The sequence below is a fragment of the Pseudoalteromonas sp. DSM 26666 genome (genome assembly GCF_900116475.1).
Lineage (GTDB): Bacteria > Pseudomonadota > Gammaproteobacteria > Enterobacterales > Alteromonadaceae > Pseudoalteromonas > Pseudoalteromonas tetraodonis.
The window spans coordinates 173,014-288,356 of sequence record NZ_FPAR01000002.1 but is presented as its reverse complement, the minus strand read 5'-3'; the positions used below and the strand labels follow the sequence as shown (position 1 = coordinate 288,356).

The 115,343-nt window shown below is 39.7% G+C and carries 99 protein-coding genes and 1 riboswitch (1 of these 100 running past the window's edge); of the genes, 50 read left to right on the top strand and 49 right to left on the bottom strand.

Annotation, left to right across the window (positions count from 1 at the left end):
• Nucleotides 1-121: 121 nt before the first annotated feature.
• Nucleotides 122-1,594 (top strand): S41 family peptidase, encoded by a 1,473-nt coding sequence (locus tag BM380_RS05245; RefSeq protein WP_090493349.1) that lies wholly within the window; start codon nt 122-124, stop codon nt 1,592-1,594.
• Between the two features lie 73 nt (nt 1,595-1,667).
• Here BM380_RS05245 and BM380_RS05240 read toward each other — a convergent pair whose 3' ends face one another.
• The 10 genes from BM380_RS05240 to BM380_RS05195 form a co-directional block, all read right to left on the bottom strand.
• Nucleotides 1,668-4,661: a TonB-dependent receptor gene (locus BM380_RS05240; protein WP_090493348.1), complete on the bottom strand. Its 2,994-nt coding sequence runs from the start codon at nt 4,659-4,661 to the stop codon at nt 1,668-1,670.
• A 74-nt stretch (nt 4,662-4,735) separates the two neighbouring features.
• Nucleotides 4,736-7,393 carry a glycoside hydrolase family 16 protein gene (locus BM380_RS05235; RefSeq protein ID WP_090493346.1) on the bottom strand — a complete coding sequence of 886 codons (2,658 nt, stop codon included), beginning with the start codon at nt 7,391-7,393 and terminating at the stop codon, nt 4,736-4,738.
• A gap of 271 nt (nt 7,394-7,664) precedes the next feature.
• On the bottom strand, nt 7,665-8,453 hold the full coding sequence (locus tag BM380_RS05230) for a sterol desaturase family protein (RefSeq protein ID WP_090493345.1): 789 nt from the start codon (nt 8,451-8,453) through the stop codon (nt 7,665-7,667).
• Nucleotides 8,446-9,096, bottom strand: a complete 651-nt coding sequence (locus tag BM380_RS05225) for a CDP-alcohol phosphatidyltransferase family protein (RefSeq protein WP_064663767.1) — start codon at nt 9,094-9,096, stop codon at nt 8,446-8,448. Before BM380_RS05225 ends, BM380_RS05230 begins: the two co-directional genes overlap by 8 nt.
• 28 nt (nt 9,097-9,124) lie before the next feature.
• Nucleotides 9,125-9,763: an ATP-binding cassette domain-containing protein gene (locus tag BM380_RS05220; protein ID WP_090493343.1), complete on the bottom strand. Its 639-nt coding sequence runs from the start codon at nt 9,761-9,763 to the stop codon at nt 9,125-9,127.
• A gap of 24 nt (nt 9,764-9,787) precedes the next feature.
• Nucleotides 9,788-11,503 (bottom strand): ABC transporter permease, encoded by a 1,716-nt coding sequence (locus tag BM380_RS05215; protein WP_090493341.1) that lies wholly within the window; start codon nt 11,501-11,503, stop codon nt 9,788-9,790.
• Entirely contained in the window at nt 11,500-12,777 is a 1,278-nt protein-coding gene (locus BM380_RS05210; protein WP_090493339.1) for an ABC transporter substrate-binding protein, read from the bottom strand. Before BM380_RS05210 ends, BM380_RS05215 begins: the two co-directional genes overlap by 4 nt.
• Nucleotides 12,764-13,588 carry a DUF547 domain-containing protein gene (locus BM380_RS05205; protein WP_090493589.1) on the bottom strand — a complete coding sequence of 275 codons (825 nt, stop codon included), beginning with the start codon at nt 13,586-13,588 and terminating at the stop codon, nt 12,764-12,766. The genes BM380_RS05210 and BM380_RS05205 overlap by 14 nt, the downstream gene beginning before the upstream one ends.
• The gene (locus BM380_RS05200) at nt 13,569-15,722 is read right to left on the bottom strand and encodes an FAD-dependent oxidoreductase (protein WP_090493337.1); all 2,154 of its coding nucleotides are present in this window, start codon (nt 15,720-15,722) and stop codon (nt 13,569-13,571) included. Before BM380_RS05200 ends, BM380_RS05205 begins: the two co-directional genes overlap by 20 nt.
• A 14-nt stretch (nt 15,723-15,736) precedes the next feature.
• Nucleotides 15,737-18,091: a TonB-dependent receptor gene (locus tag BM380_RS05195; RefSeq protein ID WP_090493335.1), complete on the bottom strand. Its 2,355-nt coding sequence runs from the start codon at nt 18,089-18,091 to the stop codon at nt 15,737-15,739.
• Between the two features lie 231 nt (nt 18,092-18,322).
• On the opposite strand from BM380_RS05195, the gene BM380_RS05190 reads away from it, so the two are divergent.
• Complete coding sequence (locus BM380_RS05190; protein WP_090493334.1) at nt 18,323-18,736, top strand: hypothetical protein; 414 nt, start codon at nt 18,323-18,325, stop codon at nt 18,734-18,736.
• A gap of 359 nt (nt 18,737-19,095) precedes the next feature.
• On the opposite strand, the gene BM380_RS05185 is transcribed toward BM380_RS05190, so the two are convergent.
• The 4 genes from BM380_RS05185 to BM380_RS05170 all read right to left on the bottom strand — a co-directional run bounded on the left by BM380_RS05185 (nt 19,096) and on the right by BM380_RS05170 (nt 25,665).
• A complete protein-coding gene (locus BM380_RS05185; RefSeq protein WP_090493587.1) occupies nt 19,096-20,763 on the bottom strand; it encodes a pseudouridine synthase in 1,668 nt (555 codons plus the stop codon).
• Between the two features lie 151 nt (nt 20,764-20,914).
• The gene (locus BM380_RS05180) at nt 20,915-22,963 is read right to left on the bottom strand and encodes a S9 family peptidase (protein WP_090493332.1); all 2,049 of its coding nucleotides are present in this window, start codon (nt 22,961-22,963) and stop codon (nt 20,915-20,917) included.
• 128 nt (nt 22,964-23,091) lie between these two features.
• Complete coding sequence (locus tag BM380_RS05175) at nt 23,092-24,318, bottom strand: threonine/serine exporter family protein (protein WP_028834183.1); 1,227 nt, start codon at nt 24,316-24,318, stop codon at nt 23,092-23,094.
• 123 nt (nt 24,319-24,441) lie between these two features.
• On the bottom strand, nt 24,442-25,665 hold the full coding sequence (locus BM380_RS05170) for a glycosyltransferase (RefSeq protein ID WP_090493329.1): 1,224 nt from the start codon (nt 25,663-25,665) through the stop codon (nt 24,442-24,444).
• 508 nt (nt 25,666-26,173) lie between these two features.
• On the opposite strand from BM380_RS05170, the gene BM380_RS05160 reads away from it, so the two are divergent.
• Together BM380_RS05160 and BM380_RS05155 are read left to right on the top strand one after the other, a co-directional pair.
• Complete coding sequence (locus BM380_RS05160) at nt 26,174-28,624, top strand: S9 family peptidase (RefSeq protein WP_090493327.1); 2,451 nt, start codon at nt 26,174-26,176, stop codon at nt 28,622-28,624.
• 246 nt (nt 28,625-28,870) lie between these two features.
• Nucleotides 28,871-29,488 carry a LysE family translocator gene (locus BM380_RS05155; protein WP_033103267.1) on the top strand — a complete coding sequence of 206 codons (618 nt, stop codon included), beginning with the start codon at nt 28,871-28,873 and terminating at the stop codon, nt 29,486-29,488.
• Between the two features lie 33 nt (nt 29,489-29,521).
• On the opposite strand, the gene BM380_RS05150 is transcribed toward BM380_RS05155, so the two are convergent.
• Nucleotides 29,522-30,406, bottom strand: coding sequence for a LysR family transcriptional regulator (locus BM380_RS05150; RefSeq protein WP_090493325.1), 885 nt, complete (start codon nt 30,404-30,406; stop codon nt 29,522-29,524).
• A 121-nt stretch (nt 30,407-30,527) separates the two neighbouring features.
• Here BM380_RS05150 and BM380_RS05145 point away from each other — a divergent pair, with 121 nt between their 5' ends.
• The 7 genes from BM380_RS05145 (at nt 30,528) to BM380_RS18235 (ending at nt 36,569) form a co-directional block, all read left to right on the top strand.
• Nucleotides 30,528-32,513 carry a ligand-gated channel protein gene (locus BM380_RS05145; RefSeq protein WP_090493324.1) on the top strand — a complete coding sequence of 662 codons (1,986 nt, stop codon included), beginning with the start codon at nt 30,528-30,530 and terminating at the stop codon, nt 32,511-32,513.
• Between the two features lie 269 nt (nt 32,514-32,782).
• Entirely contained in the window at nt 32,783-33,637 is an 855-nt protein-coding gene (locus tag BM380_RS05140; protein WP_090493321.1) for a PA4780 family RIO1-like protein kinase, read from the top strand.
• A 164-nt stretch (nt 33,638-33,801) separates the two neighbouring features.
• Entirely contained in the window at nt 33,802-34,647 is an 846-nt protein-coding gene (locus tag BM380_RS05135) for a DUF2971 domain-containing protein (RefSeq protein ID WP_254772053.1), read from the top strand.
• A gap of 142 nt (nt 34,648-34,789) precedes the next feature.
• Complete coding sequence (locus BM380_RS05125) at nt 34,790-35,083, top strand: hypothetical protein (protein ID WP_058155855.1); 294 nt, start codon at nt 34,790-34,792, stop codon at nt 35,081-35,083.
• Between the two features lie 289 nt (nt 35,084-35,372).
• Nucleotides 35,373-35,831, top strand: coding sequence for a hypothetical protein (locus tag BM380_RS18400; RefSeq protein ID WP_010389244.1), 459 nt, complete (start codon nt 35,373-35,375; stop codon nt 35,829-35,831).
• A 124-nt stretch (nt 35,832-35,955) separates the two neighbouring features.
• Complete coding sequence (locus BM380_RS05115) at nt 35,956-36,321, top strand: energy transducer TonB (protein WP_175527447.1); 366 nt, start codon at nt 35,956-35,958, stop codon at nt 36,319-36,321.
• A complete protein-coding gene (locus BM380_RS18235) occupies nt 36,321-36,569 on the top strand; it encodes a hypothetical protein (protein ID WP_139232424.1) in 249 nt (82 codons plus the stop codon). Before BM380_RS05115 ends, BM380_RS18235 begins: the two co-directional genes overlap by 1 nt.
• Before the next feature lie 140 nt (nt 36,570-36,709).
• On the opposite strand, the gene BM380_RS05110 is transcribed toward BM380_RS18235, so the two are convergent.
• Nucleotides 36,710-38,299: a tetratricopeptide repeat-containing sulfotransferase family protein gene (locus tag BM380_RS05110; protein WP_090493317.1), complete on the bottom strand. Its 1,590-nt coding sequence runs from the start codon at nt 38,297-38,299 to the stop codon at nt 36,710-36,712.
• Between the two features lie 397 nt (nt 38,300-38,696).
• Complete coding sequence (locus tag BM380_RS05105; protein ID WP_090493315.1) at nt 38,697-41,114, bottom strand: TonB-dependent receptor; 2,418 nt, start codon at nt 41,112-41,114, stop codon at nt 38,697-38,699.
• A 374-nt stretch (nt 41,115-41,488) separates the two neighbouring features.
• On the opposite strand from BM380_RS05105, the gene BM380_RS05100 reads away from it, so the two are divergent.
• On the top strand, nt 41,489-42,583 hold the full coding sequence (locus BM380_RS05100; RefSeq protein ID WP_090493313.1) for an NADH:flavin oxidoreductase/NADH oxidase: 1,095 nt from the start codon (nt 41,489-41,491) through the stop codon (nt 42,581-42,583).
• A gap of 76 nt (nt 42,584-42,659) precedes the next feature.
• On the opposite strand, the gene BM380_RS05095 is transcribed toward BM380_RS05100, so the two are convergent.
• From BM380_RS05095 to BM380_RS05085, 3 genes are all read right to left on the bottom strand, one after another.
• Nucleotides 42,660-43,526, bottom strand: coding sequence for an EamA family transporter (locus BM380_RS05095; protein ID WP_058155863.1), 867 nt, complete (start codon nt 43,524-43,526; stop codon nt 42,660-42,662).
• A gap of 193 nt (nt 43,527-43,719) precedes the next feature.
• The gene (locus tag BM380_RS05090) at nt 43,720-44,721 is read right to left on the bottom strand and encodes a Gfo/Idh/MocA family protein (RefSeq protein WP_028834171.1); all 1,002 of its coding nucleotides are present in this window, start codon (nt 44,719-44,721) and stop codon (nt 43,720-43,722) included.
• 37 nt (nt 44,722-44,758) lie between these two features.
• On the bottom strand, nt 44,759-45,760 hold the full coding sequence (locus tag BM380_RS05085) for an AraC family transcriptional regulator (protein ID WP_090493311.1): 1,002 nt from the start codon (nt 45,758-45,760) through the stop codon (nt 44,759-44,761).
• An 89-nt stretch (nt 45,761-45,849) separates the two neighbouring features.
• Between BM380_RS05085 and BM380_RS05080 the strand changes: the two genes are divergently transcribed.
• Nucleotides 45,850-47,460: a GMC family oxidoreductase gene (locus BM380_RS05080; protein ID WP_090493581.1), complete on the top strand. Its 1,611-nt coding sequence runs from the start codon at nt 45,850-45,852 to the stop codon at nt 47,458-47,460.
• Here BM380_RS05080 and BM380_RS05075 read toward each other — a convergent pair.
• The 3 genes from BM380_RS05075 to BM380_RS05065 all read right to left on the bottom strand — a co-directional run bounded on the left by BM380_RS05075 (nt 47,457) and on the right by BM380_RS05065 (nt 49,158).
• The gene (locus BM380_RS05075; protein WP_090493309.1) at nt 47,457-48,266 is read right to left on the bottom strand and encodes a class I SAM-dependent methyltransferase; all 810 of its coding nucleotides are present in this window, start codon (nt 48,264-48,266) and stop codon (nt 47,457-47,459) included. The two genes, BM380_RS05080 and BM380_RS05075, sit on opposite strands and share 4 nt — an antisense overlap.
• A gap of 6 nt (nt 48,267-48,272) precedes the next feature.
• Nucleotides 48,273-48,671, bottom strand: coding sequence for a hypothetical protein (locus tag BM380_RS05070; RefSeq protein ID WP_016899605.1), 399 nt, complete (start codon nt 48,669-48,671; stop codon nt 48,273-48,275).
• A 67-nt stretch (nt 48,672-48,738) separates the two neighbouring features.
• Nucleotides 48,739-49,158: a DUF3429 domain-containing protein gene (locus BM380_RS05065; protein WP_016899606.1), complete on the bottom strand. Its 420-nt coding sequence runs from the start codon at nt 49,156-49,158 to the stop codon at nt 48,739-48,741.
• Between the two features lie 297 nt (nt 49,159-49,455).
• Here BM380_RS05065 and ahpC point away from each other — a divergent pair, with 297 nt between their 5' ends.
• Nucleotides 49,456-50,025, top strand: a complete 570-nt coding sequence (gene ahpC, locus BM380_RS05060; protein ID WP_008115650.1) for an alkyl hydroperoxide reductase subunit C — start codon at nt 49,456-49,458, stop codon at nt 50,023-50,025.
• 166 nt (nt 50,026-50,191) lie between these two features.
• Nucleotides 50,192-51,769: an alkyl hydroperoxide reductase subunit F gene (gene ahpF / locus BM380_RS05055; protein ID WP_090493307.1), complete on the top strand. Its 1,578-nt coding sequence runs from the start codon at nt 50,192-50,194 to the stop codon at nt 51,767-51,769.
• Between the two features lie 95 nt (nt 51,770-51,864).
• On the opposite strand, the gene BM380_RS05050 is transcribed toward ahpF, so the two are convergent.
• The 4 genes from BM380_RS05050 to BM380_RS05035 form a co-directional block, all read right to left on the bottom strand.
• Complete coding sequence (locus BM380_RS05050; RefSeq protein ID WP_013463077.1) at nt 51,865-52,056, bottom strand: DUF3185 family protein; 192 nt, start codon at nt 52,054-52,056, stop codon at nt 51,865-51,867.
• A 48-nt stretch (nt 52,057-52,104) separates the two neighbouring features.
• Nucleotides 52,105-54,129 (bottom strand): hybrid sensor histidine kinase/response regulator, encoded by a 2,025-nt coding sequence (locus BM380_RS05045; protein WP_090493579.1) that lies wholly within the window; start codon nt 54,127-54,129, stop codon nt 52,105-52,107.
• Nucleotides 54,130-54,335: 206 nt separating this feature from the next.
• The gene (locus tag BM380_RS05040; protein WP_090493305.1) at nt 54,336-55,193 is read right to left on the bottom strand and encodes a patatin-like phospholipase family protein; all 858 of its coding nucleotides are present in this window, start codon (nt 55,191-55,193) and stop codon (nt 54,336-54,338) included.
• Nucleotides 55,194-55,252: 59 nt separating this feature from the next.
• Nucleotides 55,253-56,227, bottom strand: a complete 975-nt coding sequence (locus BM380_RS05035) for a GlxA family transcriptional regulator (protein WP_064663554.1) — start codon at nt 56,225-56,227, stop codon at nt 55,253-55,255.
• 151 nt (nt 56,228-56,378) lie between these two features.
• Between BM380_RS05035 and BM380_RS05030 the strand changes: the two genes are divergently transcribed.
• The gene (locus BM380_RS05030) at nt 56,379-56,966 is read left to right on the top strand and encodes a cysteine hydrolase family protein (RefSeq protein ID WP_090493303.1); all 588 of its coding nucleotides are present in this window, start codon (nt 56,379-56,381) and stop codon (nt 56,964-56,966) included.
• Nucleotides 56,967-57,086: 120 nt separating this feature from the next.
• On the opposite strand, the gene BM380_RS05025 is transcribed toward BM380_RS05030, so the two are convergent.
• The gene (locus tag BM380_RS05025; RefSeq protein WP_090493301.1) at nt 57,087-58,511 is read right to left on the bottom strand and encodes a sensor domain-containing diguanylate cyclase; all 1,425 of its coding nucleotides are present in this window, start codon (nt 58,509-58,511) and stop codon (nt 57,087-57,089) included.
• Nucleotides 58,512-58,734: 223 nt separating this feature from the next.
• On the opposite strand from BM380_RS05025, the gene BM380_RS05020 reads away from it, so the two are divergent.
• Complete coding sequence (locus BM380_RS05020; protein WP_013463085.1) at nt 58,735-59,628, top strand: cation diffusion facilitator family transporter; 894 nt, start codon at nt 58,735-58,737, stop codon at nt 59,626-59,628.
• A 42-nt stretch (nt 59,629-59,670) separates the two neighbouring features.
• Here the strand turns inward: BM380_RS05020 and BM380_RS05015 are convergent, their stop codons facing one another.
• On the bottom strand, nt 59,671-64,170 hold the full coding sequence (locus tag BM380_RS05015; protein ID WP_090493577.1) for an EAL domain-containing protein: 4,500 nt from the start codon (nt 64,168-64,170) through the stop codon (nt 59,671-59,673).
• A 159-nt stretch (nt 64,171-64,329) separates the two neighbouring features.
• On the opposite strand from BM380_RS05015, the gene BM380_RS05010 reads away from it, so the two are divergent.
• From BM380_RS05010 to BM380_RS05000, 3 genes are all read left to right on the top strand, one after another.
• Entirely contained in the window at nt 64,330-64,884 is a 555-nt protein-coding gene (locus BM380_RS05010; RefSeq protein WP_090493299.1) for an isochorismatase family protein, read from the top strand.
• A 130-nt stretch (nt 64,885-65,014) separates the two neighbouring features.
• The gene (locus BM380_RS05005; protein WP_090493297.1) at nt 65,015-66,481 is read left to right on the top strand and encodes a methyl-accepting chemotaxis protein; all 1,467 of its coding nucleotides are present in this window, start codon (nt 65,015-65,017) and stop codon (nt 66,479-66,481) included.
• Entirely contained in the window at nt 66,465-66,989 is a 525-nt protein-coding gene (locus tag BM380_RS05000; RefSeq protein ID WP_090493295.1) for a DUF6436 domain-containing protein, read from the top strand. Before BM380_RS05005 ends, BM380_RS05000 begins: the two co-directional genes overlap by 17 nt.
• Before the next feature lie 106 nt (nt 66,990-67,095).
• On the opposite strand, the gene BM380_RS04995 is transcribed toward BM380_RS05000, so the two are convergent.
• The gene (locus tag BM380_RS04995) at nt 67,096-67,653 is read right to left on the bottom strand and encodes a TMEM165/GDT1 family protein (RefSeq protein WP_024601069.1); all 558 of its coding nucleotides are present in this window, start codon (nt 67,651-67,653) and stop codon (nt 67,096-67,098) included.
• A gap of 84 nt (nt 67,654-67,737) precedes the next feature.
• A riboswitch (yybP-ykoY riboswitch) is annotated at nt 67,738-67,839 on the bottom strand.
• A 178-nt stretch (nt 67,840-68,017) separates the two neighbouring features.
• Between BM380_RS04995 and BM380_RS04990 the strand changes: the two genes are divergently transcribed.
• The gene (locus tag BM380_RS04990; RefSeq protein ID WP_013463090.1) at nt 68,018-68,329 is read left to right on the top strand and encodes a hypothetical protein; all 312 of its coding nucleotides are present in this window, start codon (nt 68,018-68,020) and stop codon (nt 68,327-68,329) included.
• Between the two features lie 95 nt (nt 68,330-68,424).
• Here BM380_RS04990 and BM380_RS04985 read toward each other — a convergent pair whose 3' ends face one another.
• From BM380_RS04985 to BM380_RS04970, 3 genes are all read right to left on the bottom strand, one after another.
• Nucleotides 68,425-70,050 carry a methyl-accepting chemotaxis protein gene (locus tag BM380_RS04985; protein WP_090493293.1) on the bottom strand — a complete coding sequence of 542 codons (1,626 nt, stop codon included), beginning with the start codon at nt 70,048-70,050 and terminating at the stop codon, nt 68,425-68,427.
• Between the two features lie 377 nt (nt 70,051-70,427).
• Nucleotides 70,428-73,241, bottom strand: coding sequence for a hypothetical protein (locus BM380_RS04975; RefSeq protein ID WP_033104427.1), 2,814 nt, complete (start codon nt 73,239-73,241; stop codon nt 70,428-70,430).
• Nucleotides 73,238-74,149, bottom strand: coding sequence for an SIR2 family protein (locus BM380_RS04970; protein ID WP_033104428.1), 912 nt, complete (start codon nt 74,147-74,149; stop codon nt 73,238-73,240). Before BM380_RS04970 ends, BM380_RS04975 begins: the two co-directional genes overlap by 4 nt.
• 527 nt (nt 74,150-74,676) lie before the next feature.
• Here BM380_RS04970 and BM380_RS04965 point away from each other — a divergent pair.
• The 4 genes from BM380_RS04965 to BM380_RS04950 all read left to right on the top strand — a co-directional run bounded on the left by BM380_RS04965 (nt 74,677) and on the right by BM380_RS04950 (nt 76,408).
• Nucleotides 74,677-75,048, top strand: coding sequence for a hypothetical protein (locus BM380_RS04965; RefSeq protein WP_090493289.1), 372 nt, complete (start codon nt 74,677-74,679; stop codon nt 75,046-75,048).
• 82 nt (nt 75,049-75,130) lie between these two features.
• The gene (locus tag BM380_RS04960; RefSeq protein ID WP_090493287.1) at nt 75,131-75,394 is read left to right on the top strand and encodes a DUF6966 domain-containing protein; all 264 of its coding nucleotides are present in this window, start codon (nt 75,131-75,133) and stop codon (nt 75,392-75,394) included.
• 130 nt (nt 75,395-75,524) lie between these two features.
• Nucleotides 75,525-75,764 carry a hypothetical protein gene (locus BM380_RS04955; RefSeq protein WP_090493286.1) on the top strand — a complete coding sequence of 80 codons (240 nt, stop codon included), beginning with the start codon at nt 75,525-75,527 and terminating at the stop codon, nt 75,762-75,764.
• A gap of 449 nt (nt 75,765-76,213) precedes the next feature.
• On the top strand, nt 76,214-76,408 hold the full coding sequence (locus tag BM380_RS04950; RefSeq protein ID WP_011329912.1) for a (2Fe-2S)-binding protein: 195 nt from the start codon (nt 76,214-76,216) through the stop codon (nt 76,406-76,408).
• A gap of 106 nt (nt 76,409-76,514) precedes the next feature.
• On the opposite strand, the gene bfr (BM380_RS04945) is transcribed toward BM380_RS04950, so the two are convergent.
• Both bfr (BM380_RS04945) and bfr (BM380_RS04940) read right to left on the bottom strand, forming a co-directional pair.
• The gene (bfr, locus tag BM380_RS04945) at nt 76,515-76,979 is read right to left on the bottom strand and encodes a bacterioferritin (RefSeq protein ID WP_036955020.1); all 465 of its coding nucleotides are present in this window, start codon (nt 76,977-76,979) and stop codon (nt 76,515-76,517) included.
• 11 nt (nt 76,980-76,990) lie between these two features.
• Nucleotides 76,991-77,464, bottom strand: a complete 474-nt coding sequence (gene bfr, locus BM380_RS04940; protein WP_008466858.1) for a bacterioferritin — start codon at nt 77,462-77,464, stop codon at nt 76,991-76,993.
• A 381-nt stretch (nt 77,465-77,845) separates the two neighbouring features.
• Between bfr (BM380_RS04940) and BM380_RS18305 the strand changes: the two genes are divergently transcribed.
• Nucleotides 77,846-78,007 carry a hypothetical protein gene (locus BM380_RS18305; protein ID WP_013463108.1) on the top strand — a complete coding sequence of 54 codons (162 nt, stop codon included), beginning with the start codon at nt 77,846-77,848 and terminating at the stop codon, nt 78,005-78,007.
• 132 nt (nt 78,008-78,139) lie between these two features.
• Here BM380_RS18305 and BM380_RS04935 read toward each other — a convergent pair whose 3' ends face one another.
• Nucleotides 78,140-78,994, bottom strand: coding sequence for a cation diffusion facilitator family transporter (locus tag BM380_RS04935; protein ID WP_090493284.1), 855 nt, complete (start codon nt 78,992-78,994; stop codon nt 78,140-78,142).
• Between the two features lie 267 nt (nt 78,995-79,261).
• On the opposite strand from BM380_RS04935, the gene BM380_RS04930 reads away from it, so the two are divergent.
• The 4 genes from BM380_RS04930 to BM380_RS04915 all read left to right on the top strand — a co-directional run bounded on the left by BM380_RS04930 (nt 79,262) and on the right by BM380_RS04915 (nt 82,302).
• Nucleotides 79,262-79,750, top strand: a complete 489-nt coding sequence (locus tag BM380_RS04930; protein WP_016899173.1) for a GNAT family N-acetyltransferase — start codon at nt 79,262-79,264, stop codon at nt 79,748-79,750.
• A gap of 70 nt (nt 79,751-79,820) precedes the next feature.
• On the top strand, nt 79,821-81,173 hold the full coding sequence (locus tag BM380_RS04925) for a DNA-3-methyladenine glycosylase 2 family protein (protein ID WP_090493283.1): 1,353 nt from the start codon (nt 79,821-79,823) through the stop codon (nt 81,171-81,173).
• Nucleotides 81,170-81,637 carry a methylated-DNA--[protein]-cysteine S-methyltransferase gene (locus BM380_RS04920; RefSeq protein WP_090493281.1) on the top strand — a complete coding sequence of 156 codons (468 nt, stop codon included), beginning with the start codon at nt 81,170-81,172 and terminating at the stop codon, nt 81,635-81,637. The genes BM380_RS04925 and BM380_RS04920 overlap by 4 nt, the downstream gene beginning before the upstream one ends.
• 80 nt (nt 81,638-81,717) lie before the next feature.
• Entirely contained in the window at nt 81,718-82,302 is a 585-nt protein-coding gene (locus tag BM380_RS04915; protein WP_090493279.1) for a thymidine kinase, read from the top strand.
• Here BM380_RS04915 and ltaE read toward each other — a convergent pair.
• Nucleotides 82,285-83,289, bottom strand: coding sequence for a low-specificity L-threonine aldolase (ltaE, locus tag BM380_RS04910; protein WP_090493277.1), 1,005 nt, complete (start codon nt 83,287-83,289; stop codon nt 82,285-82,287). The two genes, BM380_RS04915 and ltaE, sit on opposite strands and share 18 nt — an antisense overlap.
• A gap of 19 nt (nt 83,290-83,308) precedes the next feature.
• Nucleotides 83,309-84,241, bottom strand: a complete 933-nt coding sequence (gene rlmF, locus BM380_RS04905; RefSeq protein ID WP_090493275.1) for a 23S rRNA (adenine(1618)-N(6))-methyltransferase RlmF — start codon at nt 84,239-84,241, stop codon at nt 83,309-83,311.
• 129 nt (nt 84,242-84,370) lie between these two features.
• Here rlmF and BM380_RS04900 point away from each other — a divergent pair, with 129 nt between their 5' ends.
• On the top strand, nt 84,371-85,279 hold the full coding sequence (locus BM380_RS04900) for an alpha/beta fold hydrolase (protein WP_090493272.1): 909 nt from the start codon (nt 84,371-84,373) through the stop codon (nt 85,277-85,279).
• Here BM380_RS04900 and BM380_RS04895 read toward each other — a convergent pair.
• The 3 genes from BM380_RS04895 to BM380_RS04885 all read right to left on the bottom strand — a co-directional run bounded on the left by BM380_RS04895 (nt 85,248) and on the right by BM380_RS04885 (nt 89,896).
• Entirely contained in the window at nt 85,248-86,690 is a 1,443-nt protein-coding gene (locus tag BM380_RS04895) for a tetratricopeptide repeat-containing sulfotransferase family protein (protein ID WP_090493270.1), read from the bottom strand. The two genes, BM380_RS04900 and BM380_RS04895, sit on opposite strands and share 32 nt — an antisense overlap.
• 144 nt (nt 86,691-86,834) lie before the next feature.
• A complete protein-coding gene (locus tag BM380_RS04890) occupies nt 86,835-89,405 on the bottom strand; it encodes a TonB-dependent receptor plug domain-containing protein (RefSeq protein WP_064663843.1) in 2,571 nt (856 codons plus the stop codon).
• Nucleotides 89,406-89,737: 332 nt separating this feature from the next.
• Nucleotides 89,738-89,896, bottom strand: a complete 159-nt coding sequence (locus BM380_RS04885) for an oxidoreductase-like domain-containing protein (protein ID WP_076916046.1) — start codon at nt 89,894-89,896, stop codon at nt 89,738-89,740.
• 104 nt (nt 89,897-90,000) lie between these two features.
• Between BM380_RS04885 and BM380_RS04880 the strand changes: the two genes are divergently transcribed.
• Nucleotides 90,001-90,423: a hypothetical protein gene (locus BM380_RS04880; protein WP_090493268.1), complete on the top strand. Its 423-nt coding sequence runs from the start codon at nt 90,001-90,003 to the stop codon at nt 90,421-90,423.
• Between the two features lie 83 nt (nt 90,424-90,506).
• Nucleotides 90,507-91,868, top strand: a complete 1,362-nt coding sequence (locus BM380_RS04875) for a leucyl aminopeptidase family protein (protein WP_076921673.1) — start codon at nt 90,507-90,509, stop codon at nt 91,866-91,868.
• Between the two features lie 27 nt (nt 91,869-91,895).
• On the opposite strand, the gene BM380_RS04870 is transcribed toward BM380_RS04875, so the two are convergent.
• On the bottom strand, nt 91,896-92,282 hold the full coding sequence (locus tag BM380_RS04870; protein ID WP_090493267.1) for an SMU1112c/YaeR family gloxylase I-like metalloprotein: 387 nt from the start codon (nt 92,280-92,282) through the stop codon (nt 91,896-91,898).
• A gap of 82 nt (nt 92,283-92,364) precedes the next feature.
• Complete coding sequence (locus BM380_RS04865) at nt 92,365-93,444, bottom strand: ketoacyl-ACP synthase III (protein ID WP_028834141.1); 1,080 nt, start codon at nt 93,442-93,444, stop codon at nt 92,365-92,367.
• A 379-nt stretch (nt 93,445-93,823) separates the two neighbouring features.
• On the opposite strand from BM380_RS04865, the gene BM380_RS04860 reads away from it, so the two are divergent.
• The 5 genes from BM380_RS04860 to BM380_RS04840 all read left to right on the top strand — a co-directional run bounded on the left by BM380_RS04860 (nt 93,824) and on the right by BM380_RS04840 (nt 97,270).
• On the top strand, nt 93,824-95,062 hold the full coding sequence (locus tag BM380_RS04860; protein ID WP_064663846.1) for a sensor histidine kinase: 1,239 nt from the start codon (nt 93,824-93,826) through the stop codon (nt 95,060-95,062).
• Nucleotides 95,059-95,583: a response regulator transcription factor gene (locus tag BM380_RS04855; protein ID WP_090493265.1), complete on the top strand. Its 525-nt coding sequence runs from the start codon at nt 95,059-95,061 to the stop codon at nt 95,581-95,583. Before BM380_RS04860 ends, BM380_RS04855 begins: the two co-directional genes overlap by 4 nt.
• A gap of 23 nt (nt 95,584-95,606) precedes the next feature.
• Nucleotides 95,607-96,026: a thiol-disulfide oxidoreductase DCC family protein gene (locus tag BM380_RS04850; protein ID WP_090493263.1), complete on the top strand. Its 420-nt coding sequence runs from the start codon at nt 95,607-95,609 to the stop codon at nt 96,024-96,026.
• Between the two features lie 78 nt (nt 96,027-96,104).
• Nucleotides 96,105-96,383 carry a peptidylprolyl isomerase PpiC gene (ppiC, locus tag BM380_RS04845; protein ID WP_008464312.1) on the top strand — a complete coding sequence of 93 codons (279 nt, stop codon included), beginning with the start codon at nt 96,105-96,107 and terminating at the stop codon, nt 96,381-96,383.
• Between the two features lie 77 nt (nt 96,384-96,460).
• Nucleotides 96,461-97,270, top strand: a complete 810-nt coding sequence (locus BM380_RS04840; RefSeq protein ID WP_028834138.1) for a substrate-binding periplasmic protein — start codon at nt 96,461-96,463, stop codon at nt 97,268-97,270.
• Nucleotides 97,271-97,307: 37 nt separating this feature from the next.
• Here the strand turns inward: BM380_RS04840 and BM380_RS04835 are convergent, their stop codons facing one another.
• A complete protein-coding gene (locus tag BM380_RS04835; protein WP_016899162.1) occupies nt 97,308-97,967 on the bottom strand; it encodes a DsbA family oxidoreductase in 660 nt (219 codons plus the stop codon).
• A gap of 279 nt (nt 97,968-98,246) precedes the next feature.
• Here BM380_RS04835 and BM380_RS04830 point away from each other — a divergent pair, with 279 nt between their 5' ends.
• From BM380_RS04830 to BM380_RS04805, 5 genes are all read left to right on the top strand, one after another.
• The gene (locus BM380_RS04830) at nt 98,247-98,771 is read left to right on the top strand and encodes a hypothetical protein (RefSeq protein WP_090493261.1); all 525 of its coding nucleotides are present in this window, start codon (nt 98,247-98,249) and stop codon (nt 98,769-98,771) included.
• 296 nt (nt 98,772-99,067) lie between these two features.
• Entirely contained in the window at nt 99,068-99,448 is a 381-nt protein-coding gene (locus BM380_RS04825; protein ID WP_090493259.1) for a hypothetical protein, read from the top strand.
• Between the two features lie 391 nt (nt 99,449-99,839).
• Complete coding sequence (locus tag BM380_RS04815; RefSeq protein ID WP_090493250.1) at nt 99,840-100,760, top strand: hypothetical protein; 921 nt, start codon at nt 99,840-99,842, stop codon at nt 100,758-100,760.
• 125 nt (nt 100,761-100,885) lie between these two features.
• Entirely contained in the window at nt 100,886-101,083 is a 198-nt protein-coding gene (locus BM380_RS04810) for a hypothetical protein (protein WP_090493249.1), read from the top strand.
• Between the two features lie 271 nt (nt 101,084-101,354).
• A complete protein-coding gene (locus BM380_RS04805) occupies nt 101,355-102,140 on the top strand; it encodes a tetratricopeptide repeat protein (protein WP_090493248.1) in 786 nt (261 codons plus the stop codon).
• 286 nt (nt 102,141-102,426) lie between these two features.
• Here the strand turns inward: BM380_RS04805 and BM380_RS04800 are convergent, their stop codons facing one another.
• From BM380_RS04800 to BM380_RS04785, 4 genes are all read right to left on the bottom strand, one after another.
• On the bottom strand, nt 102,427-103,647 hold the full coding sequence (locus tag BM380_RS04800) for a M24 family metallopeptidase (protein WP_090493247.1): 1,221 nt from the start codon (nt 103,645-103,647) through the stop codon (nt 102,427-102,429).
• Between the two features lie 138 nt (nt 103,648-103,785).
• Nucleotides 103,786-104,394 (bottom strand): flavin reductase family protein, encoded by a 609-nt coding sequence (locus tag BM380_RS04795; RefSeq protein ID WP_024600947.1) that lies wholly within the window; start codon nt 104,392-104,394, stop codon nt 103,786-103,788.
• Between the two features lie 11 nt (nt 104,395-104,405).
• The gene (locus tag BM380_RS04790; RefSeq protein WP_090493245.1) at nt 104,406-105,131 is read right to left on the bottom strand and encodes an SDR family NAD(P)-dependent oxidoreductase; all 726 of its coding nucleotides are present in this window, start codon (nt 105,129-105,131) and stop codon (nt 104,406-104,408) included.
• Complete coding sequence (locus BM380_RS04785) at nt 105,128-105,526, bottom strand: thiol-disulfide oxidoreductase DCC family protein (RefSeq protein WP_090493243.1); 399 nt, start codon at nt 105,524-105,526, stop codon at nt 105,128-105,130. Before BM380_RS04785 ends, BM380_RS04790 begins: the two co-directional genes overlap by 4 nt.
• A 120-nt stretch (nt 105,527-105,646) precedes the next feature.
• Between BM380_RS04785 and ppc the strand changes: the two genes are divergently transcribed.
• Together ppc and cdd are read left to right on the top strand one after the other, a co-directional pair.
• Complete coding sequence (ppc, locus tag BM380_RS04780) at nt 105,647-108,292, top strand: phosphoenolpyruvate carboxylase (RefSeq protein WP_090493241.1); 2,646 nt, start codon at nt 105,647-105,649, stop codon at nt 108,290-108,292.
• Between the two features lie 122 nt (nt 108,293-108,414).
• Nucleotides 108,415-109,344 (top strand): cytidine deaminase, encoded by a 930-nt coding sequence (gene cdd / locus BM380_RS04775; protein WP_024600943.1) that lies wholly within the window; start codon nt 108,415-108,417, stop codon nt 109,342-109,344.
• Here cdd and udp read toward each other — a convergent pair.
• Nucleotides 109,333-110,088 (bottom strand): uridine phosphorylase, encoded by a 756-nt coding sequence (gene udp / locus BM380_RS04770; RefSeq protein ID WP_008112319.1) that lies wholly within the window; start codon nt 110,086-110,088, stop codon nt 109,333-109,335. The genes cdd and udp overlap by 12 nt on opposite strands.
• A 412-nt stretch (nt 110,089-110,500) precedes the next feature.
• On the opposite strand from udp, the gene BM380_RS04765 reads away from it, so the two are divergent.
• From BM380_RS04765 to BM380_RS04745, 5 genes are all read left to right on the top strand, one after another.
• Nucleotides 110,501-111,610, top strand: a complete 1,110-nt coding sequence (locus BM380_RS04765; RefSeq protein WP_013463135.1) for an arginase family protein — start codon at nt 110,501-110,503, stop codon at nt 111,608-111,610.
• A 145-nt stretch (nt 111,611-111,755) separates the two neighbouring features.
• On the top strand, nt 111,756-112,409 hold the full coding sequence (locus BM380_RS04760) for a substrate-binding periplasmic protein (RefSeq protein ID WP_254772052.1): 654 nt from the start codon (nt 111,756-111,758) through the stop codon (nt 112,407-112,409).
• 120 nt (nt 112,410-112,529) lie between these two features.
• Nucleotides 112,530-113,819: a polyamine export protein PaeA gene (locus tag BM380_RS04755; RefSeq protein WP_013463137.1), complete on the top strand. Its 1,290-nt coding sequence runs from the start codon at nt 112,530-112,532 to the stop codon at nt 113,817-113,819.
• 201 nt (nt 113,820-114,020) lie between these two features.
• The gene (locus BM380_RS04750) at nt 114,021-115,184 is read left to right on the top strand and encodes an efflux RND transporter periplasmic adaptor subunit (RefSeq protein WP_013463138.1); all 1,164 of its coding nucleotides are present in this window, start codon (nt 114,021-114,023) and stop codon (nt 115,182-115,184) included.
• Between the two features lie 11 nt (nt 115,185-115,195).
• Nucleotides 115,196-115,343: the start of an efflux RND transporter permease subunit gene (locus BM380_RS04745; protein ID WP_013463139.1), read on the top strand. It continues 2,984 nt past the right edge of the window; 148 of the gene's 3,132 nt are visible here — the first part of the coding sequence; it begins with the start codon at nt 115,196-115,198; its stop codon lies off the right edge, out of view.

Here is a 115,343-nt window from a genome sequence, read left to right as displayed (position 1 = left end):
TTTAATGTTGTTAAGTTACTGCTATAAAAATAATTTGCTGATACTTATTTGATTTAAGGTATTTTTAGTTCCACCAAATGAGTTTACAGTAATTATATAACCTAATTTAAAATGGATTTTCATGAACATAAAAACAAAAATAGTTAGCCGTACTTTATTGAGTGCTTTATTAATTACGCCTACCTTGAGCATGGCAGAATTAGCAGTTACTCCTCAAACACCAGAGCAATGGCGCAGTGTTACTGAACGTGATATTGAAGCTGCTTACAGTATTTCGGCAAAAAACCACCCCGGTATGTTTGATGTTAACAACCCAGTCTTTCCTGAGCTATTAAAGCAAGCAAAAGCAGAAGCACTTGCACTGTCTGCCAAAGCGAGTGGGCCGCAGGTTCATGTTGCGGCAATTGCGCGTTTTAGTACTGTGCTACAAGATGGTCATGCAGGTGTGTTTTCAAGCGTTGAACGACCTGCTCGTCGTTGGCCTGGTTTTAGTGCCGTTTGGCGGGGTGATGCATTAAAAGTGTATTACAGTGAAACAGATAATATAAATAAAGGTGATGTGATAAGTGGATGCGATGGACAAAGTACCGAGACGTTAATGCGACAAAGAGTGTTTAAATTTCATGGACAGGTTACACAACCTGGGCATTGGTGGCAGCAAGGTTGGCGGTTACTAATTGATGAGGGCAACCCCTTTTTAACACCTCTAAAAGAATGTCAATTTGTTAAAGCTAATGGGCAAGCTTACAGTAAAACCCTTGATTGGTCTGTTCGGCCAAAGAGTGTAAGTAAGCATTTAACACATGCTTATAATGGGGATGAGCTTACAACCGATTTAACTTGGCCTGCGCAAAACATAGCGTGGATTGCTATGCCCAGTTTTGCAAATAACGATAAGCAAACTCATGATTACAATAACCTGTATAAGAAAGTGGCGAGTCAACGTACTAAGTTACTCAGTGCAAAAACGGTGGTTTTAGATCTTCGTCATAACCAAGGTGGCTCGTCGTATTGGAGCTTAACGCTTGCAAAAGCGTTGTGGGGTGAGCAGGTTGTTGAACAAAAAATGGATAGCTACTCACAAAATAGCCGGGTTTGGTGGAGAGCGTCAAAAGACAATACCAACTATGTTAAATCGTTAATTGACGTGGTAAAAGATCAACCTGAAGTTCATGAACTGATTAAAGAAATAGCAGCAGGTATGGCGCAATCACTTGAAAATAATAAGCCATTTTACATTGAAGAGCTGCAAAATAAATCAAACCTAAGCGAAAGTACGGTACCAGTGAGTGACTTTAAAACACCGATTCTTGTTATTGTACCGCCACAGTGTGCAAGTGCGTGTCTTGATGCCATCGATGTATTTAAGCAGTTTTCAAACACTCAGTTATTTGGCGCGCCAAGCAGTGCTGACTCACTGTATATGGATGTTCGATTAGCTGAGTTACCCTCAGGTTTAGGTAAAGTGATAGTGCCTAATAAAGTGTATGTGAATAGAGCAAGAGGAAAGGGCGATTATTATAAACCCGATATTGCCTATAACGATATTGATTGGACAACCGATAAGCTATTAGAAAAAATTAAACAGTTATAAAAAAAGCCGCTCAATGAGCGGCTTTGACTTTTCAACTATAAGGGGTAATCAAAAACTGTATTTGGGCAATGTACTAATTGCCCATAGAGTATCTAACGCCAAAGGCATAACGAGGGCCGTATTGAGCCGCGCTTAAGAACTGACTTTCGAAGCGGCTAAATGAACGCTCGGTTTCGTTGGTTAAGTTCACACCTTCAAAGAATACCGTTGTGCTTTCGTTAACTTCGTAGTTCACACTAATATCCCACTGTAAGTACTCTTCTGCGTATTGTGGAGGAGCCGTAGCACCTGAGTCAGGTAAACCTTGCGCAATTAAGTACTCATCACGCCATGCACCGGTAATTTTCACCGATAAGCCATCTTTTTCGTAAAAGCCTTGTATGTTTGCAGAATCACTTAAACCAGCTAATACTGCTTGAGAGGCAAGGTAGTAGTTATCGTACTCTACATCACCATCAACAACGGTGGCATTAAAACCTGCACCAAAGCCTGAGTCGCCAAACAAGTGCTGAACAGCAAATTCAAAACCGTTTACTTTACGTGAACCAACGTTTTCAGGTGAATTGATGGTCCATTCAATCAGCGGATCAGTCGCTGGATCTGGTAATATACGGTTGTTTTCACCAATGCCTACGCCATTAGCTACAATTTCATTGTAAATTGCAGTGTCAGTTGCTTGATCTCCACGACCTTCAATGGCGGCTACTGCATTGTTCCAACGCTCACCTAAATACACATCATGTAAACCTTCAAAGGTAGTTTTTACCTGGGTGTTATCAATCCAATTATCTACGTCTTTCCAAAATAGACCGACAGCAGCGTAACTGCCTTCGCTGTAATAATACTCAAGGCTTAAATCTAGATTAGTTGATTTAAATGGCTCTAAGTTTGGATTACCACGGCTACCACTTCTTGAATTTAATTTAGGTGATGGTGTTAAAGCCAAGTTACCTAACATATCGCCAAGAGTTGGTCTGGTGATTGTTTGTCCCCATGATGCGCGGGTTACTAAGTCATCCGTAAGATCGACTTTAATATCAATCATAGGAAGTAGTAAGTCGTATTGTCCTTCATAGTCTACTTCAACTAATTCGCCACCAGCGGCAAATTGAGTTAACCACTCTGAACCGCCTGCCCAGTAAACTTGTTCCGCTACACGACTTTTTGCTGGGCTTACAATATCAGTTTCTTCATAACGAAGACCTAAGTTTACAAATACGTCGTAGTCGCTGACGTTAAATACCCAGTTGCTAGAAAGGTAAACACTAATGGTTTCTTCTTCTACTTCGTTAGTTGGGAAGTTATCAAAGCTACCAATTCGGTAATAATCACTACCAATTACGTCTTCGGTCAAATAAGCACTTTGACGAGCAAATGCTTCATCAAGGTCATAAGTGTAAGCATAACCTGGCGCTACGCCGTTAGGACCAAATGAAAATTCATCAAGGAATCCGCTTAAATCAACCCTTTCGAACATCGCATCTGGGAAAATTTCAGCGAATGTACCGTTGTTAAAGCCAGGTGCATTGGCGTTATTAGAGCCGCCCCAACCACTGAGTGTTTGTTTAGTGTAAGCCGCACCAAATTTAACGGTTTCAAGACCAATATCTGTATAAGTAAATAATTTACCGTCTAATTGTACTTGAGAAACTTCTGACTCACCTGGTGTTCTGGTAAAAATACTGAAGTTAGAACCAATTTGATTTGGACTTACTTCTTGTGTGCCGTTGTTCCAATTAATATTAAAACCCGGTACATCGCCTTCGCGGAAAAAGTATTCTTTAGTAGATAACTCTGCTGAGCCCAAAATAATACGGGCATTGGAGTTTAAGCCAGGATCTTTGCCATTATCTGTTGTGGTTTTTGAAGTATGGGCATCAAAGTTAAAACTAAGGTTTTCTGTTGCTAACCATTCAACATTAATACCGGTTGCTTTTGAGTCTACCTCGGCAGTTTCACGAAATGCCGTGAATGAGGCATCATCACCGGCTGAGTTATAGTAAATAGCGGTGCCATTTTCATCTAGCTCATAGGCATTACCATTACCACCAAACGAACCGTTCCAAATACCCCACGATAGTGAGTTATTACCTGTTGTTGCATTTGAGATTGTATGATCTAGTGTAAACGTTAAGTTATCTGTTGGTGCAAACTGAAAAGTGGCTTGCGCATTTAAACGTTCACGCTGAATATCATCTTTTGAAAAGCTGACTTCTTGTGGGAAGAAAGCGGCAGATACAAACTCACCATTATCCCCAGCATTTGGATCGAAAAACTGCTTAGCTGGGTTACCATCTGCATCCATTGGACGGTTATCAATTATGTTTTCAGCATCAACCGATAGGTTAGGGTTGACTAACCAAGAGCGTACATTGGCTGCTTGGCGTTGAAAATCACGGCGGTGGTATGAAAAGTTAGCTGAAAAACCAAACATTTCGTCAGCAAAAGTATTGCTGTAAATACCTGCAATTTCAGGTGTTACTTCATCACCTTCTTCTACCGATGTATCGTGAATGCCTTTAGCCATCAATGAAAAGCGCTGACCCGGCTTTTGTAGAGGTTTAGCGGTAACAATATTTACAGTTGCACCAAGGCCACCTGTTGGTGTATCCGCACGCGCTGTTTTCATAACTTCAAGTGAACTAACGCCTTCAGATGATAAGTTCTCAAAGTTAAATGAACGCGTAAAACCGGTGCCTGCCATTTGACGGCCGTTAAGTGTTACAAGGTTAAATGATGGGCCAAAACCACGTACGGTAATTTGGCTACCTTCACCGTTTGCACGACTCACCGATACACCCGTAATACGTTGTAGCGATTCAGCTAAGTTAGTATCTGGAAATTTACCCATTTCTTCAGCAGAAATGGCATCTACCACGCCTGATGCATCGCGTTTTACGTCCATTGAACGAATGAGAGAGCCACGAATACCTTTTACTTCAATAACTTCTAGTTCAGGTTCGGCAGTATTTTCTTGCGCAGCATAAGCGAAGTTAAATGTGCTTGCAGCGATGATAAGTGACACAGAAGCCGCTAGTGGGCTTTTTTTAAACTTATTTGTGTTCATAATTGCTCTGCTTTTACTTAATTTATTACGGTAAGTAGGTACTTTTAATTTAGTACCTACCACTGAATTAGGGTTTATGGGTTAGCGATAACCACATTGTCGATACGATAAACTGCACCTTCACCTGTTCCCCACGCTGGGAAAACCATCAGTACATTGATATCGCTAATGTCTAAACCTGCATCAAATAATGATTGCACTGTAAACGTGTATGTTTGCCATTGCCCAATAACCGGTACTTCACCTTCAACGCTTTGTGTAAGAGGAAGCTCTACCGCCGTTGCTGCACCTGTTGACTCAATTTTAAATGTCCACACTGAGTCAGGATCATTTGGTGGTGTCACCATTTTCATTTCAAATTGCACAACACCATTTGCTAATATTGCTGATGCATCAAAAGAAACCCCTTCGTCAGCTAAAAAGCCCATTACTGTTGGTGTAGCACCAATAACAAACTCAGCCACTGTGCCGTGTTCAGCATCGTCAGTTTCTTCAGTCGGTGTAGAGCCACCACAACAGTCCCAAATACTCCACATATCTGCGGCAGTATCTTGGAAAATAGTGATTTCATCGCCTGCTGATGCACTCGGATCGTACATTTTAGCGTTATCAACTCGGTAAACCGCACCTTCACCTGTGCCCCATGCTGGGAATATCATCACTACATCAATGGCACTAACATCTAAACCTGCGCCCGCTAAGTCAGCGAATGTAAAGGTATAAGTTTTCCACTCACCTACAACAGGTGCATCGCCAGCATCGGTTAATGGAAGCTCTGCCGCTGTATCGCCTTCATTAGATTCAATCTTCATTGTCCAAACAGCTGCTGGATCATTTGGATTTGACATTACTTTTACATCAAACTGTAGTACACCATTTTCTAAAATACTTGTTGCATCAAATGGTTTACCACTACCACCGGCTGAGGTGCGAGTATTAAAGCCTATTACAGTGGGTGCTTCGCCAATGCTAAACTCTGCTGTTAAACCGTGTTCTTCATCGTCCATTGCTTCAATTGGTGTTGAACCGCCACAACAATCCCACATTGGCCAATCTAAGTTTTGTCCGTCTGTGAATAGGTCTACAGATGGTGATTCACCAACATCGCCTTCAATCGCAACATTGGTAATTAAGTACTCAGCGCCTGCACCTGTTTGCCATGTTGGAAATACCATTAATACATCAATGGCACTTAAATCTAAGCCTCTTTCTTGTAGTAAAGAAAGTGGGAATGTATAGGTTTGCCATTGGCCAGTAACAGGAGTAACACCTTCATTACTATCGCTAAGGGCTACATCGCCGGTATTAGGACCACCATCACCCGCTTCAGCTTTTAATAACCAAGTAGTTGAAGATGTTGGCGGGGTTACTACTTTCATATCAAAGGTGAGTCGACCATTTAAATCAAGTAGAGGTGATGCATCAAATGGAGATGAAGTGCCAGTAAAATCATCTGGGAAGTGACCACCGCGGGTAGAAAACCCAAGCACAGTCCCGTTATTATCGTTAATGTTAAACTTAATTACCTCGCCTTTGTCAGCATCGGTAATGGTTTCTGGTGTGGTTCCACCGCAACAATCCCATGCGATCCAGTTGGCATTTAAGCTGCCATCAAAAATATCAAGATTCTTTGCAACACCATCACTTGGCGGGGTAGGTACAGGGGCTTTACCTTCAACAAGTGCATCTTCTAAGTTGTCGTAACCTGGGCGGACTGTTTCACAGCCTTTACCTGTGGTTGGGTTAGAGGCACATTCGTAAACACGCACGTAATCAATCTCAAAGCTTTGACCTTCTGCAAATGCTGCAGCGTCAACGCCTAAGTTATTTACGTTTTCAGGCCAATCACCACCAACAGCATTGTTTAAAATAAGGTAAAAGTCTTTATCAAATGGGGCATTATCCCAATGCGTTGTTAGCTCGCCGCTACCTTGTTCAAAGTATTCAGCAAACCAACCTTTATGCTTTAAGCCAACAGGTTCATCTTTTGAATTGTAACGAACTTCAGAGCGACGTTGAGTGGCGTATAAATAGCCATCTACGTACCAGCGAATTTCGCCTTCTTGCCATTCAATTGCGTAAGTATGAAAATCGTCTGCAGGATTCATCCCTTCAGGGAATGTATACGCTTTACCAGAACTTGAGTTATTTGGCCATTCGCGACCATAGTGAAGTGTGCCATGAATATTAGCTTCAACGGTGCCATCTTCAGCAACTGTTTTTAAATTTACCGCTTCTAAAATATCAATTTCGCCAGAGCGCGGCCAAGTACCATATTCTTCATCGGTTGGCATCATCCAAAAAGCTGGCCAGCTACCTTGACCCGAAGGCAACTTTGCACGCATTTCAAAGCGGCCATAAGTAAAGTCTGCGTTGTAACGGGTGTTTAAACGGGCTGATGTGTATGGTTTTTCTGCGCCTTCTTCTGCAGGTAAGGCGACTATGTTTAGTACACCGTCTTTAATAAAGGCGTTTTCTTCACTGTCGGTATAACATTGTTTCTCGTTGTTACCACCGCCAGCGCAGTTTAATTCAAAGTTCCACTTGTTAGTATCAATACTAGTGCTGTCAAACTCATCGTTCCATACCATACGCCAGTCAGAGACTGGTTCAGTAGGGTTTACTTTTTCAATATCTGTAGTAGTGGTTGCTGCGTCACCACCACAACCCGCCAGAGATGCTAATGAAATAGCAGCCAAAAGGCGAGTAATGCGTGTTGTTTTAATGTTCATAACTGAACCCCGTTCAACTGATTATTGTCAGAATATAGTGTATTTGTTGATTTTTTCATTTTTGTAAGCGCTTACATTTTTATGTGTGATAAATGTAAGCGCTTACAAATAATATGGGGGATTTTTAACTGGGTCAAGAATTTGTTTAAATAATTTACAATTGATTTACTTTTAACAGGGTGTTTTTGTTAACAGGAACGGTTAAACGCCCAAGTAATGTTATAAATAAAGGTTTAAAAGGTGTACATGGGCGTTTTCATTAGCCGTATTGCTATTTTTTAAATGGCATTATTAACAATTGCCACAAGGATGAATTTTGTTCGGGGTTTGGGTATTGGCTCAAACCAAGTGCAATACGTTTATCAGGCTGGTTTGCCTGTGATTTATAGCTGCCAAAAAGTCTATCCCACCAAGTAACACTAAACCCAAAGTTACTGTTTGTTTCTTCGGGGTTTTGGCTGTGATGTATGCGGTGCAGCGCTTGGGTGATCAGGATTAAACGCAGTGGTTTTTCTATTGCGTTTGGCAAGCGAATATTTGCGTGGTTAAACAGTGCTAACCCATTGAGTGTTATTTCAAATATAAGTACTGCAATGGCGGGCACGCCAAGAGCAGTTATGGCGGCAAGCTTTATCAATATGCTAAGACCTATTTCAATAGGGTGAAAGCGCAGCCCAGTGCTTGTATCTACGTGCGCATCAGCATGGTGAACACGGTGTAAACGCCATAAAACTGGAATTTTATGAAATAACCTGTGTTGCCAATAAATCAGTACATCTAGCAACAGCAGGCTAAGTATAATTGCTACTGAAAGAGGCATAGTTAGTTGATTAAACACACCGATACTATGTTCTTGGTTATAAAGCGCGGCGGCGGTTAACCCTAAAGGAACCGCTAACCGAGCAATCACTGAAGAGGTAAATACAAGACCAAAATTCGCAACCCAACGTTTAGTGGCTTTTATGGGCGATTGCCGTGCAGGGGCTTGCCACTCAAGCAGCATCATTATGACTAAAATACTTACAAAACAGCCAAGCCGCCACCATAATTCGTTATCCATTGGTAGCCTCCGTTTTACTGATATTAGTTTCTTGTTGTTTTAATGTGTGATAACCGCCATAAATACGGGTGAAAATCGTTATGGCGCAAGCTGCAGCAAATAAGCTGGCCATTATGGCAAAGTGCTGCGGCCAGATACAAAAGGCAACAAATAAGGCAATGGTTTCTGTGCCTTCGGTTAAGCCATTTAAGTAGTAAAAACTTTTATATTTAAATTGTGGTTTGTCGAGTTTAAATTTTTCAGCGGCAATTGCAAAGGCCAAAAAGCTGGAACCGGTACCTATAAAAGTAGCCAGTAAAATAGCACCTGCAATGGCATTTTGTGCTGGATTAGCCAAAATAAAGCCCAGTGGAATCGCTGCGTAAAATAAAAAGTCGAGAGTAATATCTAAAAACCCACCCGCGCTAGAACTTTGATTAGCATAGCGGGCTAATGCGCCATCCAGTCCATCTAAAATTCTATTCAACGCAATGGCGATTAATGCGCCATACCACATTTCAAAGGCAAGTAAAGGCACGGCAAACATACCCACTAAAAAACCAAAAACAGTGAGTTGATTAGCTGTAATGCCGCTTTTATTAATGAGCATAACAACCGGTGTTAGTAGTGGCTTTATAATGGGGGTAACAAATTTATCTAACATACGTATTGCCTTGAATATGAGTCAGGTTTTAAGCATCAGTGCCTAAAGTAATCACTTTGCCAGCTGTTGCCTCGGCGTCACTGTGGTCGTGTGTAACCATAATGGCAGGCAATTTATGCTCGCGTATTTGACTAAACACCAGTTCGCGGGTATTAACACGCAATTGGGTGTCGAGTTTACTAAAAGGCTCGTCGAGTAAAATAGCTTTAGGTTCGCTGAGCAACATGCGTAGCAGTGCAACACGCGCTTGCTGCCCACCAGATAGACTGTCGGGATGGCGGGCTGCCAATCCTGTTAAGCCAACTTGTTCTAGGGCGTGGTCTATTTTTTCAAGACGCTGCTTTTTATTGCCTTTGGGCATAGCAAAGGCAATATTTCCTGCCACTGTTAAATGCGAAAACAATAAAGCGTCTTGGTAGAGCACCCCAATATGGCGTAAATGCGGGGGGGTGTTATCTATATTTTGATCATTTAGCCATACTTCGCCTTGTGCCCTAAAGTCTTTGGGCAAACAGCCTGTAAGCCAATTTAATAAGCTTGACTTGCCACTGCCCGATGGCCCCATAATGGTGAGTATTTCGCCGCCATTTACTTGCTCGTTTAAGCTTAGTAACAGCTCGCCTTGACGATAAAGCTGACAATCTTTGATGTGTAATGATGACTGCATTAAATAGCCTTAATGGTTTTATAGTTAAGCGCGCGCTTTAAAAAAGTATTTAGGTAACACCCATGCCACACCAAAACCAATTAGCGGCAACGCCATTTGAAAAATGGCGTAAACTGCACTGGTGCGCCTGCTTGCGCCATTAGCAAGGGTTACGGCTTCGGTGGTAATGGTACTTATACGCCCGCCACTGGCTAAAAGTGTAGATAAATATTGGCCAAAACTAATCGCCAGTCCAAGCGCTATCGCGATTAAAATAGGGGCGAATAGTTGTGGCAATTTAACCTGTAAAAACACCTTGCAGGGACTTGCCCCCAAGCTTGCGGCAACGCGCGCTAATCGAGGGTCTAAACGCCTGTAACTATCGGCAATAGATAAAAAAACATACGGTAAAACAAATAAAACGTGCACAAATATCACATTAAAAAAGGCATGCTGGCTATTGAGCAGTTGTTGTAACCACACAATACCAAATAAAAACGCAATACTGGGCACTAATAAAGGAAGATAAATAATTAACTGTGTCCATTTCGACATGGGTTTCGTGTTTAACTGCTCGGCTTCTAAGCACAGCAATACCATAGTGATAGCAAACAGCGTACTTATTACCCCTATTATTAAGGTATTAAACAAGGGAGTATGTATTTGTGTAAATGCATGTTGAAAATGCAGAAATACCACGCTTGAGGGCACGGTATCCGGAAAACGCCAATAGCCCGCTATTGACCACATCACTAACCCAATTAGCGCAGCAACAATAAAAATTAAAATTAGACTCGTGAAAACATGAGTAAATGTGCAGATCAATTGATGTGCATACTGGCGGCGGCCATTAATAAGTGATTGCTTAAAAACTAGAGCAATGATTTTTTCAAGCAATAGCCACGTTAAGAGTAGTCCAACAGTGACCGCTAATTGTAACAGGGCACCCGCCGAGGCTTTTATTCGCAGGTTTAAATCTACATCGTTAAACCAGTGCATTATAGCAACGGCTAAAGTGGGAGGGGTATTTGGGCCAAGAATGAGTGGCATTTCAACGCTGGCGCTGGCATAAGCAAGTACTGCAAAAATAGGTAAACGTAACAGTGGGTATAAACTGGGTAGCACCACTTTAAAAAACGCCACCATAGGGTAATAACCTAAATTAACCGCAATTTGATGCTGCTTGCGTAGCTTTTTACCAAGTTCGGGTTGCGCCAAAACACCCAATGCAATCAGTAGTAAAAAAGGTAACTCTTTAAGCACAAGCCCAATAATAATGCTCCAGCCAAAAGCGTCGTAAGGTAACGCGCCTTCTGGCGCTAATTGCCAGCCAGTTAACCATGGAGAAACTAAACGAGTAAATAACCCCGATGGCGCAATTAAAAAACTCACCGCAATCGCGGCAGCGGCATGCGGAATAACCAATATTGGACTTAAAATATATTCAATGCGTTTAAGCCACACACTATTAAAAAACGCGCCAAGCATAATGATCATCAGCATAAACGCGATCAAGGTACTAATAAGCCCTGTTCGTATGCTCAGCCCTACCATGTGAGTCAATCCAGGCGTTTGCCACAATGCGTTAAACCCTGCTAAGCCAATATTTGTTTCATTGAGTGCCGGCGCCCAACCAAAGGCAGGTAAAAGCACGCCGATTACCCCCCCTAAAACGGGTAAAGTAAGCAATGCAACCAAACAGTAAGGACTTAGTTTGACCAAAAAGGTAAATAGGCTATTTGAAGCGGGTACTTTATTCATTGACTTACCCCATAGCGCGTTTGCCAACCTTGCATTATGGCATTAACCCAACTTGGGTGAGGCTCACTGAGTGTGCGTTTTATGCTATTAAAAGGCAGCGCACTTGGGTGCGGTTGTGTGGTTTTAAATAAGGCTTGTTGCTGGGTATTTAGCATTGATTGGATCAACACGGTTTTATCGCCCCAAATAGTGGGCTTTTGTTTATGAGCTTGCGCTTGAGGGCTTAATAAAAAATTAGCGACTAACTGTGCGCCTTGTGCATGGCTTGCATTATACGGTATTGCTACAAAATGGGTGTTACTTAAACTGCCATCATGCATAGCATAACTGCGGGTGCTGGTGGGTAAATCAAAGCGTTGTACTGCAGCGGGCACTTCTGGCGCTGAAAAGGTAAACCCGATACTAAGCTCAGTATCGTCAATTAAGCGGCGCATTTGTGCGCCACTTTGCATAAAATGTTTGCCGCTACGCCAAAGCGTAGGGTGTAATTTATTTAAAAATACCCACAAAGGGTTGAGCACCTCAGTGGTGTTTTTATCTGTAGCTGGCTGGTTTAGCTGTGCTTTTAATTCATCATCGTTGTTGTTATGTAGTACCACTAAAGCGTATTTTAAAAAGCTCATGCCTAAAAAATCAGGCGGCTTTGGGTAACTAAAACGCCCAGGGTTTTGCGCGCTCCAAGTTAATAACTGATTTAGGGTGGTGGGTAATTGATTCGTTGTGCTGCCATCTATTGCTAGGCTGTCGTAATAGAAAGTGAGCGACGCTTGCCCCCAAGGCGCTTCCATCCCGTTTGTAGGCAAACCAAAATCAAAGTTTACCGCGGGGTTATTATTAGGATCGGTTAATGCAAAATTTGGCAGCGTCTGGGCCCAGTCTTTAAGCAGCAAGTCATGCTTACTCATAGCGGCAAAGTTAGCGCCATTGATCCAAATTAAATCGACACTGCCTTGAACGTGATTATTGGCTGATTTTTCTGCTAATACTCGGCTTACTGCTTCGCTGGTATCGCTTAATTTTACATGCACTAATTCAATATCATATTGCGCTTTGACCTGCTCAGCCACCCATTGAATGTAGGCATTTATTTGCGGATCGCCGCCCCATGCATAAAAATAAACGGGTTGGTTTTTACCTTGGCTTTGGATAGTTTGCCAGCGAGTATCAGAGGGAGAGGTTGCCATGGTTTTAAAGCTAGCAATTAAAGCAATGCACAAAGCAATACTCAAAAAACAATATCGGCTGAGTATTTGTATTGGCTTAACGACGTGCATTTAAATTCCAGTTGTAATCTAAAAATTTAATTTTCATGTCATTATTTTGCAGCGCTTCTTGTTGAGCGGGTAGCAGTTTTAATGCATCAGCGTATTGTGCTAAAAACGGGTGTAATGTGTTTGCTCCTTTAAAGCCTTGTTCAAAATCACCGCCGTACCATTTAAAAATAGACGATACATTTAAAGTATTGCCTGTTGCCATGTTGCGGGTGTTGTCTGACAAAAAACGAACAGTTTGCAGGTGTAATTGCTCTTCTAGTTTATCTGCCGAGTAGGCTTCTTCACGAAGTGCAGGGCAACCAATGCTGGCGCAGTTTACTGCAAAGTGAATACGCGGGTCGTTGTATTTACCACTACCACGAATTAACTCATGCTCTATATCATCAAGGCTGCGTGTTTTACCTAGCAGCGAAATAAACTCTTTACTCCACGGTGAACTAAAAAAGCTACCTAACTCTTTGATTGATTGAATATTAGGATACTGTGTTAATATTAGTTCAACGGTAAAGGCATTATAGGCATTAATTAAAAACGCCAACTGTTTGTGTTTGTCCCACGTGTTAAATTCACCTGGTGTGATGGTTGTTAACGTATTTAAATATGCTTTTAATTGGGTATGCTCGTGTTTAATTGCAGCGTAATCAACCTCAGTGCTGTGCCCATGATTAATAGCGACAACATGTTTAGTTAATAGCGTGTTCCAACTATCGTGCAGGTTTTGTGCACTACTTTTAAACGCCGTGACCAGTAGTGCACTTAAAACTAAAAGCTTCAATAACGTATACAAAGGCTTAACCTCGGCGCCATGAATGGTATTTTTCAAGCATGTTTAAAACAGTTTGTGGAGCATGGTTACGTTTCCATTCACCAGCGGCATATTTGTTGCCTTCTGCCCATGTTGGGTAGCTGTGAATTGTGCCTAGAATTTTATTAAGGCCAAGGCCGTGTTTCATGGCTAAAACAAATTCAGCAATTAAATCGCCTGCATGCTCAGAAACCACAGTAACTCCGAGTATTTTGTCTTTTCCTTTAGGGGTGATCACCTTAATAAAGCCATTATTGGCGCTCTCAGTAATGGCGCGGTCTAACTCTTCAAACTCAAAGCGGGTGATTTCATAGTCTATGCCTTTATCAATTGCTTCTTGCTCGTTTAGGCCTACGCGCGCGACTTCTGGATCAATGAAGGTGGTCCATGGAATAACACGGTAATCTACTTTAAACTTTTTAAAGTGGCCAAATAAGCCATTAACCGCCGCGTACCACCCCTGATGAGCCGCAACGTGAGTAAACTGGTACGGGCCTACAATATCGCCTGCGGCAAAAATATTAGGGTAGAGTGTTTCTAAGTAGTCGTTAGTTACTATGGTGCGATTAGTTTCTATACCAAGCTCTTCAAGGCCATAGCCTTTGAGGCGTGCGCTTCGGCCAACGGCACACAGTAGCTCATCATATTCAATATCAATTTCGGTGTCGTTGTGTTTCACCACGAGGTACTTTTTACCCTCGCGTGCTTCACAGCGCAGCGCTTGGTGCGAGGTTAAAATATTAACGCCACTATCGGCCAGTGATTGGTGTGCAAAAGCTGACACTTCAACATCTTCTTTAATCATAACGTGCTCAGCCATTTCAACTTGCGTCACACTTGAGCCTAAACGGGCAAAGCTTTGTGCAAGCTCACAACCAATCGGGCCCCCACCTAAAACAACCAGTTTTTTGGGCGCTTCGTCGAGCTCGGCAAATTTGCTCCATAAAGTATCGCTGGTAACGTAACCGGTTTCTTCAATACCTGGCAGTGGCGGTACAAACGGGCGAGCACCGGTGGCAATAACAAGTGTGCGAGCGGTAAGAGTTTGCGTGCTGCCATCGTTAAGTTTAATTTCTACTGTCCACGGGTCAATCAATTTTCCATAGCCTTTTAAAACCTCCACACCTAAATTTGTGTAGCGCTCTACGCTGTCGTGCGGGGCTATATCAGCAATGACTTGATGTACACGTGCCATTACTTTTTTAAAGGAAAACTGCGGTGTAGTGTTTTCAAGGCCATAGTTTTCACCATGGCGCATTTGCTGTGCTATTTTTGCACTTTTAATAATCGCTTTACTAGGCACACAGCCAGTGTTTAAGCAGTCACCACCCATTTCGCCGGCTTCAATTAAAGTGACTTTGGCTTTTACTGCGGCGGCAATATAGCTGGTAACTAAGCCGCCTGCACCCGCGCCAATAACAATCATGTTACGGTCGAATTTTTTGGGCTTAGTGTAGTTTTTATAAACCCGTCGTTTTTTAAATACATTTAAAATCGCTTTCGCAATCAGTGGGAATACACCTAATAGAGCAAATGACAGAATTAAATCTAGTGACAAAATGCCCGATAAACGCTCAATTTGTGCAAGTTGAGTACCGGCATTCACAAATACAAAGGTGCCTGCCAACATACCAATTTGGCTCACCCAATAAAAAGTCCACGACTTAATAGCGGTTAAGCCCATCAATAGGTTAATTAAAAAGAACGGAAATACCGGCACTAAACGCAAAGTAAAAAGGTAAAAAGCGCCTTCTTTATCTACGCCTTTATCGATAGCAGCTAGACGCTCAGGAAACCGTTTTTTAATGGTGTCGCGTAATAAATAGCGTGACACTAAAAAGGCAAGGGTAGCACCAATCGTTGAGGCAAACGACGCCACCAGTAAGCCTTCTACTAAGCCAAATAATGCGCCTGCGGCCAATGTTAAAATAGCTGCGCCGGGTAAAGAGAGAGCCGTTACTACCACATAGAGCAAAAAGAACCCGCCAATAACTAACAACGGCGATTGCGCTTTGTATTGGTTAAACTGATCCATCGACCCTTTTAAGCCATCGAGTGTAAGTAACTGGTGCAAATTAAAATGAAAGAACATGCCAATACCGGCTGCTGCAATCAATACTAACAATAGTTTTTTAATCATATTATCTCTTGGGCTTAAAAGTTATGCGTTAGGGTAAGCTTGGCGTTTATTGGTAATTCAGGGAATGCTAATGTTGCGCCAAAATAGCCGCCTTCAAACACTGGACGCCAGTTATCTTGATTTGTGACGTTGTTCACATCTAATCGCAACTTAGTGCTAGGCGTAAACGCGTAGCTGGTATTGACGTTTAACGTGTATTGGTCACGAATTTTCACTGTTTGTAAAAAATCTAGCGGGTAACTCTTTGTATATAAAGCTGAAAAACCTGCCTGCCATTTCTCATTAATTGAATAACTACCATTAACGCTTAACGATTGCTCAGGAATACCTTGTACTTGGCTATTTGAAGGGGCAAACGCTGTATAACTTGGCGCGCCTATACCATTACCGGCAATAATATCTGGGCGTGAGTTATCAAACGCATCAGCAATTTGCGCCGAGTCTTGGCCAGTCGCAGAGTTATCGTAGCGCGCGTCAATATAGCTATAACCTGCACTTAACCAATATGGGTAAGCGTCGTAAAATACTTGGCCTTCAAAACCTGAGGTACGAATACCGGTATTGCTGCCATCGCGGTTGCGTAAACTACGGCGCTGGCTAAATAGGGCGCCATCAGCATACCAATCGCTGTTGGTAGGCGCATATTTTAAGCCAAATTCTACCAGCGTGTTTTCGGTTGCAAAGTTTTGCGCACTAATCGTGTTGTCACCACCTAAGGTGTTACCACCGGCCATACTATTTGAAGTCGCTTCGTTATAACTTGCTGCGCCGTAACTTGTAAAATCAGTATTGAGCTTGTAATTAAAACTGATTTGGCCAGATTGCAGTGTGTCGTTAATGCTATCACTGGCTGCTATTTGTCCTTGTGGTGCAATGGGATCGTGTGCTTCTACATCATAATAATCAACGCGGTAGCCCACACTGGTACGCAGTTTCTTTGTCCACTGTGAGTCTTGTTGTATAGCAAAGCCAGTTTGCCAAGAACGCGAGTCTGTGGTGTCTGATAAGTTAAAATCGCCACTGCCATCGCCGTTTATATCGTATTGACCACCTGGGGATACAAATACACCGGGGCGCAGCTCAACTAAGCGTGCTTTTTGCGCATCGGTTAATGGAATGCGACGGTTTGAAAGTGAGCCCGTTAAATCAATTGGCGTGTCGGCCTCGGTGGTAAATTGGCTGTAGCCAAGTACTTTGTTGTAGCGTACATCAAAGGCTAAAATAGTCTGCTGTTCATTATTCCATTGATACGTTAGTTCAGTGCGGTTTTGTGCGGTATCGGCACCATCTATAATTTCAACAAAACTGTTTTGAGCCACTTCATCACGTTTTAAGTGCTGAAAATAACTAATATTTTTAAGCGACGCTTTATCTGAAAGCTCGCGCTTATAAATACTGTGTAATAGGTAAGTAGTGGCTTCGTTTTGGTTATCAGGATCGGTAAGTACCGTGCTGCGATCAATGTTAACTAACCCCGTTGGAGATACAATTGAACCCGCTGCGGGTACTGTGCTGCCGTTTGCTTGAACGCCTTGGCCGGTAATATAAAGGCCATGGTCGATGAGTGCTTGAGTAGGGCGGTTAATACCTGCGTTGTCGGTAAACTCAACCTGATATAGCTCAAAGTTAATATCCCAGCTGCTTTTATCATCAGGCAATACTCGCAGTGCTGCAAAAAGACTGTCACTTTTAGTCCCTGAGTAATCGTAGTAGCTTCCATGATCAAGGTGTTCATAACTCACACGAAAACCAATTTTGTCTTTTACAATCGGTGCGGTGTAATCAAGCTGAGCGGTGTATTGATCCCAACGACCCGCAGAGAGCTTCGCTTTACCTTTGTGTTCTTCAGTTGAGGCTTGCTTAGAGTGTAAATTTACAAAACCACCATTGCGCTGGCTTGAACCAAACAATACTGGAGGAGCGCCTTTAACTACATCTATCTGTTCTACCGCGTTAAATGATAACGGCACACCAAAGCCGTTATTACCTGCTTGGCGACGAGTTCCATCTTGAAAAAGCTCACCTAATTGGCCACGAATAGTGGGTAAGCTTGGTGCACCAAAGCCACTGGCGGCATACGTATTAGGGCTCACAGCAAGTACATCTTGCAAGGTGGTAATGTTAAGTTGTTCTATTAGCTCTTTTGAAATAGGCGTGACTGAACGTGCTATATCTTGCAGTGCTAAATTATCGCCAAAGGGGCCATTTATGGTCGCATCTTTAACAGAAAGTCCTTGAGAATTTAAACTTTGGCCCGCTACTTCAATACGCTCTATAGCATTTTCTGTTACAGGCTTTGTTGTAGCAAAAGCAATAGCGGGTGTATTTAATAAAGCGGCTATAGATACGGCCAAGGATGAATATTTCAAACGTTTTCTCTCTGTAATTGTATGTTGATGGTTATAAAAGACCGAAAGGCTTAAAAATAACTTTCAGCAATTTAACAATATTGTTATTTATTAAAATATTAAAAATAGCTGCTTTGTTAATCGATTTATTAAACAAGCTTAACAGCTATTTACAATTATTATGAAATAAAAGGGAGTTTGTACGGTCTTTATTGCTTATTAGTTTATTTATATCTTTTTTAAGGAAATTTTATGACAGGTTCAATGAATACTGATGTACAAAATCGTTTGCAGTGGTCTTTATTATCGCTTCGGTTAGGGGTGTTTATAGTGATGGTAATGTGGACGCTAGATAAATTTGTAAATCCGGGGCATAGCGCCCGAATTTTTGAACATTTTTATGGGATCAGTGGCTCTACCGATACTATTGCTTATATTTTAGGTGCACTGCAATTATTGCTAGTAATAGCATTTTTGGTCGGTATTAAAAAACGTATTACTTACGGTGCTATTTTTATAATGCATGGTTTATCTACGCTTTCTTCATATAATCAATACATTGATGGCTTTAATAATTTACTGTTTTTTGCGGCGTGGCCGATGTGGGCTGCGTGTTTTGCGCTTTATTTATTACGCGATCAAGACGTAAAATTTACGATTAAATAATAAAGGCAAAAAAAATGGTTATAAGCGTTAGCCTATAACCAATAAAGTACACAGGGAGTGTAGGAAGTTCTGTTGTACACAGTAAACGGTTAGTTACCCATTTACTGTGTGTCATCAAAAGCGCTTATTGGCGCTTTTAATCAAATAAAGTGGACTGTAATAAATACTTGTTTTTATAAAAGCAAAGCTAATGCCAACTTTTAATAAATTGAAATATATAGCTATTTATTGTTTATAAGTAGAAGCTTTGCATAATGCAGGTAAATTTTTCTATATTGCAACGGTAAAGGTTACCGACTTTGCAATATAAAAAAATGGCAAGGCTTTTTAAAACAGAGAGGAGTTTTAGTATCGCTGATTTAAAAATCAGCGGCTACTTCAAATTCTAAACGTTGATGAGAAATAGGGTGGGTGAAGGCTAAATACTCGGCATGTAAATGTAAGCGCTCTGCCTCCTCACCATAATGAGTATCGCCAACTATCGGGGTATTTAAACCTAATTGATGAGCGCAATGTACCCGTAACTGATGTGTGCGCCCTGTTTTAGGGTATAACTGCAGTCGGGTGGTGTTGTTTTTGCGCTCCAGTACATGCCATGTTGTTAACGAAGGTTTACCAGTTTTATAACACACCATTTGGCGTGGTTTATCATCAAAGTCGAGCACAAGAGGTAAATTAATCACTCCGCTATTCTCAGTGATATTGCCCGCCACTAAAGCAACGTAACGCTTTTCAATTGTGCGTTCAATAAACTGTTTTTGCAGCGCTTTATGTGCGCGCTTATTAAGCGCAATAATTAACAGCCCTGAGGTCGACATATCTAACCGATGCACAATAAGTGGGCCAGAAGCCGCGGGGAACTGAGTTTTAATACGCATGTACACTGAGTCATCAATATTAATCCCTGGCACCGATAAAAATTCAGCGGGTTTGTTTATTACCAGTAAATCATCGTCTTGATAAACAATAGTTAAGTCTTTCCCTTTTGCTGGATTTGTTAGTAATGGGTTTTCTTCAACATTTAAGCCTTTTAGCATATGACCTAAAATCGGTTGGCATTTGCTATAACACGATGGGTAATAATGTAAGTGATGCCTAATCGCTGATTTAGGCGGTGCACCCCACCAAAATTCGGCCATAGCCACTGGTTTTAAATGGTGCTTGTATGCATATTGTAATAATTTAGGGGCGGCGCAATCCCCCGCTCCCGAAGGTGGAGTGTGCTCAGGAAGTTTGGCAAAAATAGCATTCAGATCGGTCACTTCACCGTGTGCATTTAAAAATTGGTATTGAGCAAATAAGTTCTTTTGTAGGTTTTTTGAGAGTGTTTTGCGGCGCTTTTTTAATCCGTTAATTTCACCCAGCATAGCTGCTTGGGTTTGCTCAAGCGCTGTAATTTGCGTTTGCCAGTCTTGCTTTAATGCCTGCAGTTGTTTTTTCTCAACAATACTCTGCCCAGCTAAGGTTGTTTTAAGTTGTTCAAAGTCATCGGCATTGAGTTGCTCTTGGCCAGTTTGGCGTTGCTCTTTTCGCTGTTTGCGGGTCACTTGCATGGCTTGCTGTTTGGCTACAAGTTGCTGTTCATAATTTTTACGTGCTGTAGCTAATTGCTGCTCAATGGCTTGATAATCTTCACTGTTTTCTAATGCCGTAATTTGCGCATTAATGGCGTTAATGATTTGGCTTTGCTGACTAAATACAGCATCGTCTATGTGTTTAAGTGCCACATTAGGTGCAAAATTCAGTTGCTCATCTATGCCCGCTATTTGCCCCGAATAGGCGCTAATAAACCCCAGTTTTTGCGCCTGATTTTGAACGACTAGCACACCAAACATTTTACCCGCATCAATATCATCCGTATCTAAAATAGCCTTATCGAGCTTTTTTAATTGCTGTTGTAATTGCTGTGCAGCGGCAACGGCCAAAGAGTGCGGCTTATAATAAAATGGAAATGTAAACTGCTCAGGCAGAGCAAGGGAATCGACGTTTTGATCAAAAACGGTAAAGCAGCTAGCAGAGTTTGACATGGCAGTAAAATTAGCAGTTAACAAAATAATTGCCGAGAGTTTAACATAAGCTGTGCTATGTCACTAAGGATGCGTGCTCGCCAATTTAGACCTATAAAAAAGGCCAACATTTTTATGTTGGCCTTTTAAAATTAAACGCGTTTGTAAGTGCTTATTTATTTGCGTCTTTGACTTCTTTTAACTTAGCAGCATGGTCAATTTCAAACGCAGGCATCTCTTTTTTGCCTTCCATTAAATAGTTGTCCATCCAGCGCATTAAACGCAAGCTGTAGTCGTATTGCGCTGCCACTTTACGGTTACCATGACCTTCACCTGGGTAATAAACAAGACGTACATCTTTACCTTGCACTTTCATGTAGCGGTAAAGCTCCATAGATTGTGCAGGGTGAACGCGAGGGTCGTCTTTACCATGCATAATAAGCAGAGGTGTTTCAGATTGGCCTGCCCAGTAAATAGGGCTGCGCTCTAAGTACCACTGCCATTTATCCCATGGGTATGAACGCGCATGAACTAGGTTCATTTCGTTAGAAATATCAGTAGTACCAAATTTAGACAGTTGGTTGGTGACACCCACAAACATAACGCTTGCAGCAAAGTGTTTGGTTAGTTTTGTTGCGCCCCATGCCGATGCATAACCACCGTAAGATCCCCCAGTAATACCAACACGTTTAGTGTCTACTAAACCCATATCAACAAGGTGATTTTTAAAGTCAACTAAATCGTCAAATTCTTTACCTGCGTAATCGTTTTGGCCTAATTTTGAGTAATCTACCCCTTTTCCTGTAGAGCCTCGGTAGTTAGGATAAAACACAGCATAGCCACGTGCTGCCCCCATTTGACCTGGGCGTGAGTAGTTAGTGACCCAGCCGTCTTTATCATGGCTTTCAGGGCCACCGTGTACCGACATAATAAGCGGGTAGCGTGTGCCTTTTTCATAATCTAATGGGTAAACAAGCACACCATCAAGCTCAACGCCGTCGCGTGCTTTAAGGGTAATGGTTTCTTGCTTGGCAAAGCGTTTATCATTTAACCAGCTATTTGAATCGGTTAAACGTGTTGCTTTATTGCTGCGCACAATAAACACTTCGTTAGGGTGTTTTGCGGTATTACCACGAAGTGCGAGTGTTTTATCTGAATCTGAAACACTTAATTGTGAGGCAATAAATTCACCTTCTTTGACTAATTTTTTGTATTTATTAGAGCCCGTTTTAATGCTCGCTACAAAACTTTGCGTGCCTACATTGGCAATAAAGTTAAGAGTATTACGCTTATGCGACCATTCAAAATCAACAACGTGACCCATAAAGTCAGGTAACCATTCAGTGATTTCAGCGGTTTTAGTGTCAGCAATAAATAAGCGGCCTGTTGCAGGGTCGTGCTTATCTTCTGCACCTAAAATAGCAATGTATTTACCATCATGCGACAGTTCTGCATCACCTAGCTTGCCTTCAGTTTTAAACGATAAGGTTACTTTATTGCTAGCAATATCAAACAAATGCCACATAGATTTTGTGTATTTATCATCAATCAATGCGGTAGGTTGAGTTTTAACCAGTAGTTTTTCGCCATTAGCTGCCCAGTTAACATCACTCACGTAATTATCAACGTTGAGTGCGGTGGGGGTAAGTGGTTTATCCGCTTTAGCTAAGTCAACAATAAAAAGCTGCTTGTTCTTTAAGCCCATTTCATATACTTCAGCTTTAAAGCCAAGTTTTTTAAGTTCTTTTTCTGACTTGTCTGCTGCAGGCATCGCTAAAATAGCCACCTGTTTGTTGTCTGGGCTTAATTTGTAGCTTGAAATTGATGTGTCTTTTAAAGCAAGAACAGGTTGTGCTTGGCCGCCATCAACAGGTATTTGGTAAAGCGAGGTAAATTTATCGTCTTTTAATTTCGCTAAAAAGTAAATTGTTTTACTGTCGTTTGACCATTCTATGCTTTTAATGTTAACCGAGCCGGTAATAAAAGGACGTTCAACGCCTTTATCATCCACAACATAAAGTTCACTGTAATTACTGCCGTTCTCATCAACATATAATGTACGCGGTAACGATCGTGTAAACGCAACGTTGTCGCCATCTGGGCTAACACTGGTTTGGATCACAGATTTAATTTTTGGAATGTCTTCAACAGTGATGGCCGATTGCGCAAATGCAACTGAGCTTGAAAGCCCAATTGCCAGCGCTAAGCTAGTTTTTAGCATTGTTATTTCCTTTGCTTTATAAGATTTACCTCATTATAACAATGTGTAACCAATATACTAAAAAATGCGATTAATCCTCAAAAGAGGACGTTAAGTGAAGTGATTCTTGTGCAATACCGCGCATACATTTATAGACTCTTTTTAGGAGGAAGCGCCACGTTTGCAAAAATAAGTCCTGCCACCAGTGACATAAATATTAAAAACGTTTGCTGCCCAATATGTTCAGCATAAACAAAGTCTTGACCTTCAATGAGTGAGTTTAAACCGATATACGTTTTGCTCCCCGGCACTAACACAATTAAGCCTTGCATAGCTACAATGGAAGCAGGGGCATTAGCAACTCGATTAAATAAGTTACTAAATACGCCCACTGAAAATGCGCCAACAAAGGTACCCAGCGTGTAATCTAAATACATGGCGGAGCCAATACTGGTGCCGTAGGCTATAAATCCTGAAGCAATAGACCAAGCAGCATGTTTAAACTTAGTTCTAAATATCACAATTAAGCTGCTACATAGTAAAAATATAGCCAACCAAGCTGTCCATTTAGGCAGTGGCTCTGGCTGTACAAAATCAGCTTGGCCAAAAATAGCAAAGCCAATAGCAATACCAATAAATGCACCAAAATAAAGTTTAAACAGCAACATAAACGAGTCCATAACGCGTGCTGTGCCAGATACTAAATGCCGCGCTGCGAGTTCAGCTAAACCAAGTGCCAGTGCTAGGCCTGGAATAAACACAATAATGGCCGACAGAACAATTAAACGAATATTAATATGCGCATCTAAATGAACGCTAATGGCACACGCCAGTACCGCTGAAACAATGGCCACTAAGGGCTCTAACATGTGGGCAACGCGCTTGGAACGAGCCGACCACAGCACAAATAAATAAACAACAAAGGTTAATAAACCAGACCACAGCACGTCATTCCAACTGGTGCCCATAAGCATTGCAAATGCGCCGCCAGAGGTAGCAAAGGCAATACCTGTAATCACTCTATTGTAAGGGTTTGGGGCATCAAAAATGATATCAAGTTGCTGATCAACTTCTTGCAACGTTAATTCATCATTAAGCATTTTATTAACGAGATCATCGGTATCTGCAAGTGAGCCTAAGTCATGATCGCCAGGGTCTACACGGGCTACATGGGTGTATTCATCTTCATGACCATCAGTCCAAATAACAAAGGTAACCGATGTTGGCGACATGACAAACGATGATTTAAGACCGAGGTAAGTCGCCACTTCCATTAAATGGGCTTCTAGGCGATATGCCGGTGTACCGTACTTATGAAGCATTTTGCCCAATTTAACGATAAATTTGCGTTTTTCTGTAAACGTTGCGGTTTTCAAATTTGTTTTGAACCAACTATTAAATAACTAAGCTAAAAATATAGGCAATAATGCTAAAATTGCCCAAGTTTATTTGCGGCGATTTTAAACACAAATCGCCGTCTGTCTAGTCATTTCTCACCGTTATTTTTTATTTTTTTCTGCTATCCATTGCGACATGTATTGTGTGCTGCGCATGGTGTGATGTTTTAGCATTTGACCGGTGAAATTTTTCATTCTGTGTGCCGATAAATTTTGGCTTACTAATTGAATTTTTTCGATTAAATTGTCGCTCAACTGCGCTTTATCATAAAGTGTATGAAGTAACTCATTACCAGCTTTTTGTGCAGCTATAAACTCAGCCTGATTGGTATAAATTGAGACAGCAGCGTTTGCAAATTCTTCTGCATTTTGAGTGATAGCCCCAGGCCATGGTAAATGGCTATGCATACCTTCGCTACCTATTGGCGTGGTGACGCTTGGGGTTTGCATGATCATGGCCTCTAAAAGTTTGCCTTTTATGCCAGCACCAAAACGAAGCGGGGCTAAACAAATGCGCGCGCTTTGCATTACTTCATAAGCATCATCTGCCCAGCCTTTAATTAAAAAACCGGTTTTAGGGTTATTAAGTGCGGTGGCTTTAGGTGGCGGGTAAGAGCCATAAATGTGCAGTTCTGCCTGTGGTAGTTGTTTGCGGATAAGCGGCCAAATTTTTTGTAAATACAGTACCGCATCCCAGTTTGGGGCATGCCTGAAGTTACCAATGGTCATAAAGTGTTGGCGCTGCTCATACGATTTAGTTTGCTCAGGTAAGGCGCTTAAATCAACCATAAATGGTAAATGATGTAACACACTAGGCTCAACTTTAAACACTTCATTGAGTAGTTCCATCTCATAGCTTGAGATAATTAAGCTTAAGTCACAGCGTAAAATAGCGGCTATTTCACGTTTAGCTATGTCTGATAGTAAATCGCTATGGTTGAATTCACGCTCACCTTTATGGGCTTCATGGCGGGCATTACGCAGGCATTGTAAATCTTCGGTGTCTAAAATTTTAAGTGCATTTGGGCAATGCTTATCTACGCGCCAGCCAAATTGTTCTTCCATCATAAAACGGTCGAACATAACAATATCTGGGTTGTAGGCTTTAACGTAATCATCAAAACTATCGCAGTTAAGTGCGATGCTTTGACTGGTGATGCCGTAATCGTTCAGATTTACCATGTGCTCTGTAGGTTGTGCAGGCGTAGCAAATTCAACATCCCAGTTTTGCGATTTAAACGCATTAAGTAACGACATCATGTGCGTACCCGCAGCAGACGAATTGGGCTCTGGCCATACATAGCCAATTACCAGCACTTTTTTCATTGGCTAGATCTCTTATTATTAGGGTCTGTTGACCTTTCAAGGTTAAATTTGCAGCAGTCTGTTTGGTATTTAGGCAAGGCAGAGCCTATGTGGTGTGGTTGTTCCCCACAAATAGGCGATAACGCAGCATCAATACCAAACAGGCGCTGCCCGAAGGGTTCTGCCTAGGGGCGATTTACTCTTTGTTGCTCGGTTTTTACTTAGCCCACTAGGTTACAAACTTCGCGCCGCGATTAAACCGCCCCTCGTTTGAACAAATTATAATCCGCAAAAGTCAATAGACCCTAGTTTATTTGCGTGCTTTTTCAGCAGTGTAAATACGCTGCGTTTTATTAAGCCAAAGTACATAACGAAAACGCAGTAGCGATAAGTAAATAGTCGCGTAGTTTAACTTATTCGCCTTACTTAAGCATCATTTAGCTGATTTTATCCTTGCTTAACACTTTATGAACAAGGTAAAACGTGTTTATATAGCGGGTAATATTTAACAATAAAAAAGGATGAAAACATGAATGCTTTTAGGCTATTTATTGCCTTGGTAGGCTGCATTGTTTTATTGCCTGCAAGTTATGCAGAGCAAGGATATCAAACCCCTTCACCGGCGCTTTCGGCACTCGTAGATGCTAAGTTAGCACCAACTAGCTCTTTATCGAATGATGGTCAGTGGCTTGCTCTGTTTGAACGCAAGCGTGTTGTGTCGCTTGATGAGCTGGCCAAAGAAGAATTTAAGCTTGCGGGAATTAAGCTTAATCCTGCTAACTTTTCACGCTCACGGGTAAGTGCAAAGTACAGCGCGTTAGAGCTTAAGCATGTTCAAAGTGGAACAGTAATAAACGTTAATAATTTGCCTCAGGGGATTATTCGCTCGCCGCGTTGGTCAGCAAATAGCGAACATTTAGCGTTTATTGTTGAACAACCGGATAACGCACGGCTATGGGTTTATAGCGTTAAAACCAAACAAGCTAAGCAGTTAAGTGAGCTTGCACTTAATTCAGTATTAACCGCTACGCCTTATCAGTGGTTACCCGATAGCACGGCGATTGTGGCTAATTTAGCAGTAAACTTAGACAAACCAAGATTAACTAATGATACTCAAAGTACAGTGCCGGTTATTCAACAAAGCACTGGCGAAAAAGCCCCAGCAAGGACTTATCAAAACTTATTGACCAGCCCGTTTGATGAAGCACAATTTAAATTTTATGGTCAAGGTCAATTAGCGTATATCACGCTTGATGGTAAAGCACAGCCGATTGGCCGTGCCGGTTTATTTAAATCGTTTTCAATTTCGCCTGATTCAACCAATATTTTAGTCGCGACCATCGACGAGCCATTTTCGTATCAAGTCCCTTACAGTCGTTTTGCAACTACATGGCAAATATGGGGAATGCGTGGCTATGCATTAGTGGAGCTGGCAAAGCAACCCCTTGCCGACAACATTCCACAAGGCTATGACAGTGTACGCACCGGTCGTCGTGATTTTGAGTGGCGAGCCGATCAAGGTGCTGAAGTCATATGGGCCGAGGCGCAAGATGGCGGTGATATGAAAACTGAGGTTGAATATCATGACTACCTTTACAGTTTACGAGCGCCATTTAAACGCGACCCTAAATTATTTGCCAAAGTAGAGCGTCGTTTTGCGGGTATACAATGGGGTAATGATAATATTGCCATGCTAAGTGATTGGCGTTTTAGTGACCGACAAGTGCGCACTTATGTAATTCAACCACGTAATGCCGATAGTAACCGCGTATTATTTTCAGAGCGCAGTTATAACGATGCCTATAAAGATCCAGGCAGTGCAATTTACGAGCGTAACGATTTAGGTGTTAGCGTAATAAAAGTTGTTGGCGGACGTTACATTTACTTACGTGGCGATGGCGCGTCTGAGCAAGGAAACATTCCTTTTTTAGATCAGTACGATGTTAAAACGAATAGCACCAAACGTTTATGGCAATCAGCAGCGCCTTATTACGAGCGTGTGCGTGCATTGTTAGATGATGAAGGCACAAAATTCATTACTATTCGTGAGTCTAAAACGCAGCAGCCAAACTTTTTTATTCGCGATTTAGATAAAGGCTCGCTAACACAGCTTACTCAGTTTGAGCATCCTTACCCTGCATTTAAAGGCGTAACCAAAGAGCAGTTACGTTATACCCGCGATGACGGTGTTGAGCTTTCAGGTACGCTTTATTTACCACCAGGGTATGACAAAACACAAGGGCCATTACCGGTATTGATGTGGGCATATCCACTTGAATATAAAGATAAAGCAGTTGCATCACAAGTGCGTGAATCAGAATACGAATTTACCTACATAGGTTACTGGGGCCCTATGCCTTATCTTGCGAAAGGGATTGCGGTGTTTGACGATCCTAAAATGCCGATTGTAGGCGTTGATGGCAGTGAGCCAAATGATCACTTTAGAAAACAGCTAGTCTCTAGTGCTAAAGCAGCGGTTGATGTACTGGTTGAAAAGGGCATTGCCGATAAAGATAACATTGCTATAGCAGGGCATTCGTATGGTGCGTTTATGGTGGCTAATTTATTAGCACATAGCGATTTATTTAAGGTAGGTATTGCCCGCAGTGGTGCGTATAACCGCACATTAACGCCGTTTGGTTTTCAGGGTGAAGAACGTGATTTTTGGCAAGCACAAAGTGTGTACGCAAACATGTCGCCGTTTTTCCATGCTGAAAAAATTAACGAACCAATGTTAATGATCCACGGTCAAGAGGACCCTAATTCGGGCACTTTCCCAATGCAAAGTGAGCGTATGTATGCTGCACTTAAAGGCTTGGGTAAAGAAGCGCGTTTAGTGATGCTTCCTTACGAAGCTCACGGTTACCGTGCCCGTAAAAGCTTATTACATGTACTGTGGGAGCAAGAGCAATGGCTTGATAAGTACTTGTTAAAGGATAATGTTGAACCAGTTGATATGGACGAACAACCCATTCAATAGTGTATTATGCCGTGAGATTAAGAATATCCTTTCTCAATCTCACGGCACATTGAGCCGAGTTATAGGCTTCGAGCTTCGAGTATCGGGCTCAGAACCTCGAGCTAAGCTCGGTGCTCTTAATCCGATCCTCGAAGCCGTTATTTCTACCTTACTGATAGTTGTTTTATCTTTCACCTTTGGCTTTTTTCATTTACCCTCTGGGATGAACCTATCACGACTTTATTTTTAACTTATTGCGAGCTTTAAATGATTGATGTAGCTGCACTTGCGGTATTTATTCCTACCTTCTTTTTTGTATCAATTACACCCGGTATGTGTATGACACTGGCCATGACCTTAGGCATGAGTATTGGCGTGCGCCGAACTTTATGGATGATGATAGGTGAACTACTCGGTGTAGCAACAGTTGCGGTAGCCGCGGTGCTTGGTGTAGCCAGTGTTATGCTTAATTACCCCAGTGCATTTGATATTTTAAAATGGCTAGGTGGCGCTTATTTAATCTACATTGGCATTAATATGTGGCGTGCAAAAGGAAAAATGTCGGTTGATACGCATAACACAACAGCCGTGAGCCGATATTCATTATTTTCACAGGGGTTTGTAACCGCCATTGCCAATCCAAAGGGATGGGCGTTTATGATTTCCTTATTACCTCCTTTTATTAACGTGCAATACAGTGTTGCGCCGCAATTAGCGGTGCTGGTGGCCATTATTTTGCTCTCAGAGTTTATCTGTATGATGATTTACGCAACAGGTGGTAAAAGCCTGCGGTTATTTTTAACTAAAGGCAATAACATCAAGTGGATGAACCGAATTGCGGGGAGTTTAATGGTGCTAGTAGGAGTTTGGCTTGCAATTAGTTAACTATAAACAAGCCTTAACCTGAACTTAGGTTATTTAAATAGCTGAAAATGATGCGTTAAGTGCTTTAATTGCAGCTTTTGTTTTTGCTGCTAACGTGTCGCGTGCAGGCGTTAGAGCAAATACATCGTAATGGGGAAGTTGCCAATCAGTGCATATTTCTAAAAGTTCTCCTGTAGCTAAGAAATTGCGTACTTCAGGCTCTGGCAAAATAGCATAGCCTAACTCGTCGAGAACAAATTGAATCACAGTTTGCATATTATTAATGGTAATACGCGCTTTTGGTAGTGTTGTACTTACGCCGCGAGTAAGGTGCGTAAGCGTAGGATCAACAGCTATATGCGCAATGCGGTTATGCGCTTTTAGGTCATCCAGTGTGATTTTTGGCTGCTGTGCTAGTGCATGATTTTTATGAACACACAGTATTAATGGCCAACTAGCGAGCTGGCGTGCAATTAAGTTTGAGTCTTCGAGAGGGCCAATCGCCAGCACTAAATCTATACCTGTTCTGATCATATCAATGGGCTCGTCAGAAAGCGTTAAGTGCACATCTATATCACTAAATTGGCTAATTAAATGCTTTACAGGCTCACTTAGTAACCCACCTCCAAAACCAACAGGGGCTGCTAGTTTTAATTGCCCACTCGGGCAATTTTGTAAATGCTGTAATTGTTCTGATGTAGCTGTTGCAACGGCAAGCATTTGTAAACAACTTTGATAATAAAGTTCACCCGCCTCGGTAAGCGTTAATTCTCGAGGGCTGCGATTAAATAAACTCAAACCTACATCTTGCTCTATTTGTTTTATTTGCTGGCTAATTGCAGAGGTTGTCATTAAAAGGTCTGCGGCAGCTTTACTCATACTTCCCGTTTGCACTGTGCGAACAAATATATTCAGGGTTTTAGTTAACTTATCACTCATACCGTTAAGCCTTACTTAAATTAGCTTTAATAAAAATAGCGTTGAGAAGAAGAGAACTTCTCACTATTATCGCAAACGCTAATTATTATCATTTACATGCTGAATGTCACGGAGAAATATCATGAACACGGTAAGTTGTAAGTTAAGGCCGGTAACTGCATTTATTTTAAGTACTTTTGCAATTGCTAACCCTGCTTTTGCTGATGAAAAAAAACAAGATATGGAAGTAATGGTTGTCACTGCTTCTGGTTACGAACAAATGCTCAAAGAGGCACCTGCAAGTATTAGTGTTATCGACAGAGCGCAGCTAGAAAAACGCTTTTATCGTGACTTAACCGACGCAATGGCTGATATTCCGGGTGTAATAGTGACTGGCGGAGGTGACAGAAAAGATATTAGCTTGCGTGGTATGGCAAGCCAATACACACTCATTCTTATCGACGGACAACGCCAAAGTTCAAGAGAAACACGACCAAATAGTGATGGCCCGGGCGTAGAAGGTGCCTGGACGCCGCCAATTTCTGCGATTGAGCGTATTGAAGTAATACGAGGGCCGATGTCTTCATTGTATGGCTCTGATGCAATTGGTGGTGTGATCAACATTATTACCCGTAAAGCGCCAGAGCAGTGGTATGGAGAACTGCGTTTAGACAGCACCATTCAAGAGCAAAGTCAGTCAGGTGATATAAACCAAGCCAACTTTTTCACTTCTGGAGGCATTATTCCAGATCTATTGGGCGTGCAGTTATACGGTCAATTTTCAAAGCGAAATGAAGATGAGTTTACAGCTGGATTTCGAGGCAAAGAACAAAGTAATGTAAAAGCTAAGTTCACATTAACACCTAATGATAGTCACGAATTAATGTTTGAACTTGGCTCGGCAAAACAAACATTAGATGAAACACTTGGTAAAACAGTTGCCGAACTTGCCCCAGGAGAAAGCTGTGGTCGACGTGGCTGCCCTGAATCAGCAACTACTGAGTATGAGCAACAAACATACTCTGTGTCACACAACGGTTTTTACGACTTTGGCTCGTCGCGAACTTATATTAAATATGATAAGTTTGATAATAATTCACGTGAAATGTTTGTCGAAAATACCGACATTCAAACGACATGGAGTTTACCGCTATATAGTAATCATAACTCTACGTTTGGTGCGACCTATTTAAAAGAGTCATTGGATGATTATACAAGCAATAAAATTAGCGACTTAACCCATGTAGAAAACGAGCAATGGTCTGTTTTTGGTGAAAACGAATGGGCAGCAACTGATGACTTTAAGCTCACCGCAGGCCTACGTTACGATCATGATGGCAATTTTGCAGGTCATTGGAGCCCACGTTTGTATGGTGTTTATAGCGCATCTAAAGCGATCACTATTAAAGGCGGCATATCAACCGGTTTCCGTGCGCCAAATATTCGCCAATCTACCGCCCAATGGGGACAAGTGAGTCGTGGCGGTAATATTTATGGTAACCCTGACTTAAAGTCTGAGCAATCAGTTAACTATGAAATGGGTGTTTACTATGATTCTGGACGCGATTTAAGCATATCGACAACCGTTTTTTATAATGAATTTGATGACAAAATAACCCGTATAGCTTGCCCATTAACGCAGTGCACAGATGGCCCAAATCAGTTCGGCTCCATGCCAACTACGTACATTAATGTGGATGAAGCCATAACCCAAGGTATTGAGCTATCAGTAGATTACGATATTTCAACTGAAATTGATTTGAGTGCTAGTTATACCTACACCGATTCAGAGCAAAAAACCGGTCAATATAAAGGGAGCCCACTTAATCAGCTACCAAAACATAGTTTACAAACATCTTTAAATTGGCGTCCAACAGATAAGTTAGGCGGATGGTTACGTGTGCAATATCGTGGAGAAGAAAGCCAGCCTACCACAGGGCCTTCACAAAGCAGTTTAATTGCTCCTGATTATACCATTGCCAATTTAGGTGCTAATTATCAGCTAAGTGACAGCGTTAAACTTGGTGCTGGAATTTACAACTTGCTTGATAAAGAGATCACAGAGCAAGAGTACGGTTATGTTGAAGATGGCCGTCGCTATTGGGCGTCTTTGGTTTGGCAGTTCTAAACACTTTTTAATAATATAAAGTAAACGAGTACGCTAAACCGTGCTCGTTTTTTGGTTTTATTTAGGTTCTTGGTCAATAATACTTAAAAAGCACAAAAGGCGGTTGGCTTTTTCGCTGTAGTCGCTTATTCTAGCTACGTAACTTAGTCATTTAATGTAACTTTAAAGTTTACTAATAATTTATAACTTTCTTCAATCCCCAAAGGTATGCCTCGTTTGAACCACATAGCAAAACAAAAAGCCAACCCTGTATTTTTAGTAGGTGTCGTTTGAAAATACCTAAGCGCTTACAGCCATTAGTTGATGATGGTTTTATTGATGAAGTGATCAGCCGGTTAATGAGCGGTAAAGAGGCCGATGTATTTGTGGTGGCCTGTGGCGATGACATTCGCTGCGCTAAAGTATACAAAGAGGCCAGTAAGCGCAGTTTTAAAAAGGCAGCACAGTACCAAGAAGGGCGAAAAGTACGTGGTGGCCGCCAAGCCCGTGCTATGGGTAAGCGTTCAAGCTATGGCCGTCAATTAGAAGAAGAAATTTGGCAAAATGCCGAGGTTGACGCGCTGTCGCGTTTATCTTTAGCAGGTGTTCGCGTACCGCAAACTTACGGCTGCATTGACGGTGTTTTGTTAATGGAACTTGTAAGTGATGATGAAGGCGATGTTGCACCACAGCTTGGTGCAGTTGATTTAACCGAGCAACAAGCCATTGAGCAACATACATTAATGATGCACTACATCAAATTAATGCTGTGCGCTGGGATTATTCACGGTGATTTATCGGAGTTTAATGTACTTGTTGATAGCAACGGCCCAGTAATTATTGATTTACCCCAAGCGGTTAACGCCTCTGCTAATAATAGCGCCGAGGCGATGTTTGCCCGTGATGTAAATAACATGCGCCGCTATTATGGCCAATTTGCACCGGCGTTATTACATACGCAATATGCCAAAGAAATGTGGGCACTGTTTGCAGATGCTAACTTAACCCCGCACTCAAAACTCAGTGGCGAATTTGAAGACGATGGCGAAGCTGCAGATGTAGACTCAGTACTTGACGAAATTCAAGCCGCCTTTGATGAAGAGCAAGAACGTAAAGAACGTATTCGCGACGCCGATGAGCAATAACCGGTCATTCAGGTGAATCGTCATTAACTTAACTTTCCTCTTATTTACATGTTTATATAAGCTATAGAAAGCATAATATTTATACTTGGCAATAGTTTACGCTATTTGCTATTAATATAAGTTCATAAAATAAGGACGTTTTAGCGCGAAAATAGGTAAGTTTTTTGAAATTATATAAATATTTACATCCAGATCGAATAGATGTACTGAAAAATAAATCGATTAGGTTTTCACCGCCAGTAGCATTTAACGACCCGTTTGAATTTAAACCTGTTTTAAGTGGTATTGCTTCGAGCGACTATTTTAAACAATATATGGATGAACAATTAGATAGTTTTATTGACGTAAAGCTTTCTGAAATTCCAGATGCTATTAAAAAAACTTTACCAAAATCTAAGGTCCGCGAGTTTGTAAAAATACAAATAGAGAGTAACGGTCAGTTATTCGAAAGTCTGATGGAATCTGCAACAAAGCAGTTTTCAGCTGTACTGTCAGAAAAGTCAAATGAAGCAATAGGGGTCTTGAGCCTTACACAAAAACCAGACAATTTGTTAATGTGGTCCCACTATGCAGATTCACATAAAGGATTCTGCATTGGATTTAATTCAGAACATTCGTTTTTCAATCGAAAACGATCTGAAAAAGACGAGTTCTATTATCTAAGAAAAGTTGAATACTTGGAAGAAAGACCAACCAAACTAATGGTTGATATGGATGGTACTGACATATTTTTACTAAAGTCAGATGTTTGGAAATATGAGAAAGAGTGGCGAATGTGTGCTGTTTTATCTGATGCCGATGAGGTAAAGGATAGTATTTTACCAGCTGTTCACCTCTTTAGGTTCCCACCAGATGCTATTGATGAGGTAATAATAGGCGCTAATGCTGATGTTAACTTGGTGGATGAAATTGTAAAATTGTTAAAAATGAATCTCCAGTTTAAGCACGTTAAAATAAAGCGAGCAGTCGTATCAGATACAAAGTATGTATTAGAGTTCAATGATTTATAACAAACTGTTTAAGAGTGATTCGCAACGTTTGGCATTTTTACTATGCGTTGCGTTTAGTGCTTAAGGTGATATGCGGAGGCTCCGGTATTGTTTTACTCACACCTTAACAGGGCGTTATTTTTTTAATCGAATGGATTTACATATGAAGAAATGGGTGCTCAAGAAAAGAATTTTTATGATAGGTTTTTTACCGTTCATGGGGGTATTCGTCGCACTTCTTTTAAATTTTATTGCAGACCCTGCTTATACAACGGCACTAAATCAAAGTGCAATTCGAGCATATTTTATGGGGTCTGCCATGTGGTCGGTAATTGCGCTTTTTTCAGGGATATATATGTATTCAAAATGTAGTTCTATGAATCATCTAAAGTTTATCCTTGGAGTATCGTCGGTCAGTTTAGGTATTACTATGCCTTGGATAATAGGTATGTCGTAGTAACTAAAACATAAAAAGTGACTACGGTGCTCAATGTCCTCTCATAGCACACAGGCATACTTCGGCAAAGAGCGATGAACGATCATTCAGGTGAGTCGTTTTTAACTTAGTAAGAATAAAAAGAAACCCTCCCTTTTTACATAGCGAAATAACCTACAGTAAGCATAATATTTATAGCTGGTAATAACTTACACTATTTGTTATTAATATAAGTTAATAGAATGAGGGCATTTTCACGCTGGAATTTGGAAAGTGTTAACTGATAAAGCGGTTATATGTACAAGGAGTTATGGTGAAGAAATTCTTCAAATATCTAGGTTTTGGAATTTTAAGTGTTGTTATATTTTTCATTGGTATTGGAGTTGTTGCATCCATAAATACTGTTGATAAAGAGGCCGTCTTTGAGCCTTTTATTGTAAAGGCAATCCCCAAGTTAACAACGTGGGAAGTGACTCCTTTTAAAGAGCTAATGTCTGAGCAAGGTTACACTAGTGCAACTTCAGAGCAATGGGAGTTGTACGTAAAAAAGGTTGCTAAATTAGGTGTATTTCAATCAGTCGGTAAAGCAGAGTTGCAAAATTGGAAAACGTTATCTCCAGTTGGTAGCTCAAGTGTGACATATGCTGTTTATCAGGTACCTGTAACCTTTGATACAGGATTAGCTCATATTCAATTAGGTTTGCAGTCATCTGACGGTAAAGTTGAAATAAATAGTATAAAGTTTTTATCTGATTTGTTAATGCAATAGTACATATAACAAGGCCATAAATTATCGGATACATAATGGTTGGTCTTGTTTCGTGTTGCTGCACACCTTAGTAAACTTAAACACTAGTTGTTCATTTTACTGAGTATATTTTTAGGAGTAGTCTTTGAAGTACATAACTATATTTTTAGTCCTTTTACTGGTTGGTTGTAATAGTACTAATGAAGCGGCAAATTCAAGTACTGTATATACCAATGCACAAACAGATTCACCTGCTAAATGGGTTGTGAAGATTGAACCAAAATATCCTGCAGATGCGGCTAAAAATAGCGTAGAGGGCTACTTAAAATTCAAAGCAATAGTGAATGAAATTGGTGCGTTAGAAAGAGCTAAAGTAATTGAATCTGCCCCAAAAGGTGTATTTGAAAAGGAAGGTTTACGGGCTTTAAAACTATGGCTATTTAAGCCTGCGTTATTAAATGGTAGGCTGGTTAAGGTTGAGTACGCTGGTACTCTTGAGTGGAGGTTATAATGTCTCTAGATATGAGCATATCATGGAGATCTAAGCAACCTAAACAAAAACGATGTGATAGGTGTGAACTGTATTATTCTGAATTCTTGGATAAATGTACGCATTGTTCTGATTTAAACGAAGCACAATTACTTATGCTTAAGGCTAAACATCAAGAATCTCTTAAACACAATGCAACGCTTGGTAAATACTTATTTATAGCTGCTGCAGTAATTGGTGTATTACTTTTTGTTAGTTTTTTATGGTAGCAGCGTTGGGTTTTTCCTTAAGTGGAAGAGGGTTAGTTAACAGAGAAAAAACCTCAAATACATTCAGCCTAAAAACTTATATCCATCCGGTAACTTTAAAGTTTATCAAACTGAACTATCCGACCACATAACAGTTGTTGTTATTTAATTAAACCTAAAACTCCTTGATTAACTAAATGAGTCTGCGCTTCGTCGGTATAGGGTTTAAACTTTTTCCAGCGGCCTATGGCCTTGTTGTTAAGCGGTTGGCGTACTTGCATTTTACTGGCGGTTGATACCGGTGCAGTGTTTAAGTGAAAATCAAGGCACTGTGGTTGCCAGTCTAAGTCACAATAGCTCACTAACTCTTTTATCTTTTGCTCTGGTGCGGCGATGAGCTCTTCGTATTTTACTAGTTTAATATTGCTGTGTAGGGCGCTGAAGTGCTGTATTAGTTTATAAAAGCGGCTGTAAAATTTAGCTGTGTCGAGTAAGTCTAACGAGTAAGCATAATACGGGTTGTTAATGGTAAATAGCTGACGATAGTTACCAATACAGGTGTCCATGGGATCGCGAAGTAGGCAAATGATTTTAGCATTAGGCAGTGCTTTGGTAATTAAATCGATATAAAAAAAGTTAAACGGTAATTTATCAATAAAGTGTTTATGGCTACCGGTAACTACACGGGTCGCCTCAAGGTAAGTGCTACCAAGTTTTGCAAAATCAAGCTGGTAAGCTTGGCTTAAGGTGTCTGTATCGAGTACTTGAGGCGTGGGTGTTTGGCTAAGCTTTTTTACACTTAGGCCAAAATCTTGCAGCTCGCCAGCCGATTGTACGTCGCTGTGGCTTGATAAAATTCGCTCAACTAATGTGGTGCCAGAGCGCGGCATACCTAACACAAAAATTGGCTCACAGCTTTGGTTGCCAGCTGTTTGTTGGTTTTTATATTTAACACTGAGCTGTTTAATGTGTGCGAATAGTGCCTCAGACGCTTGATTATCAAACGCCTTATTAGCGTGTTTTGCTTTTTTACCTTGTTGTAACGCGGCAAAGGCTGCTGAAAATTCTCCTAGGTCTTGATATTCTTTTGCGAGCGCATGACCTATATGCAGTTTAGCGTCAGGATGATTGACCTGTTCAAATACGTTTTTTAATCGCGCTATGTGGTTGTTTTGCTCAGTGACTTTAGTTAAATCAGCTAAAGCAAAATGACTTTGATGATGAAGCGGATTCAGTGCAATGGCATTTTCAAACGCGTGCTGCGCCTTTTCAAACTGGCCTAAAAATTTAGCACATACCCCATAGTTATAATAAAACTGCGGCTGACCAGTATTACTCGCTTCAGCCAAACTTAACGCGCATTTAAAATAGTCAGCAGCATGCTGATGTAAACCCGCTTGGGTAAGCGCCACGCCTAATGTATCAGCATCAAGTGCTTTGCTAATATGTTCAGGCTTAACGCCGAGGGCGGTGCTTTTCGCTTTTTGTAAATCGCCGGTAAGGGCGTAACACTTGGCAAGTTGCGCTGTATATTCAATAGACTTAGTAAAGCTTAATGCTTTTTCAATTAGCTTTATCGCTTTATAAATTTGACCAACCTGTAAATTAACCATGGCGAGTAAAAAGTAGCTATCAGCAAAGTCTGGTTTTTGTGTTACCAGCTCAACCAGTGCTTTATGCGCTTGCTGAATGTTGCCTTGGTTTAGATTTTTTATAGCGCTTTGGTGTAGTTTCTTTAAGTTTGGCTGCATGAATACTCTTATAAATAATGTACTTACAAATAAAAAGGCTCAAAATTAATTTGAGCCTCTTGATTGTACTTAAACTTATCGTTGGGCCTGTTGACCTTTCAAGGTTGAATTTGCAGCAGTCTGTTTGGTATTAAGGCAAGGCAGAGCCTATGTAGTGTGGTTATTCCCCATAAATAGGTGATAACGCAGCATCAATGCCAAACAGGCGCTGCCCTTAAGGGTTCTGCCTAGGGGCAATTTACTCTTTGTTGCCTACATGGATGTAGGTAAGGGGCGTGAGCAGGACGCGGAAGCTTTGCTCGGTTTTTACTTAGCCCACTAGGTTACAAACCTTGCGCCTCGATTAAATCGCCCCTAGTTTGAACAAATTTAATCCATAAAGAACAGCAGGCTCTAATTATATTTCAAACTTATAGTTAAATTTAATGCCAACAGTAAGCGGGCGATTAATAAAGTAACCATAGTTACGTTGTATGTCTGCGCCATTGGCTGTTGTAATATCCGCATCTGAACGACGAACAGAAGTAACCGCATATTTATTAAATAGGTTATCTACATATAAAGTAGTCGACCACGCATCGGCGGTTAATTTAGCTGAAATATTACTTAAGCTATAACCTGGGAGTGCTTCACCGTTGTCACGTAGGCCTACTTTTGAAATTACATCACTTTGTGCAGTTAAACCGTAGTTAATATCTAAGGTTTTGTTGTTAAACACTTCTGTTTGGTAGTTAATCCCCATAGAAAACTGATGCTCTGGCGAGCCTGGTAAACGGTCGCCATCTTTAGGGCTATCCTCATTACCATCGGCATTAAATAGATATGCCGCGTCAGAGGTTAATTCTGCTTTTGTATACGCATAAGTTGCATAGGCAGTAAATGAGTCTGATAAAATTGCACGCGTGGCAATTTCAATTCCTTTCGCATTAGCACTATCTACGTTTGTTAGGTACGGTAATTGACCTACGACGGTAGCTGCTGCAATTTGTGCGTTATCCCAATCAACATTAAATAGCGCGGCATTAAAGTGTAGTTGGCTTCTAAACCATGTACTTTTAAAGCCTAGTTCGTAGTTGGTTGTTGTGTCGGATTCAAAAAGTCTCTCATCAGGGTTACCACAGCCTGTTTGTTGGTTTTCTGGAAGTGGATCAGGACAAGCTGCTAGAAGATTTGAACCACCAATTCTAAAGCCTTCACTGATTGTTGCATATCCCATTACAGAGTCGCTAAATTGGTACTTAGCATTAAATTTGAGAAGAGTACCGTTATCGCCTGCTTTATCGTATTCATAATTAATGCTAATCGCATCAGGTTCTGCGCCACCAAATAAAGTATTTGCAAGCGGGAAGTCATATGCTGCTTTTGCTTTTACATCGTATTCGTAAAAACGCGCGCCAATGGTAATGTCGAGTTTATCGGTTACTTGGTAACCCACTTCACCAAAAAGTGCAGATTCAGTGACTTTGCTACCAGTAATTTCTAAATACTCTAAAGAGTCTGGTCTAAGTTGTGCGCCACCAAAATTATCAACTGCGAACTGATCAAAGCCTGGCGTAAACTCTCTGCTTGATGCATCAGTATCGGTTTTGTTGTAAAAACCACCAACAATCCAGCTTAGGTCGCTATCGCTTTGTGAGACCAAACGTAGTTCTTGAGTGAAGGTATCGACTTCGTCTAATTCACGGGTAAATGCCGAAAACGAAGGAAACTCCTCGTAGCCATAGTCTAAACGAATTAAAAGGTCAGTTTGGTCGCGTTGACCATCGGCTTCAAAGTGTGAAATACCGGTAGCTGATACTAGCTCGGCAAAACCTAAGTCGGCTTTAAGTTCAAGGCTCAGTAATTGGTCTTCTTTTTCCCGTGGCTCTTCATAACGGTACGCTGACTCGTATTTGCCAATGCGATCACTTAAGCCATTGTTAGCATTAAGGCTGTTGTGATGAACAATAGAACGACCCTCAGTATCTTGCTTTTGATAGAAGTAGTTTAATGTACCTTCGAATGACTCATTTGCTTTGTAACGCAATGAAATACGCCCAGTTGTGGTTGTTTCACCGTTGGCGTCTTTTACATTTTTAAGATTGCTGTTGACTGCATCAAGGTTTGTCCAATCAGGGTCGGTAATCGAAACACCTGGTTCACGAACGGTGTAGGCGTAGTCAATAAACCCTGGGTCTTCATAAATATTTAAGCTGGTACGAACAGCAAGTTTGTCTTCAATTAATGGTAAATTGAAGATAAAGCCCGCTTCACCACCGACCGAATCACTTTCTTGAGTTTGAAAAACATCACCAAATACTTCACCTGAGGTGAAATCAAGCTCTGGTTCTTTAAGCATATAGCGAATAGCGCCGCCTAATGTACCAGCTCCATATAATGTGCCTTGTGGCCCAATAAGCACTTCCACACGCTCTACATCAACTAAACGCATATCAACTGAGACAGGAATTTCATTAATATAAGTGGCAACAGTGCCACCATCTGATGAAGGCCCTGATGAATTAGTATTTAAACCACGGACTATAATAGGTGAACCAGCACGGCCACCTTGATCTGTAATTGTTAAGCCCGGTACCCAACGTGCTACATCGGCCAGCTCACTGATGTTTTGATCTTTCATTACATCAGCATCGAGCGCGGTAATGTTAAGAGGCGCAGCTTGAATTGAGCCACTACGTCGAGTTGCTGTAACCTCAATAACTTCAAGCGATTTATTTTTTTCAATTACTTGCTCTTGTGCCACTGCATTACTGCTAAATAATACACTGCTCAGTGCGCTTGATACAGCCAAGGTTAACAGGCTTGGTTTAAACATAAAAAGTGATCCTAGTTCAATAAAATGTGTTTATAAATGAGCGCTAATAGTAGCAGGGAGTTTTAGTGATGGAAATAAAAATATGAATTTTAATTCACTTTTTTAGAATAAAAATATAAAAGTGAGTTTGAGTGTTTCGCGCTGTATATTAAATAAACAAAGGCGTTGCTTTAAAATCAACCAAAATAATAATTGTGCCTAATATAGATAAAAACTGGATAATGAATAGTTTAAAACGTCATTACTTATATTTTTATAAACACTATAAAAATGAATATTCCCCCCCATAACCTTTATAAATACATGTTTAATTATTGATAACACCAACAGCACAGTTTGGCTGTGGCTGTGAGTCAGTTATATGAGGATTTATAATGTCAAAGCTGTTTTCACCATTGTCACTTGGTAAATTAAGCCTAGAGAATAGAATTATTATTGCACCCATGTGCCAGTACTCGGCCAACAATGGGGCTGCAAGTGACTGGCATACCATTCATTTAGGGCAATTGAGTTTAAGTGGAGCGGGTTTACTTATTTTAGAAGCGACGGCCGTTAATCCCGAAGGGCGAATTAGTTACGCCGATTTAGGATTATGGGATGATACTACCCAAGCTGCATTAGCAAAAAGTTTAACGGCCGTAAGACAATACAGCCCAATGCCTATTGGTATTCAATTAGCCCATGCAGGTCGAAAAGCGTCAACCGATAAACCATGGGATGGCGGTGGGGTACTTATGCCCGATCACCTCAATGGTTGGCAAACGGTTGCGCCATCAGCCATTGCCTATGATGAAAACAGCCCCACTCCCAAAGCGATGAACCAAGATCATATAGATTCGCTCATAAGTGACTTTGTTAATGCGGCAAAGCGCGCTGACGAGTTAGGCCTTGATTTAATAGAAATACATGGCGCGCACGGTTATTTGCTACACCAGTTCTTATCGCCGCTGGCAAACAAACGTGATGATCAATACGGTGGTAGCCTAGAAAATAGAATGCGATTATTACTCGACGTATTTAAAGCTGTAAGAACGGCATTTCCAAGCAATAAAGCGGTGGGTGTACGTATTTCAGCAACCGATTGGGTAGATGGTGGTTGGGATTTACCGCAATCAATTGAACTGGCAAAAGCGCTTGACGCGTTAGGGTGTGACTTTATTCATGTAAGCACTGCGGGTTTAAGCCCTGAGCAAAATATACCTGTTGCTAAGAATTTTCAGGTGCCGTTTGCAACCGCCATTAAACAGGTTGTGAATATGCCTGTGATAGCAGTGGGTTTAATTACCGAGGCGCAGCAAGCTGAAAGTATTCTCAGTGATGAACGTGCTGATGGTGTCGCTTTAGCGCGGGGTATTTTATATAACCCACATTGGCCTTGGCATGCTGCGGCCGAGTTGGGCGCGCAAGTGCAGGCACCAAAGCAATATTTGCGCTCAAGCCCACATGGCAAGCCATCCCCTATAAAATAGTGAATGACTTAACTACAAAACCCAAGCAAATAGCGTGGGTTTTGTGTGTCTCGGTAGCTTAATATTTAATTAAATATTAAGCAGCGGGCTGCTTTTTACTGTTTGACGTTGAGCTGCCAACCGAGGCAATAATAACTAATAAAATAGCAAGCCACTGCCAAATGCTAAGTAGTTCACCTAAAATAACTAAGCCAGCGAGTGCTGCAATAGCGGGTTCAAGGCTCATCATAATGCTAAACCCTTGCGGCGACATATTCCGCAATGTGATCATTTCTAAAGTGTAAGGTAGGGCACTTGAAAGTACCGCAATGGCAATACCTAACGGAATAATATCCCAAGTAAATGCGGCACTTTGTGATATGCCACCATAAGGTACAAGCACAATAGCTGAAATGGTCATGCCCATCGCTACCGTTGCGCCACCAGAGCTTTGGCTGCCGGTTTTTTTACCAAATAAAATATAACCTGCCCAACACGCACCCGCTGCTAGAGCTAAAATCACGCCAATTGGATCTAAACTTTCTTGGCCTTTCATATCGGGTAACAGTAATAATATTCCGGTAATTGCGCAAGCAACCCAAAATAAATCACGCTTTCGTCTTGATGAAAATAACGCAACGGCAAGGGGCCCGGTAAATTCAAGCGCAACACCAATACCCAGTGGAATACGTTCAATGGCGTAATAAAATAGAATGTTCATGCCGCCTAGGCTCAAACCATAAATTAAGATGGGTAAACGCTGGCTTGCAACCGGAAAGTGTCTCCAAGGTTTAAAAATCAAACAAAGAATAGCGGCAGAAAAACCTAAACGTAAGGCTGTTGTACCCTCAGGGCCAACAATAGGGAAAAGCTGCTTAGCCAGTGAAGCCCCAGACTGAATAGTGATCATTGCAAGCAATATGCATAAAATAGCCAGTAATAGCTCTTTGGTTGATTTTTGCATGGTCGTCCTTAAATATTGCCATTTAATTGCGGCGCATATTACCTGCTTTTACCTACGCAGGTAAATGTAAATTAACGTTTTACATGGAGTCCCCAGTGATGAGAGGCTATCACTGGGCTGAATGAAAAATAAGCGTTACTCTTTTTTAAGATTGAGGTGGCGGGTAATGGGGGCTGACTGATTGAGTAAAAATTTATAGTTTAGCTTTACTATCTGCAGGGTATATAACGCCTAATTGTGCGCGGGCGGTATCGAGTACCGTCATCACATCGCGTGAAAGCTGGTGGTTGTTAATATGTGACTCTAATGCATTTTGCTCAATCATTTCAATAAAGTGCGCCACTTCATACTTCATAAAATGCTCATCAAAATCTGCACTTATTGTTTCTTTTTGGCCATTATTAGCGATGAATTCCACTTTTTTAAGTTGCGATACAGCTTCAATACGAATACGGCCTAACTCACCTTGTATTTCGGTGATGTTCTCGCCTTGCGATATTTTTGAATAACTAATTACCGCTTGTTTATCTGCATAATTTAAAAGTACATCGCCGGCACCATCAACACCGGTTTCTAGTAATACGCCACTGGCGTGCACACTGTTTGGTGCGCCCCACAGTGCTATAAGTAAATAAAGTGGGTAAATACCCAAGTCTACTAATGCGCCATTTGCAAATTCAGGTAAAAAGGTATTAGGGCGCTCGCCGTTTTTGAGCTTATCGTAACGAGACGAGTATTGGCTAAATTGGCCAATAAATTTACGCGGTGTACCGATTCTTTTTAATGCGTTTTTTAAAACAGCAAAGTTAGGTAAATGCGTTGTCATCATCGCTTCCATGTACAAACGTTGATGTTTTTGAGCAGCCGTTAAAATAGCAGTAAGCTCATGACTATTTGCTGCTGAGGGTTTTTCGCCAAGTACGTGTTTGCCCGCAGCTAAACATTGCACAGCATAGTCTTTATGCAGGCTATTTGGTGCGGCAATATATACTGCCTCTACAAGCTCGTCTTGGCAAACAGCGTCAATGGAGGTAAATATTTTTGCTTGAGAATGAGTGGGGTGATTAGCTAAAAATCGCTCAGCGCTACTTTCTGCCCGAGAACACACACCGTATAAATTAAAATTACTCAGAGTACTTGCCGCATCAAGTAGGGTGTCGCTAATAAAATTGGTACCTACAATCACAAAATTCATGTTTAGCCTTTTTATGTATTTTACACAGCTTTGCAGTTTAACAATATTTTGCTCTAAATGCGCGGGCAGAGCAGTTAAACCAGCGTTTTACACTGGCACTTAATGTGGCTTGTTCTTGATAACCTAACAGCTCGGATATTTGTGAAATAGAAAATTGGTTTTGCATTAAATAGTGTTCACATAATGCGCGGCGAGTGGCATCTTTTAGTTTTACAAAGCTGGTGTTATGTTTTTTAAGTTCACGATGCAAGGTGCGAGGATGTAGATTAAGTGCCGTTGCTATCGTTTGGTTTGAGCATTGAAAAAGGGGCAGCATAGGTCGAATAAGCGCACTTACTTGCGAAGGTAACGACTGAGTATGCGCATTATTAGCGGCTAAAAAGTTTAATGCGGCTTGTACTTTGTGTTGATCAGAAACATTAAGTGGCAATAATAAATCGTTTTTGGCGATTAAAATACCGGCGCTATTTCTGTGTTCAATAACGTTACAGCCAAAGTGCTGATGGTAAGCCCGTATATTTGCATCAATCTTTTGCGGTAAAAATACCTTAATGGGTTTACATTGATTTTGGCTCACTTTTTTTAAGGTAGCGAGCGCCAGTGCAATTGTTAATTCAATAACTTGATTTATAACAGGTAAAGGCTTGAGTTTTATTTCGAATGATAAAAATATATTTTGGTCATCTTCAAGTGTATGCGTGGTTAAATTAAGTGCGGGTGTATGTAAGTGCAGGTATTTAATTACCCATGTAAGCGCTTCACCTAAATCAGTTCCACTTTTAGCGGCGATAGCGATATGCCCTAAAATATCAAAACTTTGTTTGCTAGCGAGTTTAAGACCAAAACTTGGGCAGTTTAAGCTATGAGCGCAGTATTCTAAAAGTTCGGCATAATGGCGATAAGTTAAGCTTTGGGTTTCAAGGGAGTTTAACGTTACCTCAATGGCGCAATGGCGCATGATGCTTGCTGTATCACCACCTAGTTCGGTAATTAATGTATCAATTCCCTGTAAAGAAGTGGCTTTAATTAGGCTGCTCATAACAATTGCATTAGTGAAAAGGTGTCTAAAAATATCAAGTTTTTAGTAGATAATCCATGCAAAGTAGTTTTTTTAATGGGAGATATTTTATGCATACCACCTCATTTGATTACATTGTGATTGGCGCAGGCAGTGCCGGCTGTGTTGTTGCCTCGCGATTATCTGAAAATAAAAATGTGAGTGTGTGTTTAATTGAAGCCGGCGGCCGTGACCAAAGTGCCATGGTGCAAATGCCTGCGGGAGTTGCAGCTAGTGTGCCTTATGGCATTAATAGCTGGCATTACAACACGGTGCCACAAAAAGAGCTTAATAACCGCTGTGGATTTATGCCCAGAGGTAAAGTGCTTGGTGGTTCAAGTTCAATCAATGCCATGGTGTACATTAGGGGGAATAAAAAAGACTACGACAACTGGGCCGCTATGGGAAATACCGGCTGGGATTATACCAGTTTGCTGCCTTATTTTATCAAAGCTGAAAACAACAAAACCTTTATCAACAGCCCATATCATGGTGTAAATGGCCCCTTACATGTGCAAGAGCTAAGTTTACCAAGCCCAGTTAATCAGCTGTTCTTAAAAGCATGCCAAGAGCAAGGCGTGGCCCTTAATGACGATATTAATGCGCAGCAACAGCTAGGTGCGCGGTTATCGCAGGTCACTCAACATAAAGGGGAGCGTTGCAGTGCGGCAAAAGCGTACTTAACACCTAATTTAGCTCGTAAAAACTTAACCGTGCTCACTGATGCGCAGGTGCATAAAATTAATTTTTGCGGGAAATCTGCAACTGGTGTAACAGTTGCAGTTAATAATAAAAGCTATGTGCTAAATGCCCATAAAGAAGTTATTTTAAGTACCGGTGCGATTAACTCTCCCCAACTTTTAATGTTATCGGGAGTGGGGCCTACAGATCATTTAAAGCAGCATAACATTGAGCTTGTAACGCCATTAGAAGGTGTAGGCAGTAATTTGCACGATCACTTAACCGTTGTGCCATTATACAAAGCAAAATATTCGCAAGGCACATTTGGAATAAGTGCCAGTGGTGCGTTTAATATTGCAAAAGGATGCGTTGATTGGTTTGCCAAACGCGAAGGAAAGCTAACCAGTAACTTTGCCGAATCGCATGCGTTTATAAACTTATTTACAGATTCTATTGTGCCCGATGTGCAACTTGAATTTGTTATTGGGCTGGTGGACGATCACAGCCGTAAACTGCATTATGGCCATGGATACAGTATTCATAGCAGCATAATGCACCCTAAAAGCCGCGGCACTATTCGTTTAGCGGATGCCAACCCTTCAAGTGCGCCACTCATTGATCCTAATTATTTAAGCCACCCCGATGATTTACAGGTTATGCTACTTGGACTTAAAAAAACATTGAGCATAATGCAAAGCAAAGCGTTTGATACTATTCGTGCAGATATGGTATATCCGCTTGATATTAATGATGATGCGCAGCTTATTGAGTTTATTAGGCAAACAGCCGATACAGAATACCACCCCGTAGGAACCTGCAAAATGGGCCAAGACGATATGGCTGTGGTTGATAGCGAATTACGTGTTCACGGTGTGCAAAATTTACGGGTGGTAGACGCCTCTATTATGCCCAGTATTATTACCGGAAATACCAATGCTGGGGTAATAGCAATTGCAGAAAAAGCAGCTGACTTAATAAAGCAAGCTGCACTTTGTGACTAACTTGACTTATTAAACGCTGTTAACCATTGCTGCCAGTCTTGCTCTAGTTTGAGCATTTGCTGGTGCTTTTTAGCGGAAAAATGTTTGTTTTTATCTTCATCCGCTAAAAACGGCCCCACACGACAAAGCGGGCAATAATCATCAGTTAGATAATTAGGGGTTGTTAACATATTACTTAGTTCGGGTAGTGTATTTTCACTAAATACATAAGTAATACCGCTGGTGTCTTTGACGTGTTTGTCACGGTCGACATTGCGAATTTTATAGCCATCAAAGCGACTGATATCGAATGGCATTTGTCCTTGGTATGCCGCGTTTAAATGGGTATTTAAACTCCCCTCAATATTCCACTCACGATACGGTTTAACATCTTTTGAGGTTATATAGCATAACCCAGGGCCTTGTGGGTTCAAGGCAAACTCATTGGCATATTTTATAAATTGATGCAGTAACGCACGGTTAAGCACGTTCATGCTGTTATTACGTGTATTTTTCTCAAATGCGTCGCGACCAATAAACGCAGGAATAAGTGGAAATTGAAAAATCACTACATCAAAGCTGTTTAGGTGCTCGGCTAGTTGTTGCCAACATTGTGTGTTGGTGACATCAAATTCATTAAGCACATCAATTTTATGTGCTTTAAGTGAGGCAAGCGCGTTATCGGGGTATTTTTCTGTAAGAGTTGCAGCTGCATCATAGGTTGAGGCAACTAACTTTTGCGGTTTAATGTGGTTGTAAAGCGCGTTTGAAAACGATAAGTCGCCATCACCTACCGTGAGTATGTTCCAATTTGGGTTTAAATACATATTAAATTATATGTTTTTATTAGTAACAGGCGATGTGCCAGGATGCGGTGTATTAATCAGCTGTTGATGCAACCTATACATAGCTAAACGCGTTTTTAACCCTTCAATGGCAACTTGTTTAAGAATTAAGTTAAAGGTAATCAAAATAGCAAACACAATATGAATAGGGCCATGAGTAAAACCGGCTTGAGGGTCGTAAATGGCTAAGCCAAATAAAACAAACAACACCACCATAAATATTTCAATGAGCTGATTTGAATAAAAAGAAAGACGCCCCTCACTTTTATGATCTTTTTTTATGCTAATAGCGCAAAAAAACGGGATAACTTTAATTTTAAAAGCCGCGTTTTTTTCTACAAAATTCTCACCAAGGTCAGTAAGCTGTTGGCGTAATTGGTCTATCATGGTGTGTCCTCTCAATACAGTGCGCGGATGTTACCCTATTACAGACCAATGGTTAAGCCATGGCGTGTTATTTAGGGTAAATACTCATACCAATAATTAAGATATGACACACAAATACCACTGATGTGAGCACAAAACGCATTTTTTGATAATCTTTATGATAACCCTGCCACTGTATTGTGGCCTTTTCAAAAATCAGTACTAACCAAAAACTCGCGCCTAACCAAGCAAGCATCCACTCAATCGGTAAGAATGATAAAAACGGAATAGGAATGACCGGTAGCACTGCTTTAATCGCATCAGCAAAGCTTTGTTGGCCTGCATGCCATAAATTACCCGCCATAAACGCTAAAATAGCAATGCTGTAAAAACTAAAAAACTCTAAATTTACACTGTTACTGCCAACCATGAGTGGCCAGCCCACACAGCCTAAAAATGGCAATAAGCCCAAATAGCCAAGTTGAATGTGATTGACGAATTTTTCCATAAATGAAATGCCTTTGAAGGTTGTGTAATGTAAACCACGTTATTGTAGCAAGGATGTGCAGTGTAATCTTATTAAAATCTATATAGCGCAACTGACTATGAGTGGTAGTTGAGTTGTAACTGCTTTAACGCTTAAAAGTAAGCAGTAGATCACTCCTTGGGTTTGCAATCTTAAAAATCGATTGTTTTAATCTAAACAATCAATTTTATTTAATTTCTCAATGGCCTTATTGTATTAATCAAGCCAACGCACAAGGCGTTAACTTTTTAAATACACTAAACATAAATGAGGAATACTATGAGCACTTCATTGATTAACACAAAATTACAACCTTTCAATGCAACAGCTTACCACAATGGTGACTTTGTAGAACTCACTGAAAAAGACGTATTAGGTAAGTGGTCTATCTTTTTCTTTTACCCTGCAGATTTCACATTTGTATGCCCAACTGAATTAGGTGACCTTGCAGATCATTACGCACAGTTACAAGAAATGGGCGTTGAAGTTTATTCAGTATCAACTGATACACACTTTACGCACAAAGCATGGCATGACACGTCAGACACCATCGGTAAAATTACTTACCCAATGATTGGCGACCCAACAGGACGCATTACACGTAACTTTGGTGTAATGATTGAAGATGATGGTTTAGCACTTCGCGGTACATTTGTAATGAACCCTGAAGGCGAAATTAAAGTTGTTGAAACACATGATTTAGGCATTGGTCGTAGTGCTAAAGAGTTAGTTCGTAAAGTACAAGCAGCGCAATACATTGCAACACATGATGGCGAAGTTTGTCCTGCATCTTGGCAGCCAGGTGAAGACACATTAGCACCTTCACTAGACCTAGTTGGTAAGATTTAAACCTTACCACTAACCAAAAATTTAGAGTAGAACATGACTCTAAACCCAGTGAGCCTGTATAGGTTCACTGGGCACTTTCCCACGCCATCACACGTTTCTAAAATTTCGCACATGCACTGATGGCATGGGAACCTTGCTGTTTTAATTTTCCTTAAGGGGCTAAGCCATGTTAGATAACAACATAAAGAACCAACTAAAAAGCCATTTTGAATCGCTGACTCAGCCTGTTGAGCTGCTTATCGCCTTGGACGACAGCAAAAAATCAACAGAAGTAGAAAGTCTTGCAAACGATTTAGCGTCACTAAGCGATAAGTTTAGTGTAATAAATAATCCCGATACTAGCGCCCGCAGGCCTTCTATGGTGGTGCATTCACCAGAAAAAAACACCCATATTACCTTTGCAGGTGTACCTATGGGACACGAATTTACTAGTTTAGTGTTAGCGCTATTACATACGGGTGGTCACCCTAGTAAAGCAAGTAAAGATGACATTGAACAAATACAAACACTTGAACAAACACTTAATTTTGAAGTGTATATTAGCTTGAGTTGCCAAACCTGCCCGCAAGTTGTGCAGGCACTTAATACTATGGCAGCAACAAATAGTAATATTAAAGCCACCATGATTGATGGGGCATTATTTCAAGATGAAGTTGAGCAAAGAAACATACTGGCTGTACCCGCTGTTTATTTAAATGGTGAACCTTTTAGCCAAGGGGCCATGAGCCTCACTGATATTTTAAATAAAGTGGATAGCAAAGGTGCACAGCGCCAAGCAGCATCACTCAATGAAAAGTCGGTGTTTGATGTACTTGTCGTTGGTGGTGGGCCAGCTGGTGCTTCGGCAGCCATTTATTCAGCACGTAAAGGGCTCAATACAGGGGTTGTAGCAGAGCGATTTGGCGGTCAAGTTGCTGATACATTAGCGATTGAAAACTTTATTTCAATAAAAGCAACGCAAGGGCCAAAAATGGTGGCTCAGTTGGAAGAACACGTTAAAGAATACGATGTTGATGTTATGCACAACCAACGCGCGGCAAACCTGCAAAAAGGCAGTAATGGGTATGATATTACGCTAGAAAATGGCGCTGTATTAAAGGCAAAATCACTCGTACTAGCAACCGGTGCACGCTGGCGCGAAATGAATGTACCCGGTGAGCAACAATATAAAGGCCATGGCGTTGCATACTGCCCGCACTGTGATGGGCCTTTATTTAAAGGTAAACCGGTCGCGGTTATTGGTGGTGGTAATTCAGGTATTGAGGCGGCAATTGATTTAGCCAATATAGTTGAACACGTTACTGTACTTGAATTTGCTGATACGTTACGCGCCGATGAGGTACTCATTCGTAAAGCTAATAGCTTAAAAAACATTACTATTATTAAAAACGCCCAAACCACGGAAGTACTAGGTGATGGCAAAAAAGTAACGGGGTTAAGCTATACCGACCGCCTTAGCGGCGAGAGTAAACAGTTGAACTTAGCCGGTATATTTGTACAAATTGGTTTAATACCTAATACCGAATGGTTGAAAGACAGCGACCTTGAACTGAGCCAATTTGGTGAAATACTCATTGATGCCAAAGGCGCAACATCGTTACAAGGCATTTATGCTGCTGGTGATGCAACCACTACGCCATTTAAGCAAATTATTATTGCGATGGGGGCGGGCGCAACAGCAAGCCTAGCTGCGTTTGACTATTTAATTCGTCAAACGCCCGATGCAGAGCAAAGCGCTGCTTAATAGTGTTTTAGCTTAAAGTCTCTTGATATAACAGCTCTCACCCATAGCTGTTTGTTCACCCAAGCCGCCCTCTCCAAAGGCGGCTTTTTTGAGTGCTATTTAAGTCGGGTAATACCCACTAAAATACAAACTGCGCCACCAATAAAGCCAAGCCAGGCTTCCATAGGTGTTTCGCCGTTTAATGCGCGGGTAACCTGAGAGGCTGCTGAGTCATAAACGTCATAGCCCCATATTGCCAGTGCGATACCAATAACAATAAGTACAATACCAATAATTTTATTTGTCATAATGATCCTTTGTTTTCTAGTGCAAGTTAATCTGAGCGACACTCGTTATTATAATGTGGCTACGCTCAGCCTTTTTAATGTATTTGTAATTGCTTCTTCTATTGCTGGAAGCTTAAATGGTTTGGCTATAAACATATCCATGCCTGCTTGTTTACAGCTTAGTTTATCTTGGGAAGAAGCATTAGCCGTCAGAGCAACGATAAATGTGCTTTTGGGGCTACATATGTTATTAGATCTTAATTGTTTGGTAGCTTCAAAACCATCAAGTATTGGCATAATACAATCCATAAAAATAAGATCGTAATGCTTTTGTTTGCACTTTAAAATTGCGTCTTGGCCGTCTATGGCAAAGTCTGATTTTATATTAAACTTATCCAGCGCAGCTTCTAACACAAGGCGGTTTATTTCGTTATCATCAACCACCAGTACTGATAATTTGGCACCATGATTATTAATCGATTTAAGACTCGGTGTCTGTATTTGTTGTTTGCCAAGTTCAATCGGGATAGTTAAGGTAAAACACGTACCCACATTAACCTCACTCGTTACTTCAATTTTGCCATTCATAAAACCAACGAGTTCTTTAACAATTGCTAAACCTAATCCGGTGCCGCCTTTATTGTTGTTAGCATCAACCTCTTGGGTAAAAGGCTTAAATAATGAGTTTAAATACGCTTTACTCATGCCGCGACCCGTGTCGGTTATTTTAATGGTAAGTAAAGGGTGTTTTGTGTCTAATGCTAATTGCGAATAGAGAGAAACAGATCCATGCTCTGTAAATTTTAACGCGTTACTTAGTAAATTAGAGACAATTTGGCTTAATCGAGAGGTGTCGCAGTATACCCAAACATCATTAGGAATGAGATTAGTGGCTAGCAGTTCAATGTGTTTATTACTAAACAATACCGAATATAAAGAAACCAAATCGGTAAATACCGTTTTAAGTAGAGAGTGGTGAGGCTCCAGTTTTAACTCACCATGATTTATTTTTGAAAAATCGAGTACTTCATTAATAATACTTAATAAAATGTCAGCACTTCGAAGGGCGACTTTAATTTTTTCTGCCCGCTTGTCATAATCGTGTTCATCAATGAGAGTCGCTAACATTCCCGTAATACCATTAAGCGGGGTTCTAAGCTCATGACTAATTTTGGCAAACAGCATACTTCGGTCTTGGAGGAGTTGTTCTGCAAGTGCTTTTTTTTGTTTTAACTCTTCGCGTAACTTAACGGCTTCAGTTATATCTTGAAAAGTACCAAATAATCGCACACATTTGCCGTTGTTAAACTCGGCCTCTCCAAAAGTCGACACCCAAATATTTTGCTGCTTTGCGGTAACTATTTCCAGCTCTAAATGCCATTTTTCACCCTTAGATACCGCATTTTCTACCGCTTTATTAATGCTATCTCGACTTTTACCCGCTTTATAAAATTCAATGGCTGTTTCCATGTTTGGAGTATAGCCTTCTTCGGCTTGATGAATACGTCGAGTTTGCTGGCTCCAAAAAATGCTATTGTCTATTAGGTCGACTTCCCATGTGCCTATATTTGCAACGCTTTCAAGTTTCAATAAGGTGTCACTATTTTTAGTGAGATTAACTTTATCCTGATTGCGCGCAAATTCTGAGCCCAACCACTGAGCCAATAATTCAATATAATCATAAGCTTCATCGCTAAAAGGGGCGCATTCTTGAGCTGATGAAAAGTTAACAGTTCCAAATACGTCTGTACCTATTCGTATAGGCGCACCAATATACGCCTCCAATTGGAAATTAATATAGCAAGGATGATTTGCAATACTACTTTGCGACGCATTATGAAATGCCAGTGCAGAGTTGGCCAACAAAGTATGTGTACAATAGGTGCCGTTTAACTCAAACTCAGTACCAATAGCAAGAGAATTGTCAGGGGTAATAGCATGTAAAACAGTGTAAGAATTATTTTTTACGCGGCTGATAATAGCCAAATCGAGCTGAAAAACATCGAGCCCAAAAGCAAGTAAGTCTGCAATTTTTTGATCAAAGCTAAGCTGCTGATCTGAGACTATATTATGAAAGCATCGAAGAAAATTCACAAAAACCCTTAATTTATTTGGTGTGTACACAAAAACTAATGCAAAAAACATGCCTAAATTTAATCTGTTTTTTTGCAATAGGACGACGAACACATCGTTCTTTATTACATTACCCCGTTGGTTTAAAAATTAATAGCTGGAGTAAGCTGTAAATTCAAAGGTTATATCACTGTATACTTCTTATAGGTTGATTTTATAGCTTATGTTCATTTCTCACGCAACCTAGGGCTACCTAGGTAAGTTTTAGCTTCACTTATGCCCATTTGATAGCCTGAATTGAGTATAGCTAGATTTTTAGTGGTGCGGCCGACTTTAAACCCTGTTGGTGGTGCAATAATATTTATTTTGCAATCTGACGGAGCATTGTGCAAAAAATCAATACTGTCATTATAATTTTTAGAACGCTGTATGGCGGCCTCTGCAAGCGCAGGGCTCTGTTTATAGAGTTGTTTAGTTAACCACGGTACTTTGTTGTCTTTTTTACGATAGCCTAAAGGTTGGGAAAGGATAACTGTTATTTCTGATGCACCCATTTCATAGGCTTTTTTTACCGGAATAGAATCGGCAACGCCACCATCGGTCATTGCGATCCCGTTTATTGTTGGGTAATCCCGATAAGCGATTGGGATGGCGCAAGAGGCTTTTAATTGCTCAACCATTTCATTGCCCGTTGCTTGCAAATAGTGAGCTTTACCTGAATCTATTGCTGTTGCAACAATATAAAAATCGTAACGAGATTGCGAGAATTCGTCGGTATTCAAGGGGATTTCACGAACTGTTTCTTGCCACAGCCAATCTAAATCAAATAGATGGCCGCCTTTGATAAAACGTGCGAGATTAATAAATTCTGGCCTGCAGGAGTAATCGGTGATCACTTTGTAGTTGCGTGTTGGCTGCTTACATAAATAGGCTGCCACATTTGTAGCACCAGCTGATACTCCAAAATACCGATTAAAGGGTTGATATCCTTGCTCTAAAAACTCATCAAGCACACCTGCAGCAAAAATACCGCGCATTGCACCACCTTCAACGACTAACGTATGATTATTGTTCGTCATGCTCATTTCCATCCTTTGATAATACCTCATGCTAACAAGTGATGTGCGTATGTGCGAGTAACTTTTTATTGCGGCTCGCTACTTTTAAATTGCTTTCTGTAAGCGGAAGGTGAAATAGAGAAAGCGGCTAAAAACTGCTGTCGAAAGTTAACACTCGATGAAAACCCAGATTGATTAGCAATTCTATCTATATTGTGGTTACTTGTTTCTAATAGCTGCTGCGCGATGGTTAGACGTTGACTCAGCAGCCATTGTGTAAATGTAGTGCCCATTGCTTTTTTAAAAAGTCGAGAAAAATTACGGCGACTCATACTTGCTTTACTGGCGAGTTCATCGATTGTTAAAGGTTTAGTTAAATTTTTTAGTGCCCAAGTGATAGCCGGCTCTAAACGGTTACTATCGATGTGTCGAGGAATGGGTTTTTCTATGTACTGTACTTGTCCTCCACTGCGGTGAGGCGCCACAACCATGCGTCTGGCCACGCTGTTGGCAATATCTGCGCCGTGATCACGACGTAATAAATGTAGGCAACAATCAATTGCGGCAGCGGCGCCTGCTGAGGTAAAAACATTTCCTTCATCAATGTACAGTACATCGTTATCAAAGTTTACTTTTGGGTATTTTTTTGCGAAGTCGTTAGCCCATACCCAGTGGGTTGATGCTGTTTTGCCATCCAATATACCTGCTTCAGCAAGCACAAAAGCGCCTAAACATAAACCTACCATTCTTGCTCCACGAGCATGTGCACGGCGAAGTGCATTAAGTAAAGCTGTTGAGGCGGGTATATCAGGATCGCACCACGCGGGTACGATGACAGTATCAGCAGTTTCAAGTATTGACAGGTCTTGTTTTATTTCTATGGGAAAGCCAGAAAGTGTTGGCACCAGACCTACCGTTTCTGTACATACTGTGACTTTATATGGACGAGCGCCCACGCGGTCTAAGTCTTCACCAAAAATACTACACGGAATAGATAGGTGAAATAAACTGATATTGTTATAAGCAACAATCGCAACGGTATGTTCATAGAGTAATGTCATTTTGGCCTAATATCATCGACTACTGTCCTTTAGGACACTATTTGCAACCGACCATAAAGTATAAGCTGTCACGGTGCAAACGCAGCAACACGGCTGTCACAGCCGTGATAGCTTATAAACTTAAATTTTACTCGGTATTAAAGGATAAATTATGACGACGACACTTCGTGAACTTAATGGGCTTGACTCAACACCCGCTTCACTTACAAACGCCACACTTATATTTGTTGATTATCAAAATACTTATACACAAGGTGTTATGGAGTTAGAAGGGTGGCAAGATGCTCTTAATAATGCGGCAATTTTACTGGCTGATGCACGTGCTGCTGGTTCTAAAATTATTCATATTATGCATGATGGTGGTGAAGGCTCGCCTTACGATATTAATGCCGAAATAGGCCAAATACACTCAAGTGTCGCGCCAATTGCGGATGAAAAAGTTATCGTTAAAACAGCTCCCGATAGTTTTGTAGGAACAGACTTAGGCGAAGAAGTAGATGTAATTGGTAATAATAAATTGATCATTGTTGGGTTTATGACCCACATGTGTGTGACATTTACAGCGCAAGGTGCATTTTTAAGAGGTAACCACGCAACGGTAGTCGCTGACGCGTGCGCTACAAGACCATTACAAACTTCAGTGAGTGATGTGTTGGCATCTGATCTACATAAAAGTGCCTTAGCAACCATTAATGACTTATATGGCGTGGTTATCCCAAGTGCTGATGACTTAAGCTAAGAAAGTGTTTTTAATTTATAAATTTAAATGGGCAATTTATTGTTCATTTAAATAGCACAAAGTGGTTATTAATATAATGATATGACTTTCATTGTGAAAAGAGTAATTTATGATTGTTTATTATTCAAAAATACATATTTGATTTCTGCCAGCTTTCTTTGCTTTATATAAAGCGATGTCAGCGCTTTTTATTAGGGTTTCTGTGTGTGTATCTGCATTTGGATAACTACAAAAGCAACCAAAGCTAAGTGTTATGTAAGGGGCAATAGGAGAGAACTCATGCGTAATATTAAGTGCTTTTATTTTTTGCTCAATTAACAAAGCAAATTTATGGCATTGCTCTATATTCGTAGCAGGTAAAATGATTGCGAATTCTTCACCGCCATAGCGAGCTGCTATGTCACCCTCACGCTTACATAAACTTTTTAAAGCACGAGCAACGTGTTTTAACGTTTCATCGCCTTTGTGGTGGCCATAATTGTCGTTATAGCGCTTAAAAAAGTCGATATCACACATAATTAAACTAATTGGTTGGTGTTGTCTTGCAGAGCGTTTAATTTCGCTCTTTAGGGAAGTATCAAAAAATCGGCGGTTGGCAATGTCAGTAAGTGCATCGGTGTTTGCTAACTTATTTAATTTTGTATTAGCGTTAATTAATTGTTTTTGGGCTAACTGCAGCTTTTTTTTATAGTTTATGTTTTTGAGTGCGTTATTAATAATTTCGCCTACGAGCTTGATCCTTATTAAATCTATTTTGCTCCATTGGCGTTTTGTATTAACACAGTCACAGCCAATAAAACCAACAAGCTCCTTGTCAAAGCGCAGGCCAACACATAAAACAGACTGAATACTCTGCGCTTCAAACTCTGCTTTTTCTGAATTCGCTTCTGGCGGTAACTGAGCAACATCATTAACTTTAAATAGGTGTGTTAAGTTCATTACATCAAAAAAGTAGGGTAGCTCGGCTTTAGGGACGTTTTGCAACCTGTCTTTGTAGGCAGTTATGCCGGTGTTCACCCATTCATGCGTATTGGTTAAAGTTTCACTATCGGTATTAAATTCAAATAAGTAGCTTCTATCTGCTTTACAAACGGTGCCTATGGCTTTGAGTGCAAAGTTAATTTGTTGATCAATGTTGTCATTTTGAATATCAATTAGTTTGGTGGATATTTTTGAAATAATATGGTCAAAATTATATTGCTCTGCGTGACTATGGTCTTGCTCTAAAGTGATCATAGAAACAGAGTCATCAATAATTGAGTGGTTCACATTTAAAAGCTGAGGCGTGAATTCACACTCTAATAAAACAGCTGTTATAGTAGATGTGAATAATTGCTCAACGGTAACAACCGTATCATCATTAAAGTCGCGAAGCGTAATATTGTTAAAAACATCGCTGCTAAGCGCGTCATCACTATTTATGTTAAGTAACGTTTTGGCATGTTGGTTTAAGATGTAATTATGTGTTTTATTGTCATAAACAATCACCGCTAAATTAATTAGATTAAAAACCTGCCAAATTGTATTGTTTGAGTCATGGCTCACGGGTTTCTCCGCATTAAAATATGATAACTGACCATATTTATGAATTAATTATTATTTTTGTATCTGCTTAGTTATTTTTAGTACAGTTTTTTGTGTTTTACTAAGTTTTTAGTGCGTTTATTTGGCCTACGTATTACAATTGTGACTGTATATCATTACGTATTTCCCAATTTGCTTTATTTCATAAGCTTACTTTATTTTTAGTGAAGGTCTATTATATTTCATGACAGAAATAACCACACATCACGCTTCTCGTCGCCGTTTGTTAATTGCACTTGCAATTACCTGCTCATTTATGGTGATTCAATTAGTGGGTGCGTATTACGCAAACTCACTTGCAGTACTTGCTGATGCAGGGCATTTGTTTGTTCATAATAGCTCTTTGTTCATTGCTCTCATTGCGTCTAGCTTTGCTATTCATTTAGCTAAAACCTATAACGATGGCCATCAAAAAGCAGAGCTAATAGGGGGGTTGATCAACGGCGTTTTATACCTAGCCATTAGTTCACTTATTTTATATGAGGGCACTGAGCGCTTTATGCATCATAAAGGGGGACATGAGCTGGTTATTAATAGTTACTTGATGTCGGTAATTGCTGCTATTGGTTTTTTATTTCATGGCGCAGCGGCATGGGTGCTTTATAAAGGCCGTAAGGCGAGCATTAATGTGTATGCCGTGTTTTTACACTCGTTTTTTGATTTAATATCAACGGTTTCTACTTTTGCTGCTGGTGTACTTATATACATAACAGGCTGGAATGTAATTGATATTTTATCGAGCATGTTAATTGCGTCTTTTGTCTTGTTTACCGGTATTAAGGTCATTATTAGCTGTCTCAAGGGGTTGCGTTCAAATAAAGCTAAGTTACCTAAAGTGGCCGATATTGAAACAGAAATAACCACCATGGAACATGTTGCAAATGTGCACAATGTCACTGTTGTTCGTAAAAACAAAAAGGTTATTGTTGGTGCTCATGTTGTGCTAAAACAACACTGTACTATAGAAAAACATGATGAAGAGTGCCGCTTAAAGGTAATTAAACTGCTTGCAGATAAATTTAATGTGCGCAACAGCGTATTACAAATAGAAAGCTACGAATGCAAGCACATACACTAATGCGTTAAACCTAAAAGCGACTTACCTAAGTCGCTTTTAGTTTCATATCAAATCAATAATTTTTTCGAAACACTCCGGGCTCATTAAATCGTTAGCACTCATAGGGCGAGCAAGGTAGTAACCTTGTAGCTTATGACAGCCAATATTTTTTAAAAACTCTAGCTGCTCCCGCGTTTCTACCCCTTCGGCAATGCAATATAACTCTAAGTTTTCAGCGAGTGAGTAAATCGTTTTAATAATAGATTCATTCCCTTTATCAATACCAATACTATTAACAAAGCTTTGATCTATTTTTATCACATTAATTGGAAATTGACTCAAATAAGTTAACGATGAATAGCCAGTGCCAAAATCATCAAGAAACAGTTTGAACCCAGCAGCCTGTAAGCTTTTTAGTTGCTTAGCTGCTTTGTATTTATCTTCTAATAGCGTGTTTTCTGTAATTTCTAAACGAAGTTGTTGTGGTTTTATCTGTGCTTTTTCTAGTATGGAGCTGAGCTGCTGCGTTATATTGGCCTTTAAAATATGTTTTGGAGACAAATTTAACGATATGTAAAACAACGGGTTAATGTTCAAAAGTGGAGCAAGCTCAGTAATTGCACGCTGTAATGCTTGCTCAGTTAACATATCAATTAAGCCAGTCTCTTCAGCAATAGGTATAAATAAAGCGGGAGAAACCGGTTTGCCTTGGTTTTCCCAGCGCATGAGTAATTCAACCCCACTTATTGTTTTATCTAGTGTATTAACAATAGGTTGATAGTGATTAAAAAACAGATTGTCCCTAGCAGCATCTTTTAAGTCGTTTTCAAGAATAAGCTTTTGTTTAATTTGCTCATTCATTTTTTCATTAAAAAACTGAAATCCATTTCTGCCTGCTTGTTTAGCATGCATCATGGCAATATCTGCGTTACGTATGAGGGCATCGGTCGATGTTGCATCGTATGGGTACAATGCAATACCAATACTGGCTGATATATTAATAGCGAAGTCTTCAATAATAACCTTGTTAGCCAGCTCTTTGCTCATTTCGTTGAGGGTGTGTTGTAAAGAGGCCATTGAGGTAACGTTTTCAACTAACACTAAAAATTCATCACCACTTTGGCGGCCAAATGTAGCGTCATCACCTAAGTATTGGCTCACTCGCTCGGTAATATTGCACAATAGTTTGTCACCCACTGCATGGCCAAAAGAGTCATTGACGGGTTTAAATTTATCTAAATCTATAAATATAACAGCGCATTGCGAATCGTCTTTAGCGGCGCTTGTAATGGCATTTTCGATTTTTTGATTCATTAAACTACGATTAGGTAAGCCCGTTAACGCATCGTAATTAGCAAGGTAGCGTAACTCATTTTCAGCGCGTTTCTGCTCTGTTAAATCGGTAATAACAATAACATAATAACTGACTTTATCTTTTTCATTAGCAACGGCTGTGGCACTTAAATGAATAGGGTGTTTTTCAGCTTTTGTGGTCTTTACATAAGCATTTGTTCGCCAGTTTTCTTTTGGTTTAAGTGCTTTTAAAATTGTTGCAAACTCTCTACACTTAGCTTGTCCAATGGCATTAATAAATAATTTTGAGGTAACAATCCCCTCTCTGCCTTCATCAGAAAACACATCCATAAAGCTGTTATTGGCTGAAAATGGCACGAGGTCTTCATCTAAAATAAGTAAAAAGTCATTTATTTGACTAAATGCTTCGCCTAATATTTTGGCTTGTTGTTCGTTTGCCAGCTGCTCGGTAATATTAGTAAAAATACCCGACACATAAAGAGGCTCTTTAGTGTCTTCATTATAAATAGTTTGCCCCAAATCATGAAACCATAACCAGTGCCCATCTTTGTGCCGTAAACGATAAGTAGCTTGCCAATGTTTTTGCTTAGTTTGGTTTGTAAAAGTATTCCATTTACTTTGTAGCCTGCGACGCTCATCAGGATGCATAATATTAAAAAAACTACTTATATCGATGCGTTCAGGTAAGTTCTCGTAGCCAAGCTCTGCGCCTCTATCTGTATTTACTGAGTTATCTGCAAAGCTATAGTTCCATACACCGCTTTTATTACTTTTTAGTGCCAGCTCAGTTTGTGTTTTAGAGTGCACAGCGGCGCGGTGAGCTTGTTCAATTGCAATTTTACGGCTTCGGTATTGCCAGAAAAATAAAAACAAAATAATAACAATAGCAATAAAATATAAAGTATATGCAATAGGAGACTGCCAAGGGGCGTAAGCTACACTAAATTTTAACTGTATGGGGTCACTTGTAATCACTCCATTTCGCTGTTGAGTAGACACAGACAAAATATAATCACCAGGTTGTAGTTTAGTAAAAAACACCTGGTTAGATTTTAAATCGTTGTAGCTCAAAGACGAAGGGCCTGTAAGCTCAACTTTGTAGTAGGTTTTATTAAGATTTTTATAATCAAAATTTGAAAACCGAACCGTTAAGCCCATATCGTCGTGCTTAAGCATTAATGGTTCAGTGCTGTATTTTGAAGGGGAGTAATTAAGGGCTTGTGAAAACAAACTAATATTAGTAATTGCTAAGTTATTATTGATTTTTCGCTGTTCATTATCAAATTGCTCTGGGTCAAACATTAGCACGCCGCTACGGTTACCAAACGCTAACTCGTTGTTGTGTAACCTTAATGCTGCTAGTGCTGTAAAGTGATTGTTACTTAAGCCATCTTTTATTGTGTACGTGGTGATGTTAAGCGTATCTAAATTAAGTTGATAAAGACCGTTATCAGTACTTATCCATAAAAAGTCTTTATTATCTGCAATAAGTTTAAAAATAGAGTTAGTATTTAATGAGTTGTGTTTATCAAATACATGCACTTGCTGATATGTTTTAGCGTTTACTGCAATTAAGCCTTCTTGGGTGGTGGCTAACCACAGCAGCCCTCGCTTAGCATCGTAATAATAATTCTCTACTGTATGGTAAAGATTGTTTTTTGCTGTTTTAGATTTAAAAATAGTAATTAAAGTCGCTGTTTCTTCGTTGTATCGAAAAAGCGTGTCAGAGGTACTTAACAGTAATTCGCCAGGGAAAGCCTCAGATGGGGTATGAAACGTATATGCAAGCATGGGCGATACCTGCTCTTTTAGTCCATTAATAACTCGGTTTTCGCCTGTGTTACCATTAAATATATAAAAGTTATCATTGTTTATATAAGCAAAAGTATCGGGTGCAACTTGTGCAATGCCGAACGTATAGTCGGTATTTAACTTGTACTGAGTAATGTATTTGTTTTTTTCAAATGTTGTTGTTTCTTTATTAAAGAGATCGAGCCCGGAAAAAGTTGCTAGCCATAGGTAGTTATCGCCTTTGCCATATGCAGGGAAAATATCACCTATAGCCGATAGGCCATAGACCGCTTTGCTATCTTTAGATTGTAGATATAAGTCACTCTTTTGGGTTTCTAAGTTATACTGAACAAGCCCATCGTCAGTGCCTATCCACAGTAATTTACTATTATCTTGGTAAATAGTGTTTACAATATTATTTTCAGGTAAGGTTATTTTTTTAAACTTTTTTGTTTGTGCTGCCCAAGTAAATATTCCATGTGTTCTAGAACCTAACCAAAGTAAGCCCGACTCATCAAACATAATATCGTTTATCGTGTTCTCTGTTACGTTGTAGTTACTATCTTTGAAGTTTAAAATAGGGCTAATGCTTGTGTTTTTTCTATCGAATTCAAATAACCCACTTTCTGTGGCAATAAACTCACCATACGGTGTGTTTATATAATCCCAAATATTATAGTCACTTATCAAAGTTGTTAATGCTGAAGGGTTTATATTTTTAATTTCATCAAAAGCAATCCGATACATTCCTTCAACCGTACCAATTAACAAACCGAGCTCATCATCTATGGATAAAAATTTAACATTGTTGCTATCGTTTGTAACTTCTTGAATGTCGTTAAGTGTTATTTGTTGTAGGTCGTTATTGGCAAAGTTATAAACATATAGCCCCTGATCGGCACCAATATACAATGTGTTTTGGTATAATGATAATGCTCTAATAAACATATTTTCATCGGGCAAAGATGAGATGAGTGTTAGGTCTTTTGATGTTTTACCATATCGGTAGATGTGCGAATCAATAGAAAAATAAAAATGCGCCGGTTGTTCAGCAACAGCCTGAACAGGAGAGAACTTTTCTTGATTTTGGTTTAAGTGCCCTGAATATATTAGCTCTGCTTGCAAGGTATTAGGGTTAATCAAATAACTTCCTGCAAGTTGAGTATTAACCAGAATTTGGCCGTCAATTGCTTTATAAATACTATTAATGTAGTTATTTTTTAAACCCAATTCGCTCTCGTAAGGCGTGACTTGGTATCCGTCGAATCGGTATAAACCTTCAGTTGTAGCAATCCATACATAGCCCATGTCATCTTGGAGTGATTTCACTATAAAGCTTTGCGACAATTGTTCGTTGTTAGTGACACGTTGTAATTGTTCTGAATAAGTTTGTGAAGCAAAACTATGCTGCGAGCAAACAAATATAAACATATAAACAATAAAGAAAAACTTACTCAAAAGCACTTACCCTTACAACGAACAAGGTTGGTATTAAATGTTGGCGTAATATAACATGAGTTTAATTCAAAAATTACAAAAAGCATTAAATGTAAATTGTTTGTTGTATTTTCGTTGGTGTTTTACAAGGTTAATCTGATTATAACGTAAGGACATAGTATGAATTACGCAGGAAATATTAAAGCAGAGCACAGTATACTTTTAGTTATCGACTTACAAAGTAAGTTAGCACCAGCGATTACTTCGTTTAATGACACGCTAGATTGTGCTTTGCAGTTAGCAAAAGCAAGTGCTATTCATCAAATTCCTTCAATAATTACAGAACATTATAAAAAAGGACTAGGTGAAAGTGATGAGAAAATAAAATCTGTGTTACCTAATGCTCGCTATTTTGAAAAAATTAACTTTAGTGCCTGTGCACAAGAGGGGTTTTTAGATACTCTTGCGCAATTAAATCGCCCACATATAGTTGTAATTGGCACTGAAGCGCACGTTTGTGTGTTACAAACATGCTTAGATTTATTACAGCAGGGTTATGCGGTCACTGTGGCAGCTGATGCAGTAGCATCAAGAAACACAGAGCACAAAGCTATTGCACTAGAACAGCTTCGTCAAGCCGGTGCTATAGTCTCTTGTGTAGAGACCATCATATTTCAATGGACAACAAAAGCAGGGACGTCTACCTTTAAACAAATACTACCAATTGTTAAGTAGCGCATTAAAAACGGTTTTAAATCAAATAATTTGTACTTTGTTTGATTTGAAATAATAAATAGCTAGCTGTTTTGAGTTTAAATATCAGCTGAACGTGTTTAAATTAGAACACAATTAATTTAAGGTTTTTATGTCTAGTGTAAGTCGGTTATTCACAATTATTTTTAGTCTTTTGTTTATTGAGTCTATAGGTATTGGTCTTTATTTTGGCACCCTGACAGAAGCATTTCTTGTCGGCTTACCGTTATGTTTGCTCCCCATTTGGCTTTTAAAAACCCAACCCGATAGCAAAATGACACCGCATGTTGTTGCGGCTGCAATTATGATGTTTTCATTTTTACATATTCAACAAGCCTATGGCCTTATCGAAGTGCATTTCGAAATATTCATTTTCTTAGCCATGCTAATAATGTTCATACAGTGGCGAGTGTTTATTACCGCTATTGTGTTTGTAGCTATACACCATTTATCTTTTTACTATTTGCAAACACAAAATACTGGTTTTTACGTATTTGATCCAGACCGACTCGCCTTTTCAACAGTGCTTATTCACGCAACGTATGCCATTGTGGAAGCGCTTGTAGCTGGTTTTATTGCCGTAACATTAAATCGCGAACGCCGTGCGGGTCTATCGTTAAGTTATGCCACAGAGCAAATAATGCAAGATCCAAATCAAGTTAAGCTTTCTATGCGAGCAGATGACACAACAAGCAAAGCGGTAGTTGGTTTTAATACTTTGCTTGAGTACTTATCAGATGTGATTAAGCAAGTTCAAGTTCAGTCTGACTCTTTAAAAAATAACTCTAAAGAGCTTATTCATGTTCATGATGAGTTAGCCAATAGCGCGCAGCAACGAAACGCGCAAACAGATGATATTGCTAATTCAGGCGCACAAGTTGCGCATGGTTTTAAGTTAGTTGAACAAGAAAGTGATACTTTAAAACAACAAGTTAATAGCATTACTGAATCAGCCAATGTTGCGCTGGAAGAAGTATTACAAACCGACAGAAAAAGCACCGAGCTACTCACCTTGTTAACAAACACTGAAGAGCAGTTAAGCCACTTAGTGGCCGCTGGGGATGTTATTACTAGTTTACTCAATGAAATTTCAGGCATAGCCGACCAAACTAATTTATTAGCCCTTAATGCTGCAATAGAGGCCGCACGAGCGGGTGAGCATGGCAGAGGGTTTGCTGTTGTTGCCGATGAAGTACGCTCGCTTGCAAATAGCAGCCAAGCAACAACAACCAAAATAGCGTCTACGCTTACAGATCTGGTAAATAATAGTCGCACGTCAACTCAGTCGATGAATCAATGTGTAGAATTTGTGGTTGATTTAACAAAAATAAGCGCAACGATGAAAGAGAATATTTCGTCAATGAGTGATCAAATTCAAGCGGTATCTGCCAGCACTAACTCAGTAGCTCAAGTGGTTGCCGAACAGGCTGGAAATACAGAGCAAATAGCAATGAGTACAGATCAAATGCGCCAAAATCAGTATCAAGAGACTAAAATAGTTGAGCAGTTAACGGCTAAAGTGCAGCTGATAGACGTAAGTATTGATGTATTAGAGCAAAGTATTGCAAAATTTAAATAAGTCTCGTTATTTCACCATTAGCTTAATTTGTATATGGCTTGCTTTTGTTGTGTCGGCACTTGTTTACTTTCAGCTAGGGCAGCTAAAGCCCTTTGATGAGGGTAATATGCTTAAACAACAAAACTGGTTTTCGCAATTTAAAAACCAAGTACTGTGGCAAAACAAAGACAGTGCTCAACTTGTGATTATTACGCAAGAAAATTGCGGCTGTACAATTCAAGCACAGCCTCATTTATCAGCCCTGCAACGCTTTGCTACAAACCAAGGCGTTGAAGTGCAAAATTTTGTATTAAATAATGAGTTAAAGTCAGTGATCCCTGCCACACCTGCCGCCGTTTTAATTGATAAAAATGGTGAGTTTGTTTATGCAGGGCCTTTATCTGAAGGGCTGGCATGCTCTCAAGGTAGTAGCTTTGTGGAAACCGTTATTAGTAATTTACAGGCCGGATTTAACTCATCATTATTAATAGCGGATACAAAAGGCTGCTATTGTGTAAATAACGCCTAAATCATATACCCTTATATAAAAAGCGCTTACAACTAACTTGTATAAAAGTAGGTAAGCGCTTTTTATTGTTTAACGATTAAAGAGTGATTTAAACGTTATTTAATCATTATATAGTCACTAAACCATAAATACCCAACAGTACAAAAACACTGGCTGCTATCGCTCTTACGGTATTTAATGGAATTCTTTTTAGTAACGCCTTACCGGCATAAATAACAGGGACATTGGCAATTAACATGCCTACTGTAGTACCCAGCGTAACCCAAAGTACTGATTGATATTGTGCACCGAGCAACACGGTTGCAATTTGTGTTTTGTCCCCAATTTCAGCAATAAAAAATAAGATTAAGGCCACTAAAAATGCACCATAGCGGTCGTATTTATGGCTCACTTCTTCATCTTTATCTGGAATAAGTAGCCACAGCCCTACCACAATAAAGCTTATATTGACTATCCAAGGTAAGTATTCGACGGCAAAGTTCCCGCTTAGCCAATCACCAAACCATGCAGATAAACCATGATTAATAATAGTAGCAGCGAGAATGCCTAAAATAAGTGCAATTTTATTATGAAAGCGAGCAGCTAATAGTAAAGATAAAAGCTGGGTTTTATCGCCTATTTCAGCAAGGGCAACAGTGACGGTAGAGGTTAAAAAAATATCCATTAATATAATCTTCAGGCGGGAATACTAAACCAAGGCAAACAGCTATCTCCCGCCATGAGGATAGTGTCTACCTAGGTCTCGCCGATAACGCTTGCTACAACATTACAAACTTACCATGCACATGAGGTGCAATTATGTTGATAAGTTTACTCATTACTGAGCGGGCTACTCCCCTAAGAGGGCAGAGATTATTCCACAAAGTTTAAAGTAGGTAAATATATTCGGGTAACTTTTAAATTTAAAAGGTGGCTTTGTGTCGTTAGTGCACAAATAAACTTGCTTTTGGCTATCAAATTAGCTGTAATAATAAACAGAAGGAAGTTGAACAATTTGAAATTATATGCACGTGTAAAGGAATTTAAATATGCAATCAACTGTCGTTAAATCAACAATGGCAACCATTCAAAATGGAGTTATGAAAGCGGACGGAAAGTTTTGGATTACGCAAACCGACTTAAATTTTGAACCTTTTAATGAAAAATTAGGGTTAGAACCATATACAATTGCCCGTGATACAATTTTAAAAGTGGTTGAATGTAAAGGCAAAGGCGCAGGCCTTGTTCCAATAACAGCTGATGCGATAGAGGTTTTCACGCAAGATGGCAGCTCGTATCAGTTTATACTCTCAAACCCCAGTGATTGGATAAATATATTGTCAAATCAAACTAGTGCTTAAAGTAACAAGCATGCCATCAATTAATAATTTTAATTGATGGCAAATAAGGCTTTCATTTAAGGTATAACTCCTAACATGCGGCAAAATGAAAGTACCTAAACTTTAAATACATTAACTTGCCCTTGTAGCATTGCCGCAAGCTGTGCGAGTTCTTGCGATGCCTGTGCATTTTGCTGTGAGCTTTCGCTAACCGACGTGATACTCGCGCTAAACTCATTAATATTACTGCTTAGCTCATTTGCGACCATTTTTTGCTCCTGAGTTGCGGTTGATATTTGAGTATTCATATCTGCAATTTCAGTAACTTCACGGTTAATTTCGCTGAGCACCTGCGAAGAATAATTAGCATGGTCAACACTCTCTTTAGCGCTGCTTTCAGCGTTACCCATGGCATTAACAGCTTGCTGAGCCATGCCTTGTAGTTTAGTGATCATTTCATTAATGCTAGCGGTTGCCTTTTGAGTATTGTGAGCAAGTTGCCTTACCTCATCGGCTACAACGGCAAAACCACGACCAGAATCGCCAGCTCTTGCTGCTTCAATAGCTGCATTTAAAGCTAACAAGTTAGTTTGCTCAGCAACGCTTTGAATCATCATAACAACTTGGTTTATATCATTGGTTTGTGTATTTAGATCTGTAATGAGCTGCGTATTAGTATTAACTAAAGTTGAAAGCGTATTTATTGACTCTATATTATCAGCAACAGCTTGTTGCCCTTGGCCTGCCTTAATGTCGGCACTTGTAGCCTTGTCGGAGGTTGTTTGCGCGTTTTGAGCAACTTGTTCTATTGCACTGCTCATTTGAGTAATTGCAGTTGCAATCATAGCCGATTGTTGCTCTTGCTGCGTTGCTGTACTGGCAACCTGAATACTAATAGAGTTCATTTCTTCAGCTGCAGAGGCAAGTGTCAGTGTTGCGCCTGCCATATCTTTTACTAAACCTTGGATCCGAAGTAGCATATCATTAAAGTTAGATGCGGTATCTGCAATCTCATCCTTACCTTGAACCTCAGCACGAGCTGTTAAATCAGCATTGGTCGCAATGTGCGTTATGGTATCGCGTAATGACATTAATGGATTTTGTATCGAGGAATAAATAAAGTAAGCAACAATCAGTAAAAGTAAAATCAATATCGCGATTGTCACACTCATTATCAATTTTATAAATTGATAATTCTCATCGGCTTTAACTTTAAAATCACTCGCTTCTTTAAGCTGTAAATCAATTAAAGCTTGGTAGCTGGCACTTAGCGGATCAAAGAGTTGGTAAAGCTCATAAACAAATTGATTTTGTGGTAGTGATAAAAACTCACCACTATTAATGCTTAAAATTAAATTATTCAAGTGCGTAAGCACGGGCTTTAGTTTACTTTCAACGTTATCTACCAAGCGTTTTTCTTCAACTGTTAGCTGTGTACTCAAGTAGGCTTTCCATTCATCATCAGCCGTATTTCTAGCATCATTAATATTCGCTAAAAGCGCTGATTTGGTAATAGACTCAGCACGATACTTGTGAAGTAAGTCAACAATATTTACAGCGTAATTATCAGACACATGTTTAATTTGCTTAAGTGGTACGACACGGTCGTCGTATAAACTATCAATCCCTGCTACTAACCTTCCCATTGTGTTTATTGAAAAAAACGATGTAATTAAAAAAATCATAATTGGTAGCAATGCAAGCACGGCTAAACGGGTACGCACAGAATAATTGTTTAACATAGTTATCCAAAATTACAGCAATAATAAAAAAGTATAATATGGATAAAAAATTTTACTGAATTTTTATATGAAAATTATTCAGGGTTTATAATTCTTGCGCTTTAAGTTAATAACTCAAGTCTCATTTCAAAAAGCTTTTACTCGCATAATCCAATCAATCTTTATTATTGTTACTGCAGATAGGGGGGTAGGCAATCTTGTCATTGTTTGCAAAACGCCAAGCAAATTATGTGTGATTGAACTGCGCTTAGAGCGAGAAACAGACGGTCGCTCAAACTCGTTTTTGGACAAAAACGTGTTAGCATTTTTTGCTGAAACACGTTCGTGGAAAAAAGTTGTAGTCAACACTCTCAGACTTTCTGAGCTATAATACCTCATTATTTAGTGATCCTTTGATACATCGCTACCACTGGCTCATCATTATTTTTTATGTAAATGTCAGCAATTTTTTTTGAAATAACCTGTCCGACCTGACCTAACGAAATTATATTCTTAAATATTGTTTCTAAAGGGTCTAGATCATACATATAGAATGGCTTTGATAATGTCTCTATCCAAATGTCTGCGACATCTGTGGCATAGCCTTCACTCAACCTCGCCATTTCTTTCATAAACGACATACCATTATGATCGTCATTAACATAAGGAGCGACAGCCATCAACCAAGCTTTAGTATCCACAGTCAACTCATCTATGTATTCCACCCACAAAGCTAGCTTGGATGCCAAAGGCTTTTTATCAAAATTTTGTTGATTAATTAGCTCAACTAAATCAGGCCATAGAGCAAATACTAACTCTTTGGTCTTTTCTATATTTTGGTCTCTTATAGACCATAAAAACCAAACAACTTTGCTTAACTCACTTTCTTTTTGTCTACCTAAAAGAAGCCTCAACAAGCTTTCATCATCAAGTTGATCTCTTTTTTGAAGATATTCAATACATGCATATTCTATATAGCGACCTTTAACCGTATCTGAAAAGCTTTCATCATCTAGCAGTGCGGGATAATATTGTTTTTCTTTAAAATGAGCATGAATTTCAGGAATTAGCCAACCTACATATGAATAGGCTTGTATAGCGCATCGCCATTGAAGAGAATTTGTTTCACCAAACATTTGCTCAATATTTTGCACAGTCCAGTCTTTAGAAAGATAAAGAAAGTTACGCACATACATTAATAGAATCGTAATAAATTCATATTCACCAGCAGTATGTGGCTTGCTCAGTTCATTATCGAAAGTTGGCTGATAGCCAGCCCATATTCGTATGTGCTCTTCTGAATCTTTTTCAACATTTCTGCATTGATATAGAGCTAATTTAAAGTAAGCCTCTAAGCAGCGACCCCTTGGACTATTAATAGCCATAGATACAGCATCAGAGTCATCATTAAAATCTTCACCAGATGCTTTGTTTAGAATTAGCTCAAGCGTATTTTTAACATCGTGTGTTAACTCAAGACTAAAAGCGTGTTCATCCTTTTCACATCCTGATTCTACTAATCGACAATAAGAACTGATCACCCAGTGTTTGTCACCTATGAACGGGCCTGAATCCGTATTATCAACAGAGTTCCAAAAAGAAGCTTCATTAAACAATTTAGTAGCAAAGTTAATAATTTTAGGCCAAAGTTCGTTCCACGGTCGCTGTGCTTTATCTGTCCATAACTTTGAGTAAGCAGAAAATATTTTGTCTAGATAATGTGGTTTAAGATCAATGAATGAATCCAAATTATTAAGGATTTCACAACTATCGAGTAAAACTAGCTCTTCAAACGTATTAACTAATCCCTCTATGCCCGGTTCATTGAAGTGTCCAACTTCCTTATACTCGTTTAAGAAATGTATCAACGAATCAATGTCTTCAAGCATAACTGCAAGTTCAGAAACAGACAGTGGAGATACATCTACCGCAACACCACCGCTCATATAACATGAAAAGTCGGGATGATCTGGCTCAGCACCTGTAATATCAACACAAGCTTGATACTTCGCTTGTGTCACTTCATTTTCATCTTTGATAGCGGCAAACCAATTTGACTGCTTGTAAGCAGTTGGTTTGTCTAATAGCACTCCAGTTTCTTCATCCGTCACATTTAACGACTCTATCGCTGCAATAACTGATTTTTGCTGCTCTGCTCGTAGTGAAGAAAAATTCTTGTGGATAAAATGCCAAAGCTCATGGCGATACTTATCGTTAAAATGATTTGGCTGAATAACTAAAGTTATTACTTGCTGTTCAAGTTTTTCAAAATATACACTCGCAACATAGATAGCGACACGTTTAATAGTTTGGTAATCACTATTGATTAACTCTGTTAGTTTTTCATTAGCGTTGTTATCAGAATCTTCTTTTACGTAACCTAACAAAGCATCTCTAAAAAGCTTTAGAACAATATCATCAGCGTCATTGTGTCTGCTGCTTTGCTTATGCTCAGGTATTGCGTTACGCCAAACATTCGACCACTTATCATTGCGATTAATATCGAGTACTTCTTTGAGTTTTTGCTCACATAAGTTTACTGCGACTAAACCTAACTTTTCACCGAGAGCCGCAGCATTCTCTTCTATAAACTTTCCTGCTTGATAATCATCAAAGCCCAATACGGCTTCATGTTTATTATCTGCGTATCTGCCTTCAACACTGTGAATTGCAAATAACTTATCTAACAGAAATATGCCGAATGAAACCGACTGTTCAGTATTAATATCAATCAGCTCTAACATCCACTCACTAATTTCCTTATTAACAAGATAGCGGTCAAATTTATCGTTTAGCCAGTCGCTAACACAGCCAATATCGTCAAGGTTGATAACCTCTAAAGGTATATTTCTAAGAATTTTACTGAATTGCCACCATGTCCTGTAGTTAGAACGCTCATTTGCTACCGCATATTGAGTAACTTCTTTTAGTAGGCTTAAATATTTTCGTGCCATTTCGACATCATTTTCTTCTCTTAATTTAAGAGATGACGAAACAAGATATTCTGTGATGGGCCATGAGGGTATGTGAATTGTACCGTCAGACTTTGTAACTGGAGCTGGGTTACATTCAGGATCTAAGTACCCTGACTCTAAAAATGCATCAAACCATACTAAATCATCGACTTTTTTAAATAGCCAAGGCTTTAACGCGGGTTCATTTCTAACTCTCTGAAGAGCATTTCTTTGTTTTACAGTTAAATTAGTGCTCATGACAAATCACTATCAAGCTCAGCTAATTGCTCAGCCAAGCTTGCTCCACCAAAATCAAGCTGCTTTACCCACTTTTCAATAATGCTTGTTTGCTGTTCATAATTTTCATGGTCTCGTAAGAAACCGATCAATTTGGCATTAAAAGATTTGCGATAATATTTGTTTAACTTATCGAACAGTAGTTGCTCAGCTTGAAAGAACCCTTGAAGTATAAATAATTTTGTTTCAGCGGAGCCTGCCTGATTACTTGATTTAAGTACATATTCGAGTATTTCAGTTTCTTCTAATCCGTACCCTAAAAATAAGACTGTTTTATTTAAAAATAGCTTTTGTAAAAACTCAGGAACCTCACCAGATGTATAGTGATTCAAGTAATCTTTTGTAGTTATAACCATGCTACTTGGTTCATCAACACAACCATGAATATGTACAACAGCACCTTTCTGATCCAAGTTAGCGCTTAATAAGTCTTTTCTTTCGAAATAACGCCATTCATCTTCACTTTTCTCTTTGGAAATTTCGGGAACTATTAGCTTGTCATAATTGGTTGTTACAAAGGTACAACCAAATTCATTTATACTTTTGTAAATATCACTATTTTCTTTGGATAACGTAAATATTTTTTGATAATCAACTTGTGTACCATTTTCATTTTCGTCATCAAGGATTTTTGCAATTGAAAGGCGTTTACGTGGATCTGCAAGGGCATTAATCATCTCCTTTTCATAATGATTAATAACCCTGTTATTCAATAGTTGTTCAACTACACCGTATGCAAAGCCATCCCATGATTGATGACCAACGAGCCGGGATATACCTGCACCAATAAATAATACGAGAGACCCTTCCTTTGCTGCCGTTATTATTTCAGGGTCCAACTCCGGCATTTCCCGCAAAAAATCTGCCATTAGCTAACCTTCATTTTTACTGTTAGCAATTCTCGCATCAGGCCCTTCCATCTCGATGTTGAAAAATTATTCTAATTATCAGTTACTTTACATGATTTTTCACAGAGATAAAGCATGATATGGGAACTTGAAGCACTTAGGGTTAAAATTGAGCCCATACACACTAGATTTAGCCCACTTACACTTACAACTCAATCACTATCTTGTAACTCATTTTGGGGCAGAGACGAGTTATACCGGAATAGCTGTTTTTGGCACTCAGGCGTACTTCGGCAAAGAGCGATAACCGGACACTGAAAAAGTTAAATTTATTCCTACTTCTTTGAGTAGGGGCCTAATTTTGTCCAATAACATTATTAACTGCCGTTTTGGGGCAAAATAACATGCTTAATTCCTAGCTCTTTTAATTACCTGTTTACAAAGGTAATTATTGGTGAAATTATCAGGGTATGTAATATACGCCGTTTTGGTGCGTTATAAACCACCAAAATGGTGTTCAATAAGCTGTTAGCACTCAAGAGGGAGTTATGAGTAAATTTTTAAATTCGGTTGCCTTGTTACCAATGCTCGGTTTCATTTTTACTATGATTTATAGCATTATTGCAAAGGAAGAAGTTTATACAAATTATCACTGGTTTGTTGTTGCCTTGGTTTCACTCCAAGCTTCCGCTGAGCGTCTTAAAAATGTAAATTCAGTAAGCACAATGGTTTTTGTTTCTAGTATTCTTGCAAACATATTATTACTTGTAGCATCTGGGTTTGATTTAAAAGTAACTCCAGCCACTTTTGTGCTGTTTTTAGGTTATTTAAGTGTTGGCTTTTTAGTTGTAATTGGTAATTTGGCTGTGAATTGGTACAAGCAATTGAGTGCTAACAAGGCCTTAAAGTCGGATTCGTAACAGTTGGCTCGGTTCCGCTTCGCTTCACATTTTAGCCAACTGCTACTCACCGCTTAAGGCGGCGTTACTGTATTTGAGAGTTATGGAATTAAACGAAGCAATCACATCTTTCAATGAGCTATTAGGCAAATACGGTGCTCGCAATTGGAGGCTTAGTGATGTTCGTTCTGCGTCATCAGCACGAACTGTACTTAAAAAGTTTGGAGGAATAGGAAGTATAAATGATTTATATATTTGTTTTGCCAATGGTCACAGTATAAATCCAGATCAAGAAGCAGCAGTAAATAGTGAGCTTCATGAATTATTAGAGTGTATCTATCAGCATTGTAAAGCAAAGGCTAAGTAGAGAGAGATACACCACAAAGTTAAAAAGTTTAGGCACCCACGCACTTCGTGCTGGTCCTACGTAAACTGTTACGTTTTTTGTTTCCAAAAATACCGCCGTTGCCAAAGGCGTTATAAATCTAGGAATCATTATGAAATGGCCTACAACTGAACAATGCTATGCGGCAATGGCAAAACTCGCTGAGTATTATATGGAAGGTGAGAAGCTGGACTATTGGATGGATTTGATTCGTAGTGGAGTTGCTAAGGACGTTTTCCCTCCAGGCAAAGGCTTCCTTGTAGATGTATATGAAGCAAGGATGTCCACGGATAAGCCTGAGCTTGAAGACTACTTGGAATTGCACCAGCTTATTTGTAGCGTATGTGTGTAGCTAAGTTAGATTTATAACCAGCGTATTAAGAGTAGACGGTGAACAGATGGCTGCCTTTTTTCACTAATTTTAGTCAACTGCTTCCGCTGCTTACACAGGCGTTACCAATGTCCCCTTATGGCACAAACCGGAAATAGCCCACGCACTAATCCTGTATGTATACATTAAGGCTTCTTCAGACTTAATGTAATTCATTTTAATCATTCAACTATTTACCTAAATCTAAACCTACTTAAATTTAAGGCGAGACTTTAGTTAATAAATCTCAATTTAAGTGCCATACTTCGATTGAAATTTAAACAATTCTCAAGCTGCCGCGAATTCTCAACTTAAGTGGCGCTGGCCAAAAAAAATGCAAAAAAATCAAATTTTATAAAAAACCAATTGATAACTATTTTCGTTTAGATTAGTATAAACCTACTAAATGAAAGTAAGAGTTGTTTGTATTCATGTATATTTGTCTTTGTCACGGTGTGACCGATAAAAAAATTGAGCAAACCATCGACGATGGTGCTACTACCATGCGCGAGCTAACTAAAGAGCTTAAAGTAGGCAGCCAATGCGGTAAGTGTTGTGGCTGCACTAAAAAGATCCTCAATCGTAAACTGATTCAAATAGCAGATATAACCGATCAAGTGGCCTAATAGTAGTCTATATAATAGTCCCTATCTAAACGAATTGGTTTAACATTTAAAAATTAAACATAAAAAAAGCAGCCTTAGCTGCTTTTTTTATATTTATAACTTTAACTTACAGTTGTGATTGTAAGTAGTTTTCAAGCCCAGTGTTTTTGATCAGCAGTTGCTGTGTTTCGAGCCAATCAATTTGCTCTTCTTGCTCATTTAAAATGTTATCGAGCGCTTCACGGCTAATGTAATCTTTTTTACTTTCAGCTAGTTTAATGGCAGTACGTAGCTCGTCTACGGTATCAAGTTCAAAGCTCATGTTAGCGGCAATCATTTCTTCGCTGTTTTCGCCTATACGTAAACGTCCTAAATCTTGAAGATTAGGTAAGCCTTCTAAAAATAAAATACGCTCAATTAAACGGTCGGCGTTTTTCATTTTTTGTATCGATACTTTGTAATCAGCTTTGTCTAGTTTACTAAAACCAAAATCTTTAAACATGCGTGCATGTAAAAAGTATTGGTTAATACCCACAAGCTCATTAGCAAGTACTTTATTTAGTGCTGCAATAACGTCTTTATCGCCTTTCATAATATAAGTCCTTATTCGCCCATTTGAGCTTGGTGATAGTTTTGAGTGCCAATTTTGTCAATCAGACCCAGTTGTTGCTCTAACCAGTAAACGTGATCTTCTTCGGTATCAAATAATAGCTTTTCTAGAATTTCACGAGATTGATAATCTTGCTGTTGTTCACAGATAGCAATAACCTCTTTAACACACTCAACCACTTCAAGTTCTAAGGTTAAGTCGTTTTGCATCATGCTTTTTACATCGTTACCAATTAACAGGTCACGACGTTTGGTCATGTTTGGTACGCCTTCTAAAAAAAGAATACGCTTGATTAGCCAGTCAGCGTGGTCTTTTTCTTCTTCCATTTCATGGTTAAGACGCTCATAAAGTTTGTTTAAGCCCCAATCGTCGTACATACGAGAATGAATAAAATACTGGTCAATAGCAGCTAATTCGTTAGCTAACAATGTATTGAAGGCGTCGATTACTTTTTGATTACCTTTCATAGCGCTTATCCTAAAAATTCTAATTGTGGCTAGTCTAGTATATAGGCACAGAATTGCAAGTAATTTACTTATAAATCATATGGTTAATATTGAGTTTGATTCTCGTTTAAGTTTGCATTGCTGGCTGACAAATGGACAAGTTGTTATTTGTATTTTAGATCAGCAAGTTACATTTTTTATAACATAAAAAGGCATACTTACTAAGGTTATTAAGTAAAATATTGCAGCTATTCTAAGTGTTGAGGTTGTTCTTTTACGCTTTATTACTTCGAATTCTGGGATGAATACAGTAAAACTGAAATATTTACACAACTGAGTTTTTTCACTCAATTTATTTTGTAGCCACTCTCGTAATCTAATTATTGCTATTGTAGCGGGGGGATGTCTTTGCACCCAGCTCACGGCTCTGTAATTAATGAAGTAAGAAAGGCTAAGGAGCAGGGAAGTGGACATTTATTGTTTACACAAATATCAGTGAAAAAAGCAGATAAAGCTGAAAACTTAATGCTGCCCCTTGCAGCAGCAACTATCAGTACTCTTTAATTAATTTGTGATAATACTTATCTATCGTATTTTTGTAGCGGTCTAAATAAAAACCGCTGAGAAGTCTATCTAATATACAAGTAAACCTACTTAGAGCTTTAATGTAATCATTTTGGTTATTGAAAACAGTGATTAGTAACACTCGATTACACAGTGCTCAATTGCAAATTCATCATGTAAATAATGTTTAATGGCGTTAAGCTCAATAAGTGTATCTGTTTGCATCACAATTTCACAGTGTGTGGTGTTATCGTCGAGTTGCCATGCTTTTATTGATTTTATTTGAGTAATGGCAAACTGTTGCAGTAACTTTTTACTGATAAGTTGCTGGTCAAAACCAATGGGTGCTGCCTGCATTAAAATGCTGCAGCTGGCTTTAAGTAATAATACGCCGTGATAAATAACATACATTGATATCAATATAGTCGCTATTAAATCAACTACATACCACTGGTATAAAATAATTAAAGTACCCGCAATAATAACCACAATAGAGGCCATGGCATCAGACACATTATGAATAAACGCCGCCTTTATGTTCATGTTATTTTTAGCGCCGGCTTTAAAGGTTAATAATGCAGTGACTAAATCAATGAATAGCGCTACTGCAGCAACCCACACAATGATCCAGCCATTGATAGGTTGAGGGTTTAAATACCCGCTAATTGCTTCAAAAATTAAATAACAGCCAATCACAATTAAGGTTGTACTGTTAAAAAGTGTGGCTAATATTTCTGCACGTTTGTAGCCAAAATGGTGGGTTGTATCAGCTTGCTTATTGCCAATTTTTCGAGCAACGAGGGCAATAAAAATTGAGGCCGCATCACTTAGGTTATGTAATGCGTCGGCAATTAATGAAAGACTGCCGGAAAATACGCCGCCAACAACTTGCACTGCAGTCAGTAAAACATTTATAAATACGGCAAGAGTGAGCTGTTTATCACTTTGGTTATCATCAACGTGACTGTGTGAATGACCATGACCCATTTTAGTTAAACTTCTTCATTGCTTTACTGTGTACTCATAATGACAACTTTTTGCCATATATAAAAGCGTTGTTTTAATTTGTTTTTTTTAATGCCCTAATGACTAAATTGAAATAAGCTCGTGAACGTTACTTATTGAATATAAAACGATATGCTAGGGTATAAATAAATGTATTAATGGCTTAAATTATCATAATTAGTTAAGCACTTTTTATATTAAATTAGATGCTTACCAGGCATAAAAGTAGTTTTTTAAGGGTCAATAACAATGAACACAGCAATAGAAATTCGCGATGCAAAGCCAAGTGATGCAAAAACAATTCTACACTTTATCAATGAGCTTGCTATTTACGAAAAAGAACCTGATGCAGTTAAAACCGATGAGCAAGCCATTTTAAACACCCTGTTTTGTGAAGGCGCAACGGCGCACAGTTTAATATGTTTACAAGATGATGAGCCAATTGGTTTTGCCGTATATTTTTACAATTACTCGACTTGGTTAGGAAAAAATGGCCTCTACCTAGAAGATTTATACGTGAGCCCAGATAGCCGCGGAAATGGGGCTGGTAAAGCCATTATGAAAGAACTGGCAAACAGAGCAATCAATAAAGACTGTGGCCGCTTTGAATGGGTGGTACTTGATTGGAATAAACCCGCGATTGATTTTTATAATAGTATGGGCGCTGAGCCACAAAATGAATGGATTATATATCGTTTAACGGGTCAGGCATTAATTGATTTTGCAAATAAAGATTAGTGCCGAATATGGCCAGTAATATACCTAGTTTTTGTTAAGCTAAGCGCTACATAACTTATAAGAGCAATTTATGGTTAATCAGCATTGGCAAAAAGCGCGTCAGAGCCGCGATGCGCGTTTTGATGGGCTTTTTTATGTAGCGGTAAAAACCACAGGTATTTATTGTCGGCCAATTTGCCCCGCGCCCACTGCGCATGAAAAAAATGTAACCTACTATCAGTTTGCGCACTCTGCTGCGCAAGCCGGGTTTAGGCCTTGTATTCGTTGCAGGCCCGATAGCGCACCAGGTAGTGCTGCTTGGCTGGGATCACAAACCACTGCATTGCGTGCTAAGCAGTTAATTGATCAATATCACGAGTGCGATTGTGAAGTTCTTGCTGCGCGTTTAGGAATAAGCAGCCGCTATTTAAGGCGGCTTTTTTCTCAATATTTTGGTCTTTCAGTAACTCAATATCGGTTATTTAACCAATGCCATTTTGCAAAAAAATTGATTCAAGAAACTAGCTTACCGCTTACCGAGATAGCGTTTGCCTCAGGCTTTAAAAGTGTACGACGATTCAATGATGCTTTTTTAAAACAACTTAATATCGCGCCCTCAGCGCTCAGAACCGCCAAGCACTCAACTGATCTTGGGCTCACCTTAATTTTGCCTTTTCGTCCGCCGTATAACTGGCAAGCATTGCATGGGTTTTTAGCAAAACGACTTATAGAGCCAATAGAGTGGTTAACGCCAACCAGTTATGGGCGTACTTTTACTTATAAATCGTGTAGAGGGCGCTTTGATGCTGAGTTTGTTGCAGATAAACATCATTTTCGGGTGCAAATTGATATAGATAATACGCAATATTTACAGCCAGTTATTAACAACATTCGCCGTGTACTTGATTTAGATGCAGATACTTATTTAATTGAGGCGCATTTAAGCGAACACATTAATAATGCATTTCCACTTACTAAAGGCTTAAGGTTACCGGGTATTTGGTCAACCTTTGAAGCGGGTATTCGCGCTGTGTTAGGTCAGCAGGTGAGTGTAACTGCGGCGCATAATTTAGTGACTCAATTAGTGCAACAGCTTTCGGAGCAACAAGAGGGAAAGGTGTACTTTCCAACACCTGAAGTAGTGGCAGGTAGTGATTTTGCTTTTTTTAAAATGCCGCAGGCACGTAAAAATGCACTGCATAATCTCGCTGAATTTTGTGCTATTCACCCCAAGGAGGATGATTTAGACCAATGGCTTACTTTAAAAGGAATTGGCCCTTGGACGGTTAATTACGCAAAACTGCGCGGTCAAAGCCAACCCGATATTTTACTTGATGGCGATTTAGGGGTTAAAAAAGCCCAAGCGGCAGCAAGCTCGTTTGAATCTGCGAACTGTGCACCATTTCGATCTTACTTAACTTTTCAACTTTGGCAGCAATTATGATAGTGCAAACCAGTTTACCCAGTCCGATTGACGATATTATTATTCAGGCAACTGAAAACGGTATTAGTTATGTGGGGTTTTATCCACCGACCAGTTATATCAGTACGCCTTTAAATAAGGTGACTAATTCACATGTTTTATCTTGTGTGGCGCAGCTTAATGAGTACTTTGCTCATACGCGTACTGAGTTTGATTTAGAGCTTGATACTAGCGGCACGCCATTTCAGCAAAGCGTATGGCAGGCACTGTGTAGCGTACCCTTTGGAAAAGTGGCGACTTATAAAGATATTGCCGAGCAGTTAAACAACCCTAAAGCTGTGAGAGCGGTAGGGGCTGCAAATGGTAAAAACCCAATCAGTATTATTGTGCCGTGTCATCGTATTATTGGCGCAAATAAAAAACTAACTGGTTATGCAGGTGGTTTAGAGCGCAAGCAATGGTTACTAGAGCATGAAGCAAAATAAATAGCTAAATAACGTATCCAAATTTGTATTCTGAGCACTTTAAGGTAGCATAAGCGCACTTTTTATTTGAAGGCACGACAATGGCGCAATTATACTTTTACTATTCTGCAATGAATGCAGGTAAATCAACCACTTTACTACAATCTGCATTCAATTATAAAGAGCGTGGTATGGAGCCGGTGATCCTCACGGCGGCTATCGATGATAGAGCCGGAGTAGGTAAAGTATCCTCACGTATTGGCTTGCAAGCAGATGCGCATATTTATGATGCAGATATAGATGTATTTGCGCTTATTCAATCTCTTAATGCAGATAAAAAACGCCATTGTGTGCTGGTAGATGAATGTCAGTTTTTATCAAAAGACCAAGTTATGCAGTTAACTGATGTGGTTGATGAGTTAGGAATACCCGTATTGTGTTACGGCTTAAGAAACGACTTTAGAGGTGAGTTATTTAGCGGCTCGCAATATTTACTTGCTTGGGCTGATAAGTTAATAGAACTTAAAACGGTGTGTCATTGTGGGCGTAAAGCAAATCACGTATTACGTACCGATGAAAATGGCGAGGCTATTGCCGATGGCAACCAAGTAGAAATTGGCGGCAACGACCGTTATGAATCGGTGTGCCGCAAACATTATAAAGCCGCGTTAAATATGGGCCGTTAAGGCTTTAATAAAGGTATCTATATCCGCTTTAGTAATACCTAAATGGGTTACTAGCCTAAGTTGCTTACTTGGGCTAAACACAATGTCCTGTGCTTTTAAATCGGCTGCTAGTTTTGTGATGTTTATGTTGTTATCAAACGTAGCGTAAACCATGTTTGTGGTATTACTCATGTTTACGTTAAAACCTGCCACGTTATTTAACTGCTTTGCTAAATAACGTGCATTAGCGTGGTCATCGACTAAACGTTGAGTGTTATTTTCTAAAGCATATTGCCCCGCAGCAGCTAATATACCCGCTTGGCGCATACCGCCGCCAAGCACTTTACGCCAGCGTCTTGCTTTAGCGATTAACTGCTCAGAACCTAATAATAATGAGCCAACTGGCGCACCTAAGCCTTTCGATAAACAAATAGAGACTGAATCAAAATGTTTGGTGATATCACTAATATCAAGGTTAAGCTCGGCTGCGGCATTAAATGCTCGCGCGCCATCTAAATGCAGTGCTAAGTTATGTTGATCAACAAATTCACGTGCTTTAATTAAATAATCAATACCCAGTACTTTACCACCTATGGTGTTTTCAAGGCTTAACAGGCGGGTTTTTGCAAAGTGGCTATCATCGGGTTTTATTGCAGCAGCAATTTTAGTAAAACACAAGCTACCATCGGCTTCATTTTCAATAGGCTGTGGTTGAATAGAGCCTAAAACGGCAGCGCCACCGCCTTCAAACTTGTAGTTATGAGCACTTTGCCCGCAAATATACTCGTCGCCGCGTTCACAATGGGCCATTAATGCAAGCAGATTTGTTTGTGTGCCTGAGCTACAAAAAAGTGCATCTTGCACATTAAAACGTAATCGAGCATAAGCTTCTAATTGGTTTACACTTTCATCATCGCCATAAACGTCGTCGCCGACGGGGGCATGATACATAATATCCCGCATTTTGCTGCACGGTTTTGTTACTGTATCTGAGCGAAAATCTATCATGGGGTGTCCTTAAGTGGCTTTATACTAATTCTTCACAAATTTGTTCTCGGGTGGCTTTATCAAAATAGCTCCATGCAATAAAGCGACTGACTTTTTGCCCTTGTGCCATTTCAACGATTTTATAGTCGCAAATAGGGAGCTGTTTTAGCTGTGTTTGTAAAGCAGCAAGGGTCTCTTTTTTAGAAACCAACGAGGTGAACCAGATCACTTGCTCACTGAACTGAGCGCTTTCTTTGATCATGTTAGAAATAAAGGCCAGTTCGCCGCCTTCACACCATAACTCATTACTTTGGCCACCAAAGTTGAGGGCGTTACTGGGGGCTTTACCTAAGTTTTTCCATTTACGCTCACTGCCTTTATTGGCTTCTTCTGCGCTGGCATGAAATGGCGGGTTGCACATCGTTAAATGATATAAATCTTTCGCATTAACCACCCCTTTAAAAATATGCTCGGGATTTTTTTGTTGTTTAAGCGTTATCTTTAAATCATTAAACTGAGCGAGCTGCTTGGCTATTTTTATTGCTGCTAAATCGATGTCGCTGCCAGTAAAGTGCCATTGGTATTCGCTATTGCCCGTTAGCGGGTAAACTAAGTTAGCGCCAGTGCCTATATCAAGCACTTTAATTTGTCGGCCAGTGGGAATAACTTGCTGATTATCTTCGCTGAGTAAGTCAGCTAAGTAATGAATATAGTCAACTCTACCTGGAATAGGTGGGCATAAGTTGTGCTCAGGAATGTCCCAAAAGTTAATATTGTAATGACTTTTTAATAGCGCCTGATTCAAGGTTTTTACAGCTAAGTTATTACTAAAATCAATACTTTGATTGCCTGCTGGCGTCGTAATTAAAAAAGCAGTTAACGAAGGGGTTTGCGAGGTAAGCAAATTAAAATCGTAACCATTTTTGTGTTGATTGCGCGGATGTAATTTAGAACGAGCTGATTTTGCTTTCATGAGGCTTTTTTAACAACAGGAATAAAAGCCAATAGTAACAAATACAGACAAAAAAAGTGCATAATTTTCCCTTTGGCTTACCAGGCATTACTGGTAGGATGAGTTGTTAGCAATTATAAGGAATTCGCTTTGGCAGTTACTCAAGAGTCTGTTTTTATTAAATTAGATGACCATCAAACACTGCATTTACGCCGTATCGCCAATCAGAAGCCAAGTGGTCCTGTGGTGTTATTAATTCATGGTGCGGTAGAAAATGGCAAAATATTTTACACTCATAGCAATAAAGGGTTAGCGCCTTTTTTAGCTGAACACGGATATTGTTGTTACGTAGCTGATTTACGCGGGCGTGGTGAAAGTAAACCTGCTATTTGTAAGCAAGCACGGTATGGACAAACTGAGGCGATTGTTGAAGATATTCCGGCATTTATTGAAAAAATTGAACAGTTAGAGAGTAAAAAACCTGACTTTTTAGTTGCTCATTCTTGGGGTGGGGTGTTGCTTAATAGCGTGTTTGCTCGCTTCCCTGAGCTGATTAACGATATAAAAGCGTGTGCCTATTTTGGTTCAAAGCGTTCGCTATTTAATAACCACCCTAAAAAGTTATTTCAGGCCAATTTGATTTGGTATTTTATGGCGCCAATATTAGCGAAAAAACACGGTTATTTACCAGCAAAACGCTTAAAGTGGGGCAGTGATGATGAAACTCAAAAGTCCCATTATCAAAGTATGCAGTGGGCTAAGAAAAATCCGTGGATAGACAGTGATGATGGCTTTGATTACGCTAAAACATTAGCAAATCTCACGCTTCCTCCAACGTTACATATTGCGGCAGTAAAAGATAAAGCATTGGCACAGCCTATCGATATTCAAAAGTTTATTGATGAGTCAGGTACTGGGGTGCAAAAAATGCAAATATATGGCCGCCGCTTTGGGCACAAAGTAGATTACGACCATATTAATATGCTTACTCACCCACAGGCACGCCAAGAACAATTTATAGATGTACTTAATTGGTTTGAGGCAACGAGAGCAAACTAAGTAAAGGGGCTTCATAACGCTGCCATTTATCAAGGCTTTTGTTATTTACAGGCTGCCTAATCGCATGTTTACTGAGCGTTGTAACGGCGCTTTTATTTTTGTAAAAGTCTAAACAAGTCTGTTCAAATTCACAGCCAGTAAAACTCAATAGTGCGGTTAATTGATCTTTAGGGTTTTCAATTAACTGCTCATAACTTAAATTATAAATAGCTAAGCGGTTAAATTGCTGCCAATGGCTCATCAGTTTTTCATAAAGCTGATGGTACAAAGTAAATTCATTCAAATCACAAAAATAGGGTTCGTTTTCAGCAAAGTAATTAGTAAACACTGAAAATGCGGTTGCGTTAAAGTTGCGGGTCAGGTTAATAAACTTAGCGTCTGGGAATAGAATATAAATTAACCCTAAGTTTTGGTAATTGCTAGGCAGTTTATTGATCACAAATGCGCAATTGCTCCCAGAAGAACTTAAGGTATCTAAATATATAGTTCTGGCTTGGTTAATTAAAGGCGTTGTTAGCTTAGTTAAGCATTGAGGGTAGCGTAACCCTGTTTTATGTTCTAAAAAAGCGACTACCTTATTACTAATACTGGTGTCTTCTCCAAGCGTTGCCCATTGGCTGTGTCCTGCTAACATCTGCTCCAGTAAGGTTGAGCCGCTTCGTGGCATACCAATAATAAACACGGGCGTAACAGGATACTGCTTATTTAGGTTTGCTAAATTGAGCACACTTTCATTGTTATATTCAATAAGTTGATCATAAAACCCAATTAAATCTTCAGTATTAAATTCACTGAGTTTGTGTTGTTGCTGATTGGCAATCACAAAATAGTTAAACGCTTGATCAGTATCGTCTAACTTGTCGTAACTTTTAGCTAAAGCATAGTAGCAGACCATTTTTAAGCGTAGGTTATTTGTTTGCGTTAAAAAGTGGTGTAACTGATCGATGTAATTATTTGCTTTATTAAAGCGCCTTAATTGTACCAATTCAAATAAAACATAAGCCGTAACTGGTGCTATTCCAAGCTTTAATGCTTCCTCAAACGTGGCATGCGCTTTATCAAGCTCGCCAAAGGTTAAATAGTGCTGGGCTAAATAATAAAGAGTGTCTGGGTTGTCTGCGGCAATACTTGTTGCGTATTCGAGTACTTTTTGCGCATCTTCAGGAGAGTTGACCGCATTAAATGCATCACTTAGTGCATACAAAGGTTCTAATGCATAAGGGAGATGCTGACACGCTCGTTGTAGTATATAAACAGCGGCATCAAATTGTTCTAAACGCAGTGCTACTTTACCTAAGCCAAACAGGGCGTCACCATTATCAGGCTCTGCTTGTAATAGCATTTTGTAATGAAACTCAGCTTCTCTGAGCTTGTTTTGTGATAATAACTGGTCCGCTTTTTTTAGTAGCATAATACAACTAATATTCTTTTTAATTACTATAACCCCAAAGTCACAAAAAATGCGAGTGTAAAAGTCATTTTAAATGGGTTTATAAAGGGCAATAAAAAGGCGAAATGCATTACACATTTCGCCTTTGATTATCATTAACACATGTTAGAAAGTATAGGTTGCTTTAGCGTAGTAAAAGCCACCATTAATTCCGTATGGAGATGTTTCGTAGTACTTACCACCCCAGTTGTTATTTGGTGCCACTGTGAAATCAAGTTTCTCTGCTTCTTGATCCAGTAAGTTTTGTGCACCTAATGAGAAGCTAATTGAGTCATTCATGAAGTAAGTGACTTCAACATCTAACGTCACAGCTGCGTCAGCCATTTTAGCTGTTTCATCATAATCTACATGAACGCCTTGGTACTCACCAAAGTAGTTAAGGCGAGAAAATGCTGAAAAGCTTTCCCATTGTTGTGCCCAGCTCAGTGTTGCACGGTGATTAGGTAAGTCATTTTCAAGACGGCTTACTTTAAATGCACCAGTTATATCACTTGAGCGTGTTACTTCTGTTTCATTCCAGTTGTACGCTAAGCTAAATGTAGAGCTACCACTGAACAATTCAGCTGAGTAGTTAGCAACTAAATCAACACCTTGTGTAGTAGTGTCAAAGTCATTAGTAAAGAAACTAACTTGCGCAAGGTTTTGTACGTTAGGTACGCCCGCAGCTTCAAGCGTGTCTTTATCTGCTTGGCTAAGTTCAATTTTATCTGATTGGCTAATACGGTCATCTACTTGGATGTTGTAGTAATCAACTGTTAAGAATAAATCGCCAATAGTATACACCGCACCAAAGGTGTAGCTTTGTGATTCTTCAGGCTCAAGTTCAGTACCACCTAGTTGAATAGCAATTGGGTTTGTAGGTGGTAACAATGCCGAATCTACTAGTACACCACTGCTTAAGTTAGTTTGTACGTTACTAACATTCGCTTGGCCAACGGTAGGCGCACGGAAACCGGTGCTGATAGAGCCACGAATATTTAGATCTTCAGTCAGGTGATATTGACCCATTAACTTATAGTTAGTGGTTGAACCAAAGGTATCGTAATCTTCGTAGCGAAGCGCTAAGCCCATTAAGAACTCTTCAGTAAATGGCGCTTCAATATCAATGTAAGCTGCATAGTTACGACGGTCATATTCGCCTGCATCTGATGGTTTAAATCCAGGGAAACCGTTAGAACCTATACCAAAACCTTGATCAGTTAATGGACCTGCAATAAACGAAGCCTCATCACCTGCCACTACGGTAAAGGTTTCTTCATGCCATTCTAAACCACCGGCAATGTTTACATCGTAAGCTAAATCAAAGTCAAACCCTTTTGAAATATCAAAATTAAAGTTTTTCTCTAATTGTTCATATTTACCTGGGCTAAAATCACGCGGGCTATCTGGACCCAGTGAAGCATTGATTGTGTCGTATATAAAGTAGCGAGATTCGTTATACCCTACCGTACCACTTAGATCATAATAAGCGCCTTCTAAAAAGCCGCCAGTAAACTCACCTTTAGTACCGATAGTAAGTGACGTATCTGTAATATTACCACCAAAGTTTGGTGTAAAACCGCCCGGAAGCATTTCGTTAAATGCGAAACAATCAGGGTTATTTGCTACACCATTAATGTAGTCAGGGTTATCAAGAACGTTGTCATCAATCATAATGGTTGGACAGTTACCGCTCATATCACCGGTTAAATCACCAACAAGCAGTGTTTCGCCACCATCATTTGAGTATGCACCAGGGCGAGTATGTGGGTTACGGTAATAAAAACCACCGCGTACATCACGCTCTGAGTAGTTACCAAACATGTAAAATTGTGAGTCGTTAGTAAGTTCTAAACCAACATTACCAAAGATAGAGATGTCGTCATCTACCTCAGGTGCACCCCATACTTGGGTGATCGGGGCAATGTTTGGTACGCCAGCGGCATCAAGTGCGGTAGCATCAGCTCTTTGTACTGAGCGGCTGGTTGCGTCGGCTGTTTTGTACTGAAAGCTTAAATTAGCAAAACCGCTATCGGTAAATGGTAAGCCCACATTACCTGAAATTTGAGTTGTATCACCGTCGCCCTCATAATATTCGCCTTTGCGAACTTCGAAAGATCCGCCTTCAGAGGCATCTTTAAGTTGGAAGTTTAAAACCCCAGCAATCGCATCAGAACCATATTGTGCAGCGGCACCATCACGAAGTACTTCTACTTGTTTCAGTGCAATACTTGGAATTACTGAAATATCAGCACCTTGCGCACCATCGTTAATACCACCACCTAAAAAGGCGATAACTGAAGCACGGTGACGACGTTTACCGTTAAGTAAAATTAGTGTGCTATCTGAAGGTAGTCCGCGTAAGTTTGCAGGGCGCACTAATGAAGCAGCATCACTGATTGGCATTGAGTGTACGTTTAAAGAAGGAATAGCCCCTTTTAATAGCTCTAGCATATCAGTGTTACCTGATTTACTTAGCTCTTCACCACCAATAATATCGATAGGTACAGGAGAGTCACCAATAGAACGAGGCGCAGAGCGCGTACCTACTACGGCAATTTTTTCTACATTTTTGTTAACTTTAACTTCGGTTTGCTCTTCTTGAGCAATTGCTGAACCAGAAACAAATAAGCCTGCGGCTGTTGTTGCTAGAGCAAATTTGATGGCCTGTTGAAGCGCATTGCTTTTTAATTTCATTCTAAATATCCCCAGTTAGAATTGATTTGTATAGTCTATTTAATGACTTTATTGTGGACGGTTCACATTCAATGGGGAGCAGATATTGCTAACTCACTCCTAAAAGCCTAATAAACTAAGCGCACCTCCTGTGAGTCCTCGAAATAGACTATAGATAAAAAAACTAAAGAGGGCAATGGGTAATTAACCACTATTTAACAAGTTGAAACAAATGATTTATCTAAAAATAACGCAGAGTTAATCATAAGTAGGGCAGGGAAAGGGGGTAAAAGCAGGCATTGATACATAGTTATTAATTAAATAAGCTATTTTAGCTACTTTCTATTATTGAATTAAACTGACCTGCTATTGATATTTTCACCATGATGTTTTTTCCACTGTGCAAGTTTTTCTTTGTACTCATCCCATACACATGGACAGCAACTACCGCCGCCGCAGCACTCATCAGATTTTGGCCTTTCGGGTTTAGTGTTGGGTATGTTTTTTTGCATGTTTTTAATTAAAACTGAGGAAAATGAACTTTAAGAATAAATGATTGAATAAAGCGTGTAAATTATTCTTTGTGAACTGAAAGCGCTGTGTGAGAATACAAGCTATGCGATTATATAAAGTTATCCATCGTGCACCCTGGCGGGTTGCTAAAATAAGTAAAAAGCGGCAGCAACTTCGTTTTCGTCGAGCTATGGTTGCGCTTAAAATTGCGCTTGCCCAAGAAAGGCAAGAAACCAAAGAAATGCTGCAAACCTACCGGCGTTACACGCAAGGGCAAACAAACAAGGCAGAACTAAAACGCGCTAATGAGCAGTTTGTTGATATATTAAAAGGACTAGGGTTAGGCATTTTTGCCTTATTGCCATTTGCTCCGTTAACTATCCCCTTGGTTGTAAAGTTGGGTCAATTAGTTGGTGTTGATGTACTACCTAGTTCGTTTAGTATGAACAAGCCGATTAAAGAAATTGATCAAGAAATTGCTCAACAAAACCAAAAACAAGACTCTACGCCGTCTGTAAAAAAGTAATGTACTGGTATTTAATTAGCTATACCTTTTAATAGTGCTTATTGTTATGCTAAGGCATCATTTTCTATTATGTGAGTCATTTAATGAGTGCTTTACTTCGTCATACCTCTTCAGGAATTCCTCTATCATTTATCGTTAAAAACGAACTAACCGATTGGCTTACGCAGCAACCGAGTTTTGTACAGCGCTGGCTAGCAAACACAGATTTTGAAAAATCAGGACTCGCACTAGTACCAAACCCAGAAACGGGTGAACTTAGTCAGGTATTTTGTGTAATGCAAAGCACTGATGATTTTTGGGCTGCTGGCGAGCTTGCCAGTAAATTACCTGCGGGTTGTTATCAAATTCAAGGTGATGAGTCTTTAGTTGCTCAACTTGCTTTAGGCTTTGTCTTGGGTGGTTATGAGTTTAGTGAATACAAACAAAAAGCCACAGCGAAAGCTCAGCTTGGTATTGCTGATAAAACATTATATGAACAAGTAAAACAACAAGCGGATGCCATTAATTTAGCACGCGATTTAGTTAATACCCCAGCTGCCGATATGATGCCGCAGCACTTATCGCAGGTAATGAGTGACCTAGCAGATACATTCGACGGTGAATTTTCGCAGTGGATAGGTGATGAGTTATTAGAGCAAAATTACCCAACTATTCATATGGTAGGGCGCGCGAGTGAAAATAAACCACGATTACTTGACTTGAAATGGGGGGCAGTCGATGCGCCACAAATTACGTTAGTCGGTAAAGGTGTCTGTTTTGATTCCGGTGGACTGGATTTAAAACCTAGTTCAGGCATGCGCAACATGAAAAAAGACATGGGTGGGGCCGCGCATGTTATTGCCCTGGCTCAGCTAATTATGGCCGCTAACTTACCAATACGCCTTCGTGTTTTAGTGCCTGCGGTTGAAAATGCTGTTTCGCGTAATGCATTTCGCCCTGGCGATGTAGTAAAAACCCGTAAAGGTATTATGGTCGAAATAGACAATACCGATGCAGAAGGGCGACTAGTGCTGTGTGATGCACTAAGCGAAGCACAAAACGATGATCCTGAATTAATCATAGATTTTGCTACATTAACCGGTGCGTGCCGCGTTGCTTTAGGTACAGAGCTACCAGGTTTTTTCTCAACGGATCGCGCTGTAGCAAATGCCATTATGGACTCGGGAATACAAGTTAACGACCCTGTTTGGCAATTGCCGTTATTCGAGCAATACAAACCATTTTTGAAAAGCGATGTGGCTGATATGGCTAACTGTGCAAGTACGCCATTTGGTGGCGCAATAACCGCTGCGCTCTATTTGAAAGAGTTTGTAGAGCCAAATACACCATGGGTTCACTTTGACGTAATGGCATGGAATTTACGTGCATTACCTGGGCGTCCAGCTGGTGGTGAGGCACTGGGTATTCGTGCAGTATTTACGTACCTACAAAATCGATTTAACTAAATTAAATATACCTTGAGTTATTTGATGTTAAAGCGCATATAACTCAAGGGGTAAACCATCTGGATCGGCAAAAAAGGTGAATTTTTTGCCGGTAGTTTCATCCACTCTTATTTCTTCTACGTCGATTCCATGCGACTCTAAATACGTTTTACTGTTTTCTACACTACTAACCTTAAATGCTAAATGTCTAAGTCCTTGTGCTTCGGGGTAGCTTGGTCTACTTGGCGCATCATTAAACGAAAATAATTCTAACTGACTACCATCAGGTAAAGCTAAATCGAGTTTGTAAGACTGACGCTGTGCACGATAATGCTCATTAATAATCGTGAGTTTTAATATTTCACTATAAAAATGTTTAGAGCGTGGGTAGTTGCTACAAATGATGGCTACATGATGAATGCCTAGTAGTTGCATATATTTTCCTTAAAAAGCAAAAAGCGCACTAAAAGCAGTGCGCTGTTTATCAATACATGTGCATGGTCATATATATTAGCTTTTAGCTAGGCTCTGCGTCTTTACACGCTTTTACAGCCGGTGCAACAAGCTCTAAACCCGTTTTATCACACGGTGGAAGCTCAGCATCACTAATAGCAATAGGCGTTACTCGCTCGCCCCATTTTATATAGCTTGCCGCCCAAGTAAGGCCAGCCCCAAATGCCGCCGACATAATGTTTGCATGCGGTTTAATTAAGCCTTGCTCAACGGCTTCACACAATGCAATTGCAATGGTGGCAGCAGAGGTGTTGCCATATTCACCAATATTGACCATTACTTTTTCGTCATCCACTTTTAAGCGATTTTGAATAGCTTGAATTATGCGTAGATTGGCTTGATGCGGAACTAGTACATCGATATCGTCTAACTTAAGATTGGCCTGTTCAAGCACGTCGTCACAGGCTTCACTCATGCCTTTAACGGCACGTTTAAATATTTCACGGCCTTCAAATAAAAGGTCTGATGGACCAATTGGCTCATATTTATTTAAATCACTGCCAAAATTAGTAATGTGTAAAATATCACGATCTTCGCTGTCACAACCGGTTTTAGTCCCTAATAAGCCTGCAGGTGTTTCTGCTGCTTCAAGCACAACGGCACCGGCACCATCACCAAATAATACTGCGCTGTCGCGTCGTGCCCAGTTTACATACCACGTCATGCGCTCAGCCGCGATAACGACAGCTTTTTTGATCATGCCAGCTTGAATTTGCGCTGTTGCAGCTTGTAAAGCATATAAGAAACCAGAACATGCAGCGTTAGTATCCATTGCTGCAGCGCCTGTGGCACCAATATTTTTTTGTACTAATGAGGCGGTGTTTGCAACTACTGTTGAGGGGGTGCACGTTGCTAAAATAACTAAATCGATATCTTTTGCATCTACGCCAGCACAAGCAATGGCATGTTTTGCAGCCACACTAGCAAGTTCAGCAGTACTTACATGGCTAACTCTTCGTGCCTTGATACCTGTGCGTGTGGTGATCCACTCATCGGTTGTATCTACAATTTCACTTATTTCGTCGTTGCTGATGCTTGCTGGTGGAATGCATTTACCCCAACCAGTGATATGTGCGTAAGGCATAGTGTGTTCTCTTAAAAGTGGTATGACGTGTTCGTCTAATGAGGACGTTATATCAAAAATTAGCTGTTAACACTAGTTTATAGCATGGTTTGCTTAGTAATTACTGCTATTTTACGGACTATTTGCTGCATTTTTGTTTAAAGGTAAGTGGCTTGTTTTTATTGTGTTAATTAAATGCTTTTAATGATTGTGCGTGTTTTACACGATAGCTCATAGGCTTTCTAAGCTTAATAGAATACGAATACTTTGTTGACCATATATGCTTGAGTGCGGCTGAGTGAGCAGCTAATATGAGGTGCATATTATGAAATCATTACTTAAAAAGCATTATTTATAATGGATAACAAAGCAATGTATATTCAGTCAGGTGAATCTTATTGTGTTAATTAAAACCGATCCTGCTATTAGCCGGTTATTAATGCTACGCAGTGGCGCCATTGCTGTGCAGCTTATTGCGGTGTTAAGCGTTTATTTTTTATTAGAGCATCAAATTGCGCTCATGCCGTTGCTAGCCGTTATTACGCTTGAGGCGGTTTTTCAGTTAGCAAGTATCTTTGCTTATAGAAATGTTAGCCAAGCAAAGCCTGTTGGCATGCTGATGCAACTGACCGCTGACGTACTTTTTTTAACTATTTTGTTGTCTTTAAGTGGCGGTGCAACTAACGCATTTGTGTCGTTATTATTGTTACCTATTATGATAGCGGCAATTACATTGAGCGCTCGTGGGCTTGCCTATATTGCTGTGCTGGCTATCGCTGCCTACAGCATGCTACTGATTAAAATGCCAGAGCATAGCATGCACCAAATGAACATGAGTGGCCACTTTATTGGTATGTGGGTTAATTTTGTTATCAGTGCCTGCGTGATTGCGTTGGTTATTGGTGCAATGAACCGTGCTTTACAACAACGTGAGCGCACTATTGCCAAAGTTAGAGAGAAACAGTTGCGTAGTGAACAACTGGTTACTCTCGATGGCGCAGCGGCGCAAATTACTCATCAATTAGCAACGCCTATTGCTAATTTACAATTATTGTTTGAAGAGCTTGTAGAAGAGTATCCCAACAATGAAATTATTCAGCAAATGCAAGCACCCTTGCTGCAATGCCGCACTCAGCTTAATGATTTTAGAAAGCTCTCTATGCAGCTACGAGATAAAAACACGCAAACACCTATAAAAGCAGAGCAGCTGCAAAATCAAATTCATGATACGTTGCTATTACAATACCCTAATCAACAAATAAACTGGCTTAATGAGGCGCCTAAAGCCACATTAAAAAGTGATGCCATGCTGCTACCTGCTATTTTAAACTTATTACAAAATGCAGCGCTTGCTAACGAAAAAAAAGGCCAAATGCAATTAGAGTTGAGTTGGCAACAGCCAGATGCGCAAAGTATTGCGTTAATTATTCGGGATTTTGGCGCTGGTTTTTTATCCTCAGAGTTAGCGGAGTTAGGAGGGCAGCTCATGCCCAGCGAGCAAGGCATGGGAATAGCGGTTATGCTATCAAATGTCACGTTTGAGCGTTTAAATGGTTCGTTAACTGTTTATAATCACCCCGATGGTGGGGCGGTGGCCAAGATACAAATGCCACTATTAATAACCGAGTCGGCGCTATGAAGCTGCTAATTATTGAAGATGACATTAACCTTGCTACCACTTTGGCAAGGCGCTTAACAAAACACAGCTTTAACTGTGAGGTTGCACATAACCAAACAGAGGCTTTACTTAGGGCTCGCCAGCAGCAACCTGATTGTATTTTATTAGATATGAAGTTAGCAGATGAAAATGGGCTGGCGCTTATTGCACCGCTGCGACACTTGTTACCCAAGGCGCATATTGTATTGCTTACTGGCTTTGCAAGTATAGCTACAGCCGTAGAGGCGATGCGCTTGGGCGCTAATGACTATTTAACTAAGCCTGTCGATATGGCAAGCTTACTAAAAGCGCTAAAAGTAGAGCTGGCAACGACAGTAACCGAAATTCCTGAAGAGGTTATGTCACCTGAGCGTTTGGAGTGGGAGCATATTCAACATGTATTGCACAGCAACAACGGTAATGTATCAATGACTGCAAGGCAGCTTAATATGCATAGACGCACTTTGCAGCGCAAGCTACAAAAAAAACCAGTGCAACAATAAGCCCTCGCTTGAGCAAGTAATTAATGACTCATACCGCCGCGCTAATAAAAAACCAAAAAATTATACTGTTCGACGCCCAGTGCAAGCTTTGTAGTGCGTGGTGTAATTTTATTATTGCTCACGATCCTCAGGCCATGTTTAAACTGTGCAGTGTACAATCGCCAAAAGGACAACAAATATTAATGCACTTTGGCTATTCGACAACTGATTTTGCCTCTATGGTTTACATTGAAAACGCTCAAGCATTTATACAAAGCCATGCATTTTTTGAGGTGATTAAACAGCTAGGCTATCCGTGGAAACTTAGTGGTATATTTAGTGTGTTGCCAAATCGTTTTAACAATTGGCTTTATGATAAAATTGCATCAAATCGATATACCTTATTTGGTAAATATCACTATTGCAGGATCCCTTCAAAGCAAGACCAAGCCCATTATTTATAAGTGCTTTAATAGATGCCTGAATGTATTGGCTGTGCTAAAATCGCGGCGTTTAAATTTAAGCATTAAAAAGGCACTTACATGGCAAATACGGCGCACGCACTGCATATTTTAGTAAAACATAAAGAGATTGCAGAAGACATCATCAAGCAATTAGGCAAAGGCGCAAAGTTTCAAACTTTAGCTAAAAAGTATTCGTCATGCCCATCGGGTAAAAAAGGCGGTGATTTAGGTGAGTTTAGACGAGGCCAAATGGTTCCACAGTTTGATAAGGTTGCCTTTAGTGGTGCAATTTTAGAACCGCATTTAGTAAAAACGAAATTTGGTTGGCATGTGATTAAGGTGCTTTATCGTACATAAACTAACGCAATTTTAAGTTGCCGCTATACTTATCATTTGTTTAGTTTGTTACATTGCTAAAGCAACTTGGAATAACTATGAAGCTTATTATTTTATGCTGCAGTTTAATTTTAATGGCAGTGTCATTTTTTGCCAGTAGCACTGAGCAAACGATCACCCTTAAGCTTGGCAAACCAAGCACCCAAGACATACCAAAAAACCACTATATTTTAACATTATTAGAAAAGAGCTTTGCAAAGGTTAATGTAAAGCTCAATATTGCTTATAGTCTTGAGCCAATGAATACTAAAAGAATTTTAGAAGAGCTCACACGTAACGATGATGTTAATTTAGCTTGGTTAACTTTGCCAAACTCCCTTGCAGAGCAAAGACATTTAATCCGCACAAGTTATCCTATTTATAATGGGCTGCATTCAAAGCGCTTGCTCATGGTTAAACAAAGCCGGTTGGGCGAATTTTCAGATATAAAAACCCTTGAACAACTAAAGCCGTTCATAGCCTTACAAAAGCAAAGTTGGTCTGATTATTATGTATTAAAGAACAATGGCTTAACAGTTAATGGTGATTTGAGTTATGAAAGCATGTTAAAAGCGTTAGATGAAGGACTTGGCGATTATTTTCCGCGTTCAGTAACTGCTATAAAAGCCGAAATACGTAAACATCCTCAGTATAACTTTGTTATTGAGCCTCATATTATGCTGCAATACGATAATTACTATTATTTTTACGCAAACGAAAATAACAAAGCAATCATTGAGTTATTAGAGCAAGGCTTAACAAAGTTAGCAGATAGCGGCGAGTTAAATGCGCTTTATGAGCACTATTATCGTGATGTTGAGGACGGGCTTAATTTAAATAACAGACGGGTGTTTAACTTAAAAAATTAATAAGGTTAGGCCGCAAAATGTAGCCTAACCCGAAAAATTATTGCTCCTGCTTGGCTTCTTCTTCACTTATTTGCTTAAGTGCTTGAATAAACGATTCACTCGGTTGCCCACCGGTAAGCGCGTACTTATCATTTATAATGAAAGTAGGTACTGAGGTTATTCCCATTTGTTTAAAGTTATTTTGCTCTTGGCGTACCGCTTGTACGTATTTATCTGAGTGTAAAATTTCTCTGGCTGTGTCTTTGTTAAGGCCGACTTTTTCTACCACATCCAGTAACGCATCTTCTTGATTTAAATATTTTAAATCGGTGAAGTGTGCTTCAAAAAACGCCAGTTTTAACTCAGTTTGTTTGCCTTCTTCACGCGCCCACATTAGCAAGCGGTGTAGATCAAAGCTGTTGATCATGATGCGTTTACCGTCAAAATTAAAGGTAAACCCAGCTCGTTCACCCGCATCCGCCATGTTTTGACGATTTCGCGCGCTTTCTTCTTCAGTTAAACTGTATTTTTGCTGCAAGTGCTCGTTTAAGTCTTGCCCTTCAAGTGGCATATCTGGATTAAGCTCAAAAGGATGCCATGTAATATCCGCACTCATTTCGTCTTTTAATTCTGCCAAGGCGGTTTCTAAGTTCTTGTAACCAATAATACACCATGGGCACATTACATCTGAGACGATATCAATTTTTAAGTTTTTCATAGGGATCCTTGAAGGATTGCTTTTTAATAACAATGGATATTGGGATAGCATGTTATTAATCAACTAGTGTAAAAAATAAATTGCTAACTAATTTATTTAAAGTTAGTCATGGTATTTAATTATCAGTTAGTTTGCTTAGCAGTGATTAAATGTAGTTTGTCTATAAAGCCTTTCAACTAAACGCATACACTATAAAACACTTATTGCAGCTAATGAACTAGGTTGCTTTATATCCATGTATAAGCTTGAATGGTCACTTTGCAGTCATAAGGAAATAGAATGTCAAAATATAGATTTTTAGCTCTATTATGTTTAATGGTTAATTCACAGCTATGCTTTTCAAATACGATTGAAAAACCACCTAAAGCTATTGAAGCCGTAGTATATACTATTTGCGATTTGGTATATTGCAATACGAGTGTTGTTTTAAGAAATAATACGGCATTTGAAATTAAAGTAATTTCAAATTATTTTGATGAAACTCATTTTACTGAGCATGCTTTTAAGTTTTATAGAGCAAAAGATGTGTATTTAACGAATAACCCGTTTGACAACCCATTATCGTTTAAAAATGTAGAGTTTTCGCCACTTGAGGAAGATATAATATTTAAACCTCTTGAAGTCAAAACTTACACTACGCTAATAAAAAGAGATAGATTGAATTTTGAAAAAGGGATTGAGTACGTTGTTTTTTCGGTAGTTATGGATGCGCAATATGTGATAGATAAAAAAAAGTCAAGATTCATTTCATTGCTTAGTAAGTTAGGAATAGTTGATGATTTACTTACCTTACCTGATGATTAAACCAAGGAATAAATAGGATCAGATCCTGAGGGAACCCCACATTTTTATCCAAGCCACAAGCACTCACGGTAATCATTATTTAATTGGTTAAGGAGATAGTAGAGTCAGGTCTCTCTTTTTGACTTTCATAGTAGAAGGCAAGGTGCAAGACCTAACCCTGCTGGCGAGCGGGTATTTTCCAAAGTTTTAGGAAAGTTTGTTAAGAAATATTGGAAGGCTATAATTGCCGTTGCCACAACCTATTTTCCGCCGGTCTTGCCAGCGGATGAGCAACGAGCTGGGTTATTAGTGCAGGAATGACTACTTCCGTTACTATGGCTGGTGCAATTGCATCTGGTACATTAAAAGGCGCTTTGTCAGGTGTTTTTTCTGGGGCTGCTTTTGGCGCAATAGGCGGCAGCTTTAAAGAGTATGGTATTGAGAATACAGGTACTCAAATGACAGTTCATGCAGCCGCTGGTGGGATCATATCTGATGTTCAAGATAGTAATTTCGGTCATGGGTTTGTTACTGCTGGTATAATGAAAGGAAAAGTAAATACTAATAATTCGCCGAGCCGTGTCTTTCTTCAAGCTCTTGCTGGAGGGACTGTCTCAAAAATAACAGGTGGTAAATTTGTTAACGGAGCCGTAACAAGTGCTATTAAATTTGTAGCGAATGAATTAAAAAATTATTAGTGAGACCCTAAAAAACAAATCATGGAAGACTTAGGTCGCCAAATCGCTGATAAGGATTCTGATGGTATATAAACACTAGATATCCTAGTTCAGGTGGGCAAGCAGATATAAGCTTTTGGGGGGAAGATTCTGCGAAAAAAGTAAATTGCTCAGCAATGCAAATTTGTTTAGATGAAGCAGCTAAGAAAGTGTGGACACCAATTGGTATATCTAGCCCAAAACCTAGATTTACTCTGAAAAATGAAATGACTGTAATAAATTTTCCAACTATGAAGTTACAAGGAACAGGTTGGTATCTATCAAATGGATTTGCGCCATCCATAGTAAGTGCTTCATTTACGTATTACCGAGCGGCGGCGGCATGCTCAATTAGTAAAAAGGTGGTTGTTGGATGCGGAGGATAAAGTTTGTACTTTTTATTAATTTGTTGGTTTATTGTAATGCTACTTTTGGGGCTGCTCAAGATATCATTTATATTGATTTATTAACCCAAGCGAAAGAAGATAAGGTGAAAGCTACGGAGCTTTATATAGATAATTTACCGTTGATTGCCCATTATTTTCTTTATACTAATAAGCTTAATAACAAGGTATTGGATCTTTATGATGAACTTAAAGGAAATTACAATACGCCTACACCATATGCACAAGGTTTATGTCAGCTTCAAGCTTACAAAAAAATTACAATATTACTTAGTAAAGGTTATATATTAGAGTTCGATAGAGTTGACTCCTTAGATTGCTTTGAGTGGGCTGTTGCTTATATAGATACTCATTTATTTCAGCTTTTATTACCTTACAGTAATCGGCAAATGAAAAGTTATTTAACAAAGTTATTGGAAAATGAAATTACAGCAATAACTGAATTTAAAACATTTGTTGAAAGATCTACTCCAAGAAGTTTTTTTGAAAAGAATAAAAAAAATGTTCTCTACAAATCATTAGGAACGGATATAAAAAATAGTATCCTAAATTCATATTATGTAGAGGGGTTTGACTTTTTTTTGAGAAAAATGAAAGGCCTAGACAGAATAGATATAAGTTTCATTCTAGACTTAAATATAAAGTTTTGTGAGTCAATGACCGCTGAGCAATATGTAAAATTTGTAGAGTCTGCATCTCAAGGGAGACTCATAATTTACGAAACAATATTAAATAATTGTTCTAATAATTTAATAAATAAAAGTGAATATGGAAGAGCTAGAGAAATATACGAGGTTGTAGGGATCTCGAAAGAAAAAATCGATAGCTTGGAGATAAAACTTGAATCGAAGAGAGATAAAATCAAGACATGGTTGAAGTCAAAAAGTTAATGGGATCACCATAAGAACAAATAAATAGGTATAAAGAAAGCCAAAGGGATCAAGGAAAAATAGGGTCAGGTCTCTCTTTTTGCCTTTTTATCATAATAGTTATTTTAATAAGGATATTAAATTAAGTGTTATTAAGAGTGTTTGTATTTATTAGTGTTTTATTTTCTGCTGATGCAATTGCAATTGCAGTTGCAGTTGCAGTTGTTGGCAAAGGCCATGTTAGTGGGAAGATCACAAATATTACCAGTATTAGTTCAGGGTTGCTTGTGCGTATTAATGCTAACGAAGAAAAAATAATAGGGGTCAGATCACTTGCTTCATAATACTTTGTCATGATTGTTCAGGGATTAGCATATGAGTAGTATTGTGAAGCAACGAACCTGCCCCCTGTGAGTAGAGGCGGGATTGAAATCTCTTACTACTAAAGGTTATATGAATAGCTCTGGAGTGATAGGAAGACGAGGTAAATATTATAGCAGCTGGCTTACAACCTTATGTCAAATATGAATATCCTATCATTAAAAACAGTAATACACCTTGGAACTTGACGCTTGAAATTCTAAGGTTAGATGCTACTAGAGGAGACGTAGCTGAATGAAGGAAAAAATTCTAATATTATTTTTTTTATTAGTTAGCAATATTGTTTCAGGTAAAGGTTTCGAAAAAGAGCACCATGTAACAATTGAAATGGTTGAAAATGATATTTTACATAATAGGCGACTAAACGTTTCTCAAATATTATATGTATTGGAGCGCAGCAAAGTTACTAATCCACTTAAGGTTAATTATTTATACGGGGTTATTTATTACTTTGGTGATTATGGTTTAGATAAAGATAACGATAAAGCATACCATCACTTAAAGATACCAGCAGAGAATGGAGATATATCTGCTGCCTATTTGTTAGGAACACTTTTAGTAGATGATAGTCCACTTAAAGATATTGAAAACGGCATTAAATACCTTAAATTCGCATCTGATAGGGGGAGTGTTGATGCAATACTAAACTTGTATGAAATGTATAGAATCGGCAAGTATAAGGGTGAAGATCATATACTCAAGCTTTTAAGTTATGCTGCTAAAAGCGGTAGTGAGGAAAGCGCTATTCAGTATGCTGATACATTATTTAATATAAGTTTAATTGAACAAAGTGATAAAAAAGCACAGGCAGCTGCTTTATTTTTAATAGACTACAATTTTAAATCACTCAAAGGGGAGAAGTTTTATTTACTATCTGGAATATATGGGTTGTCAAACTCTCCTATTTATAATGAAATAAAAAGAGACCATTATTTGAACTTGGCTGCCAGAGAGGGGCACAGTTTTGCGATAAGGTTATTGGATGAAATTGATTTAATAAAAGCTAACAAAAAACACTAATAGCAGGTGCTTTTTAATATTACCTCTAGGTATATTTCTCTAGAATATCCTCAGTCAATGAAGCTGGTGTATAACAATTAAAGTGCTCCTAGATAAGTACGAAGTTGTTTTACAAGGCTAAAGTTTATTTTGTTTATACTGGTTCAAGTTATGTTTAAATTAATAATATAAAAGATAGCAAGAGGAATTAAACTATTTGCTTAGTTTATAAAAAATTAGCTGGGCTAGCTCAAGGTAAACTAAAAAGAGCAACGAAAGTGCTGCTCTTTTATTGAATGTTTTCAGGTTAGCTGTTTAAGCCAAATGGGTCGTCAATGCTGTGGCTTGGCTGGGTAAACCAACGCGGGCCGTCATCTGTCATATAGAAGTGATCTTCTAATCTCACACCAAATTCATCTGGAATAACCAGCATTGGCTCGTTACTAAAACACATGCCTGTGGCAAGCGGGGTTTTATCGCCGCCCACTAAGTATGGCCATTCATGAATGTCTAAGCCAATACCATGGCCTGTGCGGTGTGGGCAACCTGGTGTTTGGTATTCAGGGCCTAAGCCTTGAGCTGCTAAGTAGCTGCGAGCTGCTTCGTCAACCGATTCACAGGTTTCGCCAAGGGCGGCTTGATTGAAAGCTGCTAACTGGGCCGCTTTTTCAAAATCCCAAAATAGGCGTTGGCGGCTGGTTGCTTCACCAAATACATAAGTACGCGTAATATCAGACAGGTAATCGTGCACTTTACATCCAGTATCGATAAGCACCATGTCGCCTTTTTTCAAAATTTGTGGATCTTTTACACCATGTGGGAATGAGGTAGCAAGGCCAAACAATACAATACAGAAGTAATTTCCCGGGGCACCTACTTTTTGATGCGCTTTTTTTATAAATTCTTCGACTTCTACGGTGCTAATTCCTTCATAAAGCATGCTCGCCGTAGCCTGATGAACCGCTAAAGTCATATCCATGGCGCATTGCATTAATGCTAATTCATTGGCTGATTTATGCATTCTACAATGTGCGGTTACAGGTTGTGCGTTAACTAGTTTTAATCCTGAACTGGCTTTATTGATGCCATCAAAAATAAAAAACTGTGCGCTCTCATCAATACCCACGGTAGCGGTGTCGCTAATATTAAGCTGTTTCAGCACTTTAACGAATAGCTCAAATGGGTTTTCATGCTCTTGCCAGCCGTGTATTGGGCCATCAATGACTTTAAAGCCATTTAAAGAGCCAATTTCAAAATGGGGGGCAATGTATTGCACCTCACCCATGGCGGGTAAAATAGCGCCGACTAGTCGTTCACTAGCGTACCATTTCATACCGGTAAAATACGTTAAGTTGGTACCTGCATTTAAATATATCGCATCAATATTATTAGCTTGCATATAAGCTTGCGCTTTTGCCATACGCACTAAATACTCATCGGCCTGAATTGGCGTTATTGAGTGGGTCATATTGCTTAAACTAGCAAGTGCTTGTTCGGGTGTGTGTGTACCAATACCAACTGTGGTCATATATTTCTCCTACAAAATTTTGCATAGTGTGTAGGCTAAATGCGTTCAATTCAAATTAATTGCGATTAGTGAACAAGGGATTAAACAAATAGGGGGAGTTATCAAGTCCCTCATTCCCAAGGACTTGATAACCTTGGTCTATTTTTTCGCGTAGGGTAAACGATTGAGCTTATTCGCCGTGTGGTAGCTATCTAATCCGGTTACTGCAACGGTATCGATGGCTTGTAAGTCTAAAAAGCCATCACTTTGGAGTGCTGATTTATCTACATAAACATCCATTATTTCGCCAATAACCAGCTCAGTGCCATTAACAGCTAAATGCTGATTCTCTACAAATTTTACTGCGTATTTTAGTCGGCTTTGTGCAACAAAAGGCGCTTTAAAGTCGTTTAAGTACTCTGTTTTTAAACCCGTTGCATCAAACTCAGACTCATCTTTAGCGTAACGTGCCGATGTTTGGTGTGCCTGCTGGTAAATATCACTATTTACTTGGTTAATAGTATAAACGCCTGTTTCTATAATATTTTCGAATGTATGCCTTGGTACGCTGTGCGGGCGCATTATCATGCCTACTAGCGGTGGGTGTGCGCCTAAATGAATAACTGAACTGACAATGGCTAGATTAGTATTACCTTGTAAGTCTTGTGTGCCAATTAAGTTTGCACTTTTAAACCCTGAAAGTGAGTTGATAAAGTGTGTACGGGTATGTTTTTCAAGTGCGGCTATGCGGTCTTTCGAAAAATGCATGTGTTTGTTCCTTACCATTTTATGGTGTTTCCTTGCCAATCTAGGTAGGCAGGTTCGCCGTTGAGTTCTAGCTGTGGGTTTTCGTAAGTAAATTTAAATAATTGCTGAGCAACAAAGTCAGGGGTAAACAGTTTATCTGCGGGCACATTTTTCTGAAATGGCTTAGAGAGCTGTGTATCTGTAGTACCCGGGTGAAATAAAACAAGTTTGGTATTTTTAGCGCGACGAGCAAGTTCAATGGCGGCTGTTTTAAATAACATATTAAGTGCTGATTTTGATGCGCGATAGGTATACCAGCCACCCAATTTATTGTCGTTAATACTGCCTACACGAGCGCTCAAAGCAGTAATTGTGCAGTGAGTTTTATGATTAAGCAGCGGCACTATACTTTGCAAACACAGCAGGGGTACAAGCGTATTAGAGTGCATAAGCTGCATAAAATAATCACTGTTGATTTCTTCAAGCTTTTTTTCTGGCATGTGCTGGTCGTTGTGTAATTGACCATTAAATATAATCACTTGAGCTATATCAACTTGCTGAGATTTTAACGACTCGGTTAGCTTTTTTAGGCTTTGCGCCGAGTAGTCGCTGTGGAAATAGGTTACCTTGTCATCATTATGCTCAATATTCGATGAGCTGACACAAATTATATTAAATTGTGCTGCTTGCTGATTTAAATGACTTACGTAGGATTGTGCAATGGCGCTACTGGCGCCAAATAAAATCACTGTTTTCATTTTTCACCTTTAGATTTGATATTGCATTGACCATTACTACACTGCGCTTTGGGCATTAAAAAACGGCTTATATGATGGCGGTATTTTGCAAAAAAAGTGTAAGCATGATCGGCAAAAAAGCGAATTACGGGCAAACGAATTATTTTAAGCCAACGGTATTTCCCAACGGTGCGCCAAGCTTGATAAGTGACGTCTAAGCCGTAAATCATCTGCCCCTTATCAGTTTGGGCGTGCAATAAATCCATGGCATTTTGTTTATCAATTGCGGGAAAACGCTCACTAAAATCATCCGCGTTTAAATCTTCTAGTGTAATTTTATGATCAACATCGGCACGTTTTAAATGTTGCATTTCTGCATTGCACAGTGGGCAATTGCCATCGTAAAAAATGATCATGTTATCGCTTTGTGTTTATTTTACATATGCTTTTTTACGACAAGACAATGCAAATGGATCTATTAAATATTCCCTCTTAGTGATATTAATAGGTCTCCAAGAAACGAAGGAGAGCTAGAAATGAGTGAACAATATGCCGCCTTGCGAGGTAATGTTAATCTACTTGGTCAATTATTAGGACAAACTATTAAAGATGCCCAAGGACAAGAGATTTTAGATAAAGTAGAAGAAATTCGGGCTTTATCAAAATCATCTCGCAGTGGCAATGAAGCCGATCGCCAAGCGTTAATTGATGTACTCCATGCGCTCAGTGATGAGGAGCTTTTACCGGTTGCCCGTTCATTTAATCATTTTTTAAACTTAGCTAATGTTGCAGAGCAGTTTCATACCGTATCACGTTTTAATGATGTTGGTTTTTGCCAACTAAATCCTCTCACTCAAACATTAAAAACGTTAGCAGCAAAGGCCGAACAAGGTCAGCTTAATCATAATCATTTAGCCGACACACTCTCAAAACTCCACATAAACTTAGTACTAACCGCTCACCCAACCGAAGTGACTCGCCGTACTATTATTAACAAACATGTTGAACTAAGCGACTGTTTAGCATCACTTGAGCGCACCGATAACCTTGCGCAAGAGCGCGAAGCGATATTAAATCGAATTGCGCAGCTAATTAGCCAAGCTTGGCATACTGACGATATTCGTCGTTCTCGCCCAAGCCCTGTTGATGAAGCTAAATGGGGCTATGCGGTAATTGAAAATAGCTTATGGGATGCCGTGCCACGTTTTTTACGTGAGTTTAGCCAGCATGTTAAACAGCATTTGAGCCTTGAGCTACCAGCTAACTACAGTCCGATAGAATTTACGTCATGGATGGGGGGGGATCGAGATGGTAACCCGTTTGTAACCGCCGAGGTGACAAAGCAAGTACTCGATCATGGCCGTTGGATGGCGCTGGATTTATACCAGCGTGATTTAGAAACTTTGTGTGCTGAACTTTCTATGTCTGATGCCAGCGATGAGCTTATTAAACTGGCAGGGCAAGAGTTTGAACCTTATCGAGCCGTGCTTAAAGAGCTTAAAAATCAAGTGGCTGAAACAGTAATGTACTTAAGCGCTAAAATTAAAAATAAGCGTACTGAGTCGCAAGATTTAATTACTGATATTAACCAAATTAAGCACCCAATTGAGGTGTGTTATCGCTCATTATTAAAATGCAATATGCAAGTGGTTGCTGATGGCTTGCTATTAGATGTGATCCATCGTGTAAATAGCTTTGGTTTGCGTTTGGCAAAACTGGATGTGCGACAAGATTCGTCAAGACACAGCGATGTGTTTTCTGAGTTAACCCGTCATTTAGGTATTGGCGATTACAATCAGTGGGAAGAGCAAGACAAACAAGCTTTTTTACTGACAGAGCTCAATTCACGTCGTCCGCTAATTCCTAGGCATTGGCAACCAAGTCCAGAAGTGCAAGAGGTGCTCGACACCTTTGATATTATTGCACAGCAAGATGAAAAAACCTTTGGTTTATACATTATCTCTATGGCACGAACTGCCTCTGACATATTAGCAGTGCAGCTATTACTTAAAGAGTCTGGCTGTGGTTTTGAACTGCCTGTGGCGCCTTTATTCGAAACCTTGGATGATTTAAACGATGGCCACAACGTCATCACTACGCTTTTAAATAACGAGTGGTACCGTGGACACATTAAAAACACCCAAAATGTAATGATTGGCTATTCAGACTCAGCCAAAGATGCAGGCATGATGGCTGCTGGTTGGGCACAATATGAGGCAATGGATAAGCTCGTACAACTAGCGGATGAACGCGGTATTGAGCTTATTTTATTCCATGGACGTGGTGGTACGGTTGGACGTGGTGGTGCGCCTGCTGCACAAGCATTGCATTCTCAGCCGCCGGGGTCGTTAAAAGGCGGGCTTAGGGTAACAGAGCAAGGTGAGATGATCCGCTTTAAGTTTGGATTACCCAATGTGGCATTACAAAGCTTAAATATTTATGCAGGTGCGGTACTACAAAGTAATTTATTGCCACCACCAGAGCCTAAATCACAGTGGCGCGAAGTAATGGCATTAATTAGCGATGTGTCGTGTGAGCATTACCGTAATGTGGTGCGCCACGATGAAAACTTTGTGCCTTACTTTAGAATGGCGACACCTGAATTAGAACTGTCAAAACTACCGTTAGGCTCAAGGCCTGCAAAACGAAATCCAAATGGAGGGGTTGAGAGCTTACGTGCTATTCCATGGATTTTTGCGTGGAGTCAAAACCGGTTAATGTTACCTGCATGGTTAGGTGCATTAAGTGGACTTAAAGCCGCGCTTGAAAAATATGGGATTGAAACCTTAAGCGAAATGAGTTTGCAATGGCCGTTCTTTAGAGCACGTTTAGAAATGCTAGAAATGGTATTTAGTAAAGCGGATAGCTGGTTGAGTGAGCATTACGATAATGCGCTGGTGGAAGAGATGTATAAGCCTTTAGGTGTTGCCTTACGAGAGGAACTTGGTGAGGCGATGACGTTAGTGCAATCATTAAGCCCACAAAAAAGCTTATTGGCTGATCAGCCTTGGATCAAAGAGTCTATTGGGCTTAGAAACCCATACACCGACCCGCTTAATGTATTACAAGTTGAGTTATTACGTCGTTCTCGCGGCGATGATAAAGGCAATGAAAATGATATAGACAATGCCTTGATGATCACTATGACCGGTATTGCAGCGGGTATGCGTAATACAGGTTAATCCAAAACTAGATTAGTTTTAGAGGGAACACACGACGTGTTCCCTTTTTTTACGTTGAATAGGCTGGTATTTAGTTTGCCAACCTTTTACACTACTTGGCCATTGAACAAATAAAAACTATTATGGCTTCAGCAACTTTTAAAGTGCAACATAATACAGCACTTAGCAATTCACACATTTCTCTAAACGTAGCGCAAACGCAAGCTCTACGCAGTCAATTAAAAACTCAACGCGGTATTTTATATTCAAGCGATATTAAAGCGCTTTGCACCGAGCTTAATGTTAGCGACGATGCATTATTACAAGGCTTAGTGCCTATGGCTTCAGAGTTTTCCGTTGCACCTATTTCCAAATTTCATGTCGGCGCAATTGTAAAAGGGCTCGATTCACAAGGAAACACCACTTTTTACTTTGGCGCTAACGCTGAGTTTGATCATCAAGCACTTAGTTTAGTGGTGCACGGTGAGCAATCTGCAATTAATAATGCCTGGTTAAATGGCGGTAAAAAAATTCTTAAAATAGCGATTAGTGATGTCCCATGTGGGTACTGTCGTCAATTTATGAATGAACTCGCTGATGCGAAAGAGCTTGATATTTTACTGCCAGCACAAAACTTTAAATTGGCAGAGTTATTACCTCATTCATTTGGACCAACCGATTTAGGCAATGAGCACAGCTTATTTAACCCAGCAGAGCAAACTAATTGTTTTGAAAACAAACAACTTGATGAAAAGCTGATGAGCTATGCTTTAGCGGCTTATGTGCCATACAGCCAAAATTACAGTGCAGTAAAAATAAGTACGTTTGAAAACGGTGATTTTTATGGCAGCTATGCAGAAAATGCAGCGTACAGCCCGAGTTTATCGCCATTACAAAGTGCTGTGAGTCAGTTGTTTTTAGCAGGATTGAGCTTTGATAAGCAAACAGTTAAATCAGTTACGTTATTAGAAACGGCTGGTCATGAAAACCAATCAGGGGTGGCAAAAGCTGTGTTAGCAAGCTTTACTGGCTTGCCAACACTTGAGGTTATTAGTGCAACATTAGCCAAGTAACACTTTAGCGGCTTCAAGTACCACGGCAACCGATTTTTTCTCAATCTCGCCGTGGTCTACGTTAGGAATTTCTTGACGTGTTCTATTTACTAATACACCTGCAACACAGGCTGCTTGTAGGCCAAGAGCGGCACACATAGTAAATAAAGTAGCCGATTCCATTTCGTAGTTCATCACGCCTAGTTTTTGCCATTCTTCACAGCTACCCTGTAATGACTTAGGAACATAACCAGAATGCGTATCGTAACGCTCTTGCCCTGGGTAGAAGGTATCGCTTGAAGCGGTGATACCGATATGAAAATCGATGTTTAGGTTTTCACAGGCTTTTACCATCGCTTGAGTGGCAAAAAAATCAGAAACAGCAGGGTAGCACAGCGGTGCAAAATGCTGACTCGCGCCATCTAAACGAACTGAGGCTTGGCTAATTAAAATATCGCCTTCGTTAATGTGCGGCTGAATCGCGCCTGTTGTGCCAATGCGAAGAAAGCTACGTACGCCAAGTTGAGCCAGTTCTTCAACCGCAATTGACGTTGAAGGGCCGCCGATACCGGTTGAACATACAACCACTGAGTGGCCGTTTAATTGGCCTAAATAAATGTGAAACTCACGCGTTTGAGCAAGGCAGGTTGGATTATCTAAGAACTGTGAAATGCGTGCTGCACGATCTGGATCCCCTGGAACAATAGCCAGTTTTGCACCTTTTAAATCATCAATACACAGTCCTAAGTGAAATACCTTTTCCATAACTAAGCCTTTTTAATAAGAGTTGTTGTCAATTTAACATGATTACGAGAAACCTAAATGAAGTACAGGACGGATGTCCGTATTGATTTATTCATCAACTCTGAATATTCAATCAATGGCTAAAATTACTAACAAAATGAGCCAGTTGACTTGTTTGCTCAGACACTATATTCATACCTCAGAGCAAACCAGTAGCTAGCTAAAAGAGTTGTTAGCTAAATTTTAAATTGTTTATATTCATAAGGTTAGTTAGTAGGTTTTGTATTGTTTTGCCGCTGACCTAACCTCGCAAAACACAACGTTCAGTGATTTTTATAACCACAGACAATTAATTTTTAATTTATTCAGCGTTCGTCGTTTTGCATAACTACTCAATAATAGACAAGATATTCAGATTGAAAAAGGGTTTACAATGAGCACACAATTTCAAGCATTTAAAAATAAAGTTGAACACTGTTTATGTGCACCTGGCGACGGTGTATTCACGGTTAATACGGCAAAAGAACGCAAAGCAGCACTCAGAAATAAATTATATGGTCAAACTGAAAATGTCGATGCTTTATGGCGTGACTCGCTAAATGAATTACCTAACTCACCCCACAAAGCGGTTATGCTGGGGATCAGCTCTGATTGTGGTGGTGGTATTTTACGCGGTGCAAACTGGGGGCCTTTATTTTTACGTTCAGCTTTAATTGACCAACAAACACAGTGTCGTTCATTTGACTTAGGTGATGTGCGCGTAATACCGCATTTATTACACGATAAATACTTAAACGAAGCAACAATTACCAATTGCCAAAAAGCGCTTTATGGCAATGACAATAACGATCATTTCGTAAGTCCACTGTCTATTACCGAAGATGTATGTGACAGCTTTTATGCGACATTCCAAGATAAAGGCATTTTTGGTATTGGTGGCGATCATTCTATTAGTTACCCGTTAACAAAAGCGTATTTAAAAGCCAAACGCGAGCAAGGTAAACGTACGGCAATTATTCATTTTGATGCTCACACCGACTTACTCGTAGAGCGTTTGGGTATCGATTTATGTTTTGGCTCTTGGTGTACCCATATTTTAGAATTTTTACCCGCGCCACATCATTTAATTCAATTTGGTATTCGCTCAAGTGGTAAGCCTAAATCACATTGGGAAAGTACCTTTGGCGTTAAACAGCACTGGGCTGCTGAAATTATTGAGCGTGGCGCAGCCGCTGTTGCTGCCGATACAATCGCGCAACTAAAGGCTGACAAGGTTGATGAAGTGTATGTAAGCTTTGATATTGACGCACTAGATGCTCAATTTGCCTCAGCAACAGGTACACCTGAAGAAAATGGATTAACACCACAGCATGCGCTTGATATTTTGTCAGCCATTGCCGATGAGTTTCCAATAACCGGTGCAGATATGATGGAAATCGCGCCGTTTACCGACAGCTCATTAGTGGGTCAATCAAGCTCAGAGACGACGCTTAGAGAAGGCGCTAAAATTTCAGCATTCTTAATTGCAGCAATGAATCGTTAATCCTAAAGGTCAAAATTGGCTATTTGTAAATAATCCGCTATATTAAATTTGCTTTTATCAAAAAAGTAACATCTTAAATTTTATATAGTGGGTTATTGTGACTAAGTGGTATTGTGTATTATTGCTCATTGTAAGTCATCATTGTGTGGCTAAACTTACTGTTGTAACAGAGAACTTCGCGCCTGCGCAGTATCTGGACGCGAATAACAATTTAGTAGGTGATGCTGCCGATAAAGTCCGATTAGTGCTTGATAGCGTAGGTATTGATTATTCAATTTCTGTAAACGATTGGAGTATGGCTTACAATATTGCACTGAGAGATCCCCAAACCTGTATATTTTCTATTTCTCGTTCGCCTGAGCGGGAACATAATTTTATTTGGTTTGCTAAGCTTGCCCAATTTGACACTAATTTTTACTCCCTTAAAAGCAAAGGTATTTCCTTAACTAATTTAGAGCAGGCAAAGCAATACCGTATTGCGGTTTTAAAAGATAACTACAGCCATCATTACTTAATTTCAAAGGGCTTTAAAGAAAACGAAAATTTAATGCTGTTTAGTAGTTTTGATAATATTTTTAAGATAATCCAAACCCGAAGTTCGAGTATTGATTTAGTTGTTATACCAGCGCAGCGAATAAACCATGAACAATCTCATTTATTAAATAAATTACAACTCGAATTACTCATGCCCATCAATGCCCATCAAGCCCCTTTATATTTCGCCTGTAATAAAAATCTACCCGATAACGTAAAGCAACAACTTAGCGCGGCTTTTTCTTCATATGAGTCTAAACTATAAATATTAAGCTTTTGATTTTTATTAGTTATTAATATTATTTAAATATCAATTGCCCTGTCTATAAAAGCGTCTATAATCCAGCTGCTTTTGCTTGTAAAAGCGATTATTTTGGAGTTATAAATGGGTGATTTAATCGGGATTGCGTTATTAATCTTGATGAGTGCGTTATTTGCGATGTCAGAAATTTCGATTGCCGCTTCACGCAAAATTAAGTTAAGAGTAATGGCGGACGAGGGCAATGTGCACGCTTTGGCGGTTTTAAAGCTGCAAGAGCAGCCTGGGGCTTTTTTCGCCATGATCCAAATTACGCTCAATGCGATTGCGATATTAGGCGGGATTGTTGGCGAGCAAGCATTGTCTCCTTACATGCAAGAAATACTACAGCTGTTTTATCAAGGTCCATTACTTGGGCAAATTAGCTTTGTATTATCGTTTTTAATTATTACCTCGTTATTTATTTTATTTGCCGATTTACTACCAAAGCGTTTAGCGATGATTTTACCTGAGGCCGTTGCCGTGAGGGTGGTGACAATTATGCGCTGGGTTACTTTTGCGCTCACGCCACTGGTATTATTTTTTAATGGCTTAACCAATATTGTTTTACGGGTGTTTAAAGTGCCCAGTGAACGTGAAGATATTGTGACCACTGAAGATATTGTTGCGATGATGGATGCTGGTGCTGAATATGGCAGTTTACAGCAACAAGAGTATGATTTAATAGGAAATGTATTTGATTTAGAAGCGCGTTTCTTATCAAGCGTTATGTCACCGCGTGAGCAAATTGTTTATTTTGATATTGATGAATCTAGCGACGATATAGCAAATAAAATTATAGATCATCCGCACAATCACTTTTTAGTGTGCAAAGGTAATCTTGATAAGTTAATTGGCTCTGTTGAGTCTAAAGATATTTTACGCCAAGTACTCAAAGGTGAGGCGGCAAATATTAACGATGACATGCTTGATAAAGATATTTTTTACTTGCCCGAAACATTGAGTTTATCTGAAGCGTTAAATGCGTTTAAAACCGCTGTGCATCCTTTTGCGGTGGTAGTTAATGAGTATGCTTTGGTGGTTGGGATTGTTACGGTTAAAGATTTAATGAAAGGTTTTATGGGCGATTTAATTACTCATCAAAGTGAAGAGTTAATTATTGAACGCGACGCGAGTTCTTGGTTAGTGGATGGCTTAACCCCGATTGTTGAGCTGGCGAAGGTACTTGAAATTGATGAATTTCCTGATCAAAATCATTATGAAACCGTGGCCGGATATTTAATTTATACCATGAAACATATTCCTAAACGCGCAGAGTTTGTTTTATTTGCAGGTTTTAAATTTGAAGTTGTGGACGTGGAAGGAATTCGTATTGAGCAGTTACTAGTCTCTAGAGTTAATACTGACAACGAATAATGACAGCCAACATAGCTTAAGAGCAGCCAATGAAAGTTCATTGGCTGCTTTTTTTATGGGTGTTGCTTAAATAACTCAGCTATTGTTTGTGTTACTTATCTATTCAATTGTAAAAATGTGTAAATGTTGCTCAGTGGCTATTTTTAATTGCTGTACTATAGTTTAGAATGATCGTTCATTCTAAACTAAAAGGTATTTGACATGCAGCGTTCCCGCATCGCTTTTTTTGTATTTTCGGCCCTCGTTGGTTCTGTTGCTTTAAGTGGTTGTGATCAGGTAGCTGAACAACCTAAGGCTTCTGCTCCTGCAGCGACACCTGTTGGTGTGGTCACCTTAACAAGCCAAGCTATTACACTTAAAAAAGAATTACCAGGGCGTGTTAGTGCGTTTCAAATTGCTGAAATTCGTCCTCAAGTCAGTGGTATTGTTCAATCTCGGTTATTTGAAGAAGGCACACAGGTTGAGCAAGGCCAAGCGCTTTATCAAATTAATCCTGACATTTTTGAAGCAGAACTCGCAGCCAGCAAAGCGGCCGTTGCGCGCGCAGAGGCTAGTATTGCAAGCAGTAAATCTAAAGCGTCGCGTTATAAAGAATTACTAGAAATTAAAGCGGTAAGCCAGCAAGACTTTGATGAAGCCGATGCAGCATACAAGCAAGCATCTGCAGAACTATTAACGGCGAAAGCACAGTTACAAAGCGCGCAAATTAATCTTGATTATAGCCATGTTTCTTCGCCAATTAGCGGCCAAATTAGTAAATCAAGTGTCACTGTCGGGGCACTAGTCAGCGCAGCTCAAACCACAGCATTGGCAACCGTTACTCAGCTTGATCCAATTTATGTAGATTTAACCCAATCAAGTAATGAACTAACTAAGCTAAAAAGAGCATTGGCATCGGGTTCTTTAGGGGTTGATTCAACCACGCAAACAGATGTTGAACTTATTATGGAAGATGGCTCTGCGTATCCTCATAAGGGAACATTACAGTTCTCTGAAGTGACGGTTGACCCAAGTACGGGTTCGGTAACGTTACGCGCGAAGTTTCCAAACCCTGAAAAACTATTGCTACCTGGTATGTATGTACGTGCTGAGGTTGTTGAAGGGGTGAAATCTAATGCAATTCTCGCTCCTCAACGCGGCGTTAGCCGCAATACTAAAGGCGAACCTACGGCTATGGTTGTTAGCAAAAACAATACCGTTGAAAGCCGTGTATTAAAGGTAGAGCGTACTTTGGGCGCTAACTGGTTGGTAACCGACGGTTTAGCTGATGGCGATCAATTGATTGTAGAAGGGCTACAGAAAATTCGCCCTGGTGCACCGGTTGCTGCATCACAAGTACAGTCATCAGCAAATAACAGCCAATAACGGAGAATTTCATGTCACGATTTTTTATCGACAGGCCTATTTTTGCATGGGTACTGGCTATTGTGGTGATGCTTGCAGGTATTATTGCGGTTAAAAGTTTACCCGTTGCTCAGTATCCGTCAATTGCACCGCCTGCTATTACGATTACTGCTAACTACC

Excerpts from the sequence above, each read along its gene's own strand:
- BM380_RS05245 (WP_090493349.1), top strand. The coding sequence starts at position 122 with ATGAACATAAAAACAAAAATAGTTAGCCGTACTTTATTGAGTGCTTTA.
- BM380_RS05240 (WP_090493348.1), bottom strand. The coding sequence starts at position 4,661 with ATGAACACAAATAAGTTTAAAAAAAGCCCACTAGCGGCTTCTGTGTCA.
- BM380_RS05235 (WP_090493346.1), bottom strand. The coding sequence starts at position 7,393 with ATGAACATTAAAACAACACGCATTACTCGCCTTTTGGCTGCTATTTCA.
- BM380_RS05230 (WP_090493345.1), bottom strand. The coding sequence starts at position 8,453 with ATGGATAACGAATTATGGTGGCGGCTTGGCTGTTTTGTAAGTATTTTA.
- BM380_RS05225 (WP_064663767.1), bottom strand. The coding sequence starts at position 9,096 with ATGTTAGATAAATTTGTTACCCCCATTATAAAGCCACTACTAACACCG.
- BM380_RS05220 (WP_090493343.1), bottom strand. The coding sequence starts at position 9,763 with ATGCAGTCATCATTACACATCAAAGATTGTCAGCTTTATCGTCAAGGC.
- BM380_RS05215 (WP_090493341.1), bottom strand. The coding sequence starts at position 11,503 with ATGAATAAAGTACCCGCTTCAAATAGCCTATTTACCTTTTTGGTCAAA.
- BM380_RS05210 (WP_090493339.1), bottom strand. The coding sequence starts at position 12,777 with ATGCACGTCGTTAAGCCAATACAAATACTCAGCCGATATTGTTTTTTG.
- BM380_RS05200 (WP_090493337.1), bottom strand. The coding sequence starts at position 15,722 with ATGATTAAAAAACTATTGTTAGTATTGATTGCAGCAGCCGGTATTGGC.
- BM380_RS05190 (WP_090493334.1), top strand. The coding sequence starts at position 18,323 with ATGACAGGTTCAATGAATACTGATGTACAAAATCGTTTGCAGTGGTCT.
- BM380_RS05185 (WP_090493587.1), bottom strand. The coding sequence starts at position 20,763 with ATGTCAAACTCTGCTAGCTGCTTTACCGTTTTTGATCAAAACGTCGAT.
- BM380_RS05180 (WP_090493332.1), bottom strand. The coding sequence starts at position 22,963 with ATGCTAAAAACTAGCTTAGCGCTGGCAATTGGGCTTTCAAGCTCAGTT.
- BM380_RS05170 (WP_090493329.1), bottom strand. The coding sequence starts at position 25,665 with ATGAAAAAAGTGCTGGTAATTGGCTATGTATGGCCAGAGCCCAATTCG.
- BM380_RS05160 (WP_090493327.1), top strand. The coding sequence starts at position 26,174 with ATGAATGCTTTTAGGCTATTTATTGCCTTGGTAGGCTGCATTGTTTTA.
- BM380_RS05155 (WP_033103267.1), top strand. The coding sequence starts at position 28,871 with ATGATTGATGTAGCTGCACTTGCGGTATTTATTCCTACCTTCTTTTTT.
- BM380_RS05150 (WP_090493325.1), bottom strand. The coding sequence starts at position 30,406 with ATGAGTGATAAGTTAACTAAAACCCTGAATATATTTGTTCGCACAGTG.
- BM380_RS05145 (WP_090493324.1), top strand. The coding sequence starts at position 30,528 with ATGAACACGGTAAGTTGTAAGTTAAGGCCGGTAACTGCATTTATTTTA.
- BM380_RS05125 (WP_058155855.1), top strand. The coding sequence starts at position 34,790 with ATGAAGAAATGGGTGCTCAAGAAAAGAATTTTTATGATAGGTTTTTTA.
- BM380_RS18400 (WP_010389244.1), top strand. The coding sequence starts at position 35,373 with ATGGTGAAGAAATTCTTCAAATATCTAGGTTTTGGAATTTTAAGTGTT.
- BM380_RS18235 (WP_139232424.1), top strand. The coding sequence starts at position 36,321 with ATGTCTCTAGATATGAGCATATCATGGAGATCTAAGCAACCTAAACAA.
- BM380_RS05110 (WP_090493317.1), bottom strand. The coding sequence starts at position 38,299 with ATGCAGCCAAACTTAAAGAAACTACACCAAAGCGCTATAAAAAATCTA.
- BM380_RS05105 (WP_090493315.1), bottom strand. The coding sequence starts at position 41,114 with ATGTTTAAACCAAGCCTGTTAACCTTGGCTGTATCAAGCGCACTGAGC.
- BM380_RS05100 (WP_090493313.1), top strand. The coding sequence starts at position 41,489 with ATGTCAAAGCTGTTTTCACCATTGTCACTTGGTAAATTAAGCCTAGAG.
- BM380_RS05095 (WP_058155863.1), bottom strand. The coding sequence starts at position 43,526 with ATGCAAAAATCAACCAAAGAGCTATTACTGGCTATTTTATGCATATTG.
- BM380_RS05090 (WP_028834171.1), bottom strand. The coding sequence starts at position 44,721 with ATGAATTTTGTGATTGTAGGTACCAATTTTATTAGCGACACCCTACTT.
- BM380_RS05085 (WP_090493311.1), bottom strand. The coding sequence starts at position 45,760 with ATGAGCAGCCTAATTAAAGCCACTTCTTTACAGGGAATTGATACATTA.
- BM380_RS05080 (WP_090493581.1), top strand. The coding sequence starts at position 45,850 with ATGCATACCACCTCATTTGATTACATTGTGATTGGCGCAGGCAGTGCC.
- BM380_RS05075 (WP_090493309.1), bottom strand. The coding sequence starts at position 48,266 with ATGTATTTAAACCCAAATTGGAACATACTCACGGTAGGTGATGGCGAC.
- BM380_RS05070 (WP_016899605.1), bottom strand. The coding sequence starts at position 48,671 with ATGATAGACCAATTACGCCAACAGCTTACTGACCTTGGTGAGAATTTT.
- BM380_RS05065 (WP_016899606.1), bottom strand. The coding sequence starts at position 49,158 with ATGGAAAAATTCGTCAATCACATTCAACTTGGCTATTTGGGCTTATTG.
- ahpC (WP_008115650.1), top strand. The coding sequence starts at position 49,456 with ATGAGCACTTCATTGATTAACACAAAATTACAACCTTTCAATGCAACA.
- ahpF (WP_090493307.1), top strand. The coding sequence starts at position 50,192 with ATGTTAGATAACAACATAAAGAACCAACTAAAAAGCCATTTTGAATCG.
- BM380_RS05050 (WP_013463077.1), bottom strand. The coding sequence starts at position 52,056 with ATGACAAATAAAATTATTGGTATTGTACTTATTGTTATTGGTATCGCA.
- BM380_RS05040 (WP_090493305.1), bottom strand. The coding sequence starts at position 55,193 with ATGAGCATGACGAACAATAATCATACGTTAGTCGTTGAAGGTGGTGCA.
- BM380_RS05035 (WP_064663554.1), bottom strand. The coding sequence starts at position 56,227 with ATGACATTACTCTATGAACATACCGTTGCGATTGTTGCTTATAACAAT.
- BM380_RS05030 (WP_090493303.1), top strand. The coding sequence starts at position 56,379 with ATGACGACGACACTTCGTGAACTTAATGGGCTTGACTCAACACCCGCT.
- BM380_RS05020 (WP_013463085.1), top strand. The coding sequence starts at position 58,735 with ATGACAGAAATAACCACACATCACGCTTCTCGTCGCCGTTTGTTAATT.
- BM380_RS05010 (WP_090493299.1), top strand. The coding sequence starts at position 64,330 with ATGAATTACGCAGGAAATATTAAAGCAGAGCACAGTATACTTTTAGTT.
- BM380_RS05005 (WP_090493297.1), top strand. The coding sequence starts at position 65,015 with ATGTCTAGTGTAAGTCGGTTATTCACAATTATTTTTAGTCTTTTGTTT.
- BM380_RS04995 (WP_024601069.1), bottom strand. The coding sequence starts at position 67,653 with ATGGATATTTTTTTAACCTCTACCGTCACTGTTGCCCTTGCTGAAATA.
- BM380_RS04990 (WP_013463090.1), top strand. The coding sequence starts at position 68,018 with ATGCAATCAACTGTCGTTAAATCAACAATGGCAACCATTCAAAATGGA.
- BM380_RS04985 (WP_090493293.1), bottom strand. The coding sequence starts at position 70,050 with ATGTTAAACAATTATTCTGTGCGTACCCGTTTAGCCGTGCTTGCATTG.
- BM380_RS04975 (WP_033104427.1), bottom strand. The coding sequence starts at position 73,241 with ATGAGCACTAATTTAACTGTAAAACAAAGAAATGCTCTTCAGAGAGTT.
- BM380_RS04970 (WP_033104428.1), bottom strand. The coding sequence starts at position 74,149 with ATGGCAGATTTTTTGCGGGAAATGCCGGAGTTGGACCCTGAAATAATA.
- BM380_RS04965 (WP_090493289.1), top strand. The coding sequence starts at position 74,677 with ATGAGTAAATTTTTAAATTCGGTTGCCTTGTTACCAATGCTCGGTTTC.
- BM380_RS04960 (WP_090493287.1), top strand. The coding sequence starts at position 75,131 with ATGGAATTAAACGAAGCAATCACATCTTTCAATGAGCTATTAGGCAAA.
- BM380_RS04955 (WP_090493286.1), top strand. The coding sequence starts at position 75,525 with ATGAAATGGCCTACAACTGAACAATGCTATGCGGCAATGGCAAAACTC.
- BM380_RS04950 (WP_011329912.1), top strand. The coding sequence starts at position 76,214 with ATGTATATTTGTCTTTGTCACGGTGTGACCGATAAAAAAATTGAGCAA.
- bfr (WP_036955020.1), bottom strand. The coding sequence starts at position 76,979 with ATGAAAGGCGATAAAGACGTTATTGCAGCACTAAATAAAGTACTTGCT.
- bfr (WP_008466858.1), bottom strand. The coding sequence starts at position 77,464 with ATGAAAGGTAATCAAAAAGTAATCGACGCCTTCAATACATTGTTAGCT.
- BM380_RS18305 (WP_013463108.1), top strand. The coding sequence starts at position 77,846 with ATGTCTTTGCACCCAGCTCACGGCTCTGTAATTAATGAAGTAAGAAAG.
- BM380_RS04935 (WP_090493284.1), bottom strand. The coding sequence starts at position 78,994 with ATGGGTCATGGTCATTCACACAGTCACGTTGATGATAACCAAAGTGAT.
- BM380_RS04930 (WP_016899173.1), top strand. The coding sequence starts at position 79,262 with ATGAACACAGCAATAGAAATTCGCGATGCAAAGCCAAGTGATGCAAAA.
- BM380_RS04925 (WP_090493283.1), top strand. The coding sequence starts at position 79,821 with ATGGTTAATCAGCATTGGCAAAAAGCGCGTCAGAGCCGCGATGCGCGT.
- BM380_RS04920 (WP_090493281.1), top strand. The coding sequence starts at position 81,170 with ATGATAGTGCAAACCAGTTTACCCAGTCCGATTGACGATATTATTATT.
- BM380_RS04915 (WP_090493279.1), top strand. The coding sequence starts at position 81,718 with ATGGCGCAATTATACTTTTACTATTCTGCAATGAATGCAGGTAAATCA.
- ltaE (WP_090493277.1), bottom strand. The coding sequence starts at position 83,289 with ATGATAGATTTTCGCTCAGATACAGTAACAAAACCGTGCAGCAAAATG.
- rlmF (WP_090493275.1), bottom strand. The coding sequence starts at position 84,241 with ATGAAAGCAAAATCAGCTCGTTCTAAATTACATCCGCGCAATCAACAC.
- BM380_RS04895 (WP_090493270.1), bottom strand. The coding sequence starts at position 86,690 with ATGCTACTAAAAAAAGCGGACCAGTTATTATCACAAAACAAGCTCAGA.
- BM380_RS04890 (WP_064663843.1), bottom strand. The coding sequence starts at position 89,405 with ATGAAATTAAAAAGCAATGCGCTTCAACAGGCCATCAAATTTGCTCTA.
- BM380_RS04885 (WP_076916046.1), bottom strand. The coding sequence starts at position 89,896 with ATGCAAAAAAACATACCCAACACTAAACCCGAAAGGCCAAAATCTGAT.
- BM380_RS04880 (WP_090493268.1), top strand. The coding sequence starts at position 90,001 with ATGCGATTATATAAAGTTATCCATCGTGCACCCTGGCGGGTTGCTAAA.
- BM380_RS04875 (WP_076921673.1), top strand. The coding sequence starts at position 90,507 with ATGAGTGCTTTACTTCGTCATACCTCTTCAGGAATTCCTCTATCATTT.
- BM380_RS04870 (WP_090493267.1), bottom strand. The coding sequence starts at position 92,282 with ATGCAACTACTAGGCATTCATCATGTAGCCATCATTTGTAGCAACTAC.
- BM380_RS04865 (WP_028834141.1), bottom strand. The coding sequence starts at position 93,444 with ATGCCTTACGCACATATCACTGGTTGGGGTAAATGCATTCCACCAGCA.
- BM380_RS04855 (WP_090493265.1), top strand. The coding sequence starts at position 95,059 with ATGAAGCTGCTAATTATTGAAGATGACATTAACCTTGCTACCACTTTG.
- BM380_RS04850 (WP_090493263.1), top strand. The coding sequence starts at position 95,607 with ATGACTCATACCGCCGCGCTAATAAAAAACCAAAAAATTATACTGTTC.
- ppiC (WP_008464312.1), top strand. The coding sequence starts at position 96,105 with ATGGCAAATACGGCGCACGCACTGCATATTTTAGTAAAACATAAAGAG.
- BM380_RS04840 (WP_028834138.1), top strand. The coding sequence starts at position 96,461 with ATGAAGCTTATTATTTTATGCTGCAGTTTAATTTTAATGGCAGTGTCA.
- BM380_RS04835 (WP_016899162.1), bottom strand. The coding sequence starts at position 97,967 with ATGAAAAACTTAAAAATTGATATCGTCTCAGATGTAATGTGCCCATGG.
- BM380_RS04830 (WP_090493261.1), top strand. The coding sequence starts at position 98,247 with ATGTCAAAATATAGATTTTTAGCTCTATTATGTTTAATGGTTAATTCA.
- BM380_RS04825 (WP_090493259.1), top strand. The coding sequence starts at position 99,068 with ATGACTACTTCCGTTACTATGGCTGGTGCAATTGCATCTGGTACATTA.
- BM380_RS04815 (WP_090493250.1), top strand. The coding sequence starts at position 99,840 with ATGCGGAGGATAAAGTTTGTACTTTTTATTAATTTGTTGGTTTATTGT.
- BM380_RS04805 (WP_090493248.1), top strand. The coding sequence starts at position 101,355 with ATGAAGGAAAAAATTCTAATATTATTTTTTTTATTAGTTAGCAATATT.
- BM380_RS04800 (WP_090493247.1), bottom strand. The coding sequence starts at position 103,647 with ATGACCACAGTTGGTATTGGTACACACACACCCGAACAAGCACTTGCT.
- BM380_RS04795 (WP_024600947.1), bottom strand. The coding sequence starts at position 104,394 with ATGCATTTTTCGAAAGACCGCATAGCCGCACTTGAAAAACATACCCGT.
- BM380_RS04790 (WP_090493245.1), bottom strand. The coding sequence starts at position 105,131 with ATGAAAACAGTGATTTTATTTGGCGCCAGTAGCGCCATTGCACAATCC.
- BM380_RS04785 (WP_090493243.1), bottom strand. The coding sequence starts at position 105,526 with ATGATCATTTTTTACGATGGCAATTGCCCACTGTGCAATGCAGAAATG.
- ppc (WP_090493241.1), top strand. The coding sequence starts at position 105,647 with ATGAGTGAACAATATGCCGCCTTGCGAGGTAATGTTAATCTACTTGGT.
- cdd (WP_024600943.1), top strand. The coding sequence starts at position 108,415 with ATGGCTTCAGCAACTTTTAAAGTGCAACATAATACAGCACTTAGCAAT.
- udp (WP_008112319.1), bottom strand. The coding sequence starts at position 110,088 with ATGGAAAAGGTATTTCACTTAGGACTGTGTATTGATGATTTAAAAGGT.
- BM380_RS04765 (WP_013463135.1), top strand. The coding sequence starts at position 110,501 with ATGAGCACACAATTTCAAGCATTTAAAAATAAAGTTGAACACTGTTTA.
- BM380_RS04755 (WP_013463137.1), top strand. The coding sequence starts at position 112,530 with ATGGGTGATTTAATCGGGATTGCGTTATTAATCTTGATGAGTGCGTTA.
- BM380_RS04750 (WP_013463138.1), top strand. The coding sequence starts at position 114,021 with ATGCAGCGTTCCCGCATCGCTTTTTTTGTATTTTCGGCCCTCGTTGGT.